This is a genomic window from Acinetobacter celticus, assembly GCF_001707755.1.
In the GTDB taxonomy this organism is placed as follows: domain Bacteria; phylum Pseudomonadota; class Gammaproteobacteria; order Pseudomonadales; family Moraxellaceae; genus Acinetobacter; species Acinetobacter celticus.
Genome location: NZ_MBDL01000001.1, coordinates 288,358 through 403,700, shown reverse-complemented (window position 1 = coordinate 403,700; position 115,343 = coordinate 288,358). Strand labels below are relative to the sequence as shown.

The 115,343-nt window shown below is 39.7% G+C and carries 99 protein-coding genes, 9 tRNA genes and 4 pseudogenes (2 of these 112 only partly in view); 72 read left to right on the top strand and 40 right to left on the bottom strand.

Annotation, left to right across the window (positions count from 1 at the left end; translation table 11 throughout):
- A protein-coding gene (locus BBP83_RS01885) for a response regulator (RefSeq protein WP_068885712.1) crosses the window boundary here: on the top strand, positions 1-186 show its final stretch. 465 nt of this gene lie to the left of the window's left edge; only the last 186 of its 651 coding nucleotides appear in the window; its start codon lies off the left edge, out of view; its stop codon occupies positions 184-186.
- 60 nt (positions 187-246) lie between these two features.
- Here BBP83_RS01885 and BBP83_RS01880 read toward each other — a convergent pair whose 3' ends face one another.
- Together BBP83_RS01880 and BBP83_RS01875 are read right to left on the bottom strand one after the other, a co-directional pair.
- Positions 247-1,014: a hypothetical protein gene (locus BBP83_RS01880; RefSeq protein WP_068885953.1), complete on the bottom strand. Its 768-nt coding sequence runs from the start codon at positions 1,012-1,014 to the stop codon at positions 247-249.
- A gap of 422 nt (positions 1,015-1,436) precedes the next feature.
- Positions 1,437-4,928 (bottom strand): hybrid sensor histidine kinase/response regulator, encoded by a 3,492-nt coding sequence (locus BBP83_RS01875; protein ID WP_068885711.1) that lies wholly within the window; start codon positions 4,926-4,928, stop codon positions 1,437-1,439.
- Positions 4,929-5,112: 184 nt separating this feature from the next.
- Between BBP83_RS01875 and BBP83_RS01870 the strand changes: the two genes are divergently transcribed.
- From BBP83_RS01870 to BBP83_RS01855, 4 genes are all read left to right on the top strand, one after another.
- Entirely contained in the window at positions 5,113-5,445 is a 333-nt protein-coding gene (locus tag BBP83_RS01870; protein WP_068885710.1) for a DUF485 domain-containing protein, read from the top strand.
- 1 nt (position 5,446) lies between these two features.
- Entirely contained in the window at positions 5,447-7,162 is a 1,716-nt protein-coding gene (locus tag BBP83_RS01865; protein ID WP_068885709.1) for a cation acetate symporter, read from the top strand.
- 319 nt (positions 7,163-7,481) lie between these two features.
- Positions 7,482-8,174, top strand: coding sequence for an ion channel (locus BBP83_RS01860; protein ID WP_068885708.1), 693 nt, complete (start codon positions 7,482-7,484; stop codon positions 8,172-8,174).
- A gap of 169 nt (positions 8,175-8,343) precedes the next feature.
- Positions 8,344-10,314 (top strand): BCCT family transporter, encoded by a 1,971-nt coding sequence (locus BBP83_RS01855; RefSeq protein WP_068885707.1) that lies wholly within the window; start codon positions 8,344-8,346, stop codon positions 10,312-10,314.
- A gap of 83 nt (positions 10,315-10,397) precedes the next feature.
- Here BBP83_RS01855 and omp33-36 read toward each other — a convergent pair whose 3' ends face one another.
- A complete protein-coding gene (gene omp33-36, locus BBP83_RS01850) occupies positions 10,398-11,279 on the bottom strand; it encodes a porin Omp33-36 (protein WP_068885706.1) in 882 nt (293 codons plus the stop codon).
- Positions 11,280-12,399: 1,120 nt separating this feature from the next.
- On the opposite strand from omp33-36, the gene BBP83_RS01845 reads away from it, so the two are divergent.
- The 3 genes from BBP83_RS01845 to BBP83_RS15625 are packed head-to-tail and all read left to right on the top strand — an operon-like array spanning position 12,400 to position 15,796.
- Complete coding sequence (locus BBP83_RS01845; protein WP_068885705.1) at positions 12,400-14,100, top strand: GGDEF domain-containing protein; 1,701 nt, start codon at positions 12,400-12,402, stop codon at positions 14,098-14,100.
- A 16-nt stretch (positions 14,101-14,116) separates the two neighbouring features.
- A complete protein-coding gene (locus BBP83_RS15630; protein ID WP_342669281.1) occupies positions 14,117-14,959 on the top strand; it encodes a P-loop NTPase fold protein in 843 nt (280 codons plus the stop codon).
- A gap of 12 nt (positions 14,960-14,971) precedes the next feature.
- Positions 14,972-15,796 (top strand): hypothetical protein, encoded by an 825-nt coding sequence (locus BBP83_RS15625; protein ID WP_342669280.1) that lies wholly within the window; start codon positions 14,972-14,974, stop codon positions 15,794-15,796.
- A gap of 28 nt (positions 15,797-15,824) precedes the next feature.
- On the opposite strand, the gene uvrA is transcribed toward BBP83_RS15625, so the two are convergent.
- Positions 15,825-18,656: an excinuclease ABC subunit UvrA gene (uvrA, locus tag BBP83_RS01835; protein WP_068885704.1), complete on the bottom strand. Its 2,832-nt coding sequence runs from the start codon at positions 18,654-18,656 to the stop codon at positions 15,825-15,827.
- 242 nt (positions 18,657-18,898) lie between these two features.
- On the opposite strand from uvrA, the gene BBP83_RS01830 reads away from it, so the two are divergent.
- Together BBP83_RS01830 and BBP83_RS01825 are read left to right on the top strand one after the other, a co-directional pair.
- Entirely contained in the window at positions 18,899-19,255 is a 357-nt protein-coding gene (locus BBP83_RS01830) for a DUF1304 domain-containing protein (protein WP_068885703.1), read from the top strand.
- 57 nt (positions 19,256-19,312) lie between these two features.
- Positions 19,313-19,644: pseudogene (locus BBP83_RS01825) on the top strand (GlpM family protein).
- Positions 19,645-19,656: 12 nt separating this feature from the next.
- On the opposite strand, the gene tenA reads toward BBP83_RS01825, so the two are convergent.
- Entirely contained in the window at positions 19,657-20,319 is a 663-nt protein-coding gene (tenA, locus tag BBP83_RS01820) for a thiaminase II (RefSeq protein WP_068885702.1), read from the bottom strand.
- 339 nt (positions 20,320-20,658) lie between these two features.
- Between tenA and BBP83_RS01815 the strand changes: the two genes are divergently transcribed.
- The 4 genes from BBP83_RS01815 to ahpC all read left to right on the top strand — a co-directional run bounded on the left by BBP83_RS01815 (position 20,659) and on the right by ahpC (position 24,706).
- Entirely contained in the window at positions 20,659-21,744 is a 1,086-nt protein-coding gene (locus BBP83_RS01815) for a DUF475 domain-containing protein (protein WP_068885701.1), read from the top strand.
- Positions 21,745-21,889: 145 nt separating this feature from the next.
- Positions 21,890-23,254, top strand: a complete 1,365-nt coding sequence (locus BBP83_RS01810; RefSeq protein ID WP_068885700.1) for an MFS transporter — start codon at positions 21,890-21,892, stop codon at positions 23,252-23,254.
- A gap of 51 nt (positions 23,255-23,305) precedes the next feature.
- Positions 23,306-23,920, top strand: a complete 615-nt coding sequence (gene ssb, locus BBP83_RS01805; RefSeq protein WP_068885699.1) for a single-stranded DNA-binding protein — start codon at positions 23,306-23,308, stop codon at positions 23,918-23,920.
- A gap of 222 nt (positions 23,921-24,142) precedes the next feature.
- Positions 24,143-24,706, top strand: a complete 564-nt coding sequence (ahpC, locus tag BBP83_RS01800) for an alkyl hydroperoxide reductase subunit C (RefSeq protein ID WP_068885698.1) — start codon at positions 24,143-24,145, stop codon at positions 24,704-24,706.
- A 37-nt stretch (positions 24,707-24,743) separates the two neighbouring features.
- Here ahpC and BBP83_RS01795 read toward each other — a convergent pair whose 3' ends face one another.
- Together BBP83_RS01795 and ycaC are read right to left on the bottom strand one after the other, a co-directional pair.
- Positions 24,744-25,667, bottom strand: coding sequence for a LysR substrate-binding domain-containing protein (locus BBP83_RS01795; RefSeq protein WP_068885697.1), 924 nt, complete (start codon positions 25,665-25,667; stop codon positions 24,744-24,746).
- A gap of 113 nt (positions 25,668-25,780) precedes the next feature.
- Positions 25,781-26,407, bottom strand: a complete 627-nt coding sequence (ycaC, locus tag BBP83_RS01790; protein WP_068885696.1) for an isochorismate family cysteine hydrolase YcaC — start codon at positions 26,405-26,407, stop codon at positions 25,781-25,783.
- Between the two features lie 354 nt (positions 26,408-26,761).
- Between ycaC and BBP83_RS01785 the strand changes: the two genes are divergently transcribed.
- The 3 genes from BBP83_RS01785 to BBP83_RS01770 all read left to right on the top strand — a co-directional run bounded on the left by BBP83_RS01785 (position 26,762) and on the right by BBP83_RS01770 (position 29,990).
- Positions 26,762-27,640, top strand: a complete 879-nt coding sequence (locus tag BBP83_RS01785; RefSeq protein WP_068885695.1) for a pirin family protein — start codon at positions 26,762-26,764, stop codon at positions 27,638-27,640.
- A gap of 217 nt (positions 27,641-27,857) precedes the next feature.
- Entirely contained in the window at positions 27,858-29,156 is a 1,299-nt protein-coding gene (locus BBP83_RS01775; protein WP_068885693.1) for an FAD-dependent oxidoreductase, read from the top strand.
- Between the two features lie 3 nt (positions 29,157-29,159).
- Positions 29,160-29,990 carry an SAM-dependent methyltransferase gene (locus tag BBP83_RS01770; protein WP_068885692.1) on the top strand — a complete coding sequence of 277 codons (831 nt, stop codon included), beginning with the start codon at positions 29,160-29,162 and terminating at the stop codon, positions 29,988-29,990.
- Between the two features lie 56 nt (positions 29,991-30,046).
- On the opposite strand, the gene BBP83_RS01765 is transcribed toward BBP83_RS01770, so the two are convergent.
- From BBP83_RS01765 to dsbD, 4 genes are all read right to left on the bottom strand, one after another.
- A tRNA-Thr gene (locus BBP83_RS01765) sits at positions 30,047-30,122 on the bottom strand.
- A gap of 668 nt (positions 30,123-30,790) precedes the next feature.
- The gene (dsbG, locus tag BBP83_RS01760; protein ID WP_068885691.1) at positions 30,791-31,540 is read right to left on the bottom strand and encodes a thiol:disulfide interchange protein DsbG; all 750 of its coding nucleotides are present in this window, start codon (positions 31,538-31,540) and stop codon (positions 30,791-30,793) included.
- Positions 31,541-31,556: 16 nt separating this feature from the next.
- Positions 31,557-32,402 (bottom strand): TlpA disulfide reductase family protein, encoded by an 846-nt coding sequence (locus BBP83_RS01755; protein WP_068885690.1) that lies wholly within the window; start codon positions 32,400-32,402, stop codon positions 31,557-31,559.
- Entirely contained in the window at positions 32,399-34,354 is a 1,956-nt protein-coding gene (dsbD, locus tag BBP83_RS01750; protein ID WP_068885689.1) for a protein-disulfide reductase DsbD, read from the bottom strand. The genes BBP83_RS01755 and dsbD overlap by 4 nt, the downstream gene beginning before the upstream one ends.
- A 117-nt stretch (positions 34,355-34,471) precedes the next feature.
- On the opposite strand from dsbD, the gene BBP83_RS01745 reads away from it, so the two are divergent.
- On the top strand, positions 34,472-35,140 hold the full coding sequence (locus BBP83_RS01745) for a response regulator transcription factor (RefSeq protein ID WP_068885688.1): 669 nt from the start codon (positions 34,472-34,474) through the stop codon (positions 35,138-35,140).
- Positions 35,141-36,505 carry an ATP-binding protein gene (locus tag BBP83_RS01740; protein WP_068885687.1) on the top strand — a complete coding sequence of 455 codons (1,365 nt, stop codon included), beginning with the start codon at positions 35,141-35,143 and terminating at the stop codon, positions 36,503-36,505. It abuts the gene before it with no gap.
- A gap of 110 nt (positions 36,506-36,615) precedes the next feature.
- Here BBP83_RS01740 and BBP83_RS01735 read toward each other — a convergent pair whose 3' ends face one another.
- From BBP83_RS01735 to BBP83_RS01725, 3 genes are all read right to left on the bottom strand, one after another.
- The gene (locus tag BBP83_RS01735; protein ID WP_078055375.1) at positions 36,616-37,098 is read right to left on the bottom strand and encodes an SRPBCC family protein; all 483 of its coding nucleotides are present in this window, start codon (positions 37,096-37,098) and stop codon (positions 36,616-36,618) included.
- A gap of 4 nt (positions 37,099-37,102) precedes the next feature.
- The gene (locus BBP83_RS01730) at positions 37,103-37,912 is read right to left on the bottom strand and encodes an alpha/beta fold hydrolase (RefSeq protein ID WP_281180993.1); all 810 of its coding nucleotides are present in this window, start codon (positions 37,910-37,912) and stop codon (positions 37,103-37,105) included.
- 83 nt (positions 37,913-37,995) lie between these two features.
- Positions 37,996-38,937, bottom strand: a complete 942-nt coding sequence (locus BBP83_RS01725) for a metal-dependent hydrolase (protein WP_068885684.1) — start codon at positions 38,935-38,937, stop codon at positions 37,996-37,998.
- Between the two features lie 478 nt (positions 38,938-39,415).
- Between BBP83_RS01725 and BBP83_RS01720 the strand changes: the two genes are divergently transcribed.
- The 4 genes from BBP83_RS01720 to BBP83_RS15115 all read left to right on the top strand — a co-directional run bounded on the left by BBP83_RS01720 (position 39,416) and on the right by BBP83_RS15115 (position 44,916).
- A complete protein-coding gene (locus BBP83_RS01720; RefSeq protein WP_068885683.1) occupies positions 39,416-40,477 on the top strand; it encodes an AraC family transcriptional regulator in 1,062 nt (353 codons plus the stop codon).
- 314 nt (positions 40,478-40,791) lie between these two features.
- Entirely contained in the window at positions 40,792-42,486 is a 1,695-nt protein-coding gene (locus BBP83_RS01715) for a hypothetical protein (RefSeq protein ID WP_068885952.1), read from the top strand.
- Positions 42,487-43,086: 600 nt separating this feature from the next.
- Positions 43,087-44,385, top strand: a complete 1,299-nt coding sequence (locus BBP83_RS01710) for a hypothetical protein (RefSeq protein WP_068885682.1) — start codon at positions 43,087-43,089, stop codon at positions 44,383-44,385.
- A gap of 384 nt (positions 44,386-44,769) precedes the next feature.
- Positions 44,770-44,916 carry a DNA cytosine methyltransferase gene (locus BBP83_RS15115; RefSeq protein WP_141689939.1) on the top strand — a complete coding sequence of 49 codons (147 nt, stop codon included), beginning with the start codon at positions 44,770-44,772 and terminating at the stop codon, positions 44,914-44,916.
- 60 nt (positions 44,917-44,976) lie between these two features.
- Here the strand turns inward: BBP83_RS15115 and BBP83_RS01705 are convergent, their stop codons facing one another.
- Together BBP83_RS01705 and BBP83_RS15405 are read right to left on the bottom strand one after the other, a co-directional pair.
- Entirely contained in the window at positions 44,977-45,777 is an 801-nt protein-coding gene (locus BBP83_RS01705) for a hypothetical protein (RefSeq protein ID WP_068885681.1), read from the bottom strand.
- A gap of 339 nt (positions 45,778-46,116) precedes the next feature.
- A pseudogene (locus BBP83_RS15405) lies at positions 46,117-46,358 on the bottom strand (tyrosine-type recombinase/integrase); the annotation flags it as partial.
- A 555-nt stretch (positions 46,359-46,913) separates the two neighbouring features.
- Here BBP83_RS15405 and BBP83_RS01700 point away from each other — a divergent pair.
- Positions 46,914-50,183, top strand: coding sequence for a P-loop NTPase fold protein (locus BBP83_RS01700; RefSeq protein ID WP_068885680.1), 3,270 nt, complete (start codon positions 46,914-46,916; stop codon positions 50,181-50,183).
- Positions 50,184-50,643: 460 nt separating this feature from the next.
- Here the strand turns inward: BBP83_RS01700 and BBP83_RS01695 are convergent, their stop codons facing one another.
- The 8 genes from BBP83_RS01695 to BBP83_RS01660 form a co-directional block, all read right to left on the bottom strand.
- Positions 50,644-51,870 (bottom strand): hypothetical protein, encoded by a 1,227-nt coding sequence (locus BBP83_RS01695; protein WP_068885679.1) that lies wholly within the window; start codon positions 51,868-51,870, stop codon positions 50,644-50,646.
- 119 nt (positions 51,871-51,989) lie between these two features.
- Complete coding sequence (locus tag BBP83_RS01690; protein WP_068885678.1) at positions 51,990-52,247, bottom strand: hypothetical protein; 258 nt, start codon at positions 52,245-52,247, stop codon at positions 51,990-51,992.
- Positions 52,248-52,249: 2 nt separating this feature from the next.
- Entirely contained in the window at positions 52,250-52,423 is a 174-nt protein-coding gene (locus tag BBP83_RS15220) for a hypothetical protein (protein ID WP_171258017.1), read from the bottom strand.
- Positions 52,420-52,659, bottom strand: coding sequence for a hypothetical protein (locus tag BBP83_RS01685; protein WP_068885677.1), 240 nt, complete (start codon positions 52,657-52,659; stop codon positions 52,420-52,422). Before BBP83_RS01685 ends, BBP83_RS15220 begins: the two co-directional genes overlap by 4 nt.
- A gap of 243 nt (positions 52,660-52,902) precedes the next feature.
- Positions 52,903-53,193: a helix-turn-helix transcriptional regulator gene (locus BBP83_RS01675; protein ID WP_213030438.1), complete on the bottom strand. Its 291-nt coding sequence runs from the start codon at positions 53,191-53,193 to the stop codon at positions 52,903-52,905.
- 126 nt (positions 53,194-53,319) lie between these two features.
- Positions 53,320-53,988, bottom strand: coding sequence for a hypothetical protein (locus BBP83_RS01670; protein WP_068885675.1), 669 nt, complete (start codon positions 53,986-53,988; stop codon positions 53,320-53,322).
- Between the two features lie 5 nt (positions 53,989-53,993).
- A complete protein-coding gene (locus BBP83_RS01665) occupies positions 53,994-55,271 on the bottom strand; it encodes a tyrosine-type recombinase/integrase (protein WP_068885674.1) in 1,278 nt (425 codons plus the stop codon).
- 207 nt (positions 55,272-55,478) lie between these two features.
- Positions 55,479-55,569 (bottom strand) — tRNA-Ser (locus tag BBP83_RS01660).
- A 120-nt stretch (positions 55,570-55,689) separates the two neighbouring features.
- Between BBP83_RS01660 and BBP83_RS01655 the strand changes: the two genes are divergently transcribed.
- The 3 genes from BBP83_RS01655 (at position 55,690) to BBP83_RS01645 (ending at position 59,302) form a co-directional block, all read left to right on the top strand.
- A complete protein-coding gene (locus BBP83_RS01655) occupies positions 55,690-57,570 on the top strand; it encodes a potassium transporter Kup (RefSeq protein WP_068885673.1) in 1,881 nt (626 codons plus the stop codon).
- Between the two features lie 327 nt (positions 57,571-57,897).
- Positions 57,898-58,992: a DNA/RNA non-specific endonuclease gene (locus BBP83_RS01650; protein WP_068885672.1), complete on the top strand. Its 1,095-nt coding sequence runs from the start codon at positions 57,898-57,900 to the stop codon at positions 58,990-58,992.
- Between the two features lie 64 nt (positions 58,993-59,056).
- Positions 59,057-59,302 (top strand): hypothetical protein, encoded by a 246-nt coding sequence (locus BBP83_RS01645; RefSeq protein ID WP_068885671.1) that lies wholly within the window; start codon positions 59,057-59,059, stop codon positions 59,300-59,302.
- A 133-nt stretch (positions 59,303-59,435) separates the two neighbouring features.
- On the opposite strand, the gene aqpZ is transcribed toward BBP83_RS01645, so the two are convergent.
- A complete protein-coding gene (aqpZ, locus tag BBP83_RS01640; protein ID WP_068885670.1) occupies positions 59,436-60,125 on the bottom strand; it encodes an aquaporin Z in 690 nt (229 codons plus the stop codon).
- Positions 60,126-60,255: 130 nt separating this feature from the next.
- Complete coding sequence (locus tag BBP83_RS01635) at positions 60,256-61,254, bottom strand: AraC family transcriptional regulator (RefSeq protein WP_068885669.1); 999 nt, start codon at positions 61,252-61,254, stop codon at positions 60,256-60,258.
- A 109-nt stretch (positions 61,255-61,363) separates the two neighbouring features.
- Here BBP83_RS01635 and BBP83_RS01630 point away from each other — a divergent pair, with 109 nt between their 5' ends.
- Complete coding sequence (locus BBP83_RS01630; protein ID WP_068885668.1) at positions 61,364-61,975, top strand: sterol desaturase family protein; 612 nt, start codon at positions 61,364-61,366, stop codon at positions 61,973-61,975.
- Positions 61,976-62,621: 646 nt separating this feature from the next.
- Here BBP83_RS01630 and BBP83_RS01620 read toward each other — a convergent pair.
- Positions 62,622-63,089: a hypothetical protein gene (locus tag BBP83_RS01620; protein WP_141689938.1), complete on the bottom strand. Its 468-nt coding sequence runs from the start codon at positions 63,087-63,089 to the stop codon at positions 62,622-62,624.
- Positions 63,090-63,155: 66 nt separating this feature from the next.
- Positions 63,156-63,914 (bottom strand): imidazole glycerol phosphate synthase subunit HisF, encoded by a 759-nt coding sequence (gene hisF, locus BBP83_RS01615; RefSeq protein ID WP_068885665.1) that lies wholly within the window; start codon positions 63,912-63,914, stop codon positions 63,156-63,158.
- 113 nt (positions 63,915-64,027) lie between these two features.
- On the opposite strand from hisF, the gene BBP83_RS01610 reads away from it, so the two are divergent.
- Genes BBP83_RS01610 through BBP83_RS01600 form a run of 3 tightly spaced genes read left to right on the top strand, consistent with a single transcriptional unit; the run spans position 64,028 to position 66,052 of the window.
- On the top strand, positions 64,028-64,978 hold the full coding sequence (locus BBP83_RS01610) for a homoserine kinase (RefSeq protein ID WP_068885664.1): 951 nt from the start codon (positions 64,028-64,030) through the stop codon (positions 64,976-64,978).
- A gap of 20 nt (positions 64,979-64,998) precedes the next feature.
- Complete coding sequence (locus BBP83_RS01605; protein WP_068885663.1) at positions 64,999-65,625, top strand: DUF1294 domain-containing protein; 627 nt, start codon at positions 64,999-65,001, stop codon at positions 65,623-65,625.
- 31 nt (positions 65,626-65,656) lie between these two features.
- A complete protein-coding gene (locus BBP83_RS01600) occupies positions 65,657-66,052 on the top strand; it encodes a DUF4870 family protein (RefSeq protein ID WP_068885662.1) in 396 nt (131 codons plus the stop codon).
- 54 nt (positions 66,053-66,106) lie between these two features.
- Here BBP83_RS01600 and BBP83_RS01595 read toward each other — a convergent pair whose 3' ends face one another.
- From BBP83_RS01595 to hisB, 6 genes are all read right to left on the bottom strand, one after another.
- Positions 66,107-66,964: a DMT family transporter gene (locus tag BBP83_RS01595; protein ID WP_415502427.1), complete on the bottom strand. Its 858-nt coding sequence runs from the start codon at positions 66,962-66,964 to the stop codon at positions 66,107-66,109.
- 116 nt (positions 66,965-67,080) lie between these two features.
- On the bottom strand, positions 67,081-67,812 hold the full coding sequence (gene hisA, locus BBP83_RS01590; protein WP_068885660.1) for a 1-(5-phosphoribosyl)-5-[(5-phosphoribosylamino)methylideneamino]imidazole-4-carboxamide isomerase: 732 nt from the start codon (positions 67,810-67,812) through the stop codon (positions 67,081-67,083).
- 106 nt (positions 67,813-67,918) lie between these two features.
- Positions 67,919-68,545, bottom strand: a complete 627-nt coding sequence (locus BBP83_RS01585; RefSeq protein WP_068885659.1) for a 3'-5' exonuclease — start codon at positions 68,543-68,545, stop codon at positions 67,919-67,921.
- A 102-nt stretch (positions 68,546-68,647) separates the two neighbouring features.
- A complete protein-coding gene (locus tag BBP83_RS01580) occupies positions 68,648-69,115 on the bottom strand; it encodes a DUF805 domain-containing protein (RefSeq protein WP_068885658.1) in 468 nt (155 codons plus the stop codon).
- 134 nt (positions 69,116-69,249) lie between these two features.
- Positions 69,250-69,867 (bottom strand): imidazole glycerol phosphate synthase subunit HisH, encoded by a 618-nt coding sequence (hisH, locus tag BBP83_RS01575; protein WP_068885657.1) that lies wholly within the window; start codon positions 69,865-69,867, stop codon positions 69,250-69,252.
- On the bottom strand, positions 69,867-70,460 hold the full coding sequence (gene hisB / locus BBP83_RS01570; RefSeq protein ID WP_068885656.1) for an imidazoleglycerol-phosphate dehydratase HisB: 594 nt from the start codon (positions 70,458-70,460) through the stop codon (positions 69,867-69,869). Before hisB ends, hisH begins: the two co-directional genes overlap by 1 nt.
- Positions 70,461-70,558: 98 nt before the next feature.
- Here hisB and BBP83_RS01565 point away from each other — a divergent pair, with 98 nt between their 5' ends.
- The 7 genes from BBP83_RS01565 to BBP83_RS01530 all read left to right on the top strand — a co-directional run bounded on the left by BBP83_RS01565 (position 70,559) and on the right by BBP83_RS01530 (position 74,380).
- The gene (locus BBP83_RS01565; RefSeq protein ID WP_068885655.1) at positions 70,559-70,936 is read left to right on the top strand and encodes a GNAT family N-acetyltransferase; all 378 of its coding nucleotides are present in this window, start codon (positions 70,559-70,561) and stop codon (positions 70,934-70,936) included.
- Between the two features lie 195 nt (positions 70,937-71,131).
- A tRNA-Phe gene (locus tag BBP83_RS01555) sits at positions 71,132-71,207 on the top strand.
- 136 nt (positions 71,208-71,343) lie between these two features.
- Positions 71,344-71,419 (top strand) — tRNA-Phe (locus BBP83_RS01550).
- A gap of 202 nt (positions 71,420-71,621) precedes the next feature.
- Positions 71,622-72,356, top strand: coding sequence for a class I SAM-dependent methyltransferase (locus BBP83_RS01545; protein ID WP_068885950.1), 735 nt, complete (start codon positions 71,622-71,624; stop codon positions 72,354-72,356).
- Positions 72,357-72,494: 138 nt separating this feature from the next.
- The gene (locus BBP83_RS01540; RefSeq protein WP_068885653.1) at positions 72,495-72,998 is read left to right on the top strand and encodes a hypothetical protein; all 504 of its coding nucleotides are present in this window, start codon (positions 72,495-72,497) and stop codon (positions 72,996-72,998) included.
- A 253-nt stretch (positions 72,999-73,251) separates the two neighbouring features.
- Positions 73,252-74,001: a hypothetical protein gene (locus tag BBP83_RS01535; protein ID WP_068885652.1), complete on the top strand. Its 750-nt coding sequence runs from the start codon at positions 73,252-73,254 to the stop codon at positions 73,999-74,001.
- 94 nt (positions 74,002-74,095) lie between these two features.
- Positions 74,096-74,380: a hypothetical protein gene (locus BBP83_RS01530; protein ID WP_068885651.1), complete on the top strand. Its 285-nt coding sequence runs from the start codon at positions 74,096-74,098 to the stop codon at positions 74,378-74,380.
- A 58-nt stretch (positions 74,381-74,438) separates the two neighbouring features.
- On the opposite strand, the gene BBP83_RS01525 is transcribed toward BBP83_RS01530, so the two are convergent.
- Entirely contained in the window at positions 74,439-74,885 is a 447-nt protein-coding gene (locus BBP83_RS01525) for a hypothetical protein (RefSeq protein WP_068885650.1), read from the bottom strand.
- Between the two features lie 278 nt (positions 74,886-75,163).
- On the bottom strand, positions 75,164-75,862 hold the full coding sequence (locus tag BBP83_RS01520) for a YidX family protein (protein WP_068885649.1): 699 nt from the start codon (positions 75,860-75,862) through the stop codon (positions 75,164-75,166).
- Between the two features lie 150 nt (positions 75,863-76,012).
- Between BBP83_RS01520 and tehB the strand changes: the two genes are divergently transcribed.
- Together tehB and BBP83_RS01510 are read left to right on the top strand one after the other, a co-directional pair.
- Positions 76,013-76,885: an SAM-dependent methyltransferase TehB gene (tehB, locus tag BBP83_RS01515; RefSeq protein ID WP_068885648.1), complete on the top strand. Its 873-nt coding sequence runs from the start codon at positions 76,013-76,015 to the stop codon at positions 76,883-76,885.
- A 170-nt stretch (positions 76,886-77,055) separates the two neighbouring features.
- The gene (locus tag BBP83_RS01510) at positions 77,056-77,985 is read left to right on the top strand and encodes a phospholipase D family protein (RefSeq protein ID WP_068885647.1); all 930 of its coding nucleotides are present in this window, start codon (positions 77,056-77,058) and stop codon (positions 77,983-77,985) included.
- A 48-nt stretch (positions 77,986-78,033) separates the two neighbouring features.
- Here the strand turns inward: BBP83_RS01510 and fadA are convergent, their stop codons facing one another.
- Together fadA and fadB are read right to left on the bottom strand one after the other, a co-directional pair.
- Positions 78,034-79,206 (bottom strand): acetyl-CoA C-acyltransferase FadA, encoded by a 1,173-nt coding sequence (gene fadA / locus BBP83_RS01505; RefSeq protein WP_068885646.1) that lies wholly within the window; start codon positions 79,204-79,206, stop codon positions 78,034-78,036.
- A 12-nt stretch (positions 79,207-79,218) separates the two neighbouring features.
- Positions 79,219-81,372, bottom strand: a complete 2,154-nt coding sequence (gene fadB, locus BBP83_RS01500; protein WP_068885645.1) for a fatty acid oxidation complex subunit alpha FadB — start codon at positions 81,370-81,372, stop codon at positions 79,219-79,221.
- A 492-nt stretch (positions 81,373-81,864) separates the two neighbouring features.
- On the opposite strand from fadB, the gene BBP83_RS01495 reads away from it, so the two are divergent.
- From BBP83_RS01495 to pgsA, 4 genes are all read left to right on the top strand, one after another.
- Entirely contained in the window at positions 81,865-82,281 is a 417-nt protein-coding gene (locus tag BBP83_RS01495) for a PH domain-containing protein (protein WP_068885644.1), read from the top strand.
- Between the two features lie 392 nt (positions 82,282-82,673).
- On the top strand, positions 82,674-84,473 hold the full coding sequence (gene uvrC, locus BBP83_RS01490; RefSeq protein ID WP_068885643.1) for an excinuclease ABC subunit UvrC: 1,800 nt from the start codon (positions 82,674-82,676) through the stop codon (positions 84,471-84,473).
- A 113-nt stretch (positions 84,474-84,586) separates the two neighbouring features.
- On the top strand, positions 84,587-85,381 hold the full coding sequence (locus tag BBP83_RS01485; protein ID WP_068885949.1) for a thioesterase family protein: 795 nt from the start codon (positions 84,587-84,589) through the stop codon (positions 85,379-85,381).
- 107 nt (positions 85,382-85,488) lie between these two features.
- The gene (gene pgsA / locus BBP83_RS01480; RefSeq protein ID WP_068885642.1) at positions 85,489-86,076 is read left to right on the top strand and encodes a CDP-diacylglycerol--glycerol-3-phosphate 3-phosphatidyltransferase; all 588 of its coding nucleotides are present in this window, start codon (positions 85,489-85,491) and stop codon (positions 86,074-86,076) included.
- A gap of 597 nt (positions 86,077-86,673) precedes the next feature.
- On the opposite strand, the gene BBP83_RS01475 is transcribed toward pgsA, so the two are convergent.
- Together BBP83_RS01475 and argH are read right to left on the bottom strand one after the other, a co-directional pair.
- The gene (locus BBP83_RS01475; RefSeq protein WP_068885641.1) at positions 86,674-86,943 is read right to left on the bottom strand and encodes an oxidative damage protection protein; all 270 of its coding nucleotides are present in this window, start codon (positions 86,941-86,943) and stop codon (positions 86,674-86,676) included.
- Positions 86,944-86,954: 11 nt separating this feature from the next.
- Positions 86,955-88,385 (bottom strand): argininosuccinate lyase, encoded by a 1,431-nt coding sequence (argH, locus tag BBP83_RS01470; protein WP_068885640.1) that lies wholly within the window; start codon positions 88,383-88,385, stop codon positions 86,955-86,957.
- Here argH and BBP83_RS01465 point away from each other — a divergent pair.
- The 28 genes and pseudogenes from BBP83_RS01465 to rpoC all read left to right on the top strand — a co-directional run.
- A pseudogene (locus BBP83_RS01465) lies at positions 88,376-89,529 on the top strand (sensor histidine kinase). The gene argH and the pseudogene BBP83_RS01465 overlap by 10 nt on opposite strands.
- A gap of 54 nt (positions 89,530-89,583) precedes the next feature.
- Positions 89,584-90,324, top strand: coding sequence for a LytR/AlgR family response regulator transcription factor (locus tag BBP83_RS01460; RefSeq protein WP_068885638.1), 741 nt, complete (start codon positions 89,584-89,586; stop codon positions 90,322-90,324).
- 107 nt (positions 90,325-90,431) lie between these two features.
- On the top strand, positions 90,432-91,349 hold the full coding sequence (gene hemC / locus BBP83_RS01455) for a hydroxymethylbilane synthase (RefSeq protein ID WP_068885637.1): 918 nt from the start codon (positions 90,432-90,434) through the stop codon (positions 91,347-91,349).
- A 3-nt stretch (positions 91,350-91,352) separates the two neighbouring features.
- The gene (locus tag BBP83_RS01450) at positions 91,353-92,132 is read left to right on the top strand and encodes a uroporphyrinogen-III synthase (protein ID WP_068885636.1); all 780 of its coding nucleotides are present in this window, start codon (positions 91,353-91,355) and stop codon (positions 92,130-92,132) included.
- Positions 92,129-92,962 (top strand): hypothetical protein, encoded by an 834-nt coding sequence (locus BBP83_RS01445; RefSeq protein ID WP_068885635.1) that lies wholly within the window; start codon positions 92,129-92,131, stop codon positions 92,960-92,962. Before BBP83_RS01450 ends, BBP83_RS01445 begins: the two co-directional genes overlap by 4 nt.
- A 6-nt stretch (positions 92,963-92,968) precedes the next feature.
- Entirely contained in the window at positions 92,969-94,162 is a 1,194-nt protein-coding gene (locus BBP83_RS01440) for a heme biosynthesis HemY N-terminal domain-containing protein (RefSeq protein WP_068885634.1), read from the top strand.
- Between the two features lie 12 nt (positions 94,163-94,174).
- Entirely contained in the window at positions 94,175-94,603 is a 429-nt protein-coding gene (locus BBP83_RS01435) for an acyl-CoA thioesterase (RefSeq protein WP_068885633.1), read from the top strand.
- Positions 94,604-94,747: 144 nt separating this feature from the next.
- Entirely contained in the window at positions 94,748-95,074 is a 327-nt protein-coding gene (locus BBP83_RS01430; RefSeq protein ID WP_068885632.1) for an H-NS histone family protein, read from the top strand.
- 174 nt (positions 95,075-95,248) lie between these two features.
- Complete coding sequence (gene gspN / locus BBP83_RS01425) at positions 95,249-95,992, top strand: type II secretion system protein N (protein ID WP_068885631.1); 744 nt, start codon at positions 95,249-95,251, stop codon at positions 95,990-95,992.
- Positions 95,992-96,840, top strand: coding sequence for a type II secretion system protein N (locus BBP83_RS01420; RefSeq protein ID WP_068885630.1), 849 nt, complete (start codon positions 95,992-95,994; stop codon positions 96,838-96,840). The genes gspN and BBP83_RS01420 overlap by 1 nt, the downstream gene beginning before the upstream one ends.
- 39 nt (positions 96,841-96,879) lie before the next feature.
- Positions 96,880-99,132 (top strand): annotated as a pseudogene (gene gspD / locus BBP83_RS01415) (type II secretion system secretin GspD); the annotation flags it as partial.
- A gap of 236 nt (positions 99,133-99,368) precedes the next feature.
- Positions 99,369-100,079: an FHA domain-containing protein gene (locus BBP83_RS01410; RefSeq protein WP_068885629.1), complete on the top strand. Its 711-nt coding sequence runs from the start codon at positions 99,369-99,371 to the stop codon at positions 100,077-100,079.
- Positions 100,080-100,159: 80 nt separating this feature from the next.
- Entirely contained in the window at positions 100,160-100,828 is a 669-nt protein-coding gene (locus BBP83_RS01405) for a phosphoglycolate phosphatase (protein WP_068885948.1), read from the top strand.
- A gap of 110 nt (positions 100,829-100,938) precedes the next feature.
- Positions 100,939-102,432, top strand: coding sequence for an anthranilate synthase component I (gene trpE, locus BBP83_RS01400; protein ID WP_068885628.1), 1,494 nt, complete (start codon positions 100,939-100,941; stop codon positions 102,430-102,432).
- Positions 102,433-102,530: 98 nt separating this feature from the next.
- Positions 102,531-102,606: transfer RNA gene (locus BBP83_RS01395), tRNA-Thr, on the top strand.
- A 56-nt stretch (positions 102,607-102,662) separates the two neighbouring features.
- Positions 102,663-102,746 (top strand) — tRNA-Tyr (locus BBP83_RS01390).
- 39 nt (positions 102,747-102,785) lie between these two features.
- Positions 102,786-102,861 (top strand) — tRNA-Gly (locus BBP83_RS01385).
- Positions 102,862-102,877: 16 nt separating this feature from the next.
- Positions 102,878-102,952, top strand: a tRNA-Thr gene (locus tag BBP83_RS01380).
- Positions 102,953-103,103: 151 nt separating this feature from the next.
- On the top strand, positions 103,104-104,294 hold the full coding sequence (tuf, locus tag BBP83_RS01375; RefSeq protein WP_068885627.1) for an elongation factor Tu: 1,191 nt from the start codon (positions 103,104-103,106) through the stop codon (positions 104,292-104,294).
- 48 nt (positions 104,295-104,342) lie between these two features.
- A tRNA-Trp gene (locus BBP83_RS01370) sits at positions 104,343-104,418 on the top strand.
- A gap of 75 nt (positions 104,419-104,493) precedes the next feature.
- A complete protein-coding gene (secE, locus tag BBP83_RS01365) occupies positions 104,494-104,934 on the top strand; it encodes a preprotein translocase subunit SecE (protein WP_068885626.1) in 441 nt (146 codons plus the stop codon).
- Positions 104,935-104,941: 7 nt separating this feature from the next.
- Positions 104,942-105,475 (top strand): transcription termination/antitermination protein NusG, encoded by a 534-nt coding sequence (gene nusG / locus BBP83_RS01360; RefSeq protein ID WP_068885625.1) that lies wholly within the window; start codon positions 104,942-104,944, stop codon positions 105,473-105,475.
- Positions 105,476-105,590: 115 nt separating this feature from the next.
- Positions 105,591-106,019, top strand: coding sequence for a 50S ribosomal protein L11 (gene rplK / locus BBP83_RS01355; RefSeq protein WP_004813566.1), 429 nt, complete (start codon positions 105,591-105,593; stop codon positions 106,017-106,019).
- A gap of 3 nt (positions 106,020-106,022) precedes the next feature.
- Positions 106,023-106,718, top strand: a complete 696-nt coding sequence (gene rplA / locus BBP83_RS01350) for a 50S ribosomal protein L1 (protein WP_068885624.1) — start codon at positions 106,023-106,025, stop codon at positions 106,716-106,718.
- A gap of 300 nt (positions 106,719-107,018) precedes the next feature.
- Positions 107,019-107,546, top strand: a complete 528-nt coding sequence (gene rplJ, locus BBP83_RS01345; protein ID WP_068885623.1) for a 50S ribosomal protein L10 — start codon at positions 107,019-107,021, stop codon at positions 107,544-107,546.
- A 42-nt stretch (positions 107,547-107,588) separates the two neighbouring features.
- Positions 107,589-107,954, top strand: coding sequence for a 50S ribosomal protein L7/L12 (rplL, locus tag BBP83_RS01340; RefSeq protein ID WP_068885622.1), 366 nt, complete (start codon positions 107,589-107,591; stop codon positions 107,952-107,954).
- 305 nt (positions 107,955-108,259) lie between these two features.
- The gene (gene rpoB / locus BBP83_RS01335; RefSeq protein WP_068885621.1) at positions 108,260-112,348 is read left to right on the top strand and encodes a DNA-directed RNA polymerase subunit beta; all 4,089 of its coding nucleotides are present in this window, start codon (positions 108,260-108,262) and stop codon (positions 112,346-112,348) included.
- 175 nt (positions 112,349-112,523) lie between these two features.
- Positions 112,524-115,343 carry the 5' portion of a DNA-directed RNA polymerase subunit beta' gene (rpoC, locus tag BBP83_RS01330; protein ID WP_068885947.1) on the top strand. Its footprint extends 1,380 nt past the window's final position, so the window shows 2,820 of its 4,200 coding nt (coding positions 1-2,820); its start codon is at positions 112,524-112,526; the stop codon falls past the right edge of the window.

The following is a 115,343-nucleotide window of genomic DNA, read 5'->3' as shown; positions in this document are numbered from 1 at the left end:
CAATTTCGTGTGTTGATGATGGTGGCGGAAGGCTTGCTAAATAAGCAAATTGCTTATGAACTCGATGTTTCAGAGGCGACGATTAAAGCCCATGTGACTGCAATTTTCCGTAAATTAGGCGTGCAAAACCGTACACAGGCTGTATTGGCAATTAATGCTTTAAATATTGATGAAAAGAAAATCTAAGCCAAAATTAGTGATAAAAAAGACCTCTTATGAGGTCTTTTTACGTTTATATATGATGGTTTATGCAATATAGTTTTGCTTAGGGGTTAAGTCGGTGCAAAACAGTGGGTTTAAAGCACATTGTAATTCATCAATTTGATCTGCCGTGACATAACCTTTGCTCTTTAAGTAGTCTGCGACGTGGTCATCACGTAGGCTGAGAAAGGCTGCATCATATACACCTAAATCGACAAATAAGGCTGCGGTTTCTAGACTATTGAACCGATCTAAATAGACATCATTGCCATACATTAAAAAGATATGGTCTTGTAATGAATGGCTGTTAATACCTAGGCGTTCAGCCAATTCAAAAGGTGAATTTTTAATAAACAATAGATCGGACAATTCATCGAACTGTGAGGTGTCTAGCTGGTCTTGTCCCGTTTTTACTTTGCCTAGCCACGCTTTAAAGACCAAGACAGCACCACCACGAAGTAACATACTCCAAATTTGGTGACGGGTATTGTCATCTAGATCTTTAGATTCAGCTTCTAAACGGCTGAGTAAATTTTCTTCCTGCTGGGCTAAGCGATCAAACAAACCTAAGCCATGAGGTTCATAGGCAGAGGGTGCAAAAACATCAAACTCAAGCTCATCAAATACTTGTAAAGCCAAAGGTACGGCACTTTGATAGAGCGTCTCGAGGGCTTGCAGATGGGTATCATTCAGCTTGCTGAATTTAAATACATCGGCCCATTGAATTGCGGGCAACATGGCATTTGCCCCATATTCGCGATGAAATTGTTGTGTTCGGTGGATACCATGGGGAACAGTTTCAAAAATATTCATATTAAACTCCGATTGATGCATTCAGATCAGCCTCAGTTCTGAAAAGGAGTATGCACTTTTAAGGCTGCAAGAAACTGACCGTTTCATGATCTATTTTTAGAGCGAAATGCAGGTGAATAAATATACGACTAAAGTTCTATTTTGCATTTTTGATTATAATATTGTTATTTAAAACAATGCTTTTTGAAATTGTAACTAAGTATACAAATGTTCACTTAAGTAACGGTGAGCTTTTGCCATAGGCAAAGTTATTTTGATCTTTTTGGTCATTTGTTTTTGCCTTGAAAGGCTACTTTTTGAAGTATTTCGCCTATGCTTGAAAATAAATTGCAATGAAGGTAATCGAATAGATTTTATGTGTATAAAAAAAGCACATTTCATGTGACTGAAATGTGCTTTTGCATTACAAATTTTAAGCCAATTTAGTGCTCTGAAATTTTTAAACCAGACAACCAAGATCGCAGTGAAGCCGGTTTTAAGGGTTTTCTAAGTAACACGATATTTAATTCCTTCAATTGTTGTGGCAATTCAGGGTCTGAATCCGCGGTAATTAAGGCCACAGGCACTTTTTCTTGGCGATTTGCCAAAATAAAGTCTAAGCCCATTTTATGGTTGTTTAAGTGTTGATCGACCAACCAGACTTGAATATTTTCCTGTTCAATCATTTCAAGTGCTTGCTCAGGTTCTGTGGCTTTAAACACTTGATAGCCCCATTTGGTCAGTAGCGTCGACATACCTTCTAAAATGGTTTCATCATTGTCTAAGCACAATATTTTATAGGCCTTGGTTTTTAATGGAACGGCTTGGATCGGCACTGCTGTAATTTTCGGTGCTTCTACAATCGGCACATCAATCATAAAGCAAGAGCCTTTCCCCTGTTCTGAATAGACATGCACTGGGTAATTAAGCAGGCTGGTCATTCGTTGTACGATGGCTAAACCTAGCCCTAGACCTTGCTCACCCCACGGTGAAGTATGGCCACAACGTTCAAACTCTTGGAACAGTTTAATGCGTTGTTCTTCTGCAATGCCTGGGCCAGTGTCCCAAACCCCAATTCGGATGTGGTTGGGCCGGCGAGCAGAACGTAATACGCCAACAACGACTCGGCCACGTGCGGTGTAGCGTAGTGCATTACTCACAAAGTTTTGAATAATACGACGAATCCATTGTGGGTCTGTGTCTATCCAGAACTGAGCATCATGCACACTAAATTTGATATTCCGTTGTGCCGCAATCGATTTAAATTGGAGTTCTAAATCACTCAGTAAATCATGCAGTGGATAAGATTGGCGTTTGGGTTGAATGGTGCCACCTTCCAAACGCGCAATATCCAGTAGGGCAGAGAGCATGCTTTCTGCGCCATGTAATGCGCGATCCAGTTGTTGCAGGGTTTTACGGTCTTCTTCGCTTTGTACACTTTGTTCTAGCGCGGTACTAAATAGGCGTGCAGCGTGCATTGGTTGCAGTAAGTCATGACTGGCTGCCGCAATAAAGCGACTTTTAGACATATTGGCTTTGTCGGCAATTTCCCGTGCCAATTGTTGTTCTGCAAAGGCATTTGCCAATTGTTGCGTCCGATCTTGCACTCGTCCTTCAAGGACTGCCTCATTTTCACGGAAAGCGGTAATATCGGCAAAAGTGGTCACAAAACCACCACCTTCAATGGGGTTACCCCGCATTTGAATCACGCGACCATCTTTACGGATGCGTTCAAATTCGTGTGAACTACCGAGTTGCATCCAGTGAATGCGCTTACGTACATGTTCTTCGACCGAACCAGGGCCACATTCACCACGTTCTGCGTTATAACGAATTAAGTCTGCAATCGGGCAACCGACATAGACAATATCTTTTGGGTAATCAAATAGCTTTAAGTACTGATTATTCCAAGCCACCAGACACATATTTTCATCGACCACACTCACCCCTTGGGTCATGTGGTCAATCATGGTCATAATTAGATTTTGGTTAAAACGTTGCCATTGCGACGCTTGATCCAGAATATTGGCGACTTGACCCAATGCCAAACCATTATTCACCATTGCCGTGGTCAATAGAGTGCGCGCAGAGGCTGCGCCAATCGTGCCTGCCAAGTACTGCTCGGTAAATCGCCACCACATCCCATTGGCACTGCTGTTTTCATTCAGGTTGACATTATTTTGTAGACAAAACTGCTGAAAGGCACGAGTGGCCGCATCTTCACCAGTAATACGTTTGGCAAGTGTAATTAAATCACCGACTTTTAAGCGTGCCACATCATGATGTAAATAATTAATCTCACTTGTGGTGTTATGCGATGGTAAGGGTTTGGTTTCGTAATAGAAAAAACTTTCAGCTTGAATTTGTTCAGCAATACTGGGGCGAAAAATTCGAGACACCCAAATGAATAAAATAATATTTAAGCCCAATGACCAAACGACGCCATGGGTCAAGGCGGCAAAAGACTCAAACCCTAACAGCGCTTCTGGGCGAAGCCAGCCAATGCCTAAAGGACCTAAATTTAAGAAACTTTCGGTATAAGATTTAAATTGTTCGGGCAAACTGCGTAATATGGTTGGTAGCAATAAGGTATAGGCCCAGAGGGTAAATCCTGTTAATAGCCCTGCATAAACCCCTTGTTTACTGCCACCACGCCAGTACAAGCCCCCAATTAATGCGGGCGAAAATTGTGCGACAGCACTAAAGGCCAATAAACCAAAGACAGACAGTTGATTAATATCATTGAAGAAATGGAAGAACAAAAAGCCCAATAGCATGACCGCTAAAATACATACGCGTCGAGTAAATTTAAGGACCAGGGGTAAGCGCTTGTCATGACGCGACAGTAAATTGGTGCGCCAGAGTGCAGGCATGATTAAGTCATTACTGAGCATAATGGACAAAGCGACAGATGAGACCAATAACATGCCTGTAGACGCTGAAAAGCCCCCTAAGAAGGCCAGTAAGGTTAACCAATCTTGGTTATAGCTTAATGGCAGAGACAGCACTGCAACATCAGGAATCGCCAAATACTCAGGGGCGGCATGTAGAGCCCAACTGGCAATTGGAATAATGGCAATAATGGTTAAAATCAGATAAACGGCAAACCAGCGTCGGGCACCCCGAATATGCTTTTCATCACGCAGTTCTACCACTGCAACGTGGAATTGGCGAGGCAAGCAAATAATGGCCAGTGCGGCTAAAAGCGTTTGAACCCAAAAGCTTTCAGGTACGCCAAACAACTGAACATCATGAAACGTTGAGCTAATGTCGGCACTAATTTGGTGGATATTTTCGGGCGCTTCAAAAACAAAGAAAAATGCCACAGCCAGTAAAGCAAAGAGTTTCACAAAGGACTCAAATGCGACGGCCAACATCAGACCACCATGTTGTTCTGTATTGGCAATTTGTCGTGTGCCGAACATCATGGCCAAAATCGCTAAAATACCAGTCAGAAACAGCACACCATTGGTGGTGCCTGAAATTCCTGCTGTGGGTTCTAAAATGACAGTCGCACTGAGTGCAATGGCGCGAAGTTGTAAGGCCAAATAGGGAATAATGGCAATGACGGCCAAAATAGTCACTAAAGACGCCAAAGGCCCACTTTTACCGTATCGGGCAGCGACAAAATCGGCAATGGATGAAATAGCATGATGTTGACGGACGCGACCTAGGCGACGCCAAATATCATAACCCAGTGCCACAAATAATAAGGGGCCTAAATAAATGGGTAGAAAAATAATGCCTTCACGAACTGCAGCCCCAGTTGCGCCGTAAAATGTCCAAGATGAACAATACACCCCAAGTGTTAAGCTAAACAAAAGCATACGACCACGGGTACTTAGTCGGCTGGCATGTTTTTCGCCAAAGAAAGCGCAAATAAATAAAAGTGCAATATAGAGGGCCAGTACCCCCATGATAAGCCAGCTGTTCATATGACCCAGAGCAGTATAATCTTGGGCTTATGATAACCTATCCGTCAGAATGTGATGGAAGTTGATCAAAATTTAACGACCAAAGTCTAAATTACAAATACCCCACAAGATTGGTAACGTTAACAGCGAAATAATTCAAATTAAAAAAATGCGCCCATGGTTGGGCGATGACAGGAGTAGAGTTATGGATGAGACACAGGTAGAGCGTATTCTACAAAATCCAAAATTTAAAGAAATGGTCAGTAGAAAAAGTAAATTAAGCTGGACGCTCACAATTATCATGTTGATCGTTTATGTAGGCTTTATGCTTTTGGTTGGCTATAACAAAGAATTTTTAATGACTTCAGTGAGTGGTGGCGTAACGACGATTGGTATTCCACTGGGTCTAGGCATTATTGTACTGTCTTTTCTTTTGTGTGGTGTGTATTCGTATATTGCGAACAACAAACTTGATGCATTAAATGAAGAAGCAATGCGTGAAGTTGAAGCGATTACTCAAGGAAAAGGACCGCACTAAGATGAAATGGAATTCATTGAAAGCACAGGCACTAGCCATACCAGCACTATTGATGTCAAGCATGGCAATGGCAAGCCCAGATTTAGGCGCAGCTGAACAGCAAGCGACCAACTGGCATGCCATTATTATGTTCGCAATTTTTGTCGGCTTTACGCTACTTATTACCAAATGGGCGGCAAAACAAACCACAAGTACAGCTGACTTCTATACAGCGGGCGGTGGTATTTCTGGTTTCCAAAATGGTTTGGCAATTGCGGGTGACTATATGTCAGCTGCGTCATTCTTGGGTATTTCCGCAATGGTATTCAGCTCAGGCTTTGACGGCTTGCTGTATTCATTGGGCTTCATGGTCGGTTGGCCAATTGTATTGTTCTTGGTAGCAGAACGTCTGCGTAACTTAGGTAAGTTTAACTTATCTGACGTGGTGTCATTCCGTTTGGCTGAAAAACCAGTGCGTACCCTTGCTGCAGTAAGTTCGCTTGTTGTGGTTGCATTCTACTTAATCGCTCAGATGGTTGGTGCAGGTCAGCTCATCAAATTATTATTTGGTTTGAACTATAATATTGCAGTTGTGATTGTTGGCCTTCTTATGATGGCTTATGTAATCTTCGGCGGTATGTTGGCAACGACTTGGGTACAGATTATTAAAGCTGTGATGCTTTTGTCTGGTGCAACGTTCATGGCCTTCATGGTAATGAAAGGTGTGGGCTTTAGCTTCTCTGAAATGTTCTCTCAAGCAATTGACGTATTCGCGAAAGTACATGATGTCAGCTTAGCAGACGCGGGCAATATCATGGGCCCTGGTAAACTGGCAGCCAACCCAATTGATGCGATCTCACTTGGTTTAGCCTTGATGTTTGGTACAGCGGGTCTGCCACATATCTTGATGCGTTTCTTCACAGTAAAAGATGCAAAGGAAGCACGTAAATCAGTAGTTGTTGCAACAGGTTTCATTGGTTACTTCTACCTTTTAACGTTCATTATTGGTTTTGGTGCGATCCTTTATGTATCGAACAACCCACAATTCCTTGATGTTGCTAAAATGGCGGTTACTGGCAAGCTAGAGCTTGTTGGTGGTAATAACATGGCTGCAGTTCACTTGTCTGATGCTTTAGGCGGTGACTTGTTCATGGGCTTCATTTCAGCAGTCGCATTCGCAACAATTCTTGCGGTTGTAGCTGGTTTGACATTGTCTGGCGCTTCAGCAATTTCACATGACTTGTATGCTAACGTATTCAAAAAAGGTCAAACGACCCCTGAATCTGAACTTCGCATGTCTAAAATTGCAACTTTAGGTCTTGCGATCTTTGCAATGATTTTAGGTATTGTATTTGAAAAGCAAAACGTTGCCTTCATGGTTGGTTTGGCATTCTCAGTTGCTGCGTGTGCAAACTTCCCAGTGCTTGTACTTTCAATGTTCTGGAAAGGCTTAACAACGCGTGGAGCTGTCATTGGTGGTGTCGCTGGTCTAGTTACAGCAGTAACCCTCATTATCTTATCTAAAGCAGTTTGGGTCGATACATTGGGTATTTCTGAAACACCAGTTAACCCATTCAATGGCCCTGCAATTTTTGCGATGCCATTGGCGTTCATCTGCTGCTGGTTGTTCTCTGTAACTGATAATTCAGCGCAGGCGCAAGCAGAACGTAAAGCATTTGATGCTCAGTTTGTACGTTCACAAACTGGTATTGGTATCTCTGGCGCATCAGATCACTAATCTGTTGATTCAGTCAAAAAAAAGCTCCGTAAGGAGCTTTTTTTATGTTCATAGAAGATAAAACATGAAGATCAGAAAAATTGGGTAGAAACGATCCAGTGAAAAGAGTCTGATAGAAAATGTGAGCGCATGATAAGGCAACGCATATCTCTTGCAATGTAGATACAAAATAATGTCTATGCCGATCAGCATCATGCTAAGTTAAAAGCCAAGAACAATAAAAATGGGCTTATTTTATCATCGTGCGACATTTTCAAATGTGCGCTCAAAAAATGAATAAGACTGTGTCCTCACAAGCCGTAGCTATTGGAATGTATACATGCAAGCAGTGATCGATTTTTGGAAAGGTTTTCGTTTGCTACCATCTGCGTGGCTTTTGTTGCTTCAGGTTCTAATTTTAATTTTAACCGCAGTACCTAATAACAGTTCGGCTTATCGTGCATTGCTTTGGGTATTAGGTGTGTTGGTACTTCTGTTAATTGCCAAGGTTATTCGACATACGCCAATGTTCACAATTTTGGGCCTAATTTTTGTGGGAGGAGCCGTATTTTTTTCCACACTCATTATTTTGGGAGCGACAGACCCACGTATTCAAATTATTGCCCATAGTTTTGAAGCTTTGGCCTACTTCAGTGCTGCCTATGGTTTACTCCGTTATATGTTTGCAGACCGTTACTTAACCAAAGATGAATTATTCGCTGCAGGTGCCGTTTTTACCTTAATCGCGTGGGGATTTGCTTTTTTATATAGCGTGTGCCAACAAATTTATCCAGGTAGTTTTGAAAATCCAGATGTATCAGGCCCACAAGCTTGGCTTGATTTGCTGTTCCTTAGCTTCAGTTTGCAATCTGCGACAGGGCTCTCAGATTTAATGCCAGCGAGTGCACCTGCACGGGTATTGGCGATGCTACAAATGTTCTGCGGGGTCATGTATTTGGCACTGGTTGTATCGCGCTTAATTGCACTACATTATGTTGCGCATTTGCCAGAACCGAAGGATGAAAAGGACTAATGTCTGTTACGAGAAAGTAACAGGAGTCTAACGTACTTATTTTTATCATTAATTTATGATGGCTTTGAGTTTTTCTTTTTTACTGAACTCTTCTTTTTGTTCACACCCAGTGAATACTTCTTGACCTTCGGGTCTGTCTGATAAACAAAATAATCAAGATGGGGTCTTTATGTCTTCCAAACAGACATCTTGGTATTCTAATGTGAATCCCAACGTGTTTCTTAGTACGGTCATTTTAATTGGTGTATTTCTGGTCATTGTCATACTGGCACCCAATTCATTTGATTTAATCACCAAACAGCTAAATCAATGGGTTACAGATTCTTTTAGCTGGTTCTATGTTTTATCTGTCGCGGTTTTTCTGATCTTACTGATTTATATCGCCATGTCGGACATGGGTAAAATTAAGCTTGGACCTGAGCACAGTCAACCTTCTTATCGTAATACCTCTTGGTTTGCCATGTTGTTTACCGCAGGTATGGGTATTGGTCTGATGTTTTTTGGCGTTGCTGAACCCATCATGCATTATGTGTCTCCACCGGTCGGAGATCCTGAAACGATAAATGCGGCTCAACAATCTATGCGTGTTACCTTTTTTCATTGGGGGCTACATGCTTGGGCCATTTATACCATTGTGGGTTTATCGTTGGCTTATTTTGCGTATCGTCACAACCTACCTTTAAAAATTCGTTCAGCACTTTATCCTCTGATTGGTCAGAAAATTTATGGCCCCATTGGTGATGCTGTCGATACTTTTGCCACGATTGGTACCGTATTCGGTGTGGCAACCACACTGGGTTTTGGTGTGACACAAATCAATTCAGGTCTGAATTACTTATTTGGAGTGGAACAGTCCGCACATACCCAAGTGATTTTAATCATTGTGGTTAGTACGATGGCATCGTTATCGGTCTTTTTAGGTTTAGATAAAGGGATTAAAAGGCTGTCTGAACTCAATTTAGTTTTGGCTTTGGTGCTTTTGCTGTTTGTTTTCTTTGCAGGCCCAAGTATTTATTTACTGCAAACCACCATTCAAAATTCTGGGCAGTATATGTCCAATTTATTCAGTATGACTTTTAATCTATATGCTTATCAACCCAATGGTTGGATTGGTGGTTGGACGATTATGTACTGGGCATGGTGGATTTCATGGTCACCCTTTGTCGGCATGTTCATTGCGCGGGTTTCGGAAGGACGAAGTATTCGTGAATTCATTGTCGGGGTATTGCTCATTCCATCAGGTTTTACCTTGATTTGGATGGGCTTTATGGGTAATGCTGCCCTGTACAGTATTTTACACGAAGCCAATACGGGATTGATGGCTGCCGTGCAACGTGATTCTTCTGTTGCCTTATTTGAATTTTTACATAGCTTGCCATTTTCTGGCGCCATGAGCGTACTGGCGACCTTATTAGTCATGCTCTTTTTTGTGACTTCTGCCGACTCTGGTGCACTGGTGACGGACTATCTAACTGCTAAATCTGAACATTCGCCAATTTGGCAACGTCTATTTTGGACAGTGCTCATGGCGCTTTTGGCAATTGTATTACTGTTGGCAGGTGGCCTGAGTGCGCTACAGTCTGCAACAATGCTGAGCGCCTTACCTTTTACCTTTATTATGCTCTTTATTTGTTGGGGCTTGCTACGGGCACTGCGTTTAGATGTCGTTAAAATGCATGCTTTACAGGATGCACGAATTACCCCTAGAGCCATTAAAAATCCGCGTAGTTGGCAACAACGGTTGGGGTTGATTATGCATTACCCACATAGTAAAGCAGAGGTTGAGCAATTTATTCAAGAACAGGTGTTGCAGTCGTTTAACAGTATTCAACGTGAATTTAAGCGCCGTGAATTAACCGTAGCCATTGTTCAGCTTGAAGAAGGGCTGGAGCTTCGAGTAGATCATCATAATGAAATTAACTTTATTTATCAGGTGATCTCGCGTGACATTGTCCCACCCAGTTTTATGGCAGATTTACAGGCTGAACATGCCGAATATTATCAAGCAGAAGTCTTTTTAAAAGAAGGCGGTCAAAATTATGATGTGATGGAATGGACGCAAGACGATTTGCTACAGGATATTATTGATCAATATGAACGTCATCTGCACTTTTTAAATTTAGTACGACTACCTGAATAGATGGTTGTACTTCATCTGAGAATCTAAGCAATAAAAAAAGGACGCTTTAAGCGTCCTTTTTTATATTCGATTTCTAAAATAAATTAGAAACGGAATTTTGCATTTACGCCAACAGTTTCTGTATCGTATACAGAACCTTTTTCAGCATTAGCATTTACATAAGATGCGCCAACTGCAACAGCAGGAGTAATGAAGTAGTTTACGTTCGTACCCCAAGCTGAGTTAGGTGATTCAGTAAAGTTAGATTTCATGTAAGATGCGTTAACGCTTAATTTAGGTGTAACGAAAAGAGTTGTACCTAGGTTATAAGCAGTCTGTTCACCGTAAACTAAACCAGTTTCAAAACCAATCGCCATGTTAGTGCCGTCAATTGCGCCAACATATTTAGTACGTGCAGTGATTGCGTCTTGGTCATCGTTAATAGTCGCTGATTCTAAAGCAGCTTTAGCAACACCGTTATTCATGATGTTGAAAGCGTCTAAAGAAGCTTGGTCGGCAACGCTAGTATAACCTACCGCAACCAAGAAGTTAGGAGCAACAACAGCACCAAGTTCTAATGCATAACGGTCGCCTTGATCATCCGCTTCACCGCCTTTACCATCAAGTTTAGTATGGTTATAAGAAGCACTTACGTATGCAGGAACAAATTTAGTCGGAATATAAGCTTCAGCTTTAGCACCATAAGTATGAGCTACGAAGTCGCTATCATCAGCATCAACGTCATATTCGCCATAGTTATAAGCAACAGAAACGTTAGAAGCTTGGTTTAAAAATGCTGCTTCAGCCAATGGACCTTTAGAAGAGTCAACATTTTTGAAGTAATAAGTGCCTTGTACCGCACCAGTAAAGTTTTTGTCATTTACTGTGTTGTCGATGTACTCAGATTGACCTTGTACTTCGAATTGGTATGCTTGAGCACCGGTCATGGCTAATAATAAAGCAGTGGCTAAACCGAGTTTTTTCATAATAGTTACCAGTTATGTTGCAAATGGATTAAACATTGGGCATTGTATTGTAACAAATCATTAAGTCAATGATCTTTAAGTGATTATTTTGAGGTAGTTATTTTTGTTTATTCTTTAGCCAAAAGAACACTGAAAAGAGAAAATCATGTCAACCTTAAAAAAGTTGATTCAGAACAAGGACTCTGTGCAACCTTTTTATTCAAAAATAAGTAAATAAACGGGAAAAAATGAGTATTTATTGATTGTAATAAACGATTGATATTTTATTTTTAGTTGAAATAACAATTTAGCGATAATTAATTTTGGTGTGAAAAACGTGCAGTAGTTTGCCATTTAAAGAACAATAGTTAGATTTTGGCAATAAAATAATAGAATTAGCTTATTAAATATTCATTTATGTATTTATAGGATTTGTAAATTAACACAAATCATTTTAAGTGTGATTTTTATCACAATAAAAGTAGATTAATTAACTTTACTTATTTTACAATTTTTACCATAATCTGTTGATCAGATTCGGTTACACATACAATTATGTGACCAATGACAGATACTCCACAAGTTTTGTTTTATCGGCCCAGCTTTCCCCAAAGTTGGGCTTTTTTTTATCCAAAATTAGGTAGGTAGGAGTAAATGAAGAGAATTTTGTACAGTTATTAGTCTGAAATACAGAAAGTAATTTAAATAACGCACAATAATGGTGCTTTAATATAAATTAGAAAATAAGAAAAAAAATAAATCTAAAAAAAACCCCAGTTTTTATTCAAAACTGAGGTCTTTTAGCCAAAACTTTCGGATAATCTAAAATTTCTGCTGAGGAAAATTTTATAATGCCCTAATGTGGTGCATTATGCACTAAATTGTAGCGCGTGTAAATAATTTATTAAAAGCATAACTAAAAAATGATTAATATTTTTATCTATTTGAAATATATTGAAAATTAAAAGCAGATGCGCAATCATTCCAGCCTTATGAATAAATATGTGAACAATAGAAAAGAAATTGCACTAATTGTGATCAATTTATAATTTATTGATATAGTCTACTACTGTAATAAAAAATGTCGAAATTTTGCTCTTTTGAGCGTTGGTTGATTTGATGATGGGGCGTAAAAATTATTATGAGTGCTTTACGCTCGGAACATATTAGCCACCGCTTATGGTTGGCGATGTTGATTATTGTTTTTTCAGTGGTGCTGATGAGTTTACCGTTGATATTGAATAACTATCGCGATTATCAAAAAAGTTCAGAAGTACTGTTAGAAATTCAGAGCTTAAAAATGGTGGCTGAACTGGTCAATAAAGTGTCTAGAGAACGCGCCCCTGCAAATAATGTAATGTCCAGTGTGTGGAATGAGCATTTTAAGAGTCAAGAAGCTTTAGAAAAATATCGAAAAGATGTGGATATTCACATCCAACAAACAATAGATGTACTGAATGAAACGGGTTTTGAGCTCGCGGCTCAGGAACTCCAACAACAATTTATTCCTACTTTAATACTCGGACGTCAAGCAGTCGATGATTATGTGGCTGTACCGAGTAAGCACAGGAAAATGCAACAATTAGATGGGGCTATTTCTGCCATGTTTAAGGCATGGGATAAAAGCCATGATGTTCTACAACATGTGATTGAGCAATCTAAAGGGAAAAATTCAATATTTTCAAGTAACTATACTTTGATTTTCTTATTGGCTGATTTGAGAGATCAAGCAGGGCGCGCGGCCTCGAATATTATGGCAGCAGTCACTTTTAATGAAACGGTACCTAATGAAAACTTAGCTCGCTCTTTGCAAACGCAGCGCCAAGCGCAGTATTTATGGGAATTGGTGCATATTGTTCAACCAGAGCAGGACAAAACGCCTGAATTTCAGGTTTTGCATCAACGGGTGAAAACTGAATTTTTAGATCAGGCATTGCCTCTTATTAATGAATTAATTAATGAAAGCTTAAAAGGTCAATCTTATCGGATGATTGGGCCACAATTAACCGAAGCTATGTTGAATAAGTTCACATCGGTCATTGATTTACAAAACTATATTTTAGAGTACAGCGTGCATAGTGCACAAATTGAACAGGAATATGCCAGAAAAGAATTAATTTATGCCATTTTAATTTTACTGGTTTCATTATTCACCATTTTGCTCACGATGATTTATGCAAAAAAATGGGTCTTTGAACCTTTAATTCTAGCAAGAGAACAATTGTTTGCCTTGGCTCAATTTGAAGATCGGTCTGTACAAGTCAATAAACGTAAACAGGGGGCGAATATTTTTGATGCGATTGGTCGAGTACAAAAAAAATTGCAACAACGTGAAGCATTGGAATTTCAGTTAAAGCATGTTGCTCATTCAGATTCGTTAACGGGGGTTGCCAACCGTTTTGCTTTAGATGAATACATTAAAATGCTAGAGAACCAGTCAGCCCAATTTCAGCAGTCATGTTTAATTATTATTGATATTGATAATTTTAAACAGGTAAATGATAGTTATGGGCATATTACAGGTGATTTAGTTATTCAGGCGGTGGCAGAGTCTTTAAAAGAATCTGTGAAGACATCTGATTTGTTGGTGCGCTATGGCGGTGATGAATTTTTGGTTTTAATTGAAAATATCAGTATAGCAACAGCATTAAAAATTGCAGAAAAAATTCGTAAGAGTGTCGCGAAGTCTGACGTTTTTCAGCCAGAAAACTTTGAACGTATACAGGTTTCCATTAGTGCAGGAGTGGCTGTCGGTGCAGGAAGTTGGATGGGGCTTTTAGCCAAAGCAGATGAAGCTTTGTTTCGAGCCAAGGCAAAAGGAAAGAATACGGTTTCGAGTTGATAAAATTAAGGTATTTATGAATCTATTAGAAAAAATAAAGTATTTACAAGAACACCTTGAGCATAATATTACAAATGATAAAGTTGGTAGTGCAATAGCAATTACTGGTTCATGGGGTGTTGGAAAAACATATTTTTGGAATAAGTTATTAGAAGATATTAGGGTGAGTGATTCTGATAATGTTCTTTCAAAAAGAAAATATGCCTATATTTCATTGTTTGGTATAGAGTCATTGAGTGATTTAAAAACCCAAATTTATAGCAATATTGAAAATCATCATTTACCAATAGAGGTTCCTAGATGGTTAAAGAGTTTGCCTTCAATTTTTAAGGATACACGTGTTACGCAGTTAGGTATAAATGCTCCTGTAAAACTTATAGATAATTTGCTTTTTAACCAAGTTAAAGACGCAATTATTTGTTTTGACGATTTTGAACGGATGTCGAATAAGTTAGATATTAAAGATGTTATGGGCTTGGCGAATCAACTCAAATTAGAGAAAAATTGTCAGGTTATTTTAATTCTTGATGAGTCAAAAGCAGAAGGTGAAAATAAAAGTAAATATGCTGAATACAAAGAAAAGTTAATCGATGAAGAAATAAAAATTACTTCCGTAGAACCTTTGATTCGTGCAAATACAAAAGATATAGATGAGCCTTTGATTGAATTAATGGTGAAATTTGCAGATGGTTTGGAAATTCATAATTTTAGATTTTTCCAAAAAGCTATAAATCTATATAGAAAATTTAGAGCAAAATTACCAGAAGTAGTTGCAGAGTCAACGAAGGAAATTATTTTAATTAGAATTTTGCAAGGATATTTTATTGAGGATTTTGGAGAAAAATTTGAGTTTAAATAGGGAGATATCAAATTGGTCATCGAGGAAAGGCAAAAGGATTGGTCTGGGCGAAAAACTAAAACTTATGAAGCTCTACGGACGATTTCCTACTATTTTATTCGCTCTGACGAATGGCTTACTGAGTTTAAAAAATGGTTTGATCAAGTAGGTGAGCTAGATTTTACTTTATTGAATGATTTAGCAAATTCTACGTTGATTTCAGAACGGAATAATAAAATTAAGGGCGATTTTCATAAGTGTTGTGAAGATTTTTGGGGGCTTCAAGTTAATAAAAAATTTCCAGAAATTTTTTATGAAAAAACTAGAAGAGTTATTGGTTTGGAGAACTTAGGTAATCTGAGCTTTGCTTTACAAGTATTAGAACTTTTTGCAAAAGATGTTACCGCTTTAGAACAAGAGATTATTGACTGGCTCAAGGAAAAAATGGAAAAACCCCAATCTACTTTCCGCATACATGAAAGTTTTGGAGAAGTAAGACCCATATTTAAAAAATTCATAGAAACTTACGAATTAGATAAAGAAAAACTACCTCATTTAATTGATGCAATCTTTCACATTTATGTTAAACAAGGATGGAGTAATAAAGATGAATTGTCTGTGAAGAAGGCAAGTAACGAAGATTGGGAAAAAATGTTATTTGATGAAATATCTCAGGATTCAAGATTTGACTCAATACATAGTAGTTATATTGTTAAAAAAGTATTAGAACGAGAAAAAGACTCTGAGTTAGGTAAACAGATTAGTAACGTAATTACTGAAATTTATAATGAAAAAGCACAAGCAGATGAATTTTATAAAAGTTATATGGATTTTCTTATTTTTAGATTAGATAACTAAAAAAGGGCTCTTTCGAGCCCTTCTATTCTTACTTCAATAACGCTTTCAAAAACTTCGCAGTATGTGAAACTTTGGATTTAACAACCTCTTCAGGTGTACCTTCGGCAATAATCATCCCGCCACCCGCACCACCTTCAGGGCCTAAGTCTACAATCCAATCTGCGGTTTTAATCACATCTAAATTGTGCTCAATCACCACAATGGTATTACCTTTGTTGCGTAGCTCATGCAAAATGTCGAGCAGTTTTGCAATGTCATGAAAATGCAGACCTGTGGTTGGCTCATCTAAAATATAGAGCGTTTTGCCTGTATCGCGCTTGGCCAGTTCACGTGCTAATTTTACCCGTTGTGCCTCACCCCCAGACAGTGTCGTGGCAGATTGACCCAAACGGATATAACCCAAACCTACTTGATATAAAGTTTCTAAACGGCGGTGAATTACAGGAATGGCATCGAAGAAATGCATGGCATCTTCAACAGTCATTTCCAAGACATCGGAAATGTTTTTGCCTTTATAGTTCACTTCTAGCGTTTCGCGGTTATAGCGCTTGCCATGACAGTTATCACAAGGCACATACATATCGGGTAAAAAATGCATGGCGACTTTAATCATCCCGTCGCCTTCACAGGCTTCACAGCGTCCGCCTTTGACATTAAATGAGAAACGTCCTGCAGCATAACCACGTGCTTTGGCTTCTTGGGTTTGTGAAAATAATTCACGGATCGGGGTGAATAAACCAGTGTAGGTTGCAGGGTTAGAACGCGGTGTACGACCAATTGGGCTTTGGTCAATATCAACCACTTTATCTAAAAATTGCAGACCATCAATCGAGTCAAATTTTTCAGCAGTTAACGTTGTTGCACCATTCAGTTGGGTGGCTGCCAGTGGCAATAGGGTACGGTTAATCAGAGTAGATTTCCCTGAACCTGAAACACCTGTTATACAGGTCATAACACCCATTGGAATGATCAAGTCGACATTTTTTAGGTTATGCCCAGCAGCCCCCATCAACTTGATTTGTTCTTCAGGTTTAGGTGGTTGTGTCCGAACTTCAGGAATGGCAATTTTCAGCTTACCTGAAAGATATTGTCCTGTGAGTGAGTTCGGGTTAGCCAAAATTTCTTCATAAGTGCCTTCAGCAATAATGTGACCGCCATGAATACCTGCACCGGGGCCAATATCAATAATATGGTCGGCGGCACGGATGGCATCTTCATCATGCTCAACCACTAAAACGGTGTTACCAAGGTCACGTAAGCGTACCAGTGTTTCAAGTAGTCGGTCGTTGTCCCGCTGATGTAAACCAATTGAGGGCTCATCTAAAACGTACATCACCCCCATTAAGCCTGCACCAATTTGCGACGCCAGACGAATCCGCTGTGCTTCACCGCCAGACAGGGTTTCAGCGGAACGCGATAAACTTAAATAGTTCAAACCGACTGAAACGAGGAAGTGCAGGCGTTCGCGAATTTCTTTAAAAATTTTATCGCCAATTTCGCCTTTTGCACCTTCTAGATGCACATCTTGATAATACTGCTCTGCATCACCAATCGACATTTTAGTAATTTGCGCGATGGTTTTATCTAAAATTTTCACATTACGCGAAATTTCATTTAGACGTGAGCCGTCACAGGCATCGCAAGCCGCATTGGATAAATACTGTGCTAAATCTTCACGAACATAATTACTTTCGGTTTCACGGTAGCGACGTTCTAAATGAGGCAAAATCCCTTCAAAAGGTTGCACACGTTTATGCGAACGACCACGTTCATCAATGTAACTTAAATCAATTTTGTCTTTGCCCGTGCCATAAAGAAATTTCTTTTTGGTTTCAGCATCCAGCTCATGCCACGGCGTATCTAAAGAAAAGCCAAAATGTGCTGCGACTTTTTCAATCATGCTGTAGTAATACGGACGTTGTCTGTCCCAACCACGAATCGCCCCTTGGCTAATCGATACTTCATTGTTTGGAATTAGTTTATCCGCACTGAAATGGCTACGTGTGCCCAAACCATCGCAAACAGGGCAGGCACCAAACGGGTTGTTAAAGGAAAACAGGCGCGGTTCAAGTTCACCGACAGCGCGTTCACATTCAGGGCACGAGTGCTTGGCAGAGAAGGTGCGGTCATTTTGTTCGCCGTCCATCCATGACAAAACGGCAATGTCGCCACCCAAACGTAAGGCAGTTTCAAAACTTTCTGCAATACGGTTGCCTAAGTCTTCACGGACTTTAAAGCGGTCAACCACCACTTCAATGGTGTGTTTTTTCTTTTTGTCTAATTCGGGTGGGGTTTCAATTTCGATAATTTCACCATCGACCCGTGCGCGGACAAAACCCTGACCTTGTAACTGTTCAAATAAAGCGGTGTATTCACCTTTACGGTCGCGTACCACTGGTGCAAGTAGCATCAGTGCCGTACCTTCTTCTAATACTTTAACGGCATCGACCATTTCAGATACCGTCTGCGCCACCATTGGCAAGTCATGTTCTGGGCAATACGGGGTTCCGACTCGTGCATACAATAGACGTAAATAATCGTAAATTTCAGTAATTGTGCCCACAGTTGAACGTGGGTTGTGGCTGGTTGATTTTTGTTCAATGGCAATTGCAGGGCTTAAGCCTTCAATGGAATCGACTTCTGGTTTTTCCATTTGCGAAAGGAATTGGCGCGCATAGGCAGACAGGGATTCGACATAACGGCGTTGGCCTTCTGCATATAAGGTGTCAAAGGCCAGTGACGACTTTCCAGAGCCTGAAAGTCCCGTAATGACCACGAACTTGTCGCGTGGAATATCGAGTGACACATTTTTTAAGTTATGGGTACGTGCGCCTCGAATACGGATATGACTTTGACTCATAAAGCTTTCTCGAAATTGTACAAATGAAGAGTTATATATGATAGCGATTTAAAATTGTTCAAGCTGTATTAATTTATTTTTTAACGACATTTTATGTCGGCTCAGTTCAGGATTTAAAATAAACGGGTGGTGATGATGTTTTTTATACCTGTAAGTCAGAAATTTAAATGTCAAAATTCAGTATTTCGACTGATTCATGGCTAAAATGCAAAATATGGTCTGAAAAATAAAAAGGAAATCACATGCTCGTTGCTCAGGTTCTGATTGCTATTATTGCAATTTTACATCTTTATTTTTTAATTTTAGAAATGTTCCTGTGGGATAAACCTTTAGGAATGAAAGCCTTTGGCAATACGGCTGAAAAGGCAAAACTCACCAAAGTTTTGGCACAGAATCAGGGTTTATATAATGGTTTTTTAGCCACAGGATTGATTTGGTCACTCTTTGCATCTGCACCCTTTGCCATTCAACTCGCCAATTTCTTTTTAGGCTGTGTTTTGGTGGCGGGTCTTTATGGTGCAATGACAGCCAGTAAAAAGATTCTTTATATTCAGGCGATGCCGGCATTGATTGCTTTAATTGCGCTAAATGTGTTTTAGGGAGCACGATTGGCATAAGCTTAGTTGCTTAAAGCTTTTGCTGTTGGATTTGTGAATATGTTGTCTTTATTTTTGAAATGTATGTTAGGTGCTGTTGCGGTACTGGTGATTTCGATATTTTCTAAAAGTAAGGCATTTTATCTTGCAGGTCTGGTTCCACTTTTGCATTAATTGCACATGTCATTGTTACACAAGAAAAAGGTGCAGAGTCACTACGTCAAACGGCATTATTTGGTCTATGGTCTTTAATTCCTTATTTTATTTACTTGTTCTTGGTCTATCTGTTGGCGTTAAAACTCCCCTTGTGGATGTGTTTGGGCGTAGCTACAGCAGGTTGGATTGCTGCTACAGCTATTTTGATTTATGCATGGCAAAACTTTATGCATTAATCTGCCGAAGCATTAAAGTGGCCAACCGCGTTGATGGTAAGCACTTTCCCAGAACAACCATTCTAATTCTGCACCACGGGTATAGGCTTTATGCATTTTTTCTAGGGTGTCGGCATCACAACGGGCAGCAACTTTATCAATGGTTGCAATGACGTTGCGTACCGCCGTATGGAAGTCTTCACCCGAATAGGTATCAATCCATGCTTGGTAGGGGTTATTGGGTACAGAATTGCCTACAATATCTTTACCCACTTCGGCATAAATCCAAAAGCAGGGAAGCAGCGATGCCAAAACCACAGGATAGCTTTCAGACCAAGCCGTTGCTGTTAAAAATGACGTGTAATGATGGCAGGCAAGGGTCAGTGGCGTATTTTCAAATTGAGTTTTCGAAATATCAAATTCTTTCATAAAATCATTGTGTAAGCTACGCTCAACCACAATGGCAATTTTTGCGCCTTCTGAAAATTGAATGATATCATCGGCATCAAATGCTTTGGCGGCACAGACGGCTAAAGCACGTCCATAGGCCAATAAATAATGTGAATCTTGAATAACATAATGGCAAAAAGCCGATTTGCTTAAGGTGCCTTGGGCCAGTTCTTGGTTAAACGGCAGGGCTAAGGTTTTTTGATATAACGCAGTATTACGTTGCCATACTTCTTGGGAAAAGCGCATAAATATAGATCCGAATAACAAAGCTAAAGAGAAAATAATTTATTCGCTACGGACTATAGCAAGACTCTAGGGTTGAAGATATTCCACACCATCATTCAGGCACGCTGATTCTATAAAATCATACGAAGTCCTTTGGCATCGTCAGTAAAAAACGTCATAATTAGGTCATTCAAATTCAGACTTGCGTTGCATATTCTGCTCAAGTCCTTTTTTCTGGTAAAAATGACCTAGCGCAAAAACATAGAATCAACAGCTAAATAGTTTGTTGATCGTCAGTATATTTTTGTTTTATATATTTTTATTGGATATTTCTACTCCATTATCTAAGGTCGATTTTTCATGATGAAACATTTTGGTTTCTCAATCATCTTTACGATTGTGTGTTTGGGTATCGCAGCATATTGGGGCTTTAGCCATGGCCCCAATGCTGGTGTTCAAGCCATGATTACTGCACTGACCATTACCGCAATTTTAGCGGTCATGGAAGTGTCACTTTCATTTGACAATGCTGTGGTCAATGCATCGGTACTACGGGGTTGGGATCATTTCTGGAAAATGCTCTTTTTAACCGTTGGTATTGTGGTTGCTGTATTTGGTATGCGTTTGGTGTTCCCAATTGTGATTGTGGCTGTAACTGCAGATATGGGCATGTTTGAAGTGGTCAAAATGGCACTGAATAACCCAATTGAATATTCAGCCAAACTAATGGCACATCATGCAGAAATTGCGGCTTTTGGTGGTTCATTTTTATTGTTAGTTTTCTTGAATTTCTTTTTAGATGATGAGAAAGATACCCATTGGTTCCGTTGGTTAGAACGCCGTTTGGCAAATTTAGCCAATGTTCCAGCAATGTCAGTTTTTCTTGCACTGATTGCTCTTTTGGTGATGGCGACCAATATTGATGAAGCAAAACGCTTAGTTGTAACAATGGCAGGGATTTGGGGCATTGTGGTCTATGTTGGCGTACAAGTGCTCAGCCACATGTTAGGTGGTGAACCTGAAGTAGATGAAGAGGGTAATGCAGTTGGACATGATGCCAATGGCGCACCAACTGGCTTAATTAAAGCGGGTATCGGTGGCTTTATTTATTTAGAAGTATTAGATGCTTCTTTCAGTTTTGATGGTGTGATTGGTGCATTTGCAATTACCTCGGATGTGGTGATTATTATGCTCGGCCTTGCCATTGGTGCAATGTTCGTGCGTTCAATGACCATTTACTTGGTCGACAAAGGCACATTGGATGCCTATGTGTATTTAGAACATGGCGCACATTATGCCATTGGTGCGTTGGCATTTATTATGTTGGCCAGCGGTACAGGCGTGCACGTACCTGAAGTTGTGACGGGTTTAATTGGTGTGGCATTAATTGTCTGGGCCGTGATTGCGTCTATTCAATATAAAAAACGTCAAACACAGCACAGTTAATATTGGCTTCATAAAAAACATGAGAATGAAAGGGTGCAAATGCACCCTTTTTTATTGGTACAAGGAGGCGAATACATCAGCACTGTGATCTGGAATGATGTAGGATATCTCCATCCATTTTCCCTTTTAAATTACGCTTATTGATATGATGAATGCTTTAGAACGTCGCTCAACTTTTGCCCTAAGCAGTATTTTTGCATTGCGCATGTTGGGCCTGTTCATGATTATCCCAGTATTTTCGGTGGCAGGGCAGTCTTATCAATATGCAACACCTGCTTTGATCGGTCTTGCTGTGGGGGTATATGGTTTAACACAGGCCATTTTACAAATTCCATTTAGCTTAATTGCTGACCGTTACAGCCGTAAACCTTTGGTGGTGATTGGTCTGTTATTGTTTGCATTAGGTGGTGCAGTGGCTGCCATGTCAGACACCATTTATGGGGTGATTATTGGCCGTGCAATTGCAGGGGGCGGTGCCGTTTCTGCTGTGGTTATGGCCTTACTTGCCGATGTGACCCGTGAAGAACAGCGTACCAAAGCCATGGCGATTATGGGCATGAGCATTGGATTGTCTTTTGTGGTGGCATTTAGCCTCGGGCCGTGGCTTACAGGATTGGTCGGTATTTCAGGCTTATTTTGGGTCACCACCATTATGGGCTTAGCAGCCATTGCCACGTTGCTTCTGGTGCCAAAAGTCACGCGTCATCACCGCAACTTTCAGCAAGGCTACATGACGCAGTTGAAACAAGTACTGAAGATGGGCAATTTAAATCGCTTGCATGTTTCGGTCTTTTCACTGCATTTGTTACTGACCGCTATGTTTATTTATGTGCCGTCACAGCTGATTGATTTTGCAAAAATTCCATTATCGAGTCATGGCTTGGTGTATTTGCCTTTATTGGTGATTAGCCTGTTTTTTGCCTTCCCTAGTATTATTTTGGCGGAAAAATATCGCAAAATGCGTGGCATTTTCCTGACAGCCATTGGCGGTATTATTGTAGGACTTGCCGTTTTAATTTTCGGTTATCAATCTAAATATCTTTTGTTAACAGGCTTAGGGCTGTTCTTTATTGCCTTTAACGTGATGGAAGCATTATTGCCCTCTTGGTTGTCTAAAGCGGCACCGATTCAATCGAAAGCAACCGCAATGGGTGTGAACGCTAGTAGCCAATTTTTAGGTGCATTTTGTGGCGGGATGTTGGGCGGTCAATTGTTAGGGCTGAATAATACCGCTATAGGGTGGGGGATTTTAACCGCCATTGCCATTCTTTGGTTATTGATTAGTTTTGGCTTAGCACAGCCCCGTTATTTGTCTTCACTGGTGTTGCGCTTGCCAGAAAGTGAACAAACAGATGAATGGACTTCTCAACTTTTGGCAATTCGTGGTATTGAAGAGGTCGTGGTGATGTCTGACCAGCAAGTGGCGTATGTGAAGGTTGATAAACAGCAAATTGATGATGCTGCGCGACAACATTTAACGCTGTTGTTGGGGAAAGAGGTAGCCATTTAAGCATAACTCTTATAAAGTAAATAATAGAAATAGATAGGAAGAATACGTCTGATGCGTGGTGTAAATAAAGTTATTTTAGTCGGTACTCTAGGTAAAGATCCAGAAACTAAAACTTTTGCGAATGGTGGCTCACTGACCCAGTTCTCTATCGCGACGAGCGATTCTTGGACAGATAAAAGTACGGGTGAACGTAAAGAGCAAACGGAATGGCACCGTATCGTATTGCATAATCGCCTAGGTGAAATTGCACAGCAATATTTACGTAAAGGTTCAAAAGTTTATATTGAAGGTTCATTGCGTACACGCCAATGGACAGATCAAAATGGTCAAGAACGCTATACCACTGAAATTCGTGGCGAACAAATGCAAATGTTGGACAGCAACAACCGTTCACAAGGCGAGCAACAAGGCCAAGGTTTTGAACAACCTCGTTTTAATAACAACCAGCAAGGTGGTTATAACAATAACCAACAAAGCGGTTATGGCAATCAAGGTGCGAATAACCAAGGTGGTTATGGCAATAGTAATCAAGCAAGCAACAACCAAGCGAACAGCAATCAAGGCAATGGCTATGCCAACAATAACCCAAGTGGGTTTGCACCAAAAGCCCCAGCAGCTCCTGTAGCACCAGCTCCATCAGATTTAGATGATGATCTTCCGTTTTAGAAAAAAGCAGAAGTTCATATAAGTCATCACTGAACCCTTTATGAAAATAAAGGGTTTTTTATTTTTCAGATGAATTAAGCAAATAGATTTATTCATTAATACTTTTGTTATCTATTAATTCGATTGTTTTTATAAAAATCTACTGTTTTACCAATTAAAATAAGTTTCGTATTCTTATTTCACACAATAAGCACTCCCCAAAATGAAATAGAGGAATACGTAATGAGTTTAATTAATACTGAAGTCAAACCTTTCAATGCCACAGCCTATAAAAATGGTCAATTCATCGAAATCTCTGAAAAAGAGATGTTGGGTCAATGGTCAGTCGTATTTTTTTATCCAGCCGATTTCACTTTTGTATGTCCAACTGAATTAGGCGATCTTGCAGATCATTATGCTGAATTCCAAAAAATGGGTGTTGAAACCTATTCTGTTTCAACAGATACGCATTTCACGCACAAAGCTTGGCATGATTCTTCTGATGAAATTAAAAAAATTCAATATCCAATGGTGGGTGACCCAACATGGACTTTGGCGAAAAACTTTGATGTGTTAATTGAAGCAGATGGTTTAGCAGACCGCGGCACTTTTGTGATTGATCCAGAAGGTAAAATTCAGATTGTTGAAATTAACGCAGGTGGTATTGGCCGTGATGCATCTGAGCTGCTTCGTAAAGTAAAAGCTGCGCAATATGTGCATGCACACCCAGGTGAAGTTTGCCCAGCGAAATGGCAAGAAGGGGATGCAACACTTGCACCTTCAATTGACCTTGTCGGTAAAATTTAATCTAAAAAACCCAGCAATCAAATGCTGGGTTTTTTGTCTAATTTAAATATCCATCGCTTTTCGCTGCAAAGCCACGTAGACCTTCAATTAATACATCAATTAATTTTTCCATCACCAGACGTTGGCCTTTTCTCGACGCATAAACCAATTGCACCGTGCCGACATTGGAACACCAATCGGGAAATAGGTGAACCAATTTACCTGACTGAATGTCATGTTCTACAGTCAAATAGGGTAAATCTGCAATGCCTAAACCATCAAGTACCGCAAAATATGCGCCCATTAAATCATTACTTTTAATTCGAGGTTGTAAGGGAATATCAATTTCTTCTTGTTGTTTTAAGTTGTGTAAATGCCAACGGTATTGCTGTTTTTGAGTACTTAGGACAATACATGGAAATTCATATAATTCAGTAATATGTTCAAGGGTACGGCCTTGTAACAGTTCGGGACTGGCGACCAAGCAATGGGCGGTTTTAATGATGTCGCGAACAATAATACTCGAATCTTCATTGGCGCTGAAATTGGTTCGAATGGCAAGGTCGATATCATCATGCAATACATCGATGCGGCGACTGGACAGTTCCATTTCAACAGTCACTTGAGGGTAATCTTTTAGAAATTGGGTCAGTAAAGGACGAATTTGGTGTTCCATCATGACCGGTGGGCAACTAATTTTCACCAGTCCTTGAGGTTCATTTTTTTGTTTTAATAACACATTTTGAGCACTATCAGCTTGCTCAATCACTTTACTACAGGCTTCAAAAAACTCTTGCCCTAAGGGGGTGACTTTAAAATGCCGCGTTGAACGTTGAATGAGGGTGATATTGTATTGGGTTTCTAAATCTAAAATACGTCGACTTAATTTAGATTTGGTAATATTCGAGGCTTCACTTGCAGCGCTAAACCCACCATGTTTTACCACGAGATAAAAATAATAGTAGTCGTCAAATGAATGCATAGATCACCTAAATAGCAATGCGAGTTTCTTTTCTGTGTTCGATCATACGTGAATATAAGATGCTATAAAATGCAAAAAGCGACCCAAAGATCGCTTTCTGTAGCGCAATAAACTTATTTCTTTTCAGTATTTTTAATATAACTTTGAATTAAGTTACTGTAGTCAGGAATATGCGCGCCAAATAATGCACCTAAACCTTCAATATCATTACGCCAGTCGCGGTGTAATTCACACGATGCGCCGAACCAAGTCATCAATTGAGCACCTGCTTGAGACATACGATCCCATGCAGAATCACGTGTTAAAGGGTTGAAAGTGCCCGAAGCATCTGTAATAACGAAGACGTCGAAATCTTCTGCTAATGCAGAAAGCGTTGGGAAGGCCACACAGACTTCAGTGACAACGCCTGCAATGATTAATTGCTTTTTACCAGTCGCTTTGATGGCTTTTACAAAGTCTTCATTGTCCCATGCATTGATTTGACCTGGGCGGGCAATATAAGGCGCGTCTGGGAACATATTTTTAAGTTCAGGAACCAAAGGGCCATTTGGGCCATCTTCAAAGCTTGTGGTTAAAATGGTTGGAAGATTAAAATATTTTGCAGCGGCGGCAAGAGCCAATACATTATTTTTAAACTTGTCAGGATCAATATCACGGACGAGCGAAAGTAGACCTGTTTGATGGTCGACCAAGAGGACGGCTGCATTGTCTTTATCTAAACGAACGTATGGTTTACCCATTTTATTTCCCTCATGATGCTATTAAAAAATACGATTGATTGATAATCCATGGCTTGAAAGTCTGGATTTATCATGAATTGCAGTGATGATGGTAGTTTTAAAAATGAGATAAAGTAAATGCAGATAAAATCATTTATGTAGGATTATTAATCTCAAATATGAGATATTTTTGAATTTAATGGGATGCTATTTTGATTTAGAGGTAGTTATTCTTTTTTTTAATCATTAGATTCAATTTAAATTGCTTATTGTCTTGTTTATGAGATTTACAATATTACTCTGCCTCTATGCGATGAGCGCTTAAAAGCATAATATTTATTTCATATTCATCCTATGAGAGATAGGAGTTAAGAGATGAAAAAAATTATTGGTGTTTACCGTAATCAAAGTATGCATTGGGTCGGAGATGGTTTTCCTGTAAAAAATCTATTTTCTTATGATCGCTTAGGACAGGCCATTAGCCCATTTCTATTGTTAGATTATGCTGCGCCGTATCAGTTTAAACCGACCACCGAACAGCATGGTGTAGGTTCTCATCCGCATCGCGGTTTTGAAACAGTCACACTGGCGTATCAAGGTGAAGTGACACATCAAGATTCTGCGGGCGGTGGCGGAACCATTCAAGCAGGTGATGTGCAGTGGATGACTGCGGGTGCAGGTTTGGTGCACGAAGAGTTTCATTCTACAGCATTCGCGCAAGCGGGTGGCTTGTTTGAAATGGTGCAACTGTGGGTCAATTTGCCCGCCAAAGACAAAATGACTGCGCCCCAATATCAAGGCATTCAAGCCCAAGATATACCCATTATTCAGTTTGATGACGATGCAGGTCATCTGCGTATTATTGCTGGTAAATATGCAGATCACCGTGGCCCAGCCAGCACTTTTAGTCCCGTAAATGTTTGGGATGGTGTTTTAAAAGCAGGCCATACCGCTGAATATGTCCACGTTCCTGTGGGACATAATGCGCTTGTTGTGGTGCTAGAAGGCGAAATGCTATTGAATGGAACCCAACAAGTGTTGGACAGTTCAATTGTGATGTTTGATAAAGATGGCGATTCTGAAATTCAACTAGAAGCCGTACGTGATGCAAAATTTTTAGTGCTCACAGGTCAACCACTAGATGAACCAATTCAAGGCTATGGCCCATTTGTTATGAACACCAAAGATGAAATTGTTCAAGCGTTTAATGATTTTAACAGTGGTAAATTTGGTGAAATTCCAGTATCGGCTTAATACTGTTTTGCATGATCTTTAATCATTAAAAAAGCCCCCGAATTGATTCGGGGGCTTTTTTTGTGCCGTAGTTTTGTGGGCTAGGCATCGATGTTTTTCCCATTTATATTGTTTTGTATCCACTTTGGAAAAAGGCTGAATCTGGTAGTTTTTAATACCTTGTTTTCTACTGGCATGGTTCATAATTTTATGAAAGTTTAAAATATGGAAGAGCAGATTGGATATTGCAGTCATTGGTAGCGGCATGGCTGGGCTTGCTGCCGCAAGAATTCTAAAAGATGCAGGGCATAGCATTACCATTTTTGAAGCCTTGCCTGGACGTGGTATGGACAGCCATAGTACTGAGTTTGAAGGTGGTTTGATTGACGCGCCATTACGTGTAATGAACCCGCACCTTTGGAACAATACATTAAGCTTAGCTGCATATTTAGGTATTAAAACCTTTCCTGTACGTACTTATATGGCGTGTAGCTGGTTGTTTGAAGACAAAACCGAAACATGGCTGACCACAACACGTAGTCGCATTGGTAACTTTCCAATCATTAATAACCGTAAAGGCATCCAACAGTACGGATGGCGTTTAGTGAAAGGTATGTTGCAATTGAAAACGGCCATTGGTAAGTTTTTCAAGTCAGATGATCAAGACATTACTTTGGCAGAATTCATTAACCGCAACGACATTGAAGAAGTGTTTTGGCATGGTGCAGTGATGCCTGTTCTGTATACTATTTGTACGTGTAACCCGAAAACCATTGGTGAATGGCCAGCCAAACCACTTTTGGTATTTTTACGTCAATTGACCGATGGTGATGCACTTTTACGTCTTCAGGGTGGTACACCTGCTTTGGTCAATAAGCTGATTGAAGGTCTTTCAATTGTCAGCGGTTCAGCCATTACTTCAGTCAAAGAACAGGACGATAAAGTTCTCGTTACTAACAATGAAGGCAAAGTGACTGAGTTTGATAGTGTGGTTGTGGCAACACCCACCGCAAAAATTGAAGAATTTTTAGATCCAACTCAATTTGCAGATGATATTGCGCTACTCAAAAAATTCAAATTTGAACAGGGCGATTTGGTCATTCATACCGATCAAACCGTGATGCCCCCTAAACGTAAAGATTGGGCGGTACTGAGCTATATGATGGATCGTAAATTTACCCGTCAGCAATTTACAGTATGGTTAAATTCCATTGAACCGAGTCTTGTGGGTAAAACGCCAGTGTTCCAAACTTGGCGTCCAGTGACTCCGATTGACCCTAAAAAAATCATTTCAACGGTAACGCTGACCCGTGCTGTGGTCGATTCGCAAACAGTGGCTTTAAACACTGAATTGCAACAACGCCATAAATCACAAAATCGTAAAGTATTTTACTGTGGTTCATGGTCGTGTGATGGTTTACCAATTTTAGAATCGGCGGTGACGTCTGCAATGCATATTGCTGAAATTTTTGGTGCCCCATTGCCGTTTGTGGGATTAAAACCTAAAGTAGAGGTTGCCCCACAGCTCGGCTACTAATAGATGAAATGGCTTCAAGCATTCCGCAATTATTTTCCTGAACATAAATATGCAATTAACAGTAAATTGCTAGGAGATAAGGCTGAATTGGCTTGGAGCAACTTGGGCTATTGGCAGGCTGATACAAGTTCGTATCCACAAGCTTGCCAAGCACTTGCAGACCAGCTGGCACAGGCGATTGATTTAAATAAAAAAGATCGACTGTTAGATGTCGGATGTGGCCAAGGTGCGAGTCTCGTGCATTGGCATTCTACCTATCAGATTCAGCAAATAAGTGCAGTAGAAATACAATCTGCTTGCGTTACTTATCTTCAAAAAAAATTAACTTCAACCGTAGATATTCACTGTGGTTCTTTTTTAAATTTAAAGGCTATTTTTCCTCAAAAGACCTTTGACGCAGTGCTGTGTATCGATGCTGCTTATCATAGCCCATTAAATTCATTTCTATTTTCTATGCATTCCGTTTTAAATTCACAAGGGCGCATTGGTTTTCATTATTTAATGTGGTCTGATAAATACCAAGATTTAAATACATGGCAAAAACTTCGTTACCAAGCCTTACTCAAAGCAGCAGATGTCAATATTGAGCATTTATTACTTCAAACCGACTTACAGCACAGTCTAGAACATTTTGAATTTCAGAATATTCATATTCAGGACATGAGTCTTGAAGTGTTTGCTGGATTTGAAAATTTTGTTGCGACCGATTTAAATTCAAAAATTCAAAGTCAGGGAATGGATGCGTTTAAAATTCGAATGACTGCAAAATTGTGTGGTGTTTTATATCAAGAAGGTATGGTGAGGTATGTGCAAATTACTGCGCAGAAGGCTTAAAAGAAAACACATACTATAAAAACATCAAAGCCTCACTAAAAAGCGAGGCTAAGATATGGTGCCGACACACGGATTCGAACTGTGGACCTACTGATTACAAGTCAGTTGCTCTACCAACTGAGCTATGCCGGCGTTATGATGAGCATTTTACAGATTTTTTTTCAAGGTGCAAGCCAAAAAATGAACGATTGAATTCATTGCATTATTTCGTTTAGCTATAACCTATCTTGGTCGCTTATGGGCAATATTCAGAAAACGGTGCTAAAAATGAAGGTGGTACTTTAGGTTTAGAGCTCCATTGGTAAACTTAGAATAAAGAATTGCTTAAAAAGGCAGGTGCTTAGACACCTGCCTTTTTTAATGATAAATATTAGACTTCTTTCATAAGTCATTTTTAAACAATATTAATTTCACTGCCAATGGATGATGATTTGTTGATTTATGAAAGAGGTCTATTGTATGTTTTGAAGTGTTATTCTTATCCATAGATCCGATCTATTTATTGCATAAGAAGGAATGGATCGTATTAGACATGAAAAAGGCCTAAACCATGATGATTTAAGCCTTTTAGGACGCTATGAGATCTCACTGCAATCCATTTTAGTCAGAGATAATGACATTTTGATTTGAAACTATTGAAAATAATATGAATAAAATCATAACTTTATATTTTACCTTCAATCCACAAAGCTCGTATCATTTAAATGATTGGCAAACTTAAATTTCAAAAATTTAAATCTTGAACTGTCCAATCAGGATTGAGTGTACGAGTCTCTATAGATGATTTTAGGCTGACAAATTTACTTTTCAAAAATTTCTTTTAAATCTTTTGGCATGCCTTGAGCCGATTGAAAAGACCCTTGGCTGTCTCTCCATACCATGGAAGGTGTTGAGAAAAACCCATATTTATCCATTAACCCCTGATTAAAATCAATTTTATCTGCAATTTCTGTAGGAATGGTTTCCGCCTGTTTTAAGCTTTTTTTCCCTTTATTTTTATTCATCTCAGTGAACACCGCTTCAGGGTCTTTTGACATGAGTAAAGATGCAACCTGAGCACGACTTTCTTCACGTATTACGCCCACTTGAATGTGACGTAATTGTACTTTTCCAGCGTTAACCCATGGACGCGCTTGCTGCCAAAATTTATGACAGTACGGACAGTTTGGATCTGAAAAGACATACACAATACGTGGCGCATTTTTTGGGCCATCTTGAATCCATGTCGATTTTTCTAAGGTTTTCCACACGTCATCTAGTACGGCATCTTTGGCATGTTCATTAATAGCATCAAGGGAGAGATTCGTTCCTTTCGCATTGTATAAGTCACCGACAATGTAATATTGCTCATCATTTGCAATAAATACGGTCGCAGGGTGTTGGTTGTTATGTCCCACCCAACCGGTCAGACCTGTTGGTGCAGGAATTTGCTTAATGAACTGAAACCCTTCTTGCTCAATGTGTTTTTTGATATCGGTCTTGGCTGCAACCAATGTTGTACTGCCTGCAAACACCATGGCAATGAGTATACGTTGTATCAATATATTCATAAAATTCACTATAAAATTAAGGTTGTGTTGAGATCTTTTTTAAATATTGCTGCAACATTGCAGGTGTCAGTTCGCCCATATGACGCGCGATCAACTGGCCTTGTGCATTAAAAAATAAAGTGCTGGGTAATCCATGCATATTCATTTGTTGTGGCATTTCACCCTGTGGATCCAGCAGGACATCTTTAAAATTCAGGCGATAACGTTTTAAGTACTCGTGTACGGTGACTTGATCTTCTCCCTGATTCAGCATGATGAAATTCATCTCAGGGTGTTGATCATGTGCCCGTTGTAACACAGGCATTTCGCGGTGGCAGGGTGGGCACCAACTTGCCCACATATTGATGATGGTCGGTTGCCCAATAAATTGCTTGAGTGGAATTTTTTTTGATGTTTCGCTACTTTGGGTTAAGGAAGAAAAATTTAAATTGGGAAAATGTACGTCCTGTTTCAAACTGCTTTGAATCGCAATGCCGATGCTGAGTAGCACAGTAAAAATGAATATAAATAAGGCTCTAGATTTTCTAGATAAGCCTTTATTTTTCCAAAAGAACCATGCACTACCTGCGACAGTACCACCGATTAAATGAAACCCCTGATCTTGAATTTTGACAATGTCGATTGGAGAGGCGAAATACACATCCCAATGCAACAGCACGAAGGTGATACGTGCCCCAATTAAGCCAATCCAAAAACTGGTCCATAAGGAATCCCAAAAAACTTGGCTTGTCGCTTGTTCCCACCGTTGTTTTTGACCCAGCACTTGACCCATGATTTTCATCATAATCATAGATAGCAAAATAATGACCAGTGTCCAAGGCAAGATAAATGGCCCAAGGTGTAAGGCTTCAGATGAAATCATTGCGGTTCCTTGGCCTGTAGTTGCGCTAATCGCGCGATCAACTGGCTTGCGCTAAATGTGCCCGTCAGTCGAAGTTCACGCTGTTCTTGGTGTGAAGGATCCAACATGATCATGGTTGGGGGGCCAAGAATCTGCCATTCTTTTAACAAGTCATTTTGGCTTGGATGGTAATGGGTGATATCAAGTTTAATCCTGACAATATTACGTAGCGCATCTTGCACATCTTCACGGGGTAAAACTTCGTGCTCAATGGGCTGGCAGGCCACGCACCAGTCCGCATATACATCAATAATCACGGCTTGGCCAGTAGCGCGAGTGAGTGCACGACCCAGTTCATCCGCAGTGCTTACTCGTTGCCATGCTAAGGTTTGCTCTGCTTGAGTCACACTCATTTGGCTGATGGCTTGGTAGAGATGCCAGAGACCTCCAGAACCAATGGCTAGACTAAGCACAATGATCATGGCTTTGGTGATGATTCGCGTTACATTGGGCAAAATTTTCAGGAGGCAGTAGCCTGCAAGGAACAGTAAAGTAATGCCGAACAAACTGAAATACAACACACTTGGAACAAGAGGACGTACAAAATAAATAGCAAGAATCAACATGACAAAGCCAAAGCTAAACTTAAGACGATCCATCCATACGCCGGGCTTAGGTAAATATTTTGATCCAAACACTGAGGCAATAAATATGGGTAAACCAATCCCTAAACCCAGTACAAATAAGTAAGTGGTTCCCATTAAAGGATGATTCAACTGTGAAACAAATAATAAGGCTCCAGCAAGTGGTGCACTCATACATGGCCCAACAATGAGTGTCGCAATCATGCCCATGAGTAAGGCACCAAGTAAGGTGCCACCTTTCTGTTTTTGTTGCCATTGATCAAGGCGATGTAACATTCCTTGCGGTAAGGACAACTGAAAGGCACCAAATAAATTAAACGCAAATATAATAAAAAGCAGGGCAAAGAAACCAATAAAAATAGGGCTTTGGAACCATCGCTGAAAGTTATAACCCAGTTGTGAAACAGCCAACCCCATTCCTGCATAGACCATTGCTAAGCCAAAAACAAAAGCCCCTGCAATGAAGGCAGCCCGATAACCACGATGACGCTGGACTAAAATACCCGATAAAATGGGAATTAAGGGCAGGGAACAAGGTAAAAATGCCAATAAAATCCCCAGTCCTAAAAACACCAACAGGTTCAATATGATGTTTTGATCGGATAGCAAATTAAAAAAGAATTGGTCATTATTCCACTGTAATTTAATTGAAGCTGCATTCTGCTCAGGTTGTGCCTCAGATGCAGATTGAGCACTGACTTCATTTGATGATGGCACCATGATTTCATTTTGTGGCAAGGTGTTTTGATTGACTTGTACTTGGGCTTTAGATGCTTCTTCGGCGGGGTCATCTGCTAAATTTTTGGGTGCTAAAGCTTCTTTTTTTTGTGGCGGTGTTTCAGTTTGTTCAGCGAGCGGGATGGGGGGCAATGTCGAGGTTGAGATCACCTTTAATAGTTTTGTTCTTTCGTCGAGTTTTTGTGCAGGCAATAATCCTTCTTCATTGCTTTGAATTGTTGTACGTTGTACGGGGTAGCACAAACCGCTGTCTGCACAGCCTTGCCACTGAATATTCAGCTGCTGATTTGGCTGTACAGGAATATGTGTCTTGACTTGAGCATAATAAACTTGGGTCATCCCAAAGGTTGGGTCGTCTTTGTCTTGTGGTGTCGGTAGATTGAGTTTGAGTGCTTTCTGATTGTGGCTCACTTTAATTTGATCATGATAGAGATAATAGCCGTCGGCAATTTTCCATGTCAGTTCAGCGCCATTTTGACTGGTTGAGACCGCCTGAAACTGAAAGGCTTGATCAGGTGAAAGAAAATCTGCATGCGCTGTCTGTATCAAAACAGCAAGCGTGATAAAAAATATTTTCAGCAACCTTATCATCATCAATTTCAGTATCGTATTTCATTTTAGGGACTCTATTATTCAAAAACTAAAATTAAGAGAGCATTAACAGCAACAATCACTTATAAAATAAATGCACAACGCATGGGGAACTGTATGTTTGTCGTTTTAGTGGAAGATGATCCGTATATTGCACAAAGCATTTGCGCGGCGTTGAATTTTTTAAATATTTCTGTAGAGCATGTCAGTACAGCCAGTGCGGCAGATTATTTTATCCGTCATAGCGCCGTAGATCTGTGCTTACTTGATTTAGGGTTGCCCGATCAGGACGGTTTGGACTTACTCAAAAAATGGCGACAAGATCAGATTCACACCCCTGTACTGGTACTGACTGCACGAATCCAGACCCAGCAATGTATTCAAGCACTGAACGTAGGTGCAGATGATTATCTGACAAAACCTTTTGAACTGGATGAGCTGATTGCCCGTATTCATGCGCTTACACGTCGTCACCGTGGTTTTTCATCGAATGTATTGCAGTTTGAAAATTTGAGTTTAAATCGCGACACCCAAGAAGTCTTTTATCAACATCAACCGGTTCAGTTATCAAGGCGTGAATACAGCTTGCTTGAGACACTGATGAGTCATCCCAATCAAGTGCTGAAAAATGAGCAATTACTCGACAAACTGTATGGCTATCAAGACAGCATCGAAAGTAATGCATTAAATGTGCATATTTACCATTTAAGGCAAAAATTACATGCCGATCTGATTCAGACCATTCGTGGAATTGGTTATATGTTTAAAGTGCCTGAGTCAGCATAGATGCGAAGTTATAGTTTGAAATGGCGTTTGGTCAGCAGTTTATTGCTAGTCTTTCTTTGCCTGTGGAGTCTTGTATTTGCTTGGTTGTATGTTGACCTGCAAAAACGCTTACAAGATACGCTCGATCAACGGCTTTTTGCTTCAGCACAGATGGTTGCGCGGTTAATTCAACAGCTCCCGATGCAAGCGCTGAATAACGAACTGAATCAACACCCCAATAAGCCAGCAGATGCTGAAAATCTGATTGCCTGTGAAGTTTCTTTATTTAGCTCAGATATTTCTATTGGTCAGCATGTGGTCGCAAAAACGCGCGGTGCGCCACTGAACTTAAGTCAGCAACAGCTTGGCTTTAGTACTTGGCAACAAGGCGGGGTGGAATGGCGCAGTTATGTGCTGCGTAAAAATGATATTCAGGTTGTGGCTGCGGAACGGTTATTCTTGCGCGATTCACTGTTACAGCAGATTTTGCAATCTATGCTGATTCCACTGATTTTCTCCTTGCTTATTTGTATGGCATTGATTCTTTTAATTGTACGTAAAGAATTTAAAAGTCTGGATGCCCTTGCGCAACATTTGAGTCGCAAAGATTTATCACTTGCTGAGGCAACGACCTATTTAAGTAATCTTGACCCCAAAAATATTCCGCAAGAGGTACAACCTTTTGTTGATAATTCAACGCAGTTGATTCAAAAATTACATCATAGTTTGGAAAATGAGAAAGTCTTTACCGCATATGCGGCACATGAATTACGTAGTCCTTTAACCGCAATTAAAACCCATGTGCAACTTGCACAATTGATTGCACAGCAACAACAAACGCCGCAAAATTTACAGGACAGCCTGCAGCAAGCCAATATCAGCATTCGCAGATATGCACAGTTATTGGAACAACTTTTAGCACTGACAGCGGTAGATCAAGAGGTCACGCAGAAGTTAGAAGCCACAGATACGACATCTGTACTGCAACACGTTATTACAGATTTAAGGCCAACTTATCCTGAGCTTGATCACAGTTTAGAGATTCATTGGACCAGTTTAACAACCATTGATTTGCCGTATTTTGCACTGTATACCGTACTTAAAAACCTCATTGAAAATGCAGTGTTACATGCACATGCCAATGTCATTTCTGTCAGTATGCAGGACAAGGCACTTTTCATTCAGGACAATGGAAATACGTTAAGTGAACATGAAGTGGAACACTTGGGACAACGTTTTTGGCGCAAATCAGCCCAACAATCAGGACACGGATTGGGGTTATCTTTAGTTAAAATGATTCTGAGTAAATATGGCTATAGCCTTGAGTTCCAAGTCACACAGCCTCAGGGTTTAACGCTTACATTGAGTCCGTACACTGCTGCATAAAGGGTGAAAATGCTGTGTTTAGAAAATTGAAGAAACCTATTTTTAACTGTCCAAATTTTCAATTTGTCGAAACATTAAATTAATCCGTGTAGTAGTAGTAATGCGCTGATTCACCTGTTATTGAACATCATCAGTTTAATATTTTCATGTCTTTTTAATGCAATTTTAGCTAATGCTTTTGCGGCATATAACAAAAACCCTTTGCTGAGTGAATCAATCGTTTTTGCGACAATTTTTGGCAGTCGATCTGCATTATATTGGGTTGACCAAGTCACTAAAGTTCCATTTTCCACGGCATCAAATTGCATTCTGCCACCAAGATGTTGAACTGGGAGAGGCCATTTTAAGAATAAATACTCCCAATAAAATGGATAGTGCATATCCGTAACGACTTCTTTTAATGACCCACCCACGAAATGAATTTCTCTGATCGCATTTTGACCATTTGAAGGGTGAAGCTTTCCTTGTTGAATTAATTTTGTATTTAAAACAAGGGGAATCTGCCGATAATTTTCATGATGGGTGAAAATATCGAATACTTTTTCTGGCGGTAGACGCATATGTAGTTGAACTCTTACTTCAGAATTTTTCATTGTTTTAAGCTACTTTGGCCAATTTAAATTGTTGAATAAAGTTCGTCATTGATTCGGCAATCCCTTGCGGTTGACTGAGTATGCCCCAATGCCCAGCCTCAATATCCGTACGTTGGAATTGAGCATTGGTACTTTTTTCTAATCCAATTAGCAGGTGTTGTGGCACAAACGGGTCTTGGGTCATTGATAGTAAATGTACAGGAACAGAGGTCATGCGGTTTTTGGGAAAGAAGAGATGATTGAATAAGTTGTTACGGTAGAGCTCTAACCCATTCACCCCATTTCTGAGTTGATGAGGCGCTGTTTCAATATCGACTTTTTCCAACCTAGACAAGATGGATGGCCAGCGTTTTGCCAATGCAACTTTCCAACTCAACTCTGGAATAAAGGGTAAATTAAAAAATGCCATATAACTTGAGGAAAGTAATTGTTTGACTGCGATGAATTGCTGACGCGGCTGTAAGCTTCGTAGCTGTTGATGAAACCATGCCCGAACATGATCAAGACTGGGTGCAAGTGCAGTATAACTTTGAATTTTGTGTTGAATATTGGGATCGAAAACAGCCTCCCAGCCCTGTAAAGCGCCCCAATCATGTCCGACCAAATGGACTTTTTTATTTGGACTCACATGTTGTATGACATGCTCAAGATCGGCAATTAAATACTCAAAGGCATAGCCTTTACGAGATAAAGGGGCTGTAGAAAGACCTGTACCACGGACATCATAGCTTACAACATGGTGGGTTAATGCCAGTTGTTCTGCCAGTTGATTCCAGACACTGGCATCATCTGGATAGCCATGAATAAAAACAATGGTGTGTAAATGAGATGAACTCTTTCTCCATTCATAAATGGATAATTGAACATCTCCAGCATTTATAAAAGTTTGGTTTTTTTTTAATTTTTTGGGTCATTTGAGAATACCAATTGCTGTTCGAATGCTTTTACAGCGGGGGAATTATTAATGTAATCCAAAGCCATTTGAGTTGAGGCTTCATAAATCGGATGATAATCAGGTTTAAAGAAACTGCCTGATGTAGTGATAAACCACGATAGACTCGGGATGAGATTTTGCTGACTTGCAGAGGCCCATTCTTTCCAAAAGCCTAATCGAGTTAAACTTTTTTGCGATTTGGATAAAACTGGATCGGTCGTCGCTAGCCCAGCAGTACCTTTAATCATTAGCATGGTTAAAATAGGAACAACGGGCAACATCACCAAGCAACGCATCGCGTAATTGCCTTTATTTAAGTATTGGAATAAATCGTAAGCAACCGCACGATGTTCTACTTCTTCAGCGCAATGCCATGTAAATAAATCGCTTACTTCCGGGTTGCATCCCTTTGCTTCCCAATGTGCTTTTTCTAATACGAATTTACCCAAGGCACAGGTGTAATGTTCCGTAGCAGCCACAAAACCAACACGTGCAACCAACCACTGTTTTTGTAAAAATTTAGGTAATTTCATCCCAAAAGGTTTATCTGCTAATGCGTGATCAAAAAGATGAATGACGGTTTCATATTGTTTTTCAATGTCTACACCATATCGTTGAAGGTATTGCTCGATAGAGTCTTTATGTGCTTGCGCATGAATCACTTCTTGGCGAATAAAAACCTTTACATGCTCTTTCAGTTTTTCATCTTCAATCAAAGGCAATGCTTTATTAAACATGCGACAGAAAAAGTATTCGCCACGCACAAGGCTAAAACTAAAATGATTGATGGCATGACTGGCTAGTGGCGATTGAGGGATCCAATGTAATGGTGTGGTTTGCCAATCAAACATGACTTTACGTGGAAATAAGGGCCAATAGGTTTTTGAGGATGATTCTGTAATCATATTATTGTTCACTTTATAGGATATTTAATTGTTATTTTTATTATGGGTTCTTTTTTGGAACTTAGAATATCATCAATGTTTGAACTAGTATCATTTAAGGTCAACTCATACATTCTGTGTTTTTAAGATCAGCAGGATGACACGAAGCTTAGACACTTTAATTGGGTTTTAATAAAAAATGAGGGCTTAGGTAAGTGCTAGAAAACTTAAGGGAAGGAAAGAGTGCTTCTTTTTATCTTATATTTCTGAGTCTAAAAGAGGTTTGAATAGAAAAAAATACTGAGAATTGGCATGATTGATTTTTAAGTGTAAAAATCAAAATAGGTGTACTTGGGGTTTAGGCATTTATGATGTGGGTTAAAGGCGTAATTGTTTTCATTCTAATCAGATATAAAGTATATAAAAGTTTGAATTGCTTTAATTATATTCTAAATTAAAATAATTCATGATGAGGGATTAATTATCAGGGATTGTTGGGATGATTACCGATTTTCAAAAAAACATTGATGAAACTTTGGGAAGCCAAGTACTGTTTGGGCTTTTTAAGCACTTTCTTGAGCATGCAACGCTTTATGGCATCAATAGAAGCGAGCTACTCTTACAAGGTGGTTTGACTGAAGAGCAATTAGGGGATTCGAATCAGTGCATTCCACTCAGTTATTTTGAAAAGGCGGTTTCATATACGTATGGTATTTTAAAAAATCCATTAATTTCTCTAAGTTTTTCTAAAAAAATGGACTCCACGGCGTATGGTGTTTTAGGACATCTGGTACCGTTATCTTCAACTTTAAGTAAAGCAATTTATACCTTAAAAGAATTCCAACCCTTAATTGGCTGTATCGGCGATATTTCTATTCAAACAGAATCCGATATCGTGTATTGGAAATGGAAATGTAGATCGACAGATCCTATTTTTATTCGTTGTGCGACAGAATATAATTTGGCTTGGTGGGTGAGTTTAGTCAGATTAGTTCATGATGAAGGTTATGCTGTACTCAAAGCGGTTCATTTTTCCCATACATTGGCTACACCTGAATTACAGACAATGTATGATGAGTTCTTTGGGTGTCCTGTCTATTTTAGCCAAAAAGAAGCTGCTCTGTTATTGTTGCCTAAGTCACTGAATATGACCTTAAAAACGGCAAACTCTGGCTTGTATGACAGTGTTAAAATATTTGCCCAGAAATTGCTTGAACAACAAAAAGTCGAAAAAACTTTTACTGAACAAGTCAGAGCACAAATTTATTTATTGTTGCATCAAGAGCGCCTCTCTCGTGAAAACGTTGCCGAGCAGTTGGCTGTTAATGTCAGAACATTAAGTAGAAAATTACATCAAGAAGACAATAGCTATAGTACGATTTTAGATCAAGTTAGATTTGAATTAGCTGAAAATTATTTAGCGAACTATCAGCATTCCGTTGTATTTATTTCGAAGGCACTTGGTTTTTACAATAGTCATTCATTTATTACATGGTTTAGATTACAAACCAACTTAACACCAACTCAGTATCGTAAAAAATTAAATAATTCAAACATATAGTATTTTTTTTGGCCGTTTTGGCTATTTCCTAAAATGATTTGTCCTAAATTCGAAACTCTATGACTCAGAAGCGTAATTTTTTTATTCTTCGTTCAGAATATTATCAAGAGAATGATCAAGCAGATTTTTTAAAAATCCTATGATTTGTAAAAAATTAGATGATCTACGATTTGATTTTTGGGTTAAGCCTGTTTCTTACAGTATTGAGTAAGCAGGAAAGGGAATATAGATAAAAATTACTCATCTGGCTAAACGCGAAAGCTGACTTGTGTCAAATACAAGAGCTTGCGATGAGTAAACATCAAGGAAAAGATATGAAAATTCATCAAGTGTATAAACATTCTCTGGGTCTTATTTTACTTAGTTTTGCTGTTACAGGTTGTGGCAGTGATAACGACAGTGTCTCTAGTACACCTCCAGTAGTGGAAGAGAGCTGTCCGGCGATTATGGATGAACAGTTATTTGCAGACGCTGAAACTTTAGAAAAAATGCTAGCAGTTGGGCCAGAGTTTGGTCAGTTACGCACTACTGGGAGTCAGGCACATCAGCAACTGGTTGATTGGATTGAAGTAGAGACAAAAAAAATACCAGGTATGCGAGTACTGTCAGACCCCTATGAAATTGATCGTTGGCAACCCACAGAGCAAGCTGAAAATGGCAAGGGACGTAGCTTATCACTATCAGCGAACCTATCAGCCAATGGATTAGATATTCCTATTGCTGGAGCAGTCCCTTATTCATTGGGAACGAGTGATACAGGGAATAGCGGGGAGTTAATATATTTACCAAGCAACCAACCGATTACTGCAGAGCATAAAGGTAAAATCATTATTCGTGAGATTCCAACGGCTAACGATCCTGATCCTAAAATTGCAAATAGAGTGGCCCCACCTTATGCATTTTTATTGCAATTTTCGAAATACGTCAGTCCTATACTGAATGGCATGAAAGATCAAAGATATGATCGGCCATTTATGGCTGAAGCCTTTATGAAAAATGATTTAGTTGATGCTGGCAAGGTCGGTGCTGCTGGGCTTATTCTTGGTTTTTATGTACCCCGAGAGCAAATAAAAGATTATTTTGATCCTCATAGTGGGACACATTTTCGACTTCCTGCTGTTTTCCTAGGTTCGGATGAGTTTGCCGAGATTAAAGCTTTGGCAGAGAAATCAACGGTTGCACGTATCGTTGTTAAAGCGGAAAGAGATAAAGCGATAACACGGAACTTAATCGCGACCTTACCTGGCATGAGTGATGAAAAAGTTGTATTTGTTACCAATACTGACGGTAATACTTGGGTTCAGGAAAATGGTGTCGCGGGTATGGTTGCTCTAGCACAATATTTTTCCAAAATGCCTCTGAAATGTCGTCCAAAAACCTTTGAATTTGCTTTTAATACAGCACACCTTCACATGTCTAAAGAAGGTACTAATCGCTATATGAAGAACTTGAATAAAGAATATGAGGCGAAAAAGGTCAATTTTGTATTTGCTGTAGAGCATCTTGGAACTCGTGAAATATTGGCTAAACCTAGACAAGATGGTAAATTTGGTCGGACTTTAGAATTTTCTGGCACAGCGGAGCCACAAGGTTGGTTTGTTCCTGAAGATCATCCTTTAATGCAAAAAATTGCCACTGATGCAGCGAAAAGACGTCAATTGCCAAGTGTTTTTGTCGGCACAGGCCAAGATGCACCAGTTGCAAATCGGTTACCAAAGCAGTGTAGTTTTGGTGGTCTTGGCAATATTTCACACAGTTATATGATGCCGACAATGGCGACCATCTCTGCCTCATGGTCACTGTGGGCACCATCTTTTGGGAAGGATGCGATTGATTTTAATTTAATGCGAAATCAATTGTTAGCAATCGGTGATTCAGTTTTAGAATTGCAAAACCATTCTCAAGCTGAAATCGAAGGGCCTTATGCAGATTGGAAAGTTGCGCGTGATCAAGGCAAATTAGTCTGTAAACCCGCCTCCATCACAGGTGTAGAGGATGCACCTCTTTAGTAACAGGCTGTTTTGTTAAAGCTTTCTAGTTAAATAGGTATCTAAACATGCTTTGAATGTTTAGATACCTTAACTTAGATAATTGAATAGCCACCAAAACTCTAGACACACTTAACACTCTTTTGATGGACCTTTCATAATATTTAAATATGTCCTCTCTAGTATTTGATTTTGAAACATTGATTTTCTTCTTAATACGCTCTCATTTTAACAACTGAAAAAAGCTCTCAGCGACAGCATTATCATGGTATGAGCAGTGTACTGTGCAAGTGGCGACTCATACTGCTTTCAAGATTATGAGACTTGATAAATACCAACTACTCATGACTTGTATATTGGCGACCTTGGTCTGAGAGGATAAATTCCACAAGACTTGTAATCAGTTCTGAAAGCCTTTACCGTTTCTTAGCAGTCTTACTGATGGGTTCCTTAACCCTGCATAAATGAACAGCGTATTCAGTCGTAATATTTTAATGATCGTTGTAACTCTAACGCTTACATAAAATTAAAGCGACAATCTATTTATATACAACCAACTCACTTGCATCTTTTTTTATTTTTTATACGACGTTTCCTAAAATAGCTACTAAGACTTATATAATGACTAGAATTAAAGTTAGTAATTTCAATGAATTAAAAACCGCTATAGACTATGGTGCGCAATATATTATCATTACCCGAAGTTTTCTAAGCTTACAGAGCATCACGCTTCCTCCATCCGTTCAACTGCTTGGCCAAGCACAAGAAAATGGAGCATTCCCGAGCATATCATTCTCTCATAGTGATGGATTTGCGATCACATGTAATAATCATATTCACAATTTAGTTATTCAAGCACCTAGCGAACATCGCGCCATTTATAACATCACCGCTGATGAGCACTTAGGGACATTCGAATTTAGTAATCTCACGTTAAGTGGACAATTTTCATTTATTGCTCGTAGCGGTGTAAAAAATGCACGTATTAATGTGAATAACTTAGATATTATTGCTGCCAATACCTGCCACTATCTTGAGCAACCACAAAAATACGGTGTGAACGTGTTGCAAGGTGCATTCACTGTCTACAATTTCAATAGTGATGCCGATAGCTTGATTGAATTAAATATAGAAGGCCTTACGATTGGTCGTGAAAATGCACCAGTCATCGGTTCAGGAATGTTTATATCTGGTTTCGGTGATCAAGGGGGGCGGGTACTGTCAAATAAAATCATCACTCAAGCGGTTTACAGTAATGGGAAAATTCCATACGGTGTCGCTAACCTCATTACCGCTGCAATCTTTGTGGTTTATGGTGCAGAGGTGAAAGAGTTGGTACACGAAGGAGATATCGTGACTTATGGGGTCAACGATATGGTACTCGACACTTGGGGCAGTGTCGAAAATTGGCTAATTAAGCGAAATGTGATTTCTTATGGCCCGAGCGGTGTTGGCTTCGTGAATTTTGGTTATGTGAAAAAATTTATTGTAGAAGGTGCTGTAGAAACTTATGGCTTGGGCGCTCGTGGCTATAACCAATATGATGGCACAGTAGATCATATTGAATTTCAATCGATTACAACCTATGGTGATGGCTCAGTAGGAATCCAAATTAGCAAAAAAATTGGGAAATTGACTGTCCACGGCGATGTTCATACGCACGGAGGAATTGGCAATTCATTAGTCAAAGGTCTAAACGTAACTCTGCCTGCCATTCCGTTAAGTATTAAAGAAGGAGGAGATGTCGAGGAAATTAACATCGGTGGTAACATTGAAAGCAATGGAAATGATATTGTTAGTTATCAGGTTGATACTGGAATAGTGCGGGCATTTAATCTCAAAGGAAAAGTGCTTGCTACAGGAAAAAATAGCCAGACTGTAGTCATTCTCAATGGTGGTCAAACTCCGGAAATCATATGATTATGAACATTTCAATTGAATACGCCATATACTAAAAACGTGGATTTTACGTCCACGCTTCGCAATATAGCAGTATTGTGTAAATTACATAAAATAAGAGATTTTATTCGGCATAGCCAACACAGTAAAACTTTGCATATCCAATTGCTGTAATCAATCTATGTAATTTATTATCACTTAAAAATATTATCAGATTCGAATAAATTAATCGGATTTTTTCTAAAAAATGGACATAAACTGTATTTTTATTCATGAGTAACGCTATATTTAGCTTTGTTATTTATACCAATTAAAATAATTACTATGAATCTATATTCACCCAGCCAGACGTTTGAACTGGAGATTCGTCAGTTTCTGTATATCAATATATTTCATGCATAAATTATGCATGAAATATCAAAAACTCCTTTTTTTAATATGTTAGTTGATGAATTTTTTACTTTTCCTGAATCTACAAGTAATGCGAATTTTTATAAGCAAGCTGGAAACAGTGTTGTTGTGCCAGTCGTTTATCAAATTGCTAAAAATTAAAAAAAGTGCTGTTAATTAAATAGATAGTGTTTCAGTACCATTTTAATGAAACGGTAGTGATTATTTTTTTATTTGTCTAAGACAACCACTTTGTACGTAATAGTTTGATGCGTCCATACCTTGTATTATTGCCCCAAATAAACTGCCTTGAGGGAGGATGTATTTATTCTCTATGATGTAGACTAAGTCTTGATTTGAAATATACCCTACAATTTCAGTTAAAATATGCATGTTTTTTATGCTTTTGAAGAAATAACTTTTTAGTTCAGAATCACTATAATTATTATAAACGTCATTTTGGATCAAAAGATTTATTTCTGATTTAACTCGAGCAAAAAATAAATAATCAAAGTGTCCTACGTTATTTGATTGTTGATTGGGAACGTAGATTGCTTTTCCATTTTGTATAATCCAATCATCAGTTTCAAGTAAAAGTAAATTTCCAATATGTTTCGTCGTCTTGACTGCGATTTGGAAAGTATGGTTATAAATGTTACGTATAGTAAAATCCGCATCATCCCACATTGTTAGTCCATAACATTCAAAATCAAGAGGTGATATTTCTTTTATAAGCGGTCTTTGTTTGAAAATATTATAAAAGGCGAGTTCGCCTAATTTCCCAATGATTACATCACCAAATTTGTTTAAGTTTTTTCTACTTATTTTGCCTCCTGTTCGAGTGCTTCTATGTTCTCCTTTTGCTCCATAAGTCATATCCCAACTAAATTCTAAAATTTGTATTAACTGTTGAGAGTCATATGTGTTTAACGTTTGAGTCGTACTGCTTTCACCAAATTTTTTTTTCTGAGTTAATTGATATCTATCAGTATTGTTGTCGTAATACAGTTGTTCAAATGACATGATATTTATAAAGATATAGTGTTATTGAATACGATAATAACCTAAAATTTTATCTTTGATATGCTCGGTGATGGTTTATGCTTTGTATAGCCACAGATTTTGTAAATACCCTTAGTTAGATATAACTAATATACAAAATTAAGTTATTAATTTTTGATATTTAAAGGGGAGGATGTTTTATAGTTTGTATTTTAAGGAATAAAAAATTCATAAGTCTATTCAATGTATAGCGGTCCTTAGAAACATGATAAGCAAAAACAGTTCAACTATACAAAAAACAAATCAAAGGAATGTCTTTTTAACCAATTTTTTGTTTAGTAAAGGGCACAATCTTATTTCTTAAACTATTAATTTAGACCAATCCTGCATCATCTTGATTTTATAATCCGTATGTTGAGCATGGTTGTAAGTTTGAGTACGGTATAAGCTAATTGACCTTCAATCGCATCGCGCGCTATAGCCTTGTTTATACAGTGTGGTTGATGCTAATCCATGAAGCCGTGTCCAGTCATTTTTCCGTTAGAATCCATTGTGCGGATTGCACATAACAGTGCATTATTACTTATTGGTTTCGCCGTGCTTGAACGAGCGTAGCCTCTGGATACCTGCCTACTAAAAATATTTTCTTTATTATTGAAACGAAACTTCATTCGCCAATGCATACCACCAGATACATGCCTTTCTAATCAGAATATTTGATTTTCTTTTCTAATGGTTTGATCTTTCTTTTACATCTGTAAGCATGATGGGATGGCCTATTGAGTGTTTGGGGGTATAAAAATAGAGATATAAATATTTACCCCCATTGATACTCTCAATAGGTATAAGATTTCAATAGATGCTGTTAGATAGTATTAGACAACAAAAAGGCTTGAACCCTTTAGATTCAAGCCTTTCACACTACGGTATAATCCCGTAGAAAACAATTTTGGCGGTGAAAGAGTCCGTCAGGTTTAATATCTAAATATCTGAATTATTTAAACATAAAAAATCAGGACTGTAAATGTACCGCTATTTATACCGTCAATGGAATTAAAGATGGGTATACAGTTGGGTTGTCTTTGTTATATTACTTTTTTTGCGTAGAATCTACTCATATAAAGCTTTAAAAAAATTAACAATATAGTGGGGTAAAAATGAGTTTTGATTTTAAGGTCTTAACGGATGAAGTTGCTGAAAATGATCTATTTACTGATAAGACTCATGAAAAGTCAGCCGAAACACTATTTAAAGTAATTAAATCTACAGATAAAAATATAACAGTAGGTTTGGAAGGTGCCTGGGGAGCAGGTAAATCGACTGTTATTAATATGTTTAATCAAAAGTTACAACAAGATACTGAATCAAAAACACTATTCTTCTTATTTGATGCATGGGCGCATAAAGATGATCCTTTAAGAAAAATTTTTTTAGAGTCTTTCATTGAAAAGATTAATCTGGATAATTCTAATAGTGAGAATTTAGATAAGGTTCATAAGGAAATTGTTGGTAAAGTTAAAACGATTGATATAACTGCACATAAAACAGTTTCGCCTTTGGGGAAATATTTAGCCTTTAGTGCCATGGTTGTTCCTCTAGGTACTGTTTTAATAAGAACAGTAAAAGCTGATAGTTTAGGGGCGTTATCGTTAAGTAGCTCAATTAATTGGATATATAGCTTCGGTTTATTATTGGTTGTAGCTCCTATATTAGTAATAATTTATTGGTTTTTTTGCGGAGAAAACCAAACTCCAGAACAAAAAATTTGGGGGATTGTGAATAAAAAAAATTGGGATTTCTTTACTAAAGAATCTACTGAAACTATCAAACAAGATATAACCGAACAAGGTGAAAAGACTTCGATTGAATTTCAAAAGTATTTTAATGAAATTATAAAAGTTGCATTTGAAAAGCATAACTATAAACAAGTTATTATTGTTATTGATAATTTAGACAGAGTTGATTCAGAACAAGCAAAAAGTGTTTGGTCAACATTACAAACATTCTTTCAGAGCCGATCCTTAAGTAGTAATAACACTCAAAGCAACAAAATTATATTTGTTGTTCCTTATGATAAAGAGGGTTTTTCCGCTATTTGGTCAAAAGGAAATGATTCTAATCATGATGTAGCAAGTTCATTCTTAGATAAATGTTTCCAAGTTCGTGTTGAAGTTCCGCAACCAATTAGTTCAGGATGGTTAAATTACTGTGAACAATGTATTAATCAAGCTTTAATTGGATGGGATACAGATAAAAAAGTACAAATAAAAGAAGAATATTCTCGACTTTTAACTTCGAAGAATATAATTCCTACTCCACGACAAATTCGATCTTGGGTCAATCAAGTGGGAATGAATGGATATAAATGGAAAGATAAAGTTTCAGCGAAAGCATTAGCTATATATTCTTATGAGCGGTTACATTTTTCAGAAAAACTATTCTTAAAGGAATTGTTAGATTCTGAATCATCAATTTATAAAATGGCTAATGGTTCAGATTTGGTTTACGAAATTTCTGGGTTGTTATTTGGGGTGAGTAAAGAAAGAGGTACAGAGATACTACTTCATGGCATGATTGAAAAATGTTTTGAGGATATTGAGAAAAATAAGGAAGTTCTAAAGGGTATTGCTGAACAGCATAAAGCTGTTTTTAGGTTGAATTGGGAAAATATTAAAGGAAGTATTATTTTAAAATATAATGCATTTGAAGATGCAGAAATTAATAACCTTACAGATTACATAATTTCTGAACTAGGTAATTATGATATTCAAGAAGATCTAAAAACTATACTAAATATTTGGAAGAAATCTTCTGAGAAAGATTGGAGGCTGAATCAAGGTTGGGAATATGCTGATACTATGAGAGTCTTGCTAGACAGTTTAGATGATAAGGATTCTGCTACAACTTGGTTAAGTGATTTTGTAAAAAAATTATGTACTCATGTTATTAAAAATATAGATACATTAGATACTGATACAGTTAAAGAATTAAGAAAATTAATTGATCTTGTTGAATCTTACAATAAACCTATAGATATATTGCAATATACAAGACTGAATAAAGAAAATTGGTCTAAATGGTTAAATGTACTAAAAACTGTTGATTTAAAATTCCTAGAAATTTTTCCTAATAAAACAGAATTTGAACAGTGGAGTATTGAACTTTTTAATGATCCGCAAACCTTAAATAAAGATGATTTTAGTTTGTTAATATCAACCTTAGATGTTATGGATGACACAAATTACTGGCTTCCTGTGATGGAAAAAATGGCAAGTATGTTTGAAAATAGTGCCTATCATCAGCGAGTCTTGAACATAAATGAAATTTATCATTTTACCTACTTGTTATTGAGTAAATTTGGTCATCAAGATCTTGAAAAATCAATCAAATCTCCGATGTTCTTAGAGACAATACAGCAAGAAGATCTAAATGTTATTCCTTCAATAAATTACTTATTAGCTTTAGTGTATGAGGAACAGTTAATAGCAAGCAAAGATGCTATTAGGTCTGAAATTAAGGATTATTGGTCTACAACTAATGATATAAAAGCGAAGGAAGTATCTGAGTTTTTAGAGGAAAATTCGGATATAGCTTTGATTTCAAGATGGGCAAGAGATGAAAATAATAAACTAGCGCAACAAATATTAATTCAGCTTAAAGAAGATAGATCGGTTACATCAAACAGTGATGATTTTAGATACATTGATGAAATTAGCGACAATATGACCGATGAAGATTTCTTGGGGGTATATATTCAAAGCTTATGTAAAAATAGTTCGATTGAAGAAGTTTTAGATAGTTTTCAAGAAGATCCTATTATTTATGCGAAATGCTTAGAATTACTGCTTAAATTTGGAACAGAACATGTCAGAGAAAAACTATTATTTACTATAAAGAATATATCGACTGAAATTTGGAAAAAAGACTTAAGGGCTAATAAAAAATTAATTAACTTATTTGAATATGATTTAAACTTAGATCACAAGTTTTCGGAAGCTTTTACTGATTGGTTAGAATTTAGTATACTAAATCAAGATAAGCATCAAAATAAAGTATGGAATTTATTTCCAATAATTGAACGAAAAATTCTTGATAAGCAAAATGTTTATGACAAGTTGAAAAATATTTATTTTGAACAGAATTCTATTCACTGGTCAAGTGAGAGCATTCCATATGTAGAAAAATTTTGGACGGATATAGATGATATTGATGAACAATATATTATTCGTAAGTTAAATCAATGGATTGATGCTAAGGAATGGGATCAAATTGCTTGGTTAACTAAGTTACTTTCAAATGAAAGTTTAAAAAGTGAACTATTGGAGTCAAGAGTTGAAACTAATCTAGAGAATGAACAGAATTCCGCACAAATAAAACAAATACTAGAAAATTTACTGCAAAAAATTGTTGTTGATATAGTAACTTAGCCATCTACCGAAGATTAGTAGAAAATATTTTTTGATTTAAAAAGAGACTTAACATTTTGTTAAGTCTTTATTTTTTTAATTTTTAAAATAGTTAAATAATGTATTTAAATAGGTAAGTTATAGTTATGTTTTTATAAGCAATAAAGTATAAGAACTTTATTTCACCTCCAATTTTTATGAATGGTATCCATGCCATAATTCTTTAAATTTCTAGGACTTCGCTCATTTATTAAGAAGGATCTCGGCAGAATTGAATTGTTAAGGCAACTTTGATTATGAAGGTAAATTAGAGATTTATTATTGTGAGCATTTTTGTAAAAGTTCCAACTTTAGTCATTAATATAATATATAGGTGTTATATAGGTATTAGGGCGTTACCATTCTAAAAAATGGCTACAAGCCTTGAGATACAAGGCTATCACCATTTTGCGGTGAGAAGTATTGAGAACAATTTTACGAATTAGAACTGTCTACACTGATTAGCAATAGCTTTTGAGACAAGACTATTTAGTTCAGAATATGTCTTCACGCCATTCGCTAAACTCCGCTTATTTCTATTTTCACTTGTTGTATCTTTCTCCATTCCAAAAGGGTCAATATGTTGGCTATAGTCTGCTTTCATTTCTTCAGAAGCTTTTTCATCTAACTTGGTAAAAGTTAAATATTTAAAGCCAAGTTTGATGATGTTAGTTAGATTGGAAAGATGACAATCTATATTTTTTAGCATGTCACTATTCAATGTAACTTCTGCACGTAACCGATGCTCATTGATCTGCAAAGAGAGTTTGTTACTATCAGTTGTCTTAGGGTATAAGCGATAACATAATGGTGATCCTTTGGGATTAACGCCTAAACACCAATCATTGTTAAACCGATTAAGAAGTAACAGCGGTGAATTAGGGAGAAGGGTAAGCTTATTCCGTGTGTCATCTTTCATATATTTATAGATACGAAAGTTTTCCGCTGTTTTGCTGTACTTAACTGATTTGTGTAATGCACTCAGAAATGCTCGGCTTGGAACATTATAAAAATCGAGTGACAATTCAATGTTTGAGATTTTCATTTGTAGATAATCTGCACCGTACTGTGTAGCAAGAAGATGTGTAATCTTTAGCAAATCCTCTTTATTTCGAATGTCATGTAATCGAATAGTGAAAGCTAGTCCTTGTTGATCAATATGACTTTCATCATATTTTACATAATGCTTTGTACCTGTTTTAGAAGTAAGAAAGCTTTTGATATAGCTTCGTGCATTTGATTTATGTGCAAATTTACAGATACTCGGATTTACTTCAAAAGACAGGTCTAACCAATCAATAACAGCTTTAATTTTGATAGGCGTAAATTTAATTGAATAGCCTTTTTGATGGAGTTCATCATTTTTGAATTCCATGTGTTTATCAAAACAGTAGTTAGAAATATTGCTTAAAAACTCAGCTTCAACATGAGTCCAAGCATCAGCATTAACTTGAATGCGTTGCTGATAAGAGTCTAAAAGTATATTCATATCTTCTGTTTTAGTCTTATCTAAGACGGTTAAAAATTTGCCTGAGGAATTTACAAGCATGTCTTTATACATGGAATCAAACACAAGATTGGCTTCATTGTTTGATGTATATTCATCACAGGTGGCAATGGCATCATAGAAAGAATTTAAAGATGTATCCAATTGAATAGAGCTTGTCATGGCTGTCCTTTTTTTGACACGGCGAAAAACTAAGCCAATTCGCCAGAGTTATTTATTGGTGATTTAATGAGAAGGGGGGATGCGATTGCATCCCCTATGTTGTCGTAGTTATACAGAGATCAATAGAATTTCAATTGTTTACGAAATTCTTTCACTACAATTTTGGGTTCAATAACAATGTTTGTGTTCATTGTTAAGTAATCTACAATCCTTTCGCTCAATTCTTGAATATCTACTTTTTTACTCAAATCGTACTCATCATCAATTTGAGCAATCGTGTTTGCCACTTCTGAAGCAATTAACTTGTCCATGTGATTTGAAGCCAGACCTGTAGAACCATCTTTTAAGATGATCTCAACATTGTTTTGTGTATCCATTATTAACGTCCTTGGGTAATGAAATAGTTTTCGAATGCTGTATTAATGAGTACAGCTTCCTGACCTTGAAAAATCAGGTAGTAAGTTGTAGATGAACGTGAACTATCTTTCATTATGATTTCGCTGTCATCCAGTAACTCGGCAAATTGTTCAAGTGAGACAATGGATGCTTTCATTGAATTACCTCATTTGAGTTACCCTGCTCAAGAACCTGAATTTCATTGTTCTTGATTTTCTGCTGTAGCAGACTGTCAACGGTACAATTCACGGCGTAATCAATACCTTTCTCTGTGCTGAGGTCAAATTGATGCTTTTTAAGCATAAGTAAACTTTGAACCGTTTCTTTAACAAGTGCCGTTTTAAGTGTTAGCAGAGCATCTGTATTCACTGTATGGCTGATCATGTTAGTCATGTGGCTTTCCTTTGAGTTGTAGCTCATTTCCGTTTCGATGAGCAGTTACGAACGCTACGAGAGCGAATTTTGTATAACGTCTTTCACCATTGATGACGTGGACGTTAATTTTGTAGCCGTTTTGGTTTAAGTAGTCTTTTGGATTTTTATAGAGATACCGATACCAAGCTTTTTGAGAGCGAAAAGGTAGCCAATGGGCTAGAAACTTTGATGCTTCCCATGTGGTGAATAATTCGGTTTGCATTACTGTTTAGACTCAAGCCACTTGATAATGTCGGATTTTCGCCAACAGGTGATTCTTGGAGATATTTTGATTGGTTTTGGGAATTCACCACGGCGTACTTTTTCCCAAATAGTACTTTCACCCATTGGCAGAATGCCTTTTTTTGAGGGTCTCGCTTTGATAATACGATCACGACCTTGACGGTCTTTGAAGCGTTTCTCTTTTCGCTCAGCCGTAGTTGATAATTGAAACATGTTAAGTAGGGTGGAATCGGAATGTAAATCCGTGTTAGTAATTTGTGGGTTTGTCATGGGTTTCTCCGCAACGTTTGAGAGTATCTCGTTGTGTAGCGAAGATTAAAAAAATGAAGAGGAACAAGCATCCCAATTAGGATTAATAAATTCCTAATTGGGATCATTTATTTTTTATTTTCTTGTTCAAATGAGATGGTTTTCGATAGCATCATTTGCTTTTGAGAAGACCTTCTCAACTGTTTTATTTCCTAATCGAAGCTTTTCTAAATCAACTGTCCTTGTCATCAAATCGTAAAGACTGTTTTGAGTTAGGTCACCATATCGTTTAGACTTGTCCAAGCCTGCAAGGATGCTACCAATGATCCTTAGTAATTTTGTATTTTCAAGTTCAATTGATCGATCACTTCGAGATTCATACAAACTGTTGATATTGCAAAGACTCTCAAATTGTTCTTTTTCAATTAAAAGATCTCCCGTAGTGTACAACTTGGCAAGATGTGTAATATCAAAGCTTTCGGTTTCAGTCGGTATTTTCCTAAGTAGTGTATAGATCTCATTATCGATAGTTGCATAAATAATGGTATTCAACTGTCCTTGAAGAAGCGAAACAATATCTTGATTAAAAATATCATCCAAAGGTTCAATTAACCCACGATGAGCTTTTACTGAATCAGGAGAGTAGCTGTTAACCATTTTGGTATTTGGATTGATAAAGTTTTTTACAATCAATCCAGTATGATTTAAATAAATTTTAATTTCTTTTGATATGTAAGCATTTATAAAGTCATCCATATCATACGATTCATGATCAGTAATTTTTTGATGCACTTCTTTAAAAGTTAAATACTTCATTCAGATTAAGCCACGCTATATTTAGTAAATTTGATTAGATTGTCTTCTTGATCAGGTTTAAAGATAGATACATCTCCACCTTGACGTAAAGTGTCCAAATAGTCCGCCCACAATTGCATTAGCTCACGTCTACGGCGTAAAAACTTAGTACGGTTGTAAGCTGTACCATTTGGATCACGTACCGTATGCGCCAATTGGTGCTCAATAATATCGATTCGATATTCGAGTTCTTCACCTAAAATTGTTCGTGCTGTTGCACGAAAGCCATGCGCCGTGTGCTTGCCTTGATAGCCGATTCTATTTAAAGCTTGGCGAACTGTATCTGAACTCATACTTTCATTTGATGTTTTGATACTAGGGAAAACGTATTTTGATGTAGTCCTCATATCTTCAAGTTGCTTCAAAATATCAAAAGCTTGGCGAGATAGTGGGACGATGTGATCTTGGTGAGTTTTGCTTGCACTGAAACAAAGGCGATGATTATCAAAATCAACATGTTCCCAAAGCAATTCACGAATCTCATTAGGGCGTTGGTAAATGTATGCAGATAGCTTTAATGCCATTTCGGTGCGAATACGCGCTCTAGGGTTGTCCGTATGATAACGCCAAATTTTTTGAAGCATTCCTTTTAACTCAGCTTCGTTGACGATTGCATTATGATGCCCTTTGATAGGCTTCGGTAATGTGATGTCATAAGCAGGGTTATAGGTAATCAAGCGCTTCTTAAATGGCAGTTTTAAAACCATTCCCATGATTGATTTGACACGGCGAGCCGACTCAAATGCACCACGTTCTACAAGGCTATTTGTGACATCGTATTCAAGTTGTTCAACGGTCAAGTCTGTAATTGGTTTTTGACCAATAAAAGGTAAAATATCCTTATTTAGCTTTCGAATGGTTTCTCTATCAACTTTACCTTCAAGTTGACGGATTCTCAGCCATTCCGCTGAAAACTTTGCAAAAGTATTCTCAAGTTTCTTTTTTTGCTCATTTCGATGATTGTTACGTTCTTCAGCAGGGTCGATTCCATTAGCAAGTTTACGTTTGGTTTCATCACGTTTGAGACGAGCCTCTTTAAGGCTGATATTGTCTACAGTACCTAAAGCTAAAGTATTGCGCTTTTGAGTAATAGGACGGCGATAATCAAAACGCCAATACTTTGAGCCATTTTTATGAACTAAAAGATATAGTCCACCACCGTCCGTATATTTGTTTGTAATATCTGGGTCGAAGGATAAGTTCTTAATGGTTTTAGCATCAAGCTTGTTAATTTCTTTAGCCATTTGTGAGTCTCATTTGACGGTATAGATTTCAGGAATCACCTGACTCACTCCTTATTATAGTCATCTGCGAGCAGATACCGTCAAAAGTACCGACAAATATGTCGGGATACTACTAGATTATCTCGTAGTGTATAGGCATGAAAAAAGGCTTGAACCCTTTAGATTCAAGCCTTTCACACTACGGTATAGTCCCGTAGAAAACAATTTTGGCGGTGAAAGAGGGATTCGAACCCTCGAAACGCTATAAACGTTTACACACTTTCCAGGCGTGCTCCTTAAGCCACTCGGACACTTCACCATGGCCGAGGATAATACCCAAAAAACATTAGACTGCCAAGCTGAAACAATTGATTTAGAGAAAAACTTTTAGCGTGGTGATATGATTCGCAAAAATACTGTCTAAATTGAAGACAACCCTATGCAAAGTACTGCAAAAAAAGCCGCATTGCCCGCGATCACCCTAGCTGCACTTGGGGTCGTATTTGGAGATATTGGAACCAGTCCGCTTTATGCGTTACGCCAATGTTTTCTGACCGCACATCTTGCAATATCAGAAGCATCTGTTTTAGGCATTCTGTCCCTTATTTTTTGGTGCATGATGCTGACCGTCAGCTTTAAATACGTCACAATTATTATGCGAGCAGACAACGATGGCGAGGGCGGAATTATGTCCTTACTGGCACTCAATCTGCGAACCACACTCATCAGTGACAATAAGAAAATTTATCTCATTGCACTGGGGTTCATTGGTGCATCACTATTTTTTGGTGACGGAATTATTACCCCTGCAATTTCAGTGCTTTCTGCAATTGAAGGTCTCAGTATTGCTACGCCAATCTTTAATCAGTGGTTAGAGCCTTTATCTATAGGGATTATTACTGGGCTATTTTTGATACAGCGCCACGGTACAGGCACCATGGGGAAACTCTTTGGGCCATTAACCCTGTTGTGGTTTTTATCCATTGGCGCTTTAGGGCTTTGGAGTATTTTTCAGACTCCGCACGTACTGTTAATGGTTAATCCGTATTGGGCATTAAGTTTTGTCTTTAACCAACCTTATGTGGCATTTTTAACCATGGGTGCCGTGATTTTGACCATGACAGGCGGTGAAGCACTGTACGCCGATATGGGACATTTTGGTCGTCTTCCAATTCGTTTAGCGTGGTTTATTATTGTTCTGCCGTGCTTATTGTTGAATTATGCAGGACAAGGCGCCTTGTTATTGCGTGATGCCGATGCACTCGCCAATCCTTTTTATATGCTTATTCCAGAATGGGCGTTATTTCCAATGATTGGTTTGGCGACGGCTGCTGCGGTTATTGCATCTCAGGCTGTTATTACAGGCGTATTTTCTATGGTCAATCAGGCCATTCAATTACGTTATTTACCGCGTTTAGCGGTACGCCATACCTCCGATGTAGAACGTGGCCAAATTTATTTGCCATTCATTAATTGGGCACTGTATATCTCGGTATTGATTTTAATTCTACTGTTTGAAAATAGTGAGAATTTAGCCAATGCTTATGGGGTTGCCGTCACCATGACCATGTTGTGTGGCACCATATTAATCGCTATTTTGGCCTATGGTTTATGGCGCTGGCCGATGTGGAAAGTTGCATTATTTGCTGTACCATTTTTGCTCCTTGATATGATTTTTGTTGCCTCGACATCGCTTAAAATTTTATCAGGTGGATGGGTGCCAATTTTAATTGGTGCAGTGTTGTTCACTATTTTAATGACATGGAAAGATGGCCGTGCATTGGTGTTAAAGCGTCTTGAAAAAGATTCATTGCCAATCGATTTATTTATTAAAAGTATTAGCATGGGCACTGAAACCAAGTTCGTTCCAGGCGATGCTGTCTTTTTGACTGGCACACCCAATATTGTGCCACATGCCATGCTTCACAATATTAAGCACAACAAAGTCCTACATGAACGCAATATCATGGTCACGGTGATTACACGTGATATTCCGTTTGTTCCGTCACAAGAACGCAGTAGTGTTGAAAAATTGGATGTCCGTTTTTATCGTATTACCTTGTATTACGGTTTTAAAGATCAGCCGAATATTCCGCAAGCATTGGAAGCCGCTTATGCTGAACTTGGTTTTGAATATGATTTAATGCAGATTAGTTTCTTCATCTCGCGTGACCGCATTATGCATACCTTGGGTGAGGGCATGTCGCCGTGGCGTGAAAAGCTATTTATTTCCATGCAGCGCAATACCAGTCCAGTCAGTGATTTCTATCAAATTCCAACCAATCGTGTGGTGGAGTTAGGCAGTCAAATTGAAATTTAAGTAGCACGATTAATCTGTTCACTATAAAAAACCAGAGCATGTCTCTGGTTTTTTTTATACAGATAAATTGAATCACTCAAAATTGATTGAGCAGTGAAATCTACAGATACGTTCAGAACGTGCTTGAATGGTCTTATTCATTGCTAAATTCAGGTGTGGCGCCCACTGCGCTGTCGATCAGCGTGACATTAGGTTACACTGACTGCTGTATTGTTAGACAATTTTTGATGCTTTGTTGACCAAAGCAAAGAATGTTCCATATACTTCGTAGAATGTGCTTGCTAAGCTCGTGAAAAATAGTCCTTTTTAAATGAAATGTTGTAAATAATGGCAAGAAAGAAACGCAGTTCAGTCAACGCCTTGACCCAATTGTTTAATCGAAATGGCGTCAAAATGGTTTTAGGTTTAGTGGCTACGGGAAGTTTTGCCTTTGCATTTGGACAAGAAAAAATTCAGCAGTTTGTTTCTTCGGCAACGCCATCAAATTCGGCATGTCTCGATCAGTTTTATCGCGATGTCCCGCCATATTTAATGAAAGAGAGCCTGAATAAGCACAGTTATCCGTTGTGTTTTAATGGTTTTAATGTGATGTATTCAGGTGTTTCTAAAACCCCACTTTGGGTAGCAGAAGCCCTGACACCGACTCGCCTGAGCCAAAAAATTCCGCGTGAAGACAGCTTCCATGAAGAAACCCGTGTGAATACATCACATCGTGCATTATTGTCAGATTACCGCGCTTCAGGCTATGACCGTGGGCACATGGCCCCAAATGCCGATATGCCAACCAAAGTATCTCAATTTGACAGTTTTTCATTGGCCAATATGGTGCCACAAGCACCCAAAAATAATCAGCAAGTGTGGCGTGAGCTAGAAGAAGCGACGCGGGCTATTGTGACCAAGCAGAAGTTGGATGTTTATTTGGTCACAGGGCCTGTTTTTGCTTCTAAGAAGCTCAAGACAATTGGTAAAGGCGTGATTGTGCCAACCGCAACCTATAAAGCGGTGTATATCCCTAAAACAGGGGCTGCTGGCGCATATTACGCACCCAATGATAATTCTTTACAGGTGAAAGTGGTCAGTATTTGCTATTTAGAAGAGCAATTGAGCATTAATTTATTTCCACAACTGAGCGAAGAACAAAAGCGCAATACGTATCAGCTACCGTTGAAAGCCACGGCGGTAAAAGCCAACAAACCCATTGAATATGCAAACTGGGATGCAGAAAGCCAATGTGCTGAAGATGTCGAAAACAGCAAGTTACAAGCCATGCAAAAGCAGTTTAGTCGCTCTGGTGGTTCAACTACAGATACGGCACAAACGAAACCCAATGCGGGTGCTGTTGTAGACGCAAATACGCAAGATGCCATTGTGAAGCAATTAATTGAATCCTTATTGCAATATATTTTGCAGTTGTTGAAATAATCTGCCTGCTTTAGGATAAGTTGAATCTCTATTTGAAGATAATAATAAGATGAGTGAGGAATGTATGTTTAAACCTTATATGAATGACACAGAATCTCATGCAATTCATGACTTAACTGTAGAAAATTCAACTGATTGCATTAATCTTTATGGGAATTTACAGCTGACTAAAGATCAGGTGGGATTAAAGGCGGCCAAAGCACTACAAGCCCTATTGAATGAGGTGGTGCGTAGTTTGGAAAGTGAAACGGATTTACCTGAAATTGTCATGAGAGCCGAGGCTGGAGAAGTGGAAAATCCATTTCTTTAAGACGCAAGATATATAGCGTATAGGCTTTTAAAAAGCCTGTTATTGAATATCAGACATGATATCTAATAAAAAGTCAGTCCAGTTTTTTCTGGACTGACTTTTATCTAAACCCTAAAAAAGGCATTGTTGCGTTTTATTGACTTTCTTTTGCTATAAATTTATAAATCAGTGCACCTAAGACTGCTCCAATAATCGGTGCGACCCAAAATAACCACAATTGGCTTAATGCTGCGGTTTCTGCAAAGAATGCCACGCCTGTACTTCGTGCAGGATTCACAGAAGTATTAGTCACTGGAATACTAATTAAATGAATTAAGGTTAAAGCCAAGCCAATGGCAAGGGGAGCAAAACCGACAGGAGCACGCTGATCTGTTGCACCCATAATAATCATGAGGAACATTGCTGTGAGCACGACTTCAATGATCAGTGCAGAACCGAGCGAATACTTCCCTGGTGATAATTCGCCAAAACCATTACTGGCAAAACCACCTGTACCTGCAAAACCAGCCTGACCACTGACAACGAAGTACAACACCAAAGCCGCCAAAACAGCACCAATAATTTGGGCAATAATATAGGGAATAAGGTCTTTAGTATTGAAGCGTCCACCCACCCATAAGCCAATGCTTACGGCAGGGTTAAAATGTCCACCAGAAATATGGCCCAGTGCATAAGCACCTGTTAATACGGTTAGACCAAAGGCCAATGCCACACCAACAAAACCGATACCCAGTTCAGGAAATGCGGCTGCAAGTACTGCGCTACCACAGCCACCGAGGACCAGCCAGAAAGTCCCAATTAATTCTGCAAGATATTTATTCATACACTCTCCTAGAGCGATTTGTTTTATGATTTATTTTTATTCACATGAATTTGTGAAATTTAAGGTAATATTATTGTTTATAAAATAATCAGAATAATGTCATATTACAAAAAAAAATACGAAAAATTTATTATAGCTTACATTGTCGCCACTGTTGTGGTGTCTGTTGGAGCCATTGTTTAAAGGCACGTTGAAAGGCACTTTGCTCCGAATAACCCAATAAAAGAGCAATTTCCTGTAAGCTTAAATGCGGGTCGCGTAAATACTCTTGAGCCATCATGCAGCGAACCTCTTGCATCCGTTGCTGATAAGTTGTGCCTTGTTGTTGTAAATGCCGTTGCAGTTGTCGTATTGAAAGGTTGAGTTGACTGGCAATATGTTCAATTTGGAAGCGGTTTTTTTGTAGGCCAGTTAAAATAGCCTGCTGCAAGCGCTGATCAGTTTGGGTGCTATGTGGCAGTTTTTCCAATAAAGCATGTGCTTGTTGCATCAGTAAATGTTGTAAGGTTTGATCACTTTGCAAGAATGGTTTGGAGAGTTCCTGAACAGCCATCAATACCTGTGAACATGGTTGAGAAAAACGTACTTTACAGCGAAAAAATTGTTCATAGAGCGCTATATTTTTGGGCGCTGGATATTGAAAATGAACTTCATGCAGGCAAATATCTTTAAAATCGATAAAGTGTTTTAAAAAACCCACCATTAATGCAATTGCAATTTCATCGGTAATTTGTGTGGTCATATTAGGTGGTAAATCTGACCAGCGAATAGAGATAATTTCGCCATGGGCTGCCACATGCAGAGGGCCACCATCATAAATTAATCGATGAAAATCATGATAACGGTGCAAGGCTTCGCCTAAGTTTTCACAAGACATTGCAATATAGGCAATAATGCCCAAATGCTTGGGTTGCACTAATGCTGCAATTTTCAAACCTAAAGCAGGCTGTTGCAATTGAGTATCCAACGCCATCAATAAATCACGCCAAAGGGTGTAATCAAATCGTTCCAAGTTTTGGACTTGAAGCAGTTTTTCTGGAATGGCTAGTTCTTGCGCCTGATAATAGGCATATAACAAGTGACCGAGCCCACCATAAACTGAACCTGTGTAATCCTTGAGTGCTTGCATTTTTTATTCTGGAGTTTTGTCGCAATTTGTCAATCATATTGGAAAATAGGGTCAAGATCTAGTCTTAAGCACGCGCTATATTGTGCTTAAGATCAGGGAGGATACACAAATGTGGAAAGGTTTTTTAGCAGGTTTGGTTGTTGCAAATGGTTTTGAATGGTTTGCGCATAAATATATTCTCCATGGAACGCATCGCGCTGGAAAGTCGCGTTATAGCCCTGTACCCGACAGTATGAAATCGCATTGGGAACATCATCGTGAAGTGCGTAAAACGGACTTTTTAGATTATGGTTATGTCGAAGGCGTGAGCAATTGGCGGACGAAGAATGAGATTGTTTCTTTGGCTGTGGTTGCAGGTGTATTCGGTACTTTATTTTATCCTGTATCAAAGGGTATGAGTCTGTCGGTGGTATACAGTGCCTGCAATTATTATTACATTCACCGCAGAGCGCATTTAGAACCAGAGTGGGCCATGAAAAAAATTCCATGGCACTATGACCATCATATGAACTCCAATCAAGATGCCAATTGGTGTGTGACCAAGCCATGGTTTGATTATGTCTTGGGAACGCGGGTCATTTCATCAGCAGATTTACAGGAACAAAACCCTTTAGGTATTGCATTGCCTCAGTTTATTTCAGAGCGTTTAACACAGGCGGTGAATAAAGTCCGCCCTGCCAAATGGGTCGAACAAAAGCTCAAAATTGCTGAAAAAGTGTAGTTCGATGAGCTTTGTACTTGAGGACTAAAAAGATGTAAAAATGGGTTTGCATCAAAATGTTGTCGCATTTGGTCAATAATCTATATTTATGCTGTCAATATTTAGGTTCAAATGTCTTTTATAGTTAAAGCATCAAAGATTTCAAAACTCCTTGATCAAGTGTTTTGTATATTTCATGAGTCATTTAAATCACTGAGCGCTGTAATTTTTCTTGGTTTACAGGAGTCGAAAGACTCCTTTTTTTTTGTCTGCTATTTTTGTGTAGATGGATATTTTATTTTAGGTCTAGCAATGTGAATGCCATCAAAATATAGCGACCCTGCTCATCTTGATATTGTGGCGAAAACTGTAAACAAATTTGATCCTTCGATTTTATGGTTTTTAGTTCAGGAAATTGTTGTTTGGCTCGAAGGCTATTGCTAAATAAAAATCCCTGATGATCATTCTGAAAATAGAATGCTTTTTCTTTAATAATGCTTTGCCGAGTTTGTTGTTCAACCTCAGCCCATTCAAAGATTCCGCAATAACGAATTTGTTCAGGTGAGGTTATGGGTGATTGGATTTTATTTTTGAAAAACTGACCGTGATAAAGAACAGCAATAGTCCCTAAATTATTAAAATTTTACTTAAGTTTTCCATTATGTACTTAATACGCTGGAGGTTTAGGGTTAAATTGCAGGTCAGTTAATAGATAGTGCTTGTATTGATCTTGCACATTTTGGGCATAGCGAAAACAGACGGCATCTCTTAATTTGAGTTGATTTAACAGTGGCAAACGTTCATGGCTTTTGGTATCGCCATTAAATTCTATAAATTGCCAGTTTTCTGTTCTAAATTTATAAGCCTGCTCTGAGCGACCTTTGCGATAATTAAATGATATTTTTTGCTCTAACCAACCACAGCCGTTTATCTGTGAAGTCGATTGCAAGGCTCTCTTGTGCATAGATAAGCCGTAATAATAGACGTTTCCTATATATCCAATAATTAAAGGAAGACTTATTAATAATATTATACGTTCAATGGTTTTTTGCTGAAGGTTGAAACACAGTTTCAGCATTAAAAAAATGAAAAGTAGAGTCGGTATAGCAATAAATAAAATGTTTTGATGATTCATATTCTTATAGGTATAAAAAAGAGCGCCGAAGCACTCATTTTTAATCAAATAATTTCATGCTGTCAATTATAGACGCATTTCAATGCCTTGGGCTGCAAGATATCGTTTGGCTTCAGGAATGGTGTGCTGACCAAAGTGGAAAATAGAAGCAGCCAGTACTGCATCTGCACCACCTTGTAAAATGCCATCGGCTAAATGTTGTAAACATCCAACACCACCAGACGCAATGGTTGGAATGGTGACACGGTCGTTAATATTGCGCATTAACGCTAAGTCATAGCCCGCTTTGGTGCCATCAGCATCCATAGAAGTAATCAGTAATTCACCTGCGCCAAAGTCAGCCATTTTCACCGCCCATTCAATCGCGTCAATACCAGTTGGCTTGCGACCGCCATGGGTGAAAATTTCCCATTTATTATCGCCCGTTTTTTTTGCGTCAATGGCCACCACAATACATTGTGCGCCAAAGCGTTGCGAAGCTTCTTGTACAAATTCAGGATTATAAATTGCTGCCGAGTTAATACTGACTTTATCTGCGCCTGCATTTAATAATAAGCGAATGTCTTCAACTTTACGCACACCGCCACCAACAGTGAGTGGGACAAATACAGACTCTGCCATACGTTCTACCGTGCGGTAAGTCGTGTCACGGCCATTTGAGGTTGCGGTGATGTCTAGGAAGGTAATTTCATCGGCACCTTGCTCATTATAACGACGAGCCACTTCAACTGGATCACCTGCATCACGAATATCCAGAAATTGAACACCTTTCACTACGCGGCCATTGTCTACGTCTAGGCAGGGGATAATACGTTTAGCAAGCATAATTTTTTCCAATAATTACAGCCGATTATGAAACTCACCCACACAAGCGCTACACCTTGGCAGATTGAAACGGTATTCTATCAAACTTATGTAAGATTTTTCGCAGGTTTTGTATGTCGGTTTATACCACTTTGACTTTAAAGGAAGTTCAGGACTTCACAGCACCATATGGATTAAAGGTGATCGACCTGATTCCCATTCAAGGAGGAATTCAAAATACCAACTATTTTATTGTCTGCGAAAATCGTCAGCAGTATGTTCTAACTATCTTTGAGGACATGGATGAGCAAGGCGCAGGAGAATTGGTTCCTGTTCTTGAACATTTGGGTAAAGCGGATTTAGCTGTACCCGTACCGTTGTCGCATAGTGGTAAAGCCATTCATACTTTAAAAGATAAACCTGCACAAGTTGCCCCACGAATGCAAGGTGAACACCCGATGCCTTCTACCGTTGGGCAGGTTCAAGCCATTGCAACAGCACAGGCTAAAATTCATATGGCGTTGCAAGGTTTTCCACTTCAACGAACGTTTTATCGTGACCATGCTTATTGGCGCCAAGTTTCGCGTGAGATTAAGCCAAATTTAGACGTTGCTGATACGCAGCTGTTAAACACCTTGTTGGGGCTTTACGATGCTTTAACCGAGATGTATCCCAACCGTCCAAAAGGCTTTATTCATTCAGATTTGTTCCGAGACAATACCTTGTTTGAGGGGGACGCGCTGAAAGGGATTTTAGACTTTTATGAGTTGAATCAAGACGAACTTCTTTTTGATATTGCGATTACTTTAAATGATTTCTGTACCGAATATCCTGCTGTCACTTTGAATGAAGAAAAAGCGCTGGCCTTTTTAAATGCCTATGAAAGCGTGCGTCCTTTAACGGCCGATGAGAAGTCGTGTTTAGAGCTGTATTTAGCTATGGCCGCAGGGCGTTTTTGGATGATGCGTTTACAAGTCGCACAAAAGAATATTGCCGAGGGCCGTACGAGTGGCGATATTTTGCAGAAAAACCCAGATGAGATGCGTAATATGTTGATAGAACGCTTAAAATTTGTGACTGCTTAACATAAATATAGGAGAAAAAGATGCGCGATCAAGGGCGTTTAGTAGAATGGTTTGATGATAAAGGCTATGGCTTTATTCAGCCTAGTGACAGCGCCAAAGACCGCGTATTTTTGCATATTAAAGATTTTTCTCGAACTGGCCCGCGCCCAATTGTGGGCTGTGCTTTAGAATATTTAATTATTTTAGATGAACATGGGCGATATCGCGCACAACAAGTGACGTATTTGAAAGCCAGTCAAGTGCAGGCAAAATCGAAAAAAACGAAAGACAATATGGTACGCATGCCCCAGAAAATTTCTCCCATGCAAATTCTTTGTATTGTCTATATTTTGGCTTTGATGGTTTTAAGCATGGTGGGTTTACTCAAGGGCATGGCTTTATTGGCCATAAGTTTAGTCAATGTCGCAACGTATTGGTTTTACGCACAAGATAAAGAAGCGGCGCAATTGGGTAATCGTCGTGTGCCCGAAAATACCTTACATATTTTGGCTTTCTTAGGAGGATGGCCTGCTGCTTGGTTAGCACAACAAAAATTGCGACATAAAACACAAAAACAACCGTTTCGCCAAATTTATTTTTGTACTATAGCTTTTAACATACTTTTGATTTTATGGCTGATTTCGCCATTTAATCCATTTAGAAGCTAAAGGTCTAATAAAATTTAAAGGGGGAATAGACATGAATTATTCAATCGATAAAGACCCAAATCGAAGCTTAACCATTGCGTTGTACGTGTTGTATATTGTGGCCATTTTCACCGCGGGTATATTGGCAGTTGTGGCGTTGATTATTAATTATATAAAATTCAATGACGTCAAAGGTTCTATTTTCGAAAGTCATTTTACTTGGCAAATTCGTACCTTTTGGTGGTATTTATTTTGGAATGTGATGGCTTTCGTTCCCTTTTTCTTTGTGTTTTTTACGGGTGAAAATCCGAATGCATTTGTCGGGGTCGCTTTTGGAGCTTCAGTCTTTTGCGTAGCGGTGATTGGCCTATCATGGGTTTGGATCGTTTACCGTGCAATTAAAGGTTTAATTCGGGTGAATGATAATCAGCCGATGTATCACGAGTGATGCTCTCAGTTTAAAAAAGCAACTTCGGTTGCTTTTTTATTTTGTACCTTATTTTTAAGAAGGCATAGATACCTTCTTTTTTTTCTTCAAAAATTGAGGTCTCCACTCACTGATGATCACCCCAAGTACAATCAGACAACCACCAATTAATGCCAAAGCGGGTAGACGCTCTCCGGCAACACGTCCGATAACAGCCGCCCAAACAGGTTCGCCTGCATAGATAATGGCCGCTTGAGCAGGATCGACCATACGCTGTGCCCAATTCATGACCAATTGAATGATTGCACTGGCTATTCCCAAAGCGCATAGCACGGCAAGTAGAGGCCATTCAAAAGTCGGAAGTTGAGTTTCACCATTGAAAGGGGCAATGATAAAACACAGCAATGAAGCGAAGGCCAGTTGTAACACTGTGACGCGACGTAAATTCACTTTATTTGCAAAATAACTAATGAAGATGATTTCAAAGGCAATTGCAACTGAACCTAAAAGAGTAATCAGTTGTCCGAAATTCAGCTGTATAGCACCAAAGCCATTGCCCGTTAAAAAGACCAAACCCAAGAAGGAAAATATCACACCAAGCCCAGTCATCAAGTGTGGACGGCATTTAAAACACAACCACATCAGGAGGGGAACAAGTGGGACATATAAAGCGGTAAGAAAAGCCGATTCACTGCTACTGATGCTTTGTAGGCCTATTGTTTGGGTGCCGTAACCTAAGGCAATGGTTGTACCAATACAAAAACCGGCAAAGACCTCATAGACATTAAAGCCTTTTAAGTATTTTAAAGACAGCAGACCGATAGCAAAAGCTGCTGTGGCAAAACGCAGTCCGACAAATAGCATGGGTGTACTGAAATTTAGACCATATTGCACTGTCAGAAAGCTAGCACCCCAAATAATGGTAATCAAAATAAGCGCAATTTGTGGGGTTTTGCTTTTAAACTAAGTGGGAGAGAAAGTCATAGGTAGATTTAAAATTGAATCAATAAAAAAGAGGTCCGAAGACCTCTCTAGACTGTCGCCATACTTTAGATGGCTTGGTCATCCCAAAGTGATTGAGCTTCACGAAGGTTGAGTGTGCCTTCGTAAATTGCACGACCTGTAATTGCGCCTAAAATGCCTGGTTGGCCTTTTAAGTTGCGCACGTCATCTAGGTTTGTGACACCACCAGAGGCAATCACAGGCAAACCTGAGTAAGTGGCAAGATTGACAGTTTGTTCAATGTTGACGCCTTGCATCATACCGTCACGGGCAATATCCGTATAAACAATACTAGACACGCCTGCATCTGCAAAGCGCTTCGCTAAATCAACCGCTTTAACATCGGTGACATTGGCCCAGCCATCGGTTGCAACCATGCCGTTGATGGCATCAATACCGACAATAATATGGCCTGCAAATTTTTTACATGCTTCTTCAACAAATGCAGGATCTTGCACTGCTTTAGTACCAATAATCACAAAAGAGACGCCAGCATCTAAATAGTGTTCAATGGTTTCGAGTGAGCGAATACCACCACCAATTTGGATGGGTAATTCAGGTTGTGCACGTGCAATGGCTTCAACCACGGGTTTATGGATAGGCGTACCTGCGAAAGCACCGTTTAAATCAACCAGATGCAAACGACGTGCGCCTTCATTCACCCAGTGCTGTGCAGTTGCAACGGGATCATCAGAAAATACGGTATCGTCTTCCATACGACCTTGTTTTAAACGGACACATTTACCATCTTTCAGGTCAATTGCTGGAATGATCAGCATGTTTGCGCTCCTAGCCAAATCTTATAAAGAATGTATTGTGCGCAATCTTAGCAAAATATTGCTAAATAGCTAAGCATCAAGGGCATTTTTTATTCAGCGTTATTGATTATTTACCTGATGTGTTGGGAGCTAAGCCTAAACGTCGCAATTCTTCAAAAACCAGTACTGGTGCATATGCATCTGCCGTTGCATACGCAATTTGTTGTGGACTTAAATGTTTTTTAGACCAGTTGGAGGTGCTAATACTTTTACTTTTGGGAAAATTCACTTGAAATAGAAGTGCCATAGCATTTTTCAAACCCACAGCATTGTCTAAGCCAAAGGCTTGAAAGCATTTGGAAAGTTCGACTACGCTATTGAGTTCTATGCCTTTTTTTCGAAACAAATGCGCATCATTTTTTAGACCAAAGCCAACTTTTATTTGTGCACGGTTAGCAAGAATAGGTTTTAAAAAGTCCCAAATTTCAGGTTTCATTTGAAACAAATAAGCTTGATCTATTGTGGCAAGTTGGATGAGATGAGGCCCCGTTTGTACTTCTCCTTTATTAAAGGTCGGTTTGGACTCGGTATCAAAACCCAACAGGTAGGCGGTTTTTAATTCCGCTTCAATGGCATGACACTGCTCTAAATTTTGGATGACGTAAATATTTTCGGCTGGCAAATTTTTAAACAGCGGAAAAGTCTGTATGTGTTCTTTACTTGGAAGTGTAGCCGTAATACGAAGATCATTCATGTTGTGTTTACAGGGTGCTTTTCTTGCAGACTAGCGTTTTTAAATTTTAAAGGCAAAATAAAACCTGCTGATTGCAGGTTTTAAATGTTCAAGCAGTACTATTTATTGCCCCATAATAGCAGCACCAATACCACCAACAAATACCAATATTATTAAGATGATATAAAGCCAAGCCAATACACTTTCCCAGCCTGCAGTCGCGCGTGGAGCGCCATAGTTATTACTTTGGGCATCGCCTGGTGCAAAGACTAAATAAAGAGCAATTAGGATGTTGGCAATGGGTACAAAGAGTAAGAGTGATAACCAGCCCGAGTGATTTCGGTCATGCAAACGGCGGATGGCGAAAATGAAAGAGAAATAGAATACTACGAGATAAATAATAATGAGGATAATTACGCCAGAACCAAAATTTCCTGTTTCCATATCCATGAATAGATTTGGAAAAATGGCCATTAAGCCTCCTCCAATAAGGACGGTGACAATAGCGACCAAGCAGTTCCATGCCAAATAGGAAAAACGTCCAAAGCGTCCTGCTGCACTTAAGGCTGAATCATGAGTTGAATTATTCATTATGATGTTCCTATGATTTTTTTAATGAGTTTTAATAGTTGTTTAAATCATAATCGGTTTTGCTTGCAGATTAAAGAATAAATCTCTAATAAATCAAAAGCCCGCATGCTGCGGGCTTTTGAGAGGGAAGATAGTTAAATATTCCATTCCACAAAATTTTTCAGTAACTGTAAGCCAGCGGTGTGACTTTTTTCAGGATGGAACTGGGTTGCAAATAGGTTTTCTTGATGAATTGCTGTGCAAAACTCTAAACCATAATCACAAGTGGCAGCCACCAGACCTGCATTTTTCGGTTCTACATAGTAGCTATGTACAAAGTAAAAGCGCGCATCTTGCTCAATGTCTTTCCACATGGGATGGCTCGGGTCAGCCTGATGCACTTGATTCCAGCCCATATGAGGGACTTTTAGGCCATCTAGATGAGGGAAGTGTTTTACTTCACCTTCAAAAATACCCAACGCGTCTGTACCGCCATTTTCTTCAGAACGTTGCATTAAGGCTTGCATACCCACACAAATGGCTAAAACAGGCTTATTAAAGGCTGCTTTACGCACCACTTCATCAATTCCTGCTTCATGCATACCTTGTATGCAGTCACGCATGGCGCCCACACCAGGAAATACAATTTTGTCTGCTTGCGCAATCAGTTTTGGGTCATTGGTGACATCAACCGTAGCACCGACATATTCTAAAGCTTTGGCTGCCGAATGTAAGTTTCCCATGCCATAATCAAGAAGGGCAATACGGGTCATTACAATGTCCCTTTGGTAGAAGCAACAGTATTGGCAGCACGTGGGTCAATTTCACATGCCATACGAAGAGCACGTGCAAAGGCTTTAAATACGCTTTCAATTTGGTGATGGCTGTTTTTGCCTTTTAAATTGTCGATGTGAAGCGTCATTAAAGCGTGATTCACAAAACCTTGGAAAAATTCAGAGAATAGATCCACATCAAAACGACCAATCATTGAACGGGTAAATGGAATATCCATAAATAAACCCGGACGGCCAGACAAGTCCACCACGACACGGCTTAAAGATTCATCTAATGGTGCATAGAAATGACCATAGCGTTTTAAGCCTTTTTTGTCGCCCAAAGCTTGTGCAAAAGCTTGTCCTAGGGTAATACCACAATCTTCAACAGTGTGATGATCATCAATGTCTAAGTCGCCGTCACAGTGAATATCAATATCAAATAAGCCATGACGCTTGATTTGATCAATCATATGATCTAAAAATGGAACACCAGTGTTTAAAGTACCTTGACCAGAACCATCGAGATTCACACGAACTCGGATTTTGGTTTCGTTGGTGTTTCTTACCACTTCACTGATACGATCGGTCATAGACACGTTCCTCAAATACGTCAAAATGATTGATGTAAAATGTTTTTCGCTGTGACGAAAAAGTCACCGCATATTAGATTGCTCAGGAGGGTTTATCAATGCCTATTACCGTACATGCCTATACTTCTTTGGAAAATGATGAAGTGCGCAACCAACTTAAGCGACTGTATGACACGAGTCCTGAGTTTAGTGACGGTGCAGATGCTATTGAACAACTAGAGCAAAATCTAGCCCAGTATACCTTAGTTTATACCGCAGAATTTAACACAAAATTGATTGGCGCCATTTGGTGCACAGGGCAAGGTGAAAGCAAAACTTTAGAATATATTGTGGTACATCCAGCGAACCGTGGCCGAGGGATTGCAGAAAGATTAGTGAGCGAAGCTTGTCGGATGGAAGAAGACAAAGGGGTAAAAAGCTTTGAACCGGGCTGTGGTGCAATTCATCGCTGCTTAGCGCATTTAGACAAAATTTAAATTAAAGGATGATAAAAAAGCAACCAGAGGGTTGCTTTTTTATGCATGGAAGATTGAAAAAACCGAATAGCACCTTGAGTTTTAAACAAAAAATAAGCAAACACATGATTTTTTGCTGTAAAAATAAACAAATGAAGAGAAAACCAAATCTGATACTTGACGGCATGACGGTTAAATTGTTTAATACGCGACATTGGCGTGATAGCTCAGTCGGTAGAGCAACGGATTGAAAATCCGTGTGTCCCCAGTTCGAACCTGGGTCTCGCCACCATATTTAAAAACTTATTTAAAGTTTCAATCCCTGATTCCCATCAGGGATTTTTTTTGCATAAAAAATATTCAGTCAGAATAAATATTGATAATTTTGATTGACTAATACAGTCAGATACGGCTTAATACACCGCAACGGCGTGATAGCTCAGTCGGTAGAGCAACGGATTGAAAATCCGTGTGTCCCCAGTTCGAACCTGGGTCTCGCCACCATATTCGAAAAAACCTCAAACATTGTTTGAGGTTTTTTTTCGCCTGAAAATTTTGATTGGACATTTGATTGATTATTTCCGCATCTAAAATGCGCGAATGGCCTTATTTAGCGCACCGTATACCCGACGAAAATATACTATTTGTGCTGACCTATTTACAGTTAGGCTAAGTGACATGTTCATTGAAAGGGATGTTTTGTGCCATGAAAGATTTATTCTCTGATAATAGCTTGCTTTATAAGCAGGCTCGCCCAGATTATTCTGATGCGATTCTTCAGGAAATTTTAAAATATAGCTCTGGGCGGGCATTGGCTTGGGACTGTGGTGCAGGTTCGGGGCAGTTTAGCCGTTGGTTAGCCCCCTATTTTCAGCAAGTGATTGCAACTGACCTGAGCGCGGCGCAATTGGCACAGGCCCCAAAATTGGCAAATGTCAGTTATTGCACCGCACCTGCCGAAGTCAGCCCTTTATTAGATGGCAGTGCAGATTTAATTACAGTGGCACAAGCGATTCATTGGTTTGATTTTGACGCTTTTTATGCTGAAGTGCGTCGTGTATTGAAACCGAATGGCTGTCTGGCGGTGATTGGCTATGGCTTGATTGAAGTTGAAAATACAACTTTAAATCAGCTGATTCAGCAACTGTATTTCGAAACACTTAAGGGCTATTGGGATGCAGAGCATCGCTACATTGATGAAATGTACCAAACCATTCCTTTTCCTTTCCAAGAACAGACGGTGTCACCATTGTCGTTGCCGTATTGTTGGTCGAGTCAACAACTGCTGAATTATTTCAATACATGGTCAGGCTTAAAGCATTATATGAAACAGCACGAGTACAGCCCATTGCATCCATTAGAACAATTCTTTGCGACACAGCCAATGCAGACTTATCAGGTTCAATTTCCAGTGTTGCTTAGAATTGGGATATTAGGGTAAAACGCAAGCGTTATCGGTGGGAGAATTAAAGCTAGCCGTTTATCTGACGATAACTGAAAGTGTGATGATTTATTATACAATAATCACTCTCCAATCGTTATTTTTCATCTTTTAGTCTTTAGCATTAGGTACAGTAAAATGAATCTCTCTAAACAGTTCATCTTAATGGCAATGGCTTTGGTTGGAACGACCATGGCGTTCCCTGCTTTTGCCGAAACCGAAGCTGAAAAAGAAGTGGTACGCTTACCTGTTCTGACCGTGTTGGCAGAGCCTGAATTACGCGAAGAAGCGGGTGTTGTACCTTATCAGGAAGAAACTGCGCGTCGTAAGGCCTTACAGCATCGGATGATGCAAATTGAAGCAGGAACGCGTGCAACGGTGATAGACCCAACTGTAGTGGCAAATTTAGATATTTTACCTATAGTGCCTGCGCCGAATTTATCTAATTTACCGCCTTTGCTACAACAGCATGTTTTAGATATTGCGCATGGTTTACAGTCTTCTGACCCACGCAATGGCCTTTATATTATGCTTCAGCCTTTTGGTATAGACCGTAATACGATGAATGTGCAAATCAGCCGTGAACAAATTAATTTAGGTAATATTGACCGTTCTTTACCAAATGGCATGCCACAAAAATAAATGACAAAGTTTTAAATTCAAAAAAACCGCAATCTTAATGCGGTTTTTTTATGTTTTACAGGTTGATTTAACTTTGAGCAGAGTCATTTTGTATTTTAAATTCAAAGTTTTTGCCGATATTTTTTTAAATTCAAACTTTTTAAAACGACAAAAAGAGTTTGAATTTAAAACCTGAACCTTTATGGTTTGTATATTTATTCGCCATTTTGTTGTTTTAGAATTAAACTGTAAAAAACAGGATTCGGAGCCTGATATGCCACGTATCTTTATTATTTTAACAGTTGCCACTGTTTTAGTTTTTGGTGGCATGTTTTATCAATATCGTGTGCAACAAAAAGAAGTCGAGCAGTTGCAGACCTATCAAGTGGTTTTGCTTGAAAAAACCGAGCAAATTTTTGACCAAGCCAAAAATCCTTCCAAGCTCATTCAGGTCGATGTCACAGACCCTCGGCTAGAAGGCGATTATCAAATTATGGCAAATTTTATCTTGACGCAAATGATTCAAAGTGCAGAAGCGCGCAATAGCTATATTCGTGATTTAAAAGCACTACAGTGGGATAAATTTTTAGATATTAATCGCTTGTCGGCAGATAAAAAGAAAAACTATCAGGCAACAGAAAAAATGTTGAAAAATGTCCATGCCGTGGTGGATGCTTATGAACTTAAAACCAAAAAATTTGAAGAAAACAGCTTAGAACAAGCCAAAAATTTACCCATTAAAAGTAAGTATCGGCGCCAGCTCACAGAAAGTTTAAGAGACAGTCAGCAGAGTGATGACGCAAACGCTTTGTTTGAATTAGAAAAGCAAATTTTGGCCAAAGCAGATGCTATTTTTGCGGTACTGAAAAATAATAAATGGGAACAACGTAATAAGATTTTTATGTTTTATGAAGATGAACCTTTACAACAGTTCAATACGCTGTATAAAGAGATTTTGGCCTTGAATAAGCAAATGAAGCAAGTCAGTGTTCAAAATCAAGAGGAGATTGCTGAAAAGTTATAATTGAATATTGTATGCACGTGTCATGAAGTTTTCAAAATTGTATTTTAGAGTAGAAAAGTTACCTCATATTGGCATCAATTAAGCAGGTGAAGTCATGAAAACAGTACGCGCAATGGATGATATTCAGCCAGCCTATTCCGCTTTTTTAGAAAATAATCATTATCCAAAATTAGAAAGCCTAAGTAACTGGGGAAAAAATCGTTTTTTCTTTAGTTTATATTTTAAGCTCATTGAAGATTGGCATTTGACGGAGCAAATTGTCATTGAAATGGATAAACATTTTTATCGTTTAGACACCAGTGAAGCACCCGATTTTTTGGATGAAAAACCCTATTTGGCTTGGCTCAAAGGTGCATTGCTACATCAATATGCAGTTTAATTGGCAGAATTAAAAAAATGCCCCGAAGGACATTTTTAAACGCTGGGCTTAATTAGAATTAAGCAGCACTTTTTTTGAACCAAGAGAAGAAACCTTTTTTCTCTTCAGTTTTTACATCAGCAGTTTGAGCAATTGCTTCGTCTTTAACTTCTGTAACTTGCGCAACAGCAGCATCTTTAGCTTCTACAGTTGTTGTTTCAATCGCTTCAGCTTTCGCAACAATCGCATCTTTAGCATCAGTCGCTTGTGCTACGGTTTCAGTTTTAACTGTTTCTACTTGAGTTGCGACAGCATCTTTTACTTCTGCAACTTTAGCAATTGTTGCTTTTTCAGCATTAGCCGCTTGAGCTTTAACTGCATTTACAGTTGTCGTTTGAACTTGTTCTGCTTGAACTTTTGCAACGTCTGCAATTGTCGCTGTTTGTGGTTGAACAGCAGTGGTTGCCATAGCTGAAGTTGTAGCAGCAACTAAAGCAATTGTCAGAGCAGTTTTAATCGTATTCATGGGTAGCATCCTGAATTTAATGATTAGGTTAAAGTGAACTGACTATGTTAGCGTTTATGAAACAAGAATGAGGGGGATTGCTTGCGAATTGGTCTAATTTTGTGTGAATAATCAACCAAAATTACACAGAGATAACACAATGTTTCAAATGGTTTACATTCTGAGTTTATCTTTTGGAATATTTATCTACATATTATTTATTCATTTTTTTTCATTTCAATATAAAAATTCCATATTTTTTTGAAATTTTTATATTGAGAATGAATATTTAAATACGATTAGTCGAAAATTTTTTCAGCAGCTTGAAAGGGCAAGCTTATGACATCAATTGCAACGGCAAAGGGAAATAATACCAATTTTTGTAAAGGGTTGAGTCCAGACTTACTTTGATAACTTTCCTCTTTCATTGTATAAATATTGACTTGATAGGGTTTGCTGAGTGCTTTAAGGGACGCAATGTTTCCAGCAACGGGATAAACCACTCCAGCAAGTTTTAAATTAAAACAAAAGCGCTGTGCATTCATTCGTTTATCACTTGAGGTTGAACATTCCTCTGCGCCGTTTTCAATATAAAACTCCAGATCTTTTTTATTAATATCTTCCTGTAATTTGACATAAGACAAAGGTAAAGTTCCTGAAAAATGCCCGTCATTTTTTTCTGAATAGAAGCTTAGTTCCTTGGTCATTTGAATATTTTTGGCATCTAATTTATTGATTAGTCGAATAAACTGTGCACCACCTTGGGTTAAAACGTAGCTGTTTTTGTATCCAGCAATCACAAGACTATCTGCCGGCAAATGACTTTGCACTTGCGCAAGTTTCCCAAAAGCCACCACTTGATCATCAACTAATAAGGTTTTAACGTCACGTGTATGGGTACGGTGATCTTTTTGAATTAAAGTAGAGGTGGCACAACCTGTTAAAAAAGTTCCAACCATTGCTAAACTCGCGATGGTTTTTATTAGTGATGAAAGCATCTGTCGACTCCAAATCATTTGAAATTTATAAAAATGTATTTTTATTGTCCTCAAGCCTAACATTAAAATTTCAAAAATAGCGACAATATGATTATAAAATAGTGTGATTGAAATATATTCACTGAACAACGCATTGTGGGAAATAAGCTTATGCAAGATTTGATTTGTTATAAAGAACTTCCAGTGTGGACAGCAGGTACTATTCCACAGGGATTTAAAAATCAACATAATACCAAAGCGGGTACTTGGGCCAAGTTAAAGGTGTACAAAGGCGAACTGAAGTTTACTTTTTTAGATGAGGCAGGTGCTGTGCAGTCTGAGCATATTTTTAGTGCTGAGCAACAGTCGCCGTTTATTGAACCGCAAGCGTGGCACAAAATTGTTTCGACCAGTGATGACATTGAATGCCAACTGCAATTTTACTGTATGCCACAAGATTATTTTTATAAAAAATATCAGCTGTCTCCTACGCACTCAGAACTTTTGGCTGCTGTGCCGTATTTGCAAGGCGGTCGTGCTTTAGATGTCGGTTGCGGACAGGGGCGTAATACACTGTACCTAAGTCAGCTGAGCCAGCACAATTTTGAGGTGGACGCTTGGGATGTCAATGCGAGTAGTTTGCAAAAGTTACAGCAGATTATAGCGACTGAAGGTATTGAAAATATTCAGGTGCAACAGCGTGATTTAAATGTTGACCCTAGTATTACAGGCAAATATGACTTTATTTGCTGTACCGTGGTGATGATGTTTTTAGAAGCTCAAACGGTGAAACCACTGATTGCTCAGATGCAACAAGCAACTGAAGTGAATGGTTTTAACTTAATTGTTTGTGCGATGGATACCGATGATATACCTGTACAGGCTGATTTTCCTTTTGCGTTTAAAACAGGGGAGTTAAGTGCCTTATACGAAGGTTGGAACATTGTGAAATACAATGAAAACGTAGGTGAGTTGCATCGGGTCGATGAACAGGGCAAGCGGATTAAACAGCATTTTGCGACGTTGTTGGCGCAGAAAGTTTAGAATTACCATTAAAGGTACTTCGATCAAAATAATTTTAAGCAGATTTCTAAAGTACTAGTACCAGCTTTTTTCTCAGCTTGCACAACTGCTCAAAATTTTTTAAATAACTTAATTAAGTTAAAATTTCTTGATAAATTCTAATTAAATAGCTTAAAAGGATACGAAATTTTATGAATATATATTCTGAAGAATTATGGGGGAATCTCAGTAATCTTAGTAAAAAAAGCCAATTTAGGAGAGCTGCGATTTCGTATGTTTCAAGTGATGAAGATTTAGAGTTTTTAGAAGGTGACCTACTTATTGTCAATGCATCAGATCATGTAATTGAAAGTGGTGGCACATCAGCTGATTTATTAGAAAAACTATTGGAGAAAGGTGTAATACTTTACTCAAATCCTACTTTACATACTAAGCTAATTATTTTTGACGAATATATTTACATAGGATCAGCAAATATTTCTAAGAATTCTAAAGAAAACTTAATAGAAGCGGGTGTAATAGTTTCTTATGTAGATCAGCCACATCTACTCAATAAAGGTCAAGAAATTTTAATATCAATACAGAAAGACAAAAAAACTATTTTACTTAATAGTGATGAGGTTAGCCGTTTAAAAGCGTTACCAGTAAAGCAAAAGATGGTAGTTCCCCGTGAGAGATTTAAGCAAACTGAATTAATTAAAAAATATTGGGCTCTAGGAACTTATGAAAAGGATTATAAGGGAGATTATGAGCAGATCGAGGTTCAATCACAGACCTTAGTAAATGATAATAATAGTGTTGATTGGTTCTTTATAAAAGAACGTCATGCGAAACAACTTTTTCAGAATTGTGAGGCAGGGCATTCAGTCATTTTATTTAAAAGAGAACAACATAATGATTTGATTAAATATATAGAACTAGTTTCAATTCTGCATATCTCTACAGATGAGCAAAATAATAAAATATATTTCTACAATTCACTAAGTACCTTTTGTGTCAATGAAAAAAGAGAATTTTTAGAGAGTAAATTAGCCAAAACATATGCCACAAAATGGATAGGTAGAGAGTTATATAAAAATGAAGTAAAAGAAATAAAAGAAAATCTTTTAAATAGCTTTTAAGAAAACCCCGCAATAAGCGGGGTTTTCTTTATCTCACGTATTTAAGAATTAAACACGTTCGATAATCGTTGCGATACCTTGACCAAGGCCGATACACATGGTCGCAAGACCAATTTGTGTATCTTGTTGTTCCATAACGTTCAACAATGTCGTCGTGATACGTGCACCAGAACAACCCAGTGGGTGACCAAGCGCAATTGCACCACCATTTAAGTTAATGATGTCTTGCTTATCATATACGCCTAAGCCTTTCATAACAGATAAGCCTTGAGCAGCAAAAGCTTCGTTTAACTCGATGGTTTGAATATCCGTCATGGTTAAACCCGCACGTTTAAGTGCTTTTTGCGTTGCTGGCACTGGGCCATAACCCATAATTGCCGCGTCACAGCCTGCAACCGCCATAGAGCGAATCACAGCACGTGGCTTAAGACCTAAAGCTTGAGCGCGTTCAGCAGACATCAATAACATTGCAGAAGCACCGTCAGACAAAGCTGAAGATGTTGCTGCAGTTACAGAACCACCTTTCGGGTCAAATACAGGGCGTAATGAACGGAATGCTTCAATGTTGGCATCTGGACGAATTACTTCGTCGATGTCACACAGAATTTTGAAGCCATTTTGGTCATGACCTTCAACACCCACAATCTCATTTTTGAAACGACCTTCTTGCGTTGCAGCCCAAGCACGGCGGTGAGATTCCACACCAAACGCATCTTGTTCTTCACGCGTAATGCCGTTCATGCGACCTAACATTTCAGCGGTTAAGCCCATCATGTTAGACGCTTTTGCATAATGCTTAGACGCTTCTGGGTTTAGGTCAACACCGTGCATCATGCCCACGTGACCCATATGCTCTACACCACCAATGATGAACACATCACCTTGACCCGTCATGATTTGCGCTGCAGCTGTATGAATAGACTGCATAGATGAACCACAAAGACGGTTAACAGTTTGACCTGCAACAGTTTTTGGTAAGTCAGCCAATAACGCAATGTTACGAGCAATATTCAGACCTTGTTCTAGGGTTTGGTTGACACAGCCCCAGATCACATCTTCAACTTCATTGGTATCAAACTGGTTACGAGCAACTAAAGCACGTACCAATTCAGCTGATAAGCTGTCTGCACGTACATTACGGAACATACCATTTTTGGTTTTACCCATTGCAGAACGTACACCATCAACGATGACAACGTCACGCGGATTTAAAGTAGCCATTCACGTTGCTCCTTAACCGTAGAATTTTTTGTTGTTAGCTGCCATGTCACGCAACATTTGCGGCGCTTCATAAGCTTTGCCAAGGTGGGCATATTTGTCGCAAAGCGCAACATATTCAGCAACACCTGTTTGATCGATGTAACGGCATGGACCACCGCGGAATGGAGGGAAACCTACACCCATAATCATGGCCATATCTGCTTCAGAAGCAGTCGCGACGATGTTGTCTTCTAGGCAACGAACAGTTTCGTTACAGAAAGTCAGCATCATACGGTCAATGATTTCTTGTGCATCAAACTCATGCTTTTCAGCAGTTGCCATTGTTGCAACAAGCTCATAAGCAGTCGCATCAACAACCTTGGCTTTTTTACCTTTACGGTCAAGCTCATACTTGTAGAAACCAATGTCGTTCTTTTGACCCAGACGTTTGTTTTCATACATGATTTCGATTGCGCCTTTGTAGTCAGGCTTCATGCGGTCAGGGAAACCTTCTGCCATGACTTCTGCACCGTGAACGCCTGTATCAATACCAACAACGTCGATAAGATAAGCAGGGCCCATTGGCCAGCCGAATTTTTCCATGACTTTGTCGACTTGCTGGAAGTCAGCACCGTCTTTCAGTAATAGGTCAAATGCGCCGAAGTAAGGGAACAACACACGGTTCACAAGGAAGCCCGGGCAGTCGTTAACCACGATTGGTGTTTTACCCATTTTCTGAGCAAGAACAACAGTCGTTGCAATGGCTTCAGCAGATGTTTTCTCACCACGGATCACTTCAACCAATGGCATCATGTGTACTGGGTTAAAGAAGTGCATACCGACAAAGTTTTCAGGACGTTGTAAGCTTTCTGCCAAACGTGTAATTGAAATTGTCGATGTATTTGACGCAATAATGGTGTTTTCGCGCACTGATTTTTCAGTGTCTGCAAGTACAGCAGCTTTGATTTTTGGATTTTCAGTGACTGCTTCAATCACGATATCTACATCTTTAAACTCATCTAAGCTTAAAGTTGGACGAATGCGAGACAGTGTTTCACCCATTTTTGCAGCAGTCATTTTTTTGCGTTCAACTTGTTTGGTCAACAATTTGGTCGCTTCAGACATACCCAATGCAAGTTGCGGGTTACCAATATCTTTCATGATAATTGGTGTGCCTTTGCTGGCGGCTTGGTAAGCAATACCGCCACCCATAATACCCGCGCCCAATACAGCAGCTTGGTTGACAGGGTGCGCACCTTTTTCATGCTTTTTAGAAGTTTTTTTCACCACTTGGTCATTGATGAATAAACCAATCAATGCACCTGCTTGTGGTGTCACGGCAGCTTTGGCAAAACCTTCGGCTTCTACTTTTAATGCTTCATTACGTGGAAGGCTTGCACCTGCTTGTAGCGAATCAAGAAGAAGTTTCGGCGCAGGGTATTGCGCAGGATTTGCTTTAGCAAGAACCGCCCCTTTTGCCGAATTGAACGCCATCATTTGTTCTAATGGGTTTAATTTAATTGGGTCTAGTTTTTCTTGGCGTTTTGCTTTCCAGTCTACACGGCCAGCAAGCGCTTGCTTCACTAAATCAATGGCAGCAGCTTGAAGTTTGTCGGCAGCAACCACAGCATCAACAGCACCATCTTTCAGTGCGGCAGCAGGTTTCTTCGGATTGGCCATCGCCATCCATTCAACTGCATTGTCGATACCAATGACACGACTTAAACGAACTGTACCGCCAAAACCAGGGTAAATGCCCAGTTTGATTTCAGGCAGGCCGACTTGCGCCGCTTCTGACATGACACGGTAGTCACAGACCAAGCACATTTCAAAACCGCCACCCAAAGCCATACCATTAATGGTAGCAACTTTTGGAATGTCTAAGTCTTCGAAGCTGTTGAAAATGTCGTGAACAGGCATTGCCCACTCAACAATTGCTTGTTCGCCCTGTGCAAAGTTTTCACCGAATTCAGTGATGTCTGCACCAACGATAAATGTAGATTTGCCTGAAGTTACGATTAAGCCTTTAACTTCGCTGTTGTTTTTAACAGCAGCAATCGCAGCTTTAAAATCTTCAATCGTTGCACGGTTGAATTTGTTGACCGACTCACCTTGTAAGTCAAAGCGGAATTCTGCAATTCCGTCCGAAAGCATTTGGACGGTAATCGCATTGCCAGCGTGGATCATGCCTGATCTCCTTATTTTGGAGGACTTCTAAGTTGATGTTTTGAAGCGTGTACGCAATTCCAGCGCACTTTATGCTTCGCTAATCTTACGATAACTATATCCAAAAAGAACATAACAAGTTATATCAAGCCGTGACGCAAGGGTCATCAATTTTTATTGGAAGATTCCTTGCTATTCAATGCATTTGCTGTGGTCTTCAGGTACATCATATATAGAAATATCTGTTTCAACTCATATTTTTATTTCTAATATGTAATTAGCTACAGTCAAAAATAACCAAAAAATTAAAATTCCAAGCCTAAAAATTGGTCAAAAATGTCAATACTCATCAAAGAGGCAAAAAAAAATATGTCGTTTTTATGCCGTGCATTGTCATTTTAGCGTGGAGGATTCGCCTGCATTTGATTTCAATTTTTTAAACCGCTTTTTTATGCAGAAAGGCATGCATATATTTGGAATTTGGGTAAGATGAATGAATAACTAGGGGAAATTATGCAAATTTTTCGTTCAAAAATAGATTGGTGGGTGCTTGGTTTTTTAATTTGTTTAACGGGGCTGTTATTGCAACTGCTTTTGACCATGCAGGCCAAAGGGACGTTATTGCAATTTCCAGTACATGCGGCAGTTTATGTCATGACGATGGCGTTTGTTTGGTGGCCTGCGTGGAATACCAAATATACAGTAGATGAAGAATATCTCAGTATTCGTTGCCTGTTTTTAACATGGAAAATTAAGCGTTCCGAGATTCAAAGTATCAGCAAAACCAATAATTCGGTGGCTTCACCTGCATTGTCTTTAAAACGGCTAAAAGTAGACTATTTAAAAGAAGGTGAATCTAAATTTGTCTTGGTTTCACCTAGAAATCAGCAAGCTTTTTGTGATGCATTGAATCAGCCTTTAAAGGTCTAAGAGATAAGGTCAAATAGAGCAGGCTAAGTCCTCTATTTTTTGCCACGGACTTGGCTGAATGCCCCAAATGCTATTTGCTTTCGCTGAAGTTAATAGGTTTTTCTGGGTCATTCAAAAAAATTAGCACTCAACTGGGTTCAAGCTCTATGCGTACTTTATGGGCCAAATGACATGCGCCATAAGGAATATCGTAGCTTTGATAAAAATAGGCTCTGGTTTTGTCTGTGAGTCACACACTGCATTTTTTGCAATAAGCATGTTTTAGTAATCAAGCGCTTGTTCTGCACATGGCGAAATTGCTTTTAGTACGCATTGAAAATGCGCTGAAAAGCATCACATTATATAAGATGTGGTTGCGACCCGAATATTTTAAAATGAATGATAGGTAGCCAGTGAACGAAAATGCGCGTGAAAATATTGAAAAAATTTTAACCCATATGACCACTTTGCCCGGGGTTTACCGAATGTTGGGCAAAGACGGCGAACTATTGTATGTCGGCAAGGCCAAGAATTTAAAAAACCGCGTGTCTAGCTACTTTGTCAAAACCATTGAACATCCAAAAACGCAGGCCTTGGTTGCGCGTATTTATGATATTGAAACACTGGTGGTGCGTTCAGAAACAGAAGCCTTATTATTAGAACAAAATTTAATTAAGTTACATCGCCCGCCGTATAACATTATGTTAAGGGATGATAAGTCCTATGTGTATATTTTTATTTCGGCAGACAAACCGTACCCGCGAATAGCCAGTGGACGAGGCAAAGGTAAACATCAAGTGGGGAAGTTCTTTGGCCCTTACCCGAGTGCGCATAACGCCCGCGACACCTTGGTGGTACTACAAAAATTGTTTAATGTGCGCCAGTGTGAAAATAGCTACTTTTCACAGCGTAAAAGACCGTGTTTGCAATATCAAATTAAGCGCTGTTCGGCACCCTGTGTCGGTTTGATTTCTGCAGAAGATTATCAAGAAGACGTGAATAACTCGATCCGCTTTTTACAGGGTGATACAAAGGAACTGAACCAAGAACTGATTGCCAAAATGGAAGAGGCAGCCGACGCTTTAGAATTTGAAAAAGCAGTGTTTTATCGTGATCGTATGGCTTTGCTTCGCGACGTACAGGCGCAACAGGCGATTTATAAAGTGAAAGGCGAGGCCGACATTATTGCCATTGCCTATCATGCAGGGGTGACTTGCGTACAAATTATGCATGTGCGTAATGGCAAAATGTTGGGTGGAAAAAGTTATTTTCCTGACATGTTGGGTGATGATTTAGCACAAATGCTGTCTGATTTTATGGCGAACTTTTACTTTCAAGTCGCCGATGAAGTGCCATCTGAACTGATTGTAAATGTAGAGCCTGTGAACCGTAAAGAATTAGAAGAAGGTCTACATCAACAATTTGAAAAGAAAATTCAGATTAAACACAAAGTGCGTGAAACCCGTGCGGAATGGCTAGAACTGGCAGAGATGAATGTGCAACATGCCATTAAAGGCAAACTGGCCAATCATTTTGAGTTAAACGAGCGCTTTCATCAATTGGAGCAAGTCACAGGCCGTCCAATTGACAGCATTGAATGCTTTGATATTTCGCATACCATGGGCGAAGCCACCATTGCTTCTTGCGTGGTCTTTGACGCAGGTGGTGCACGCAAGCGCGATTATCGTCAGTTTTCTATTCATGACATTACCGAAGGCGATGACTATGCAGCGATGCGTCAGGCACTGACCCGACGTTATAAGAAGCATATGTTACCTGATTTATTATTAATTGATGGCGGTAAAGGTCAGTTGCATATGGCCATGGAGGTCATGCAAGAGCTCGATTTAGATGCATTTATGGTGGGCGTATCAAAAGGAGAGGGACGTAAGCCCGGACTGGAAACGTTACATTTTACTGACGGCACAAAAGTTCAGTTACCTGAAGATCATAAAGCCTTGCATTTAATTCAACAGGTGCGGGATGAAGCACATCGTTTTGCTATTACTAAACATCGTGCCAAGCGTGACAAAAAGCGTGGTTCGTCTGTGTTAGAAGTCATTCCGGGGTTAGGGCCAAAACGACGTCGTGACTTACTTACACATTTTGGTGGCATTCAGGGCGTGTTAAAAGCCTCAGAAAATGAATTAAAACTGGTGCCCGGATTGGGAGATGTCATGGCGCGAACCATCTATAAAGTTTTGCATGAATAAAGGGTTCGTAAAAACGTTGGCAAAAAAGCTCAATGACCCAAGGGTCATTGATCATTCACATCACCGCTTAATGCGCTAAATATACTGCAATAAGACATGAGCGAGGAAGGATGATGGCATTAACACACTTATATCAACAAATTAATCAGTCGGAATGGGTCGATATTCCAACGGGTTGGTTACAAGGGCGTACAATTTTTGGTGGTTTGGTTGCGGGTATGTTGATGCAAAAAGCCGTAGCCAGCATTGCCGATGACAGCAAGCGCTTGCTCAGTGTCAGTATCACTTTTGTCGGGCCAGTTCAGTTGGCAAAGGCGAAACTAACGGCAGAAATTTTGCGACAAGGGAAGTCGGTGACCACGGTTGAAGTACGTTTATGGCAGGACGATGCCGTACAAAGTATTTTGTTGGCGAGTTTTGGCACGCAACGTGAATCAAGTATTCAAGTCAATCAGGAGTGTACAGCACCTGATTATCCATCTGTAGAACAGCTCAAGATTGCACAGCATCATCCTTTAGCACCTGAATGTTTTAAACAAATGCAAATGATATGGGCTGAAGGTCAGTATCCATGCACAGGAGCAAAATCCCCTGATTTTGGTGGATGGTTTAGATTTGACCCTGCACAACATGAAAATAGGCCAATGCATGATGCAGATTTAATGGTGGCTTTTGATATGTGGCCACCGGGTGTATTGCCGATGTATAAAACTATGGCCCCTGCCAGTTCTTTAAATTGGCATTTGACTTGTGTACATCCATTGCAGGCTGAATTACAAGACTGGTTAAAATATAAAGTTTTTACAGACTATGCTGGAGATGGCTACGCGACTGAATCGGCCTATTTGTGGGATGCCAATAACCGTTTGATTGCAATTTCAAGGCAGACCGTTACTGTGTTTGCCTAGTGACACTTTCGGTCATTTCGTATAAAGTGAGCTGTATTAACGAAGGGTAAATCCTCAATCTATTGTGCATTTACATCGTGCATAAAGGGGAAACATTGGCGGTGTCTATGACTGCAGGTCGAATCCTGAATATTCCAAATATTTTAACTTTAGCGCGAATTGCTTTAATTCCTGTATTTTTAGCTGTGGCGTATTGGCCACCAGTGATGGGAATTGAAGACCATGGTGCCGGTATGAGCAGACATATATTGCTGACTGGGATCTTCGTCGTTGCTGCGATCACTGATTGGTTTGATGGCTATTTGGCTCGAACGCTGAATCAAACCTCTGCTTTTGGTCGTTTTCTAGATCCTGTTGCAGATAAACTCATGGTGGCAGCTGCACTGATTGTTTTGGTTCAGTGGCAACCCAGTATTTCGATGGCCTTCGCGGCTATTGTCATTATTTCACGAGAAATTACGGTTTCGGCCTTACGCGAGTGGATGGCAGAGCTTGGTGCACGTACCAGTGTGGCGGTTTCGACGGTGGGTAAATATAAAACGGCTTTTCAGATGATTGCAATTTCAGTGTTCTTATTGAATTGGCAACCTTTAGAGATGTTGGCGTATGGCTTGCTATACACCGCGGTTATTTTGACATTGTGGTCCATGTTTATTTATTTAAAAGCGGCATGGCCTTATTTGAAACAACCTTAATTGTGAATTTAAAATAAGCTCCTGAGATAGGGGCTTTTTTATGGTCTGAATATTTTTTATAAAATAAACCTAAAATAACAGACAAAAAAATTCCCAGATTTTGGGGGAAATCTGGGAAGAAAATTGGGGTATTTCCTATTATATAGAGACGTTTCCATCTCCTTGGCATTGATTATAGGAAATTCAATTTTTAAAATCATGTGGGTTCTTGTAGTGTAATGTTGCGTTTTTTTGAGAAATGTATCGTTTATTTACATTCAGACCTTTTAAGATAAATATTAGTCAGAGATTGTTGATGATTGAATTTTTAAACGTGTTCTCAACTGTCTTCTAATAAATAGTATGTGTAGATAAGGTTTTAGTGTTTCGATAAAAGCGCTACTGTTTAATTTTAGAGTTATGCTGATGCACGAGTTCAGTTGGTGTTATTTTAAGGCATAGCTATGTTTTTAATGGAAAAATCCCAATAGAGACTCTTTTTCAGATTAAAGCCCACGCTAGAACAATGTATAAAAAAAGAATCCCCACAATATGGAGATTCTTTTTTTAATGAAAGCCTATGTAGGCTTCGTCGCTGTCTTGAGGAAAAAGTACTTTTTACTCAGGCTTTAGGCCTTCAGCTTTTTCTAAAGTTTCATCATTGCTAAAGAACTTTTCACGCTGTTCTTCAAGAAATTTCTTAGCATCTGCTTCAAACACATTTAAACGTTTTTCATTAATTAACGTGGTTTGGTGTTTGAGCCATTCTTGCCAAGCCTGTTTGGAAACATTGTCAAAAAAATCTTGACCCTTAGCACCAGGGAAGGGTGCAAAGTCCAAACCTTCCATTTCTGTTTGATACTTACGGCAAAAAACTTGTCGAGACATATCAGTCTTCCTTAAGCGTAGAGTTTTTCTAAGCGAGTGTAAGCACGTTCGATGGCAGCAGCAACCTGAGTCGGCGCCGTACCACCAATGTGATTACGTGCATTGACTGATGCTTCAAGTGTCAGTGCTTTTTCAAAGACATCGGCTTGAATTAAGTCAGAGAATTGTTGTAGTTGCTCTAGTGTAAGTTCAGACAAATCTTTGGCTTCTTGAACACCGAGTGCAACAGCTTTACCCACAATTTCATGTGCATCACGGAAAGCCACGCCATTTTTGACCAAATAATCTGCAAGATCAGTCGCAGTTGAAAAACCACGTAATGCGGCTTCTCGCATAATTTCAATATTTGGAACCAAGGCTGGAATCATGTCTGCAAATGCCATGAGTGAGCCACGTACGGTATCAATCGCATCAAACAAAGGCTCTTTATCTTCTTGATTGTCTTTGTTATATGCCAAGGGTTGACCTTTCATCAGCGTTAAAAGGCTCATCAAGTCGCCATAAACACGACCTGTTTTACCACGGATTAACTCAGGAACATCTGGGTTTTTCTTCTGTGGCATAATAGATGAGCCTGTGCAGAAACGGTCTGGAATATTGACAAATTTGAACTGTGCCGATGTCCACAAAATCATTTCTTCAGACATGCGTGATAAATGCATCATGATGAGTGAGGCTGCAGCATTGAATTCAATGGCAAAATCACGGTCAGAAACAGCATCTAGAGAGTTTTCACAGACTGCCTCAAAACCTAAAAGCTCCGCAGTGTATTCACGCTCAATCGGATAAGTTGTACCTGCAAGTGCGGCTGAACCTAATGGTAGACGGTTAACACGTTTACGGCAGTCAATCAGGCGTTCAGAGTCACGTACCAACATTTCAAACCATGCCATTAAATGGTGGCCAAACGTCACAGGTTGTGCTGTTTGTAAGTGGGTGAAACCCGGCATAATGGTATTGGTGTTTTTAGCCGCTAAACCCAAAATACCTTTTTGTAATTTTTCCAGTAATTGTAAAATTGCATCAATTTCATCACGGACATATAAACGAATATCCGTCGCAACTTGGTCGTTACGACTACGGCCAGTGTGCAACTTTTTACCTGTAATACCAATACGCTGGGTTAAGCGAGATTCAATATTCATATGCACATCTTCAAGGTCGATGCGCCATTCAAAATTGCCTGCTTCAATTTCAGCTTGAATGGTGTTTAAGCCATGAATAATATCATCGCGTTCTTGAACGCTTAAAACGCCGACTTTTGCCAACATGGTTGCATGTGCAATTGAGCCTGCAATATCTTGTTTATAAAAGCGTTGGTCAAACTGTACAGATGCTGTAAATTCAGCAACAAAAGCGTCAGTTGCTTCAGCGAAACGACCGCCCCACATGCCCGAAGTTTGGGGTTGTGACGGATTTGAGGAATTATAAGATGTGGTCATGTCGGCTCAATAAGATAAAAAGCAGTAGAACTGAAAAGAGTATAGCAAATTCAAGGTCACTTGCCGAAGGGCAAGTTCATCTATCTTTTGAGTTGGGTGAGGCCTAATGCAGTCCGTATATTTTTTTACCCGTGCAGGACGTTGGCAATATTTGCTGGAACTGTTTATTGCTGGGAATATTCTGGCCATGGTTTTGGCTTTAGCGCAGGCACAGTCTTGGGGGAATCTTAGTTTTAGTGGCTTAATGCAGTACGTTTTATTTATTAATTGGGTGCTCTTGGCCTTTGCTGCTTTTACCGAATATTTTGAACGACGTTTATCGCCTTTAGGGCTAAGGCTGACATTAATTTTGGGTTTTGTGCTGTTACAGAGCATTGTGCTCTTTACCACCATTGGCTTAAATATTTTAGTGTACTTTGGCCAAAATTTTACGCTTTCAGCTTTAAGTGCTGAACGTATATTTGCACATGTGAGCTTGAATTTAAGCTACGGTGTGCTGTTGGGGACATTTTGTTTTCGTTATTTATACTTGCGCGAACAATGGGGACAAAAGCAACATAGTGAACTAAATGCTCGGGTTCAGGCTATGCAAGCGCGTATTCATCCCCACTTTTTATTCAATAGTTTGAACAGTGTGATTAGTTTAATTAGTCTTGATCCAGACAAAGCAGAACAAATGTTGCTGAATCTTTCACGTTTATTTCGTGCTAGTTTTCAGGAACTAAAGTTGGTGAGTTTGCAGGAAGAAATTGAGCTGAGTCAGCGCTATTTAGCCATTGAACAGATTCGGTTGGGAGAGCGCTTAAGTGTAGAATGGAAATTGGTCAATCCAGAAATTTACTCTCGCGTACAAATTCCACTTCTGACTTTACAGCCTTTGATTGAAAATAGTGTTTTCCATGGTGTTGAAAAAATTCTAACAAAGAGTACGATAAGCATATTGATCGAAATATTGCAAAATCAAGTCAATATCGTCATTACTAATCCTTATTCACAGGATAAAATAACTTTACGTCAAGGACATGGTATTGCGGTCGAAAATGTAAAACAGCGACTTAAGGCTTATTATGGGCGCTCTGTGACTTTTCAGACTTTTGCTGGGGATGGTATGTTTACCACTGTAGTGCAGTATCGATATAAGTAAAACAACGCAGTTAACCAATAAAAAAAATGATGTTAGCTGAGGAAAGGAGGAGAAATGGAGATCCTAATTTGTGACGATGAGCCACTTGCATTAGAGCGATTGTCACGTTTAGTAACACAATTGGGACATCAGGTGTCGGGTAAGGCGACACATGGACAGCAAGCCATTGATTTGGCTCAGAGCCTTGAACCAGATGTGGTGCTCTTAGATATTCAAATGCCAGAAATGGATGGGCTGACCTGCGCCAGTTTTTTACGCCAATTAGACCCAATGCCAGCAATTATTTTTTGTACGGCTTATGACCATCATGCATTGGATGCATTTAAATCAAACGCAGAGGGATATCTGCTCAAACCTGTCATGCAACAAGAATTACAACAGGTTTTAGATCATTTAATAAAACTCACCCAAGCTCAAATGAGCGATATAAAACAAAAAGAACTTATGGAAGAACTCAAAATTAATCGCCATCAGATTGCGGCCAAAACCTATCGTGGTGTGGAATTGGTGCCCGTCGAAAATATTTATTATTTTCTGGCAGATCAAAAATACGTCACTGTGCGCCACAAAAATGGCAGTGTTTTAATTGATGAAACTTTAAAGGACTTAGAAACAGAATTTGGCGATCAGTTTATCCGTATTCATCGTAATGCCTTAGTCTCTGTGAGTTTTTTAGATGGTTTAGAAGTAATTAGTTCTGGCCAATATCAAGTGCGTTGTCGTGAATTAGAGGAACGTCTTGCGGTAAGTCGCAGGCATTTGCCCAATTTGCGCGAGCGAATTCATAAATTATAAAACAGTAAATATGAATAAGTGTTGTCATTAGGCCTAAATTTACTTGCATTTTAATATCAGCAAGATAAGTTTAGAATCATATTTATTCTGATAGCTGTTAAAAATTTATGAAGACCCTGAAAATTGCAACTCGACAAAGCCCTTTAGCACTTTGGCAAGCAGAGCATATTAAAGCTCGCTTGGAAGCTTTACATGCCGATGTCACTGTTGAATTAGTCACATTTGTGACACAGGGCGATAAAATTTTAGATACGCCTTTGGCAAAAATTGGCGGGAAGGGCTTATTTGTTAAAGAACTTGAAGCTGCATTACTGGATGGTCGCGCAGATTTAGCAGTGCATTCAATGAAAGATGTGCCGATGGCTCTGCCTGAAGGTTTAACCTTGGCGGTCATTTGCGAGCGTGAAGATCCTTTAGATGCATTTGTATCGAATACCTACTCTCATTTTGATGCATTGCCACAAGGAGCCAAAGTCGGCACTTCCAGTTTGCGTCGTAAATGCCAAATTTTAAAGCAACGCCCCGATTTAAATATTATTGACTTGCGTGGCAATGTCGGCACTCGTTTATCTAAACTCGATGCGGGCAATTATGATGCGATTATTTTGGCCAGTGCGGGTCTCAAACGTTTAGGCTTAGCAGAGCGTATTCGCCATACGCTTACCCCTGACATTAGTTTACCTGCCGTAGGCCAAGGTGCTTTAGGGCTAGAATGTCGTGAAGACGATCAGGCCGTCTTAGACTATATTTTGCCATTAATGCATGAGCAGACAGATGTGTGTGTCCGTGCGGAACGCGCTTTCAATGCCTATTTAGAAGGCGGTTGCCAAGTGCCGATTGCAGGTTATGCCACATTGCAAAATGGACACATTTATTTAGAAGGTCGTGTCGGTAGTGTTGATGGTGCAATTTTATTGCAAGCCACACAAACAGGTGCAATGACCGAAGCTGAACAACTCGGTGTGGCTTTGGCTAAAGACTTGGTGTCGCAGGGTGCCGATGAATTATTAAAAGCGCTTTATTAAAAGATGTTGTTTCTGAACACCCGTCCAACAGATCGGGCTTTGAACTTGACACAGGCTTTACAGTCTAAGCAGATTGAGGTGTTGGAATTGCCTTTGCTGGAATTGCATCCCACACCTTGGTCTCAAGCGTTAATGCAATTGTACGCGCAGCTCATCACGGCTCAGGTGATTGTGGTGGTGAGTCCTTCGGCTGTGCATTATGGTATGGCGGGGCTAAAGCAAGCTGGTTTGTTCATTGAGGATTTATCTCATGTGCAGTGGATTGCGGTGGGAACAGCAACAGCCCATGCCTTAGCCCAATATGGTATTCAGAGTCATGTCCCTGAAGTGGAAACTTCAGAAGGGATGTTGGCTTTGCCCATTTTAAATCAGTGGCATACACCCACATGCATGGCTTTTTGGCGCGGTGAGGGTGGGCGACAATTTATGATGGAGTCGCTACAGGCAAAGGGTGTACAGGTATTAAATTTTGTCTTATATCGAAGACAATGTCCTGAACAAGCTTCAAAAATACTGACAAAAAATCTTTTACGGCTTCAGCAAGCAGGGCGTTATTGTATGCTCGTGACCAGTGAAGCTAGTTGGATCAATTGGTTAACATTGATTTCAAATCACCCTGATGTATTGAATCGTGCGCATTTTTTAGTTTTGGGTGAGCGTTTAGCCCAATTGTTGGCACGCTATCAGCAGACCTATTCTTATACTTTTTCTTATTTTCAGTTACAAGATTTACGAATGGAATCTATTTTGAAGCAAATTGACGTTGTGCAAGGAACTCCATGAAAAAATTGCTAGTTCTCTTATTGGTTTTGAGTGTGCTGTGGGTGGTAAAAATCAGTTTTGATTTACATCAGCTGAGCGTGGGGCAGGACACATTGATACAGCAACAGAGCGCACTTGAGCAACGCAATGCGAGTTTGAATGATCAGTTGGCTGCTATAAACCGCCAATTAAGTGGTGTTGCACCAGTGGAGGGAAATACCACAAGTGCCAATACGGTATCTGTTGTTGGAGGACTACAACCCACGGTTTTAATTGCACAGCAATTAGATTTGGTTGAATTTGCTTTGCAACAACAACAGTATTCTTTTGCCGTAGATAAACTGAATCAGCTGAATTTAGATGTTCATACCTATGAACTTGCACCTGCATTAAAAGCCAGCTTGCACCAAGTTCTAACAAAAGACCAAAAGATCGTGATGCAATTTGTTCAGGCTAATTTGGAACAACAAAATAAAATTAAAACTGTTCTAGATCAAATTGATCTAGCGATTGCACAAGAAATAAAAAACCAATATACCCAGCCAGAACCGCAACCAGAACACTCTTTTTGGCGACGTTGGATTCAAATTGAGTCAGTACAACAACCCAATGCCGTATTAATGCAACGCGCGATTATTTTAAAAGAAGCTCAATTGGGTTTAATGCTTGCCCAGCAACAACTGCAAAAAGGCCAATATATTGCATTTCAGCAAGAACTAACAGGAGTGATTCAAACCCTTAAGCAACTCCCTGATGCTAAAACTCAATATTTTATTCAGCGCTTAAGTGAACTGAAAAAAATCCCTGCCAATACTGTACCGGCTTTAAATACACGCGCTTTACTTGGGTAATCATATATGAAACAAATTTTACTCGCGTATTTATTCCTGAGTTTGCTGGTTGTTGCATTATTTAGTGTGCTCAGTTTTGGCTATGGCCCTGGCTATGTTTATTTATATTGGCGTGAATGGCAAATTCAAACCAATCTTTGGTTTTTTATTCTTTTATTAGCGCTTCTAAGTTTTATCGGGCAGATACTTTGGTTGCTCGCTAAGCGCTATTTGAGTCGTGAAAAGCGTAAGCGTGAAAATGTTTTTAGTTTTAATCAACTTCATCCATATGAACAGTTGGCGGTGGTTTGGTTATTAAATGCAACACAAGATCAGCGTCATTTTATCCAGCAAATGTTTACTGAATCTGGACTATTAAAAGGGATTATGGATGCACGTTTATATTGGATGCGTCAAGAATATAATGAGGCACTGACTGCCTTAAATACAACCAACCCAATGGCTTTTGAACTTGCTGAATTGCAACGGATTGAAGTGTATTTAGCACAACAAGATGGTGAGAAAGCTTTAACTCATTTAGAGTTTTTGAATCAACATGAACTTTCACCGTGGTTATATAAAGTTCGTACAGCCTATGAACAACGTTTAACTGCACTGTGGGGACAGTTTGTACTCCAATTTCCATGGATGTATTTACGTTCAACCAAATATGGCCATTTAGATGAGGTTACTAAACAAGTTTGGTTAGAGCGCTTGTTAGAGGCTTTTGATTTGGCCGATGTTGATGATTTAGAACTACTAAAAGAACGTTATCACGGGTTAAGCGATCAAATCTTTAACCGTCATTTTAATATTAAAGTCTTGTGGCTTAAAATACTGGCGCGGATGCCAGAAATGAGTGAGGCACATGAACAGCTGAGCGTACATTTATTGGCAGAGCAGTTTAATCAGGAAGTCTTTTACTTATGGTTTCAACAGCAATTACTGAAACAGCAACCAGATTATGCAGATATTGAAAATCATATTAATGCGTGGGAAGAAAAGTATCCTGCTTTACCTGTTTTTAGTTTTACAAAATGGCATGTTTTTGAAGCAACAGGACGTTTAAGTGAAGCGCAGGCTTTATTAGATTTATATCCTGATGATGTGCTGATGAGCTATTTAAGAATTAAATCGACTTTATTGGGTCGTGATGATTTAATCAAACAGTTAAATTTAATCTTTGAAAATAATTCAAATTTTGTAGAAATGAAAATATAACTGGAAAAGACCATGATGGAATTAATCGACTACCCAGTCATATATAATCAAAATGTCGCTTGGGGTGATATGGATGCTTTTGGGCATGTAAATAACACGGTTTATTATCGTTATATAGAAAGTGCGCGGATTTGTTATTTTGATCAGTTGAATATCTTTGAGCAAGATGTTTATACAGTCGTGGCATCTAGTCAGTGTAAATACTTAAGTCCAGTGGTCTATCCAGATCAATTGAAAATAGGTGTTCGTATTGAAGAGCTTCGGAATAGTGCAATTCGAATGAGTTATGTATTATGGAGTACAGCGCAGCAAAATAATGTTGCGATTGGTGAGGCGGTGATTGTTTGTGTTGATAAAATGAATATGAAGAAAACCCCAATACCTGAAAATATTCGGCATAAAATAAAAGAGATTGAATGGCGGGTGCAGCATACAGTTTAAAATATGGCTTTCGTGGTTTTATTTAGTTGAACTGTTGGATTGTTGTTTTACAGCTCATTTATATATTGAATATTTTTATTAATATAAATATGATGGGTCTGTTTTAAGAAACAAAATAATATAAATCCGTTTTAAGGACTGAATATCATGCCAGACATCAGTAATCTATCTGTTGAAGAGTTGAAGAAGTTACAAATTGAAGCTGAAGTGTTAATTGCTTCTAAAAAAGACCAAGCAATTGAAGATGCTTATACACAAATTTTAGCAATTGCAGAAAACCTTGGTCTGAGCATTGAACAGATTTTAGAATTTGGTACAAGCAAACGTAAAAAAACCACGCGTAAGTCTGTAGAGCCACGTTATCGTAGCAAAGCTAACCCAGAAGACACTTGGACGGGTCGTGGTAAACAACCACGCTGGTTGGTTGCAGAGTTGGAAAAAGGTGCGAAGTTAGAGAGTTTTTTAATCTAAAGCTACTTGAGCGTCACTGGCTTGTCATGAAGTCGGATTAATATAAAAAAACCAAGCAATACGGCTTGGTTTTTTTATATCTTTGAATTGGCGACACCGAAAAAGTGTGCATAATGTAAGGATAAAAGAACTAGAGTTTTAGGGAAGAATAATTGAAATATTGGTTGGGGTGGGATGAGCAATAAGCCAAAACAAATTCGATGGCTGATCTTTGCTGTCCTCACATTTTTAATTTTTGTTATGCTGCAAATACCAGCAGCATGGCTGATTTCAAAATTTTATAAAAACAATCAAACATTACACAATATTAGTGGCAATATCTGGCGCGGACAAGCAGATTGGAATAAAGGACAACTGCGTGGTTCCTTGAGCTGGAAAACCAGACCATTCGATTTACTGCTATTGCGTTTGGGTGCAAATATTGAAGTACACAGTGGCAATACTAAATTAGCAGGGATTGTAGGCTACGGTTTGGGTCAAACCTTGATTGTCGAATCACTGAATGGTCAAGTGGCCCCAGAAACCTTAAAAACGTTGGCAGATTGGCAATGGCCAAATAATGCGATTCAACTGAAAGAAATTGCATTCAAATATAAAAAGACGCAGGGTTTTAGCCAAGCGGATGGGCAATTGCAATGGGCAGGTGGTGAATTACTGTATACCTTTGCACAGCGTCAAGAGCGAATGACCGTTCCTGCATTGATGGGGACACTTAGCGATGACGCAGGTAATTTAAAATTTGATATACGTGATGCACGTGAACAAAAAATGATGAATGTACAGCTTGATGCAACACTCATGATGGACGTTCAGCTGACTCAGCGCTTATTGTTAAATATTCCTTCATATAACGGGAAAGCGGGTTTAGATACCTATGCAATCAGTTCGCGTCAACCCTTATTGAAAGGGAGCTTCTGATGCGCGATTGGATCGACAATTTGAAGCAATATAATGTGCAGAGTATAGATCGCTTGGCACCAGTAGTGCTTGCCGTTCTAATTCTTTGTTTGTGCTGGAAAATGGCCTCTATGCTATGGTTGCTTGTAGCGCCGCCACAGGCTTTACAACTGCAACGTGTGGAATTGGGTTCTCAGCAAATTCAAGTTCCCAATATTGGTGCTTTTTCATTATTCCAAGAAGTTGGGCGTGCATCGAGTGCCGATGAACAATTAAATATGATACTTCAAGGCGTGGTTGTCGGTTATCCCAGTCAGTATTCATCTGCGGTCATTAAAGTGAATGAGGTGGCTGAACGTTATCGTGTTGGAGATATTGTCGAAGGGTCATCTTATCGCGTTTCTGAAGTGTATTGGGATAAGGTGATTTTACGGAGCCAAAGCGGTGCAGTCCGCGAGTTGGCATTTAAGGGTATTGAAAATGGTTTGAATCAGCCGATTGTTCCTTTAAATGGTTCCAATTCGCCAGCTAACAATAATCAGCACAATAACTCAGACAATCAAGCTATGCCCAATGCACTGGGTCAAGCGGTACAACGAATTCAAGAAAATCGTGAACAATATTTACAAGAAATGGGGGTGAGTGCGACGGCTGGTGGCGGTTTTGAAGTTACAGCACGCACGCCTGTGGCATTAAGAAATAAGTTGGGCTTACAACCTGGTGATCGCATTATGTCTTTAAATGGGCAAACTGTGGGGCAAGGGCAGACTGAAGCACAATTATTAGAACAAGCTCGCCACGAAGGTCAGGTGAGACTGGAAATCAAACGTGGTGATCAAGTGATGACCGTACAACAGGATTTTAAGTGATGTGTCATCACCTTAGTAGGTTAGGAAGTATCAGAGTTCATGGCTTTATTTAAGAATAATCGACCGATATTTGCTGCATACGCTTTAGCACCTTTAGTTGCAATGGCCAGTACAGCAAGCTACGCACAGACATGGAAAATTAATTTACGAGATGCCGACCTCACTGCATTTATTAATGAAGTTGCTGATATTACTGGTAAAAACTTCGCAGTCGATCCGCGTGTACGTGGAAACGTAACGGTTATATCCAATAAGGCACTGAATAAGAATGAAGTCTATGATCTATTTCTTGGGGTCTTAAATGTTAACGGGGTGGTGGCTATTCCATCGGGTAATGCCATAAAACTCGTTCCCGACAGTAATGTGAAAAGTTCGGGCATTCCATACGATGCAAGACACCGTGCCAGTGGTGATCAGGTGGTGACGCGGGTTATTTGGCTAGAAAACACCAATGCCAATGATTTGATTCCTGCTTTACGCCCTTTGATGCCACAGTTTGCCCATTTATCGGCAGTGGGAGGAACCAATGCGTTAATTGTTTCAGACCGCGCAAGTAATATTTATCAACTTGAAACGATTGTTCGTAATTTAGATGGCACAGGGCAAAATGACATTGAGGCAGTGACGCTTCAATCGAGTCAAGCGACAGAAATGATTGGCTTATTAGAGTCGATGACTTCTACAGGCTCAGCAAAAGATTTAAAAGGGGCACGTGTTCGAATTATTGCGGACAACCGCACCAATCGAATTATTATTAAAGGTGATACGCAAACTCGAAAGCGCATTCGCCAAATGATTGAAACTTTGGATACACCATCTGCAGACCGCCTAGGTGGGTTGAAAGTTTTTCGTTTAAAATATGCAAGTGCAAAAAATTTAGCAGAAATATTACAAGGTTTAGTGACTGGGCAGGCGGTATCGTCGTCATCAAATTCCAGTTCAAGTGGTTCATCGTCAAGTTCGAATAATGCAAACAACAATATGATGAGCAACTCGAATTCTGAGCATTCATCATCAGGTTCATCGACAGGAATTAATCTAAATTCAGGTACGAACAATAATAATCAAAATGCCATTAGTAGTTTTAGTGGCAATGGAGTGAGTATTATTGCCGATACTACGCAAAATTCTTTATTGGTCAAGGCAGATCCGCAACTGATGCGGGAAATTGAATCGGCAATTCTGCAACTGGATATTCGCCGTCAGCAAGTGCTGATTGAAGCAGCAATTATTGAAGTTGAAGGCAGTGACACCGATCAGTTGGGTGTACAGTGGGCGTTAGGTGATTTGAATAGCGGTGTCGGCCTGATTAACTTTGACAATATTGGTTCAAGTTTGAAAAATATTGCGGCGGGCTATTTAACGGGTGGTGCTGCAGGCGCAGCTGGTGCTCTTGGTACAGGCTCATCGTTAATTTTGGGTGATTATAAAGAAAGTGCAGATGGTTCTCGTAAACTGTATGGCGCTATGATTCAGGCCTTAAAAGAAACAACAAAATCTAACTTATTGTCTACACCGTCTATTTTGACTATGGATAATGAAGAAGCCTATATTGTGGTTGGTGAAAATGTTCCCTTTGTGACAGGGTCGGTGACCACAGCAGGAGGGACAGCCAATCCTTATACTTCCATTGAACGTAAAGATGTCGGGATTACCTTGAAGGTCGTTCCTCATATTGGTGAGGGCGGTTCGGTGCGTTTAGAGGTCGAACAAGAAGTTTCAGACGTCAAAGCCAGTAAGGGGCAAGCGCAGGATTTGGTCACCAGTAAGCGTGCAATCAAAACTGCAATTTTGGCTGAACACGGACAGATTATTGTATTGGGTGGTTTGATTTCAGATAATACTGCGTATTCGCGCCAATCTGTACCCGGTTTGGGGGCTATCCCTGGTCTAGGGCGTTTATTCCGTTCAGATGGAAAATCGAATACAAAACGCAATTTACTTATTTTTATTCATCCCACCATTGTCGGAGATGCAAAAGAAGTACGAGCACTCTCTCAACAACGTTATAGTCAGTTATATAGTTTGCAATTGGCCTTAGATCAAGATGGTAATTTTGCAAAATTGCCTGAAAATATTGAAGATGTCTATCAGCAGCGTATTCCTGTATCCAAGTTGCCTGTTAATGCAGGAAAAACCAGTTATCAAAAAGTGCCTTCTGCTACAGTCACGCAACCAGCAACCATCTCTACACCTGTGGCCATTGAACCACCAATACAGCGCCAAAGTGTGACACCTGCTCGTTCAGTACCTCAAACAGAGAAAAAGATTGAGGTGAAGCCGACGGCTCCGGTGGGAAAGACTGAGAAAAAGACCGTTATGGCGGTACCCAAAGCACAAAGTAATTTGTTAGATGTTGGTAGCTTAGCGACTCCAGTAACGTCTTATGAAACCATTCGATTAACCCCTGATAATATGCATGATTATTTAGGGGTGACGTCTGCAACAAAGTTGCAAGCAGACTGTAGTAATGGGACTGGATATTCAATATGTTATGATCGGAAAAAATCACAATAGGATAGGTGGCTATGACTTGGGTAATACGGGCTATTGCAGGCGATTTAATCGGGCAAGAAATTACGATTGATCGTGATATGTTGGTTGGGCGCCATCAGTCTGCTGATATGGTGTTGCAGTCTGCTGAAATTTCACGTAAACACGCGACTTTTCTTTTAAGAGAACAGGCACTGTGGGTACAGGACTTAAGTTCATCGAATGGTACATTCGTAAATAATGAGCGTCTTGAAGTCGCTGAAGTGATGTTGAAAGAAGGCGATATTGTTCAGTTCGCAAGCCTAAAATTTTCTGTATTGGCACCGCTGAAAGTCCTTGAAGATACAGTTGCATCTATTTCAGCAACTCCCACGCCAGTTGTAGAAACATTGGTACAGCCTTCAGAAGCTGTTGCAGTTTCTGAGACAGCTCAGACAGAAGTCCCAGTAAGCACTGTAGCGCAACAAATGAATGAACAGGGAATGCCTGAATTAACACAACGCCATGAAGGGGTTGAGTTATCACGCGATGGGATGCCACAGCATGTTGCCGTACCTAAGCCTGCACCCATTCCTGAAGGTGTAGACTTGACGTCAGTCAAGCCTGACCCTGTGCCAATGCCAGTGGAGCAACCGATTAGCCACGTCGCATTGGAAAAGGAGCAACAGAAGAATGCATCTGTTGGCTTGATGAGTGTGATTGCTATTGTAATTTTAGCCATTTTGGCATGGCTATTCTTTAAATAAGCCTTGCTCGAATTGCAGTTAAGGCATGCAATCGCATGCCTTCATTGTTTGTGGTGGAAAGAAGTGAAAATGAGGATGATATGTTGAACGTAAATCTGGCAGAGCGAACACTGATTTTATTTGATCTGGATGGCACCTTGGTGGATTCAGCGACAGATTTATATCGTGCAATGAATATGAGTTTGAATGCGCTACAACTTCCATTGGTTACAGAGGCGCAGGTTCGTGATTGGGTGGGTAAAGGCACCGCTATTTTTTGTCAAAGTGTGCTAGAACACCTGACAGGCCAAGTTGATGCTGCACAACATCAGCATCTTCTTGATACCTTTTTAAGTATCTATAATGCAGATCCATGTGTAGAAACCCAGTTGTTTGATGGGGTACAAGCTTTTTTAGATTGGGGGATGGCGCAAGGCAAGACCATGATTTGTGTGACCAATAAGCCTGAACAACCTGCACGCTTAATTGTAGATGCACTGGGGATGTCACATTATTTTGCTGATGTGATAGGTGGTGATCGTTTTGAAGAGCGTAAACCACATCCACGTCAGTTATTGCATTGTGCAGATTATTATCAGGTTGAAAAAGCGCAAGTGCTCATGATTGGTGATTCATCAAATGACGTGGAAGCGGCCCATCGTGCGGGTATTGATTGTATTGTGGTCAGCTATGGCTATAATCATGGTGAAAATATTCAAGATTGTCAGCCTCAACTTGTGGTCGATGATCTTCGAGAATTGCTTGCGTAAGAAAATGTACTGAAGGAACAAACATGAGCAACAGAATGGTTTTTCGATGGCGAAACTCAGTTCAATTTTTAAATACAACTGATGCACGCCAATAACCATAGAGAAACCGTATGACCACGCAAAGCCAATTCGATCACTTAAAAGCTCAAGGCTACAATTTAATTCCAGTTTATCGTCAACGTTTAGCTGATACAGAAACGCCATTGTCGGTTTTTGCTCGCTTGAAAGCACACAAGCAAGCCTATTTATTTGAATCTGTAGAAGGTGGTGAAAACTGGGCACGCTATTCTATTATTGGATTAGGTGAGTCTACTGTCTTTTCATGTAATGAAGGCATGTTAACTATTCAGCAAGCGGATGGCACGGTCAATCAGCAAAAATGTGCAGATCCTTTTCAATATATTCGTGATTTTCAAGCACAATTTCATGTACCCACCCAGCAAGATCTTCCTGCCTTGCCAAGCTTTACGGGCGGTCTGGTGGGCTACTTTGGCTATGATGCTGTGCGCTATATTGAGCCACGACTGAATAATGCGCCAGAAGCAGACCCAGTGGGTTTGCCAGATATTTGGATGATGTTGTCTAAAACAGTGATTGTCTTTGATAATCTAAAAGACACGTTGTTTCTTATTGTACATGCAGATGTGGATGATACCGACGCGTATCAGAAAGCCCAAACTCAATTGGATGTACTCGAAGATACTCTTGCTCTGCCTATTAGTTTAAAGGCACAGAAACATACAGCACCTCATTTTGAATCTTTAACGGGACATGACAAGTTCATTGAAACCGTTGCAAAAGTAAAAGAATACATTAAAGCGGGTGATGTGATGCAAGTGGTGCCAGGTCATCGTATGGTGTCAGACTTCGATGGTGACCCATTGCAGGTCTATCGTGCGCTTCGTCATCTGAACCCATCGCCTTACTTGTTTTTGGTTCAGGGAGAAACCCTAACAGATGGCAAACCCTTTCACGTTGTAGGTTCATCGCCAGAAATTTTATCACGTTTAGAAAATGGTATTGCAACGGTTCGCCCACTGGCAGGAACACGCCCGCGCGGTAAAACCAAAGAAGAGGATTTAGCTTTAGAGCAAGACTTACTGTCCGATGAAAAAGAAATTGCAGAACATTTAATGCTGATTGATTTGGGGCGTAATGATGTCGGTCGTGTTTCTAGAATTGGTAAAGTTCAAGTGACAGATAAAATGGTGATCGAACGTTATTCACATGTCATGCACATTGTTTCAAATGTGCAGGGTGAAGTACGTGATGATGTTGATGCTTTAGATGTGTTTAAAGCCACTTTCCCTGCGGGAACACTTTCAGGGGCACCTAAAATTCGGGCCATGGAAATTATTGACGAAGTTGAGCCTGTAAAACGCGGTATTTTTGGTGGTGCAGTCGGATATTTGGGTTGGCATGGTGAAATGGACATGTCCATTGCGATTCGAACCTGTGTTATTCGCGAAAATAAAGTTTATGTACAGGCTGGAGCAGGCGTAGTTTATGACTCAAATCCTGAATCTGAATGGAATGAAACCCAAATAAAAGCGCGCGCAGTGATCAAAGCGGTTGAATTATCATCAAATGGGTTAATTTTATGAGTTTTTTGCAGTTTTTTTGAAAAAAACACTTGCAAGGATTCAGAGTTTTGCTAAACTGCACACCGTTCCGATACGAAACGTACGAAACACTAAGAAACGCCGGCATAGCTCAGTTGGTAGAGCAACTGACTTGTAATCAGTAGGTCCACAGTTCGAATCCGTGTGCCGGCACCATCTTAGATGGTTAGAGTGGTTAAGTAGAAGAATAACACTGAAAGTAAGTGTAAAATGGTGAGGTTCCCGAGCGGTCAAAGGGGGCGGACTGTAACTCCGCTACGAAAGTTTCGAAGGTTCGAATCCTTCCCTCACCACCAATTTTAAGACTTCAATAAGTGGTTTAGTACCAACATCGTGCGGGAGTAGCTCAGTTGGTAGAGCGGCAGCCTTCCAAGCTGCATGTCGCGAGTTCGACCCTCGTCTCCCGCTCCATTGAAGTACTTATTTTGCTCTTATAGCTCAGTGGTAGAGCACTCCCTTGGTAAGGGAGAGGTCTCGAGTTCAAATCTCGATAAGAGCTCCAGATTACAGTTTAGCAACATTGTTGCACAAGATTTCCAAAAGCAGGCTTATTAGTCTGCTTTTTAAGTATTTAGGTGTCTAGTTTTTTTAGGCGGCATGTCGAAGCTGAGTCTTACTCAGAATTGTGTTCGACGTAAACGAGGAAAATAAGCATGGCTAAGGCTAAGTTTGAACGTAATAAGCCACACGTTAACGTGGGCACAATTGGTCACGTCGACCATGGTAAAACAACTTTAACAGCTGCAATTGCAACTGTATGTGCTAAACAATTTGGTGGCGAAGCGAAAGACTACGCTGCAATTGACTCTGCACCTGAAGAAAAAGCACGTGGTATTACAATTAATACATCACACGTAGAATACGATTCAGTTATTCGTCACTACGCTCACGTAGACTGCCCGGGTCACGCCGATTATGTTAAAAACATGATCACTGGTGCTGCTCAAATGGACGGCGCGATTCTTGTATGTGCGGCGACTGATGGCCCTATGCCACAGACTCGTGAACACATCCTTCTTTCTCGCCAAGTAGGTGTTCCATACATCGTTGTATTCTTAAACAAATGCGACCTTGTAGATGACGAAGAGCTTCTTGAATTGGTAGAAATGGAAGTTCGTGAACTTCTTTCTACTTATGACTTCCCAGGTGATGACACTCCAGTTATCCGTGGTTCTGCTCTTCTTGCACTTAACGGTGACCAAGGTCAATACGGCGAGCCAGCTGTTGTTGCTCTTGTTGAAGCGCTTGATTCTTACATTCCAGAACCAGAACGTGCTATCGATCTTCCATTCCTTATGCCAATCGAAGACGTATTCTCTATCTCAGGTCGTGGTACAGTAGTAACTGGCCGTGTTGAGACAGGTATCGTTAAAGTAGGCGAATCAGTTGAAATCGTTGGTATTAAAGATACAGTAGTAACGACTGTAACTGGCGTGGAAATGTTCCGTAAACTTCTTGACGAAGGTCGTGCGGGCGAGAACTGTGGTGTTCTTCTTCGTGGTACTAAGCGTGAAGACGTTCAACGTGGTCAAGTACTTGCTAAACCAGGTGCAATCAAACCGCATACTAAATTTGACGCAGAAGTATACGTTCTTTCTAAAGAAGAAGGTGGTCGTCATACTCCATTCCTTAATGGTTACCGTCCACAGTTCTACTTCCGTACTACGGATGTAACTGGCGCGATCGCGCTTAAAGAAGGCGTTGAAATGGTTATGCCTGGTGACAACGTTGAAATGTCAGTAGAATTAATCCACCCAATCGCAATGGACCCAGGTCTACGTTTTGCGATCCGTGAAGGTGGTCGTACTGTAGGCGCTGGTGTAGTTGCTAAAGTAACTCTATAATAGATGTTATTCAACAAATCGGGAGTTAAGGCTCTCGATTTGTGTTACAGGTCAGTAGTTCAATTGGTAGAGCGTCGGTCTCCAAAACCGAATGTTGGGGGTTCGAGTCCCTCCTGGCCTGCCAAATTTTTTAAAAAGAAGCTTGATGTTGGTTAAACTGGCCATATAATAAGTCGCGAATCCTACGACGAGTACAAAAATGTCGAATGATAAATCGCGTGACGCATTAAGCGACGCGCCAATTCCCCAAAGAAATAATTCTGCTGAAATAGTTAATTCTGGTTCCCCTTTAGATATTGTTCTATGGGTTATCGCTTTGATTTTATTGGTCGGAGCGATGCTAGTGAATCAGCATTTACCAGCGTATTGGGCACCAGCGAACGATGTTTGGGTGCGCGTTGGGGTAATTTTGGCTTGTGTCATCGTGGCTTTAGGTTTATTATACGCCACCCATCAAGGCAAAGGCTTTATTCGCTTATTGAAAGATGCGCGAATCGAGTTGCGACGTGTAACTTGGCCGACCAAACAAGAGACTGTGACCACATCTTGGCACGTTCTTGCGGTAGTGGTCGTTGCATCGATACTTTTATGGTGCTTTGACTACGTGTTAGGCTGGTTAATGAAGTTTATTATCGGGTAAGAGAGCTATGAAACGTTGGTACATTATTCATGCCTATTCAGGTTATGAAAAACAGGTGTTACGCTCACTTAATGATCGAATCCAGCGTAGCGCTGTAGCCGATAGCTTTGGTGAAGTTCTTGTTCCGACTGAAGAAGTCGTAGAAATGAAGGATGGCAAGAAGCGTAAATCAGAGCGTAAATTCTTTCCTGGCTATGTGTTAGTCGAAATGGAAATGAATGATGACACTTGGCACATTGTTAAAGAATGTCCAAAAGTACTCGGTTTTATTGGTGGTACTGCTGAAAAACCAGCACCGATTACGCAAAAAGAAGCTGATGCGATTCTTGCGCGTGTACGCAATACTGGGGAAGCACCTCGTCCTAAGACGATGTTTGAACCAGGCGAAGAATTACTCGTTATTGACGGTCCATTCACTGACTTTAGAGGTGTGGTGGAAGAAGTTCTTTACGAAAAATCGCGCTTAACGCTGACGATTAATGTATTTAACCGCCCAACACAAGTTGAATTGGAATTTCGCCAAGTCGAAAAATCGTTTTAATTTAGGCTGGCTGGTAAACGCCCGATTTGTTATGAGTCGGGCATTGTTGTTGTAACAGTAGTGTTACTTTAAATGATGGGGAGCCTAACGGCGTTAGTACCCAGAGGTAATTGAAATGGCTAAGAAGATTGACGGCTATATCAAGCTGCAAGTTCCAGCTGGTAAAGCAAATCCATCTCCACCGATTGGTCCTGCACTAGGTCAACGTGGTGTAAACATCATGGCATTCTGTAAAGAATTCAATGCTGCTACACAAAAACTTGAAGCTGGTCTTCCAATTCCAGTAGTGATCACTGTGTACAACGACAAGTCGTTCACATTTATCATGAAAACTCCACCTGCTGCGATTCTTCTTAAGAAAGCTGCTGGTATTCAAAAGGGTTCAGCTGTACCTAACAAAACTAAAGTTGGTAAGTTGACTCGTGCTCAATTAGAAGAAATTGCGACTACTAAAGAGCCAGATTTAACTGGTGCTGATTTAGACGCACGTGTACGTACCATTGCTGGTTCTGCGCGTTCTATGGGCTTGGAAGTGGAGTTATAAGACATGGCTAAATTAACTAAACGTCAAAAAGCCATTGTTGCTGCTATCGAAGCAAACAAAGTTTATACTTTGGATGAAGCAGTTACAGTTTTAAATGGTCTTCCTGCAGTTAAATTCAAAGAATCTTTGGACGTAGCTGTAAACTTGGGTGTAGACCCACGTAAATCTGACCAGGTTGTTCGTGGCGCGACTACACTTCCTGCAGGTACTGGTAAAACTGTACGTGTTGCTGTGTTTGCTCAAGGCGCTGCTGCTGAAGCTGCTAAAGCTGAAGGCGCGGACATCGTTGGTTTTGAAGATCTTGCTGAAAGCATTCAAGCGGGTAACCTTGACTTTGATGTCGTAATTGCTGCTCCAGATGCAATGCGCGTTGTAGGTAAGTTGGGTACGATTCTTGGTCCACGTGGCTTAATGCCAAACCCGAAAGTGGGTACTGTAACTCCTGACGTAGCAACTGCTGTTAAAAATGCAAAAGCTGGTCAAGCACGTTACCGCGTAGACAAAGCTGGTATTATCCACGCTGCGATCGGTCAAGTTGGCTTTACAGCTGAAGCGATTCGTTCAAACCTTGAAACTTTAGTTGCTGACTTAAAACGTTTAAAGCCAGCTACTTCTAAAGGTATTTACATCCAAAAGATCACTTTGAGCTCAACTATGGGTCCTGGTCTTGTTGTTGATGTAGCTAACGTTTCTAAATAAGTTTCGACTTATTACAGAATTTTAAAGCCCTGAGTAAGTTTGAAGGCACTGCTTTGAAACTTACGCAAGAAAACTATTTATAGTTGTTTTGCAAACTTAGGCAAACTTTGAATTGATAAATTTATTTATCAGCGTCAAAGACCTCAGGCGAAAGTAGTTTCGACGACTTTCTTAATTTTCCAGCCTGCGTAGACGCGGTGGTGTGATTTGTTCATCCTCCGCGTGTAAGTTCAGTGATGAACTTACGAATTGGGAGTGTACTTTGCGTAAGTACATAAATCACCGTTAGGAGGTTTTACAATGGCTCTTCTTATCGAAGACAAAAAACAGATCGTTGCAGAAGTAACTGAAATTGCTTCTACTGCGTTTGCTGCTGTTGTTGCTGACTACCAAGGTTTAACTGTTGAGCAATTAACTGCTCTTCGTGTTGAAGCTCGTAAGTTAGGTGTTGCTACACGTGTTGTACGTAATACTTTGGCTAAACGTGCTCTTCAAGATACTGCATTCAATATCTTGAACGATGACCTTGTTGGCCCAACAATCTTAGCTTTCTCAACTTCTGCAGACGACATGGGTGCTGCTGCACGCTTGTTCGAAGAATTTGCGAAAACTAATAAAGCATTTGAACTTAAAGCTGCTGCATTTGATGGCAAACTTTATCAAGGTGCTGAAGTTAGCGTTATCGCGAACCTTCCAAACCAAGAAAAAGCGCTTACTATGCTTGCATCTGTTCTTCAAGCTCCTATTTCGAAATTGGGTCGCTTACTTACAGCGCTTCAAGAGAAAAACGAATCTGGAACTACTGAAGCAGAAGCGACAGAAGTTTAAATTTACACACACACTATTCAATACCCATTTGGAGTTACTCTCATGGCTTTAACAAACGAAGAAATCCTAAACGCAGTTGCTGAAAAAACTGTTCTTGAACTTGTTGAACTTATTTCTGCTTTCGAAGAAAAATTCAACGTATCTGCTGCTGCTGTAGCTGTAGCTGCAGGTCCTGCTGCTGCTGTTGCTGAAGAGCAAACTGAATTCAATGTTGAATTGACTTCTTTTGGCGCAAACAAAGTAGCGGTAATTAAAGCAGTTCGTGAAGCAACTGGCCTTGGCTTAAAAGAAGCTAAAGACATGGTTGAAAGCGCTCCTGCAGTTCTTAAAGAAGGCGTTTCTAAAGAAGAAGGCGAAGAACTTAAGAAAAAACTTGAAGCTGCTGGTGCTGAAGTTAAACTTAAGTAAGCTTAAGGGGAGTCGGTTTTTTTATAATCGGCTCCACAAATTGGCTGATGCCCCTTGGGTCATCAGCCTTTTTGCGTTACAATTATCGGCTCGATTTTTGTTTGCATGATATAAAAATCATACGAATTAGAAATAAAGACAATAATCAAACGCTTACCAATATTTTTCCGTTTAAAAAATATTGTTAAGCGTTTTAATACCACTATAAATTGCAGCATTTGTAAAAGTGGTGGCCATATCGGCCTGCGTAATTCCTTCTGAACCCGTTCTGCAGGCGGGTTTAGTTTACTTTCCGAGGACTCCAGATGGCATACTCATATACCGAAAAGAAACGGATCCGTAAGAATTTTGGTAAATTGCCCAAGGTAATGGACGTTCCGTACTTGCTCGCGATTCAAGTCGACTCGTACAGAACTTTCTTGCAAGATGGCAAAACTCCAAAAAACCGCGAAGATATCGGTCTCCAAGCCGCATTTCGTTCAGTTTTTCCTATAGAAAGTTATTCTGGCAATGCTGCTTTAGAATTTGTTGAGTATAGTCTTGGTAAGCCTGAGTTTGATGTGCGCGAATGTATTCTTCGCGGTTCAACTTATGCGGCGCCAATGCGTGTAAAAATTCGTTTGATCTTAAAAGATCGCGAAACTAAATCAATTAAAGACGTTCGTGAACAAGAAGTCTACATGGGCGAAATGCCGCTCATGACAGATAACGGTACCTTCGTTATTAATGGTACTGAACGTGTAATCGTATCTCAATTACACCGTTCACCAGGTGTGTTCTTTGACCACGATAAGGGCAAAACCCATTCAAGTGGTAAAGTACTTTATTCTGCGCGTATTATTCCTTACCGCGGTTCATGGTTAGACTTTGAATTTGATGCAAAAGACCTTGTATTTGTTCGTATTGACCGTCGTCGTAAGTTATTAGCGACCGTTATATTACGTGCATTGGGTTATAACAATTCACAAATTCTTGATTTGTTCTATGAAAAAGTACCTGTATATCTAGATATGGGTAGTTATCAGATTGATCTAGTGCCTGAACGCCTGCGTGGCGAAATGGCTCAATTTGATATCGTAGATAATGATGGTAAAACCATTGTTGAGCAAGGCAAACGTATTAATGCGCGCCATGTTCGTCAAATGGAAGCATCTGGTTTAGAGAAACTCTCTGTTCCTGATGAATACTTGTATGAGCGTATTATTGCCGAAGACGTGGCTTTACGTGGCGGTGATGTGATTGCTGCCAATACAGTATTAAGTCATGAAATTATGGTGAAATTGGCTGAAGGTGGTGTTAAACAATTTAACATTCTATTCACCAATGATATTGACCGTGGTTCATTCATTGCAGATTCATTACGTGCAGATACCACGACGGGTCGTGAAGAAGCACTGGTTGAAATCTACAAAGTGATGCGCCCAGGCGAGCCACCAACAAAAGAAGCTGCTGAAAACTTATTCAACAACTTATTCTTCTCTTCTGAACGTTATGATTTGTCACCTGTTGGCCGCATGAAGTTCAACCGTCGTTTGGGTCGTCCTTACGAAGTAGGTACAGATCAGAAGTCTCGTGAAGTTGAAGGTATTCTTTCGAATACAGATATTACTGACGTTCTAAAAACATTGGTTGAAATTCGTAACGGTAAAGGTGAAGTCGATGATATCGATCACTTGGGTAACCGTCGCGTACGTTCAGTTGGTGAAATGACCGAGAACCAATTCCGTGTGGGTCTGGTTCGTGTTGAACGTGCAGTGAAAGAACGTTTAAGCCAAGCTGAAACAGACAACTTGTCTCCGCAAGATTTAATCAATGCGAAGCCTGTGGCAGCTGCAATCAAAGAATTCTTTGGTTCAAGCCAATTGTCTCAGTTCATGGACCAAAACAATCCATTGTCTGAAATTACACATAAACGTCGTGTATCAGCACTTGGGCCCGGCGGTTTGACACGTGAGCGTGCAGGCTTTGAAGTACGTGACGTACATCAAACTCACTACGGTCGCGTATGTCCAATTGAAACGCCTGAGGGTCCAAACATTGGTTTGATCAACTCGCTTTCAGTTTATGCAAAATGTAATAACTTTGGTTTCTTAGAAACACCATACCGTAAAGTTGTTGATGGTCGCGTAACGGATGATGTTGAATATTTATCTGCCATTGAAGAAGTAGGTACTGTGATTGCACAGGCCGATTCTGGTGTAGATAAAGACGGTAACTTATTAGAAGACTTCGTATCTGTTCGTCACCAAGGTGACTTCGTACGCATGCCTCCTGAAAAAGTAACGCATATGGACGTTTCAGCTCAGCAGGTTGTATCTGTTGCTGCGTCACTTATTCCGTTCCTTGAACACGATGACGCGAACCGTGCATTGATGGGTTCAAACATGCAACGTCAGGCTGTGCCTACACTTATTGCTGACAAACCGCTTGTTGGTACGGGTATGGAAGCACACGTAGCGCATGACTCGGGTGTATGTGTACTGGCTCATCGTGGTGGTCGTATCGAATTTGTTGACGCTTCACGTGTTGTGATTCGCGTAAACGAAGATGAAATGATTGCGGGTGAAGCAGGTGTAGATATCTACAACCTGATCAAATACACGCGTTCGAACCAGAACACTTGTATTAACCAGAAAGTGCTTGTGAAGCTTGGCGATAAAGTTGGCCGTAATGACGTACTGGCTGATGGTCCATCAACAGATGGTGGCGAGTTAGCACTTGGTCAAAACATGCGCGTTGCGTTCATGACGTGGAATGGTTACAACTATGAAGACTCGATCTTACTTTCAGAACGTGTACTTCAAGAAGACCGTTTAACCTCGATTCATATTCAAGAATTGTCATGTGTAGCACGTGATACTAAGTTAGGTGCAGAAGAAATTACTGCGGATATTCCTAACGTGGGTGAAGCTGCACTGTCTAAATTGGATGAATCGGGTATCGTTTATATCGGTGCTGAAGTCACTGCTGGTGATATTCTTGTTGGTAAAGTAACACCGAAAGGTGAAACGCAATTGACACCAGAAGAAAAATTGCTTCGTGCAATCTTCGGTGAAAAAGCGGCTGACGTTAAAGATTCATCTTTACGTGTATCTTCAAGTGTTAAAGGTACTGTGATTGACGTTCAAGTGTTTACCCGTGATGGTCTTGAGAAAGATGATCGTGCACAAGCAATTGAAAAAGCACAACTTGATGCTTACCGTAAAGACTTGAAAGAAGAATACAAAATCTTCGAAGAAGCAGCACGTGAACGTATTGTTCGTTTGTTGAAAGGTCAAGAATCGAATGGTGGCGGTACTACTAAGCGTGGCGATAAATTGTCAGAAGACATGTTGTCAGCTTTGGAACTTGTTGATCTGCTTGAGATTCAACCGAATGACGAAGCAATTGCTGAGCGTTTAACTCAAATTCATGTGTTCTTGAAAGAGAAGAGCTTTGAAATTGATGAAAAATTTGCTGAGAAAAAACGCAAACTTTCGACAGGCGATGAGTTAACAACGGGTGTATTGAAAGTTGTTAAAGTTTATCTTGCTGTGAAACGTCGCATCCAGCCGGGTGATAAAATGGCGGGTCGTCACGGGAACAAAGGTGTTGTATCAAACATCTTACCTGTAGAAGACATGCCACATGATGCAAACGGCGTACCTGTTGATATCGTGTTAAACCCGTTGGGTGTACCATCACGTATGAACGTGGGTCAGATTCTTGAGACTCACTTGGGTATGGCTGCAAAAGGTCTTGGCGATCAGCTCGACAAAATGTTGAAAGAGCAACGTACTGTTCTAGAACTACGTTCATTCTTAGACAAGATTTATAATAAAGTTGGTGGCGAGCAAGAAGATCTTGATAGCTTAACTGATGATGAGATCTTGGTACTTTCAGGTAACTTGCGTGCAGGTGTGCCTTTAGCAACACCAGTATTCGATGGTGCTGAAGAAAGCCAAATTAAAGATTTACTTGAACTTGCGAACATATCACGTACTGGTCAAACAGTACTTTATGATGGACGTACAGGTGAACGTTTTGACCGTCCAGTAACTGTAGGTTACATGTACATGTTGAAACTAAACCACTTGGTAGACGACAAAATGCATGCGCGTTCTACAGGTTCTTACTCACTTGTGACTCAACAGCCGCTTGGTGGTAAAGCACAATTCGGTGGTCAGCGTTTCGGTGAGATGGAAGTCTGGGCACTTGAAGCATATGGTGCTGCGTACACACTCCAAGAAATGCTTACAGTTAAGTCGGATGACGTTGAAGGTCGTACCCGTATCTACAAAAACATTGTAGATGGAAACCATTACATGGATCCGGGTATGCCTGAGTCATTCAACGTATTGACCAAAGAGATCCGTTCTTTAGGTATCAACATTGAACTGAAAAATGGTGACTAAGTAACCATTCAATCCCCCCTTAGCCCCCTTTGAGAAAGAGGGGAGTCCCTGCTCGTAATGAGTTGGAGCTTCCCTCCTGAGAAAAAGGAGGGACTGAGGGAGGATGTTCAGTTAAAAAACAATATTTGTGACCCAGTCGAAAAGTGAAAATCTTATCGGCACACGGAGAAAAAAATTGAAAGACTTGCTCGATATCATGCGCAAAAAGACGGATTCAGACGGTCATGCTCCTGTAGAGTTTGATCGCATCCGCATTGGTCTTGCGTCACCAGAAATGATTAAGTCATGGTCTCACGGTGAAGTTAAAAAGCCTGAAACCATTAACTACCGTACGTTCAAACCAGAACGCGATGGTTTATTCTGTGCCAAAATTTTTGGTCCAGTAAAAGATTATGAATGCTTGTGTGGTAAATACAAGCGTATGAAATACAAAGGCGTCATTTGTGAAAAATGTGGCGTTGAAGTAACAACTGCGAAAGTTCGTCGTGAACGTATGGGTCATATTGACCTTGCATCTCCAGTTGCACATATTTGGTTCTTAAAATCATTACCAAGCCGTATTGGTTTATTGCTTGATATGACGCTTCGTGATATCGAACGTGTATTGTATTTCGAATCTTATGTTGTCACCGATCCTGGTATGACTCCGTTTGAGAAATACCAACTTCTAAATGATGAAGAATACTTCAATGCATTAGAAGAACACGGTGATGAATTCAGCGCGAAAATGGGTGCAGAAGCAATTCAAGACTTGTTGAAAGACATTGATCTTGAAGCTGAAATTTCTCGTTTACGTGAAGAAATTCCACAAACAACTTCAGAAACGAAGCTGAAAAAAGCCTCGAAACGTTTGAAGTTGATGGAAGCGTTCAAAGAATCGAACAACAAACCAGAATGGATGGTGTTGACAGTACTTCCAGTACTTCCACCAGATCTTCGTCCGTTAGTTCCGCTTGAAGGTGGTCGTTTCGCGACGTCTGATTTGAACGATCTTTATCGTCGTGTGATTAACCGTAACAACCGTTTAAAGCGTCTTCTTGACCTTTCTGCACCTGATATCATTGTACGTAACGAAAAACGTATGTTGCAGGAATCTGTAGATGCGTTATTAGATAACGGTCGTCGTGGTCGTGCAATTACAGGTTCGAACAAGCGTCCGTTGAAATCTTTGGCCGATATGATCAAAGGTAAACAAGGTCGTTTCCGTCAAAACTTGTTGGGTAAACGTGTCGATTATTCTGGTCGTTCAGTAATTACTGTAGGTCCAACTTTACGTTTGCACCAATGTGGTCTTCCGAAAAAAATGGCGCTTGAATTATTCAAACCATTTATTTTTGCGAAACTACAAGCTTCAGGTCAAGCAACCACCATTAAAGCTGCGAAGAAAATGGTTGAGCGCGAAACCCCAGAAGTTTGGGACGTACTTGCACACGTGATTCGTCAACATCCAATTATGTTGAACCGTGCGCCAACCCTTCACCGTTTGGGTCTTCAAGCATTTGAACCGACCTTAATTGAAGGTAAAGCGATCCGTCTGCATCCGTTAGTTTGTGCGGCGTTTAACGCCGACTTTGACGGTGACCAAATGGCGGTACACGTGCCATTAACACTCGAAGCTCAGTTAGAAGCACGTGCGTTAATGATGTCGACCAACAACATTTTGTCTCCAGCGAACGGTGAACCAATCATCGTACCGTCTCAGGACGTTGTGTTGGGCTTGTATTACATCACGCGTGATGCAATCAATGTCCAAGGTGAAGGCATGGTGTTTGCAGACACGGATGAAGTTAACCGTGCATTGGCAACAGGTCAAGTGAACTTACACGCTCGCGTTAAAGCACGTGTACACCAGACTGTGATTGATGAAGATGGTAATCGTGAACAACAAACGATTATTGTTGACACGACTCCAGGTCGTTGCTTACTTTGGGAAGTTGTGCCTGAAGGTATGGACTTCCAGCAAATTAATGTAGAGATGACTAAAAAGAACATCTCTAAAATCATTAACTCTTGCTACCGTAAATTAGGTTTGAAAGATACTGTTATCTTTGCGGACCAATTGATGTATTTAGGTTTCCGTCAAGCGACACGTTCAGGCGTATCGGTTGGTATGGAAGACATGCTTATTCCACCGCAAAAACAAGCAATTATTGACAAAGCTGAAATTGAAGTTCGTGAAATTGAACAACAGTTTGAACAAGGCTTCGTAACTGCTGGTGAGCGTTATAACAAAGTTGTCGATATTTGGGCGCGTACAAACGACCAAGTAGCGAAAGCGATGATGGATAACTTGTCATTCACGACTGTTAAAAATAAACAGGGTGAAGATGAGAAGCAAAAATCATTCAACTCAATCTACATGATGTCTGACTCGGGTGCCCGTGGTTCGGCAGCACAGATTCGTCAGTTGGCAGGTATGCGTGGTTTGATGGCTAAGCCAGATGGCTCGATCATTGAAACCCCAATTAAAGCCAACTTCCGTGAAGGTTTGACCGTACTCCAGTACTTCATTTCAACACACGGTGCACGTAAAGGTTTGGCCGATACAGCACTGAAAACAGCAAACTCAGGTTACTTAACACGTCGTCTTGTAGACGTAGCGCAAGATTTGGTGATCACTGAGCCGGATTGCGGTACATTTGACGGTCTTGTGATGACTCCATTCATTCAAGGTGGCGATGTAATCGAAAACTTGGGTGCACGAGTTCTTGGTCGTGTTGTTGCTGAAGATGTGAAAAAAGTAGGTACTGAAGAAGTTCTGCTTGAACGTAATACTTTAATTGATGAAAAATTAGCTACATTTATTGAAAATGCAGGTATTGATGAAATTAAAGTACGTTCAGTTGTAAACTGTGCGTCAACATTTGGTGTATGTGCGAAATGTTACGGCCGTGACTTGGCTCGTGGTCATCAGGTGAACCCTGGTGAATCTGTTGGTGTAATGGCAGCGCAATCAATTGGTGAACCTGGTACACAGTTAACCATGCGTACGTTC

What these genes read in the sequence shown, in the direction of transcription:
- argH (WP_068885640.1), bottom strand. Translation starts at nt 88,385, where the DNA reads ATGACCACATCTTATAATTCCTCAAATCCGTCACAACCCCAAACTTCG.
- rplK (WP_004813566.1), top strand. Translation starts at nt 105,591, where the DNA reads ATGGCTAAGAAGATTGACGGCTATATCAAGCTGCAAGTTCCAGCTGGT.
- BBP83_RS01705 (WP_068885681.1), bottom strand. Translation starts at nt 45,777, where the DNA reads ATGTCATTTGAACAACTGTATTACGACAACAATACTGATAGATATCAA.
- BBP83_RS01725 (WP_068885684.1), bottom strand. Translation starts at nt 38,937, where the DNA reads ATGATTACAGAATCATCCTCAAAAACCTATTGGCCCTTATTTCCACGT.
- dsbG (WP_068885691.1), bottom strand. Translation starts at nt 31,540, where the DNA reads ATGAATATATTGATACAACGTATACTCATTGCCATGGTGTTTGCAGGC.
- tenA (WP_068885702.1), bottom strand. Translation starts at nt 20,319, where the DNA reads ATGCGCTTTTCCCAAGAAGTATGGCAACGTAATACTGCGTTATATCAA.
- BBP83_RS01565 (WP_068885655.1), top strand. Translation starts at nt 70,559, where the DNA reads ATGCCTATTACCGTACATGCCTATACTTCTTTGGAAAATGATGAAGTG.
- rpoB (WP_068885621.1), top strand. Translation starts at nt 108,260, where the DNA reads ATGGCATACTCATATACCGAAAAGAAACGGATCCGTAAGAATTTTGGT.
- BBP83_RS01740 (WP_068885687.1), top strand. Translation starts at nt 35,141, where the DNA reads ATGCGAAGTTATAGTTTGAAATGGCGTTTGGTCAGCAGTTTATTGCTA.
- hisH (WP_068885657.1), bottom strand. Translation starts at nt 69,867, where the DNA reads ATGACCCGTATTGCCCTTCTTGATTATGGCATGGGAAACTTACATTCG.
- BBP83_RS01450 (WP_068885636.1), top strand. Translation starts at nt 91,353, where the DNA reads ATGTTGTTTCTGAACACCCGTCCAACAGATCGGGCTTTGAACTTGACA.
- uvrA (WP_068885704.1), bottom strand. Translation starts at nt 18,656, where the DNA reads ATGAGTCAAAGTCATATCCGTATTCGAGGCGCACGTACCCATAACTTA.
- rplA (WP_068885624.1), top strand. Translation starts at nt 106,023, where the DNA reads ATGGCTAAATTAACTAAACGTCAAAAAGCCATTGTTGCTGCTATCGAA.
- tuf (WP_068885627.1), top strand. Translation starts at nt 103,104, where the DNA reads ATGGCTAAGGCTAAGTTTGAACGTAATAAGCCACACGTTAACGTGGGC.
- omp33-36 (WP_068885706.1), bottom strand. Translation starts at nt 11,279, where the DNA reads ATGAAAAAACTCGGTTTAGCCACTGCTTTATTATTAGCCATGACCGGT.
- BBP83_RS01675 (WP_213030438.1), bottom strand. Translation starts at nt 53,193, where the DNA reads ATGACAAACCCACAAATTACTAACACGGATTTACATTCCGATTCCACC.
- BBP83_RS01630 (WP_068885668.1), top strand. Translation starts at nt 61,364, where the DNA reads ATGTGGAAAGGTTTTTTAGCAGGTTTGGTTGTTGCAAATGGTTTTGAA.
- BBP83_RS01440 (WP_068885634.1), top strand. Translation starts at nt 92,969, where the DNA reads ATGAAACAAATTTTACTCGCGTATTTATTCCTGAGTTTGCTGGTTGTT.
- gspN (WP_068885631.1), top strand. Translation starts at nt 95,249, where the DNA reads ATGAGCAATAAGCCAAAACAAATTCGATGGCTGATCTTTGCTGTCCTC.
- rplJ (WP_068885623.1), top strand. Translation starts at nt 107,019, where the DNA reads ATGGCTCTTCTTATCGAAGACAAAAAACAGATCGTTGCAGAAGTAACT.
- BBP83_RS15630 (WP_342669281.1), top strand. Translation starts at nt 14,117, where the DNA reads ATGAATCTATTAGAAAAAATAAAGTATTTACAAGAACACCTTGAGCAT.
- BBP83_RS01735 (WP_078055375.1), bottom strand. Translation starts at nt 37,098, where the DNA reads ATGAAAAATTCTGAAGTAAGAGTTCAACTACATATGCGTCTACCGCCA.
- BBP83_RS01460 (WP_068885638.1), top strand. Translation starts at nt 89,584, where the DNA reads ATGGAGATCCTAATTTGTGACGATGAGCCACTTGCATTAGAGCGATTG.
- BBP83_RS01815 (WP_068885701.1), top strand. Translation starts at nt 20,659, where the DNA reads ATGATGAAACATTTTGGTTTCTCAATCATCTTTACGATTGTGTGTTTG.
- secE (WP_068885626.1), top strand. Translation starts at nt 104,494, where the DNA reads ATGTCGAATGATAAATCGCGTGACGCATTAAGCGACGCGCCAATTCCC.
- ssb (WP_068885699.1), top strand. Translation starts at nt 23,306, where the DNA reads ATGCGTGGTGTAAATAAAGTTATTTTAGTCGGTACTCTAGGTAAAGAT.
- BBP83_RS01405 (WP_068885948.1), top strand. Translation starts at nt 100,160, where the DNA reads ATGTTGAACGTAAATCTGGCAGAGCGAACACTGATTTTATTTGATCTG.
- BBP83_RS01810 (WP_068885700.1), top strand. Translation starts at nt 21,890, where the DNA reads ATGATGAATGCTTTAGAACGTCGCTCAACTTTTGCCCTAAGCAGTATT.
- trpE (WP_068885628.1), top strand. Translation starts at nt 100,939, where the DNA reads ATGACCACGCAAAGCCAATTCGATCACTTAAAAGCTCAAGGCTACAAT.
- BBP83_RS01855 (WP_068885707.1), top strand. Translation starts at nt 8,344, where the DNA reads ATGTCTTCCAAACAGACATCTTGGTATTCTAATGTGAATCCCAACGTG.
- BBP83_RS01655 (WP_068885673.1), top strand. Translation starts at nt 55,690, where the DNA reads ATGCAAAGTACTGCAAAAAAAGCCGCATTGCCCGCGATCACCCTAGCT.
- BBP83_RS01830 (WP_068885703.1), top strand. Translation starts at nt 18,899, where the DNA reads ATGCTCGTTGCTCAGGTTCTGATTGCTATTATTGCAATTTTACATCTT.
- hemC (WP_068885637.1), top strand. Translation starts at nt 90,432, where the DNA reads ATGAAGACCCTGAAAATTGCAACTCGACAAAGCCCTTTAGCACTTTGG.
- BBP83_RS01645 (WP_068885671.1), top strand. Translation starts at nt 59,057, where the DNA reads ATGTTTAAACCTTATATGAATGACACAGAATCTCATGCAATTCATGAC.
- BBP83_RS01545 (WP_068885950.1), top strand. Translation starts at nt 71,622, where the DNA reads ATGAAAGATTTATTCTCTGATAATAGCTTGCTTTATAAGCAGGCTCGC.
- BBP83_RS01540 (WP_068885653.1), top strand. Translation starts at nt 72,495, where the DNA reads ATGAATCTCTCTAAACAGTTCATCTTAATGGCAATGGCTTTGGTTGGA.
- BBP83_RS01880 (WP_068885953.1), bottom strand. Translation starts at nt 1,014, where the DNA reads ATGAATATTTTTGAAACTGTTCCCCATGGTATCCACCGAACACAACAA.
- BBP83_RS01530 (WP_068885651.1), top strand. Translation starts at nt 74,096, where the DNA reads ATGAAAACAGTACGCGCAATGGATGATATTCAGCCAGCCTATTCCGCT.
- BBP83_RS01475 (WP_068885641.1), bottom strand. Translation starts at nt 86,943, where the DNA reads ATGTCTCGACAAGTTTTTTGCCGTAAGTATCAAACAGAAATGGAAGGT.
- fadB (WP_068885645.1), bottom strand. Translation starts at nt 81,372, where the DNA reads ATGATCCACGCTGGCAATGCGATTACCGTCCAAATGCTTTCGGACGGA.
- dsbD (WP_068885689.1), bottom strand. Translation starts at nt 34,354, where the DNA reads ATGATAAGGTTGCTGAAAATATTTTTTATCACGCTTGCTGTTTTGATA.
- pgsA (WP_068885642.1), top strand. Translation starts at nt 85,489, where the DNA reads ATGACTGCAGGTCGAATCCTGAATATTCCAAATATTTTAACTTTAGCG.
- BBP83_RS01670 (WP_068885675.1), bottom strand. Translation starts at nt 53,988, where the DNA reads ATGAAGTATTTAACTTTTAAAGAAGTGCATCAAAAAATTACTGATCAT.
- BBP83_RS01435 (WP_068885633.1), top strand. Translation starts at nt 94,175, where the DNA reads ATGATGGAATTAATCGACTACCCAGTCATATATAATCAAAATGTCGCT.
- BBP83_RS01845 (WP_068885705.1), top strand. Translation starts at nt 12,400, where the DNA reads ATGAGTGCTTTACGCTCGGAACATATTAGCCACCGCTTATGGTTGGCG.
- BBP83_RS01795 (WP_068885697.1), bottom strand. Translation starts at nt 25,667, where the DNA reads ATGCATTCATTTGACGACTACTATTATTTTTATCTCGTGGTAAAACAT.
- BBP83_RS01715 (WP_068885952.1), top strand. Translation starts at nt 40,792, where the DNA reads ATGAAAATTCATCAAGTGTATAAACATTCTCTGGGTCTTATTTTACTT.
- BBP83_RS01535 (WP_068885652.1), top strand. Translation starts at nt 73,252, where the DNA reads ATGCCACGTATCTTTATTATTTTAACAGTTGCCACTGTTTTAGTTTTT.
- BBP83_RS15115 (WP_141689939.1), top strand. Translation starts at nt 44,770, where the DNA reads ATGCATGAAATATCAAAAACTCCTTTTTTTAATATGTTAGTTGATGAA.
- aqpZ (WP_068885670.1), bottom strand. Translation starts at nt 60,125, where the DNA reads ATGAATAAATATCTTGCAGAATTAATTGGGACTTTCTGGCTGGTCCTC.
- BBP83_RS01610 (WP_068885664.1), top strand. Translation starts at nt 64,028, where the DNA reads ATGTCGGTTTATACCACTTTGACTTTAAAGGAAGTTCAGGACTTCACA.
- BBP83_RS01420 (WP_068885630.1), top strand. Translation starts at nt 95,992, where the DNA reads ATGCGCGATTGGATCGACAATTTGAAGCAATATAATGTGCAGAGTATA.
- BBP83_RS01585 (WP_068885659.1), bottom strand. Translation starts at nt 68,545, where the DNA reads ATGAATGATCTTCGTATTACGGCTACACTTCCAAGTAAAGAACACATA.
- BBP83_RS01710 (WP_068885682.1), top strand. Translation starts at nt 43,087, where the DNA reads ATGACTAGAATTAAAGTTAGTAATTTCAATGAATTAAAAACCGCTATA.
- BBP83_RS01745 (WP_068885688.1), top strand. Translation starts at nt 34,472, where the DNA reads ATGTTTGTCGTTTTAGTGGAAGATGATCCGTATATTGCACAAAGCATT.
- BBP83_RS01620 (WP_141689938.1), bottom strand. Translation starts at nt 63,089, where the DNA reads ATGAATCATCAAAACATTTTATTTATTGCTATACCGACTCTACTTTTC.
- rplL (WP_068885622.1), top strand. Translation starts at nt 107,589, where the DNA reads ATGGCTTTAACAAACGAAGAAATCCTAAACGCAGTTGCTGAAAAAACT.
- BBP83_RS01770 (WP_068885692.1), top strand. Translation starts at nt 29,160, where the DNA reads ATGAAATGGCTTCAAGCATTCCGCAATTATTTTCCTGAACATAAATAT.
- BBP83_RS01720 (WP_068885683.1), top strand. Translation starts at nt 39,416, where the DNA reads ATGATTACCGATTTTCAAAAAAACATTGATGAAACTTTGGGAAGCCAA.
- BBP83_RS01875 (WP_068885711.1), bottom strand. Translation starts at nt 4,928, where the DNA reads ATGAACAGCTGGCTTATCATGGGGGTACTGGCCCTCTATATTGCACTT.
- BBP83_RS01605 (WP_068885663.1), top strand. Translation starts at nt 64,999, where the DNA reads ATGCGCGATCAAGGGCGTTTAGTAGAATGGTTTGATGATAAAGGCTAT.
- BBP83_RS01635 (WP_068885669.1), bottom strand. Translation starts at nt 61,254, where the DNA reads ATGCAAGCACTCAAGGATTACACAGGTTCAGTTTATGGTGGGCTCGGT.
- hisF (WP_068885665.1), bottom strand. Translation starts at nt 63,914, where the DNA reads ATGCTTGCTAAACGTATTATCCCCTGCCTAGACGTAGACAATGGCCGC.
- BBP83_RS01510 (WP_068885647.1), top strand. Translation starts at nt 77,056, where the DNA reads ATGAATATATATTCTGAAGAATTATGGGGGAATCTCAGTAATCTTAGT.
- BBP83_RS01665 (WP_068885674.1), bottom strand. Translation starts at nt 55,271, where the DNA reads ATGGCTAAAGAAATTAACAAGCTTGATGCTAAAACCATTAAGAACTTA.
- BBP83_RS15220 (WP_171258017.1), bottom strand. Translation starts at nt 52,423, where the DNA reads ATGAAAGCATCCATTGTCTCACTTGAACAATTTGCCGAGTTACTGGAT.
- BBP83_RS01700 (WP_068885680.1), top strand. Translation starts at nt 46,914, where the DNA reads ATGAGTTTTGATTTTAAGGTCTTAACGGATGAAGTTGCTGAAAATGAT.
- BBP83_RS01485 (WP_068885949.1), top strand. Translation starts at nt 84,587, where the DNA reads ATGGCATTAACACACTTATATCAACAAATTAATCAGTCGGAATGGGTC.
- BBP83_RS01600 (WP_068885662.1), top strand. Translation starts at nt 65,657, where the DNA reads ATGAATTATTCAATCGATAAAGACCCAAATCGAAGCTTAACCATTGCG.
- BBP83_RS01580 (WP_068885658.1), bottom strand. Translation starts at nt 69,115, where the DNA reads ATGAATAATTCAACTCATGATTCAGCCTTAAGTGCAGCAGGACGCTTT.
- hisB (WP_068885656.1), bottom strand. Translation starts at nt 70,460, where the DNA reads ATGACCGATCGTATCAGTGAAGTGGTAAGAAACACCAACGAAACCAAA.
- BBP83_RS01870 (WP_068885710.1), top strand. Translation starts at nt 5,113, where the DNA reads ATGGATGAGACACAGGTAGAGCGTATTCTACAAAATCCAAAATTTAAA.
- BBP83_RS01690 (WP_068885678.1), bottom strand. Translation starts at nt 52,247, where the DNA reads ATGGATACACAAAACAATGTTGAGATCATCTTAAAAGATGGTTCTACA.
- BBP83_RS01860 (WP_068885708.1), top strand. Translation starts at nt 7,482, where the DNA reads ATGCAAGCAGTGATCGATTTTTGGAAAGGTTTTCGTTTGCTACCATCT.
- BBP83_RS01865 (WP_068885709.1), top strand. Translation starts at nt 5,447, where the DNA reads ATGAAATGGAATTCATTGAAAGCACAGGCACTAGCCATACCAGCACTA.
- nusG (WP_068885625.1), top strand. Translation starts at nt 104,942, where the DNA reads ATGAAACGTTGGTACATTATTCATGCCTATTCAGGTTATGAAAAACAG.
- fadA (WP_068885646.1), bottom strand. Translation starts at nt 79,206, where the DNA reads ATGGCTACTTTAAATCCGCGTGACGTTGTCATCGTTGATGGTGTACGT.
- BBP83_RS01495 (WP_068885644.1), top strand. Translation starts at nt 81,865, where the DNA reads ATGCAAATTTTTCGTTCAAAAATAGATTGGTGGGTGCTTGGTTTTTTA.
- BBP83_RS01685 (WP_068885677.1), bottom strand. Translation starts at nt 52,659, where the DNA reads ATGACTAACATGATCAGCCATACAGTGAATACAGATGCTCTGCTAACA.
- BBP83_RS01525 (WP_068885650.1), bottom strand. Translation starts at nt 74,885, where the DNA reads ATGAATACGATTAAAACTGCTCTGACAATTGCTTTAGTTGCTGCTACA.
- BBP83_RS01650 (WP_068885672.1), top strand. Translation starts at nt 57,898, where the DNA reads ATGGCAAGAAAGAAACGCAGTTCAGTCAACGCCTTGACCCAATTGTTT.
- BBP83_RS01755 (WP_068885690.1), bottom strand. Translation starts at nt 32,402, where the DNA reads ATGATTTCATCTGAAGCCTTACACCTTGGGCCATTTATCTTGCCTTGG.
- tehB (WP_068885648.1), top strand. Translation starts at nt 76,013, where the DNA reads ATGCAAGATTTGATTTGTTATAAAGAACTTCCAGTGTGGACAGCAGGT.
- BBP83_RS01785 (WP_068885695.1), top strand. Translation starts at nt 26,762, where the DNA reads ATGAAAAAAATTATTGGTGTTTACCGTAATCAAAGTATGCATTGGGTC.
- BBP83_RS01445 (WP_068885635.1), top strand. Translation starts at nt 92,129, where the DNA reads ATGAAAAAATTGCTAGTTCTCTTATTGGTTTTGAGTGTGCTGTGGGTG.
- ycaC (WP_068885696.1), bottom strand. Translation starts at nt 26,407, where the DNA reads ATGGGTAAACCATACGTTCGTTTAGATAAAGACAATGCAGCCGTCCTC.
- hisA (WP_068885660.1), bottom strand. Translation starts at nt 67,812, where the DNA reads ATGCTGATCATTCCAGCAATTGACCTGAAAGATGGTAAATGTGTCCGT.
- BBP83_RS01695 (WP_068885679.1), bottom strand. Translation starts at nt 51,870, where the DNA reads ATGACAAGCTCTATTCAATTGGATACATCTTTAAATTCTTTCTATGAT.
- BBP83_RS01520 (WP_068885649.1), bottom strand. Translation starts at nt 75,862, where the DNA reads ATGCTTTCATCACTAATAAAAACCATCGCGAGTTTAGCAATGGTTGGA.
- ahpC (WP_068885698.1), top strand. Translation starts at nt 24,143, where the DNA reads ATGAGTTTAATTAATACTGAAGTCAAACCTTTCAATGCCACAGCCTAT.
- BBP83_RS01410 (WP_068885629.1), top strand. Translation starts at nt 99,369, where the DNA reads ATGACTTGGGTAATACGGGCTATTGCAGGCGATTTAATCGGGCAAGAA.